Here is a 111,052-nt window from a genome sequence, read left to right on the forward strand (position 1 = left end):
GGTCGTGCGACAGGAACAGCGTGTGGCCGTCGGCCGGCGAAGACTTCAGCACCGTTGCAGCAATCTGCCCGCCCGCACCGGCGCGGTTCTCGACCACCACGGGCACGCCCAGCACGTCCTTGAGTTTTTCGCCCAGCGTGCGTGCAATGGCGTCGGTGCCGGCGCCGGCGGGGAAGCCCACGAGCAGGCGGATGGGGGTGCCGCTTTGCGCTTGCGCAAGGCCGGACAGGCCCATGGCGGCTAGAAAGAGGCCCACGCTGATCGCCCGGCGCACCGGTTGAACGCGCTGCATTGAAAAAACCATGATCGACTCCATTCGAGAGAGAGAAATGCCTACGGGCAGGGGAAACGGATCTTGTGCAATAGCCGTGCCCACGGCACCGGCGTGGCCGGCAGCCTTGAATCGTGCCCGAACAGCCCTATTTTGGATGCAGGAATACCACCATGCGACAAGACAAACTCACCACCAAATTTCAGGAAGCGCTGGGCGACGCCCAGACGCTCGCGCTGGGCAGCGACAACGCCTACATCGAACCGGCCCACCTGCTGGTCGCGATGCTGCGCCAGGACGACGGCCCGCGCGCCCTGCTGGAGCGTGCCGGCGTCAACGTGCCCGGCCTGACGCAAGCGGCCGAGGCCGCCATCAAGAAACTGCCGCAGGTGCAGGGCCACGACATCGTCCAGGTCGGCCCCGAACTGGGCAAGCTGCTGCAGGCCACCGAAAAGGAAGCCCTCAAGCGCAATGACCAGTTCATTGCCGGCGAACTCTTCCTGCTCGCGCTGGCCGACAGCAAGGCTGACATCGGCAAGACCGCCCGCGAAAACGGCCTGAGCCGCAAGTCGCTCGAAGCCGCCATCGACGCCGTGCGCGGCGGGCAGGGCGTGAACAGCGCCGATGCCGAAGGCCAGCGCGAAGCGCTCAAGAAATACACCATGGACCTGACCGAGCGCGCCCGCCTGGGCAAGCTCGACCCGGTCATCGGCCGCGACGAGGAAATCCGCCGCGCCATCCAGGTGCTGCAACGCCGCACCAAGAACAACCCCGTGCTCATCGGCGAACCCGGCGTGGGCAAGACCGCCATCGTCGAAGGCCTCGCACAGCGCATCGTTGCGGGTGAAGTGCCCGATTCGCTCAAGGGCAAGCGCGTGCTGTCGCTCGACATGGCAGCGCTGCTGGCGGGCGCCAAGTTCCGCGGCGAATTCGAAGAGCGCCTGAAGACCGTGCTGAACGAACTCGCGAAGGACGAAGGCCAGACCATCGTCTTCATCGACGAACTGCACACCATGGTCGGTGCCGGCAAGGCCGAAGGTGCGATGGACGCGGGCAACATGCTCAAGCCCGCGCTTGCGCGCGGCGAGCTGCACTGCGTGGGCGCCACCACGCTCGACGAATACCGCAAGTACATCGAGAAGGACGCCGCGCTGGAGCGCCGCTTCCAGAAGATCATCGTGGGCGAGCCCAGCGTCGAAGCCACCATCGCCATCCTGCGCGGCCTGCAGGAAAAATACGAAGTGCACCATGGCGTGCAGATCACCGACCCGGCCATCGTGGCTGCGGCCGAACTGAGCGACCGCTACATCACCGACCGCTTCCTGCCCGACAAGGCCATCGACCTGATCGACGAGGCCGCGGCCAAGATCAAGATCGAGATGGACTCCAAGCCCGAGGTCATGGACCGCCTCGACCGCCGGCTGATCCAGCTGCAGATCGAGCGCGAAGCCGTGCGCCGCGAAAAGGACGAGGCCTCGCAGAAGCGCTTCGGCCTGATCGAGGACGAGATCGAGAAGCTGCAGAAGGAAATCGCCGACTACGACGAGATCTGGCAGGCCGAGAAGGCCCAGGCCCAGGGCAGCGCGCAGGTGCGCGAAGACGTCGACAAGATCAAGTTCCAGATCGAAGAGTGGAAGCGCAAGGGCGACTTCAACAAGGTCGCCGAGCTCCAGTACGGCCAGTTGCCCGCGCTCGAAAAGCGCTTGAAGGAAGCCGAGGCCAACGAGGCGAACAAGGGCAAGTCCAGCGCGCCCACGCTGCTGCGCACGCAGGTCGGCGCGGAAGAAATCGCCGAGGTCGTGGCGCGCGCCACCGGCATTCCGGTTGCCAAGCTGATGCAGGGCGAGCGCGACAAGCTGCTCGTGATGGAAGACAAGCTGCACGAGCGCGTGGTCGGCCAGGACGAGGCCATCGGTGCGGTCGCCAACGCGATCCGCCGCTCGCGCTCGGGTCTTTCAGATCCGAACCGCCCGACCGGCTCGTTCCTGTTCCTCGGCCCCACGGGCGTGGGCAAGACCGAGCTGTGCAAGGCGCTCGCGGGCTTCCTGTTCGACAGCGAAGACCACCTGATCCGCATCGACATGAGCGAGTTCATGGAGAAGCATTCGGTCGCCCGCCTGATCGGCGCGCCGCCGGGCTACGTGGGCTACGAGGAGGGCGGCTACCTCACGGAAGCCGTGCGCCGCAAGCCCTACAGCGTGGTGCTGCTCGACGAGGTCGAGAAGGCCCACCCCGACGTGTTCAACGTGCTGCTGCAGGTGCTCGACGATGGCCGCCTTACCGACGGCCAGGGCCGCACCGTGGACTTCAAGAACACCGTGATCGTGATGACGAGCAACATCGGCTCGCCCATCATCCAGGCCATGGTGGGCAAGCCTTCCGAAGAGATCAAGGAAGCGGTGTGGGACGAGCTGAAGAACTACTTCCGCCCCGAGTTCCTGAACCGCATCGACGAGACGGTCGTGTTCCACGCGCTCGACGCGAAGAACATCGAATCGATCGCCGCGATCCAGCTCAAGGTGCTGAAGGCGCGGCTCGCGAAGATGGATCTGGGCCTGGAGGTGTCGCCGGCGGCGTTGGCAGAAATTGCCAAGGTCGGCTTCGACCCGGTGTTCGGCGCGCGACCGCTGAAGCGTGCCATCCAGCAGCGCATCGAGAACCCGCTCTCGAAGCTGTTGCTTGACGGCAGCTTCGGGCCGAAGGACACCATCGAGGTCACGACCGACCCGATCCAGTCGCCGGGCAAGTTCTCGTTCGCCAAGGCCGGGGAACCAACGGCGGCGGCTTCGGCCTAAAGTTGGATGATGAACTTCATTTTTCGCGTCATTCTTCTGCTCCTGGGGCTGGTTTTCGCGGCCAGCCTGGCTGTGGCGGTCATGCTGCTGGCGGCTGTGTGGGGTGTGCGCTACGCCTGGGGGCGTCTCACGGGCAAGCCCGTGACGCCTTGGGTCATGCGCTTCAATCCGCGCTCGGGCTTCGATAAATTTCGTAATGCGGCACAGCCGGCCGAGCCGACCGCCGCCGACGTGGCCAATGCGCGGGCACGCGGCGAATCGGTGGAGCGCCCGGTGCGCATTCGCGGCAGCGCCAGCGACGTGACCGACGTGTCGCCGAAGTCGGTCTCGCGCGGCTAAGCCGCCGCTATTTCAGGCGCGACAACCCGTCGCGCCGTTCGCCGTCAGAATCGTCCTCCCGCAGCCGCCGCTGAATGCGGCCTTCGCTTTCATTCAGGAGAGACATTCAATGACCTCGCGAGACATCTTCGTGGTCGGCGCCGCCCGCACCGCCATCGGCACCTTCGGCGGCGCGCTGAAGGACGTGCCCAACACCCAACTTGCCACCACCGCCGTCAAGGCCGCCATCGAGCGCAGCGGCGTCGCGGCCGATGCCATCGGCCACGTGGTGATGGGCAACGTGATTCCCACCGACGTGAAGGACGCGTATCTCAGTCGCGTGGCGGCCATCGACGCGGGCTGCCCCATCGAGACGCCGGCCTTCAACGTCAATCGCCTCTGCGGCTCAGGCCTGCAGGCCATCGTGTCGGCAGCGCAGGCCATTGCGCTGGGCGACTGCGACATCGCCATCGGCGGCGGATCGGAGTCGATGAGCCGCGGCCCGTATTTCGACACCTCGGCGCGCTACGGCGCGCGCATGGGAGACGCGGTGCTCGTCGACTACATGCTGGGCATCCTGCACGACCCGTGGGAGAAGATCCACATGGGCATCACCGCGGAGAACGTGGCTGCGCGCTATGGCATCACGCGCGAGCAGATGGACGAACTGGCCGTGAGCAGTCAGCAGCGCGCGGCAGCCGCCATCGAGGCGGGCCGCTTCAAGGAGCAGATCGTTCCGGTCGAAGTGAAGACGCGCAAGGGCGTCGTGCTGTTCGACACCGATGAGCACGTGCGCGCCGACACCACCGTCGACGCGCTCTCGAAGATGAAGCCTGCGTTCAAGAAGGACGGCCTCGTCACTGCCGGCAACGCCTCGGGCATCAACGACGGCGCTGCCGCCGTGGTGCTGGCAAGCGGCGAAAGCGTCAAGGCGCGGGGCCTGAAGCCGCTGGCGCGCCTTGTCGGCTACGCGCACGCCGGTGTCGAGCCCGCATACATGGGCATCGGCCCCGTGCCAGCCACGCGCAAGGTGCTGGAGCGCACCGGCGTGAAGGTGAGCGACTTCGACGTGATCGAGTCGAACGAAGCCTTCGCGGCGCAGGCCTGTGCGGTCATCAAGGAGCTGGGCTTCGACCCGGCCAAGGTGAACCCGAACGGCTCTGGCATTTCGCTGGGCCATCCGGTGGGCGCGACCGGCGCGATCATCACGACGAAGGCGATCGCCGAATTGCACCGCACGGGTGGCCGCTACGCATTGGTCACGATGTGCATCGGCGGCGGGCAGGGCATTGCCGCCGTCTTCGAAAGAGTCTGAGCACATGCTCCGCCCACCCATCCTGATCGATCCCGACGAGGTCGACTTCAGCGCCATCCGGGCGCAGGGTGCGGGCGGGCAGAACGTCAACAAGGTGTCGAGCGCGGTGCACCTGCGCTACGACATCCACGCCAGCTCGCTGCCGGCCGACGTGAAGGAGCGGCTGCTCGCGCTGCGCGACAGCCGCATCACGCAGGAAGGCGTGTTCGTGCTCAAGGCGCAGCAGCACCGCACGCAGGAGATGAACCGTGCCGACGCGCTCGCGCGCCTGCAGGCGGTGATCGACAGCGTGGCCACGCCGCCGCGCGTGCGGCGCGCCACCAAGCCGACCTACGGCTCGAAGCAGCGCCGGCTCGAAGGCAAGAGCCAGCGCGCGCAGATCAAGAACCTGCGCGGGCCGGTGCGGGACTGAGCGCGCCAACGCCGCCGCGCAGCCGGCGGATCTGCAGGCCGACGCCGATCAGGTACAGCACGAACAGCACGCCGGTGATCGCCTTGAGCTCCGGCGCGTCGGCGTTCGGCAGCAGCGGGGCGCCGAGCGGCAGGCGCGTGAGCGTTTCGGTGAAGGCCGGAATCCAGTGGAACAGGAAGCTGGCCGAAAACGCGATGGCCTCGACATAGCGTGCCGACTTGCCGAAGAGCATGCCTCGGCCCGCGAGCGTGCCCACGGCCAGCGCCAGCAGCGTGATGATGCCCAGCACATGCGGCTTGCCGAAGCCGCCGTGCTGGAAGATGCCGAAGCCCGTGAGGCAAGTGAGCACCGTGGTCCACACGAAGACTTGGCCGAGCCCGGTGCGCATCGTGATCTCTTTGTAGCGGAACAGGGCCAGCAGGCCCGCGGCGACGGCGATCAGGCTGATCGCGGTATGAACTGTGCCCAGGGACGTGAGTCCCAGCCATCCTGTCGGTGCCATGCGGATCCCCTCGTTATCGTGGTGCGGCATTCTGGCGCGTTACATCAAATTTGTGGAATCTGGGATGAAATGAGTGCAAAAGGCCCTGCTTTACGGGCCTGAAACATCTCCCAAGCACAATCGTGGTCATGAGAAGGCTCTTTTCGCGCGCCGTGCTGGCCGCGCTCCTGCTGGTGCCGGCCGCGGCGCTCCTGACCGGCTGCGGTCCGGGAGTGGCGGCGCAGCAGACCGCGAGCGCCGCCCCGGCCCCCGAGCTCAAGTGGGAAGAGCTTGTTCCCAAGAGCTGGGACCCGACCAAGCGCTACCGCAACATCAGCCTCGAGGCGCTGCGCGACAACGACCCGCGCGCGATCCAGATGCTCGACGAGATGCGCGCCGTCTGGGATAACGCGCCGGTCAACGTGGCGCTGGACGACAAGCCGGCCAAGCTGGCGGGCTTCGTCGTGCCACTCGACAGCACGCAGGACGGCATCCGCGAATTCCTGCTGGTGCCGTATTTCGGCGCCTGCATCCACACCCCGCCGCCGCCCGCCAACCAGATCGTGCACGTGATCGCGGCTACCACCGTGAAGGGCCTGCACGCGATGGACACGGTGTACGTCAGCGGCACGTTGAAAGCGGCGCGCTATTCGTCGGTGGACATGGGCGTGAGCGGCTACGAGATCAAGTCGGCCGCGGTCGAGCGCTTCGTGGCCAAGCAGCCGCAGTAAGCCGCGGTAATCGCCGGCCGCGCAGCTCAAGCCATGCGCTGCGACAGGAAGTCCAGGAACGACGTGATGCGCGCCGTCAGCTGCGTGTTGCGGTAGTACACCGCGTTGACCGGCTGGCGCACGTCCGCCGTTTCTTTCGCCAGCACCTGCACCAGCGCGCCGCTCGCGCGGTCGGCACCCGTCATGAAATCAGACAGGCAGACGATGCCTACGCCGGCCAGCGCCAACTGGCGCAGCGTTTCGCCGCTCGACGCCATCAGCGTTGGCGCGATGTTCCATTCGTCGCCATGCACGCCGCGCAGGGGCCAGCGGTTCAGCGACTCGGGCTGGGTGAAGCCCAGCAGCGCGTGCTCGGCCAGGTCGGCCACCTTGCGCGGCTTGCCGTGCGCTTCGAGGTAAGCCGGGCTCGCGAGCACGCGCAGCCGGTGCGTACCCAGTGGCCGCGCATGCAGCGTGGAATCGCGCAGCGGCCCGATGCGGATCGCGATGTCGGTGCGGCGCTCCAGCAGGTCGATGGGCAGGTCGTCGGTGTCGAGTTCGAGGCTGATCTGCGGATAGAGCCTTCGAAACTCCGGCACCAGCGGCACGATGGCATGCAGCATGAAGGGCGAGGCCGCGTTCACGCGCAGGCGCCCGGCGGGCTGCTGGCGGCGCGCGGCCATCTGCTCTTCGGCGTCGTCGATGGCATCGAGGATGGCGCGCGTGCGTTGCAGAAAGGCCGCGCCTTCTTCCGTGAGCTCGAGCCGCCGCGTGGTGCGTCGAAGCAGCGTGGTGTCGAGCTTCTGTTCGAGCCGGCTCAGGGCGCGGCTGATGCCCGAGACCGTTTGCGCCAGTTGCTCGGACGCAGCCGTGATCGAGCCCGTGTCCACCACCGTACGGAACGCGACCAGTTCTTCGATGGTGGTCTTCATGGGCACTGGCGGGTCAGGCTTCGGCTTCCTGCGCCACGGGTATGTCGCCGATGCGCGGCATCAGCGCGGCAAGCGCTTCGCCGTCGGTGCGGTAGCTGAACAGCATCGGCCCCGGGGCCAGCAGGCCGGCGCGCTCCAGCACCTGCATCGCGGGCAGCTTCAGGCCGCTCAGGTGCAGGCGGATGCCCTTGGATTCCATCATCCGGCGGATCGAGCCGAACACCTCGGCTCCGGTGATGTCGATGCGATTGATGGGCTGCGCGAACAGGCACACGTCGGTGAGCTCCGGCCGCTCGGCCAGCGCCACGGTGAGCGCGCGTTCCAGCGTGGAGGCCGAGGCGAAGTCGAGTTCCGCGTCCATGCGCAGCGCGTAGAGCTGCGGCGCCAGCGGCGGCAGCTTCCAGAGGTTGCGATCGCGTAGGCTGCCGTCGGGGTGCAGGCCCACTTCGATGATGCGCGGGTGCAGGTGCCGATACATGTAGTGCGCCAGGGCGGCCAGCAGTCCGCCGAGCACGCCCCAGTAGATGCTCGGCGCGGTCGCGATGGTCAGCACGAAGGTGCCGAAGGCAATGCCCGCCTCGATGCGCGAGATGCGCCACAGCGCCGCGAAGCTCGCCGGCTTCACCAGCCCGAGGATGGCCGTGACCACCACCGCCGCCAGCACCGCCTGCGGCACGTGGTACAGCAGCGGCATCAGCCACAGCAGCGCGCCGGCCACCACGACCACGCTGAACAGCGTGGCCCAGCCGGTCTGCGCGCCTGCATAGAGCGTGATCGCCGAGCGCGAGAACGACGAGCTGGTAGGAAACGCACCCGTGAAGCCCGAGGCCAGCTTGGCCAGGCCCTGGCCGATCAGGTCCTGGTTTTCGTTCCACAGCGTGCCGGCACGCGCGTTGTCGACCTTGGCGCTCGACGCGGTTTCAAGAAAGCTCACCAGCGTGATCATCAGCGCCGGCAGCACCAGCGCGCTGAAGGTGCTCACAGGCAGCAGGCCGGGCCAGTAGAACGAGGGCAGGCCCGAAGGCAGGCTGCCCACCACCGCGCCGCCGCGCAGCGCGTAGTCGATGACCCAGCTGATGGCGGCCGCGCCGGCCACCAGCGCCATCGTGGTCGGAAAGCGCGGCAGCATGCGCTTGCCCAGCCACAGCACCGCGATGCTGCCGAGCCCGAAGGCAATGGCCACGAGATCGGGCAGCGGCCCGCCCTGCAGCACTTGCGGAATGGTGCGCCCCGTGAAGCCCAGCAGCGCGGGCAATTGCGAGATGGCGATCAGCACCGCTGCGCCCTGCGTGAAGCCGATGAGCACCGGCGAATTGACCAGCCGCAGCAACCAGCCGAAGCGCCCCGCGCCCAGCACGATCTGGATGGTGCCCGACATCAGCGTGAGCCACACCGCCATTGCCACCCACTCGGCGCTGCCCGCCACCGCCAGCGGCGCAAGCGAGGCGCCGACCAGCAGGCTGGTGAGCGCCGTGGGCCCGACCGACAGCCGCTGCGACGAGCTGAACATCACCGCGATCAGCGCCGGGAACAGCGCCGCGTACACGCCCGTGACCAGCGGCATGCCCGCCAGCGCCGCATACGCCACGCCTTGCGGAATGACCATCAGCGCCACGGTGATGCCGGCCATTGCCTCGTTGCGCAGCAGCGCGGCGGAAGGGCGCGGCCATGCGAGGCAGGGAACCCAGCGCGCGAGGCGCTGGCGCAGGGAGGGAGAGGGGGCAGCCGGGGTCATGGAGATTTGCGGGCGCACTGGGGAAAACTGCAGGCACATGCGCGGTGCGCCGCGCGGGAGCGATGTGGAATGCGGGTCGAAGTCAGATCAGTGAGGTCGCGTTCTTGAGAACGTAGTCGCAGGCCTTTTCCTTCACCTTCGACGACAGGCCCTTGAAGTTCAGCGACTTGCCGTCGCCGCCCTGCAGCAGGCCCTTGGCGCCGCTGGCGAAGCCGGTCTCCTGCTTCTTCTGCCCGGTGATCTTGGCGAGCAGCTTGTCTTTCACCGAGGCCGCGTCGCCGCCCAGGTAGTTGTTCTTCACGCAGTACTGCAGCACGCCGGCCGCGTTGCCCATGGTGCTGGAGCCAATGGCGGGCATCTTGAAGCCCAGGTTGCTGCCGAGGCTGCCGAGCGCGGATCCGCCGGCGCTGCCTTGCGAGTTGGAGGAGGCCGCTTCGCCGGCCTTTTCCTTCAATTGGTCGAGCAGGTCGTTGGCTTGCGCCGAGGCGCCTGCCGCGAGCAGCGCCAGGGCGATGAGGGTGGAACGAGCGTGCATGGTGTCCTCCTGTCGGTAAGCGTGATGGAAAGCGGCCACCAGCATACCGGAGACTTCCATGGGCGCACCCCCTCGGTGCACGCCCGCTTGCCTGCTTACTTCGCGCGGGGCGGGCGCTTCTCGAGCAGGGGCGCGCTGGTGCCTTGCACGCCGACCAGGCCGAGTACCGTCACCAGCGAGTTCTGCGCACCCTTCCAGCCGTCGGTCACGTCGATCCACTCGGACAGCGCATGGAAGCCGCCGGTCTTGCCGCCGCCGCCGATGATGATCGCCGGGATGCCCAGCGACATCGGCACATTGGCGTCGGTGCTCGCGCCCGTCAGCAGCGTCTTGTGGCCGAAGGCGCTGTTCGCGCGCGTGGCGGCTTCGACGATGACGGTGTCTGATTGCGTGCGACCGCCCGGACGGTCGCCGATGAGCTTGGTGCTCACGCTCAGCGTGCTCACGTTCCAGCGCTTGTTTTCCTCGACCACGGCTTCGTCGATGGCGGCCAGGATCTTCTTCTCGGTTTCGAGCAGCGGCGCCATTTCGTCGGAGCGGATGTCGACTGCCATGCGCGCATCCGGCGCGATTGTGTTGACCGAGGTGCCGCCGCCCACGGTGCCGACGGTGAACGTCGTCTTCGGGAAACTCGGCGTGCGGATGTCTGCGATCTTGGCGATGGCGCGGCCCATGCCGTGGATGGCGCTGGGCACCTGGCCGAAGGCTCCGTAGCTGTGGCCGCCCGGGCCCTTGAAAGTCACTTCGTAGCGGTGGCTGCCCGTGCCCAGCATCAGCACCGAGCCGTCTGGCGCGGGCTCCAGGCCGACCATGCCGTCGATGTCGAGGTTGTCGCGGAAGATGGCCTTGATGCCGCGCAGGTTGCCGAGTTCTTCTTCGCCCACGTTGCCCACGAACAGCAGATCGCCCACCGTCTGAACCTTGTTGTCGTTCAGTACCTTGAGCCACGACAGCAGCACCGACAGGCCGCGCGTGTCGTCGGAAATGCCGGGCGCGTAGAGCTTGCCATCGCGCTCCTTCACCTTCACGTCGGTGCCGGCGGGGAACACGGTGTCGAGGTGGGCCGAGATCAGCAGCTTCGGGCCGTTGCCCGTGCCCTTGCGCAGGCCGACCACGTTGCCTTCGGCGTCGATCTTCGCGTCCGTCAGGCCAAGGGCCTTCATGCGCGCGAGGAAGGCTTCGGCGCGCTTCTGTTCCTTGAAGGGTGGCGCCTCGATCTCGGTCAGCATCTTCAGGTCTTCGACCGAGCGATCGTGGTCGGCCTTGACCGCGTCGAGCAGCTTCTGGATGGCGGGTGAGGCCATCAGCTGTGTGTAGGCCTTGTCCACGTCGGGCCGCACCTGCGTGGGTGTGGCCGCGACGCTGCCGCTCTGGGCGTGCGCGAGGCCGGCGGCCGCGGAGGCCAGGGCAATAACGAGCGGGGCGAGGCGAAGCGACACGGGGCGGGGCATGGTGCGGGGATGTCCTTGTAGGCGAGTAACGCCGACGCGGCGTCTTCAGCGATTCTTACGGCTGTGTTAGCCGAGTGCTCTGGTTTAATCTTCGGCGTCGTCAGTTTTTCTAACAATGCTCACCATGCGCCGCCACATCCCCAGCACCCGCGCGCTGCTGATCTTCGACGCCGTGGCTCGCCACCATGGCGTGGGCAAGGCCGCGGAGGAGTTGTGCCTCACGCACAGCGCGGTGAGCCAGCAGCTGCGGCTGCTGGAAACCCAGATTGGCGTGCGACTGGTGCAGCGCACGGCGCGCGGCACCGAGCTCACCGAGGCCGGACGTCGCTATCACGGGCAGATTTCAGGCGACCTGCTGCGGCTGCAGAACCACACGCTCGAAGCCATGGCACAGCGCACCGACGGCCTGCGCCTGCTGGTGGGTGCGGTGCCGGTGCTGGCCGAGGGCTGGCTGACGCCGCGGCTGCCGGAATTCATCGCGCGGCACCCGGGCTGCAGCCTGCACCTGCAGGTGTTTCCGACGCACCTCTACATGGAAGACATGTCCTTCGATGTGGGCGTGCAGTACGACGATGCGGTGTGGCCCGGCGCGAATGCGCTGCCGTTGATGGGCGAGTCGTGCGTGGTGGTGTGCTCGCCACAGGCAAAGGGGCGAACGGCCATGGCGCGGGGCGATTTCCGCGCAGCGTCGCTGCTGCAACTGCGCACGCGTGTGGGCGCCTGGGAAGAATGGTTTGAGCAGACGACACATGCGCAGCGGCCCGAAAACCTGGTGACGGGGCACCGCTTCGACCTGTTCTCGTCGCTGGTCGCGGCAGTGCGCGCCGACCTGGGCGTGGGGCTGGTGCCCGAGTACTTCGTCGAGCGCGAGTTGCGTTCGGGCGAGCTGGTGCTGGCCTGCCCGCATCGGGCGCCGTCGAGCCGGGGCTACAGCGTGTTCGTGGCGCCGAGCCGCACGGACGATCCGCTGGTCAGCGCTTTCGTGGCGTGGCTGTGCGCGGCGGCCGCACTGCCAGAAACCTCGCCTGCCTAGGCGCGGCGGAAGAGCAGCACGGAGTTCGTGCCGCCGAAGGCGAACGAGTTGCTGATGGCGGCTTCGAGCGATGGTGCTGCCGCGTCGTCTTGCGTCACGAGGTTCAGCCTGCAGTCCGCGTCGATCTCGCGGCAGTTCGCGTTGGGCGGCAGTTGCCGCTGGTGCAGTGCCAGCACGGTGATGAGCGCTTCGAGTGCGCCCGCCGCGCCCAGCAGGTGGCCATGCAGCGCCTTGGTCGAACTCACGCGCAGCGTGTCGAGCTCGTCGCCCCACACCTCGGCCAGCGCATTGCGCTCGACCACGTCGCCGATGCGCGTGGCCGTGCCGTGGGCGTTGCAATAGCCCACGTCGCGCGGCTGCAGGCCGGCCTGGCGCAGGGCGGTGCGCAGCGCGCGGGCCTGGCCCGGTGCGTCGGGCTTGGTGAGGTGGGTGGCGTCGCTGCTCAGGCCCCAGCCGGCCAGCGTGGCGTAGCTGCGGGCGCCGCGTGCGCGTGCCCGCTCGGCGGATTCGAGGATCAGGAAGGCTGCGCCTTCGCCGAGCGCAAAGCCGCTGCGGTCGGTTGCGAAAGGCCGCACCGCGCCGGCCGCTTCGCCGGGCTGGAAGGTGGCCAGCGTCTGCATGGCCTGCCAGGCCACGACCACGCCCGGCACGATCAGCGCTTCGCTGCCGCCGGCAATGGCGATGTCGACCTCGCCGCGCTGCACGGCCTTGGCCGCTTCGGCAATTGCGGCCGAAGAAGAAGCGCAGGCGACCGAGTAGGTGAGCACCGGGCCCTGAACACCCTGGCGCATTGCCACATGGGCGGCCGGCGCGTTGGGCATGAAGGCGGGAATGGTGAGCGGCGACACGCGGCCATTGCCGCGGTAGGCCGCTTCGAGCGCTGCGGCGCCACCCATGCCGCAGCCGGCAAAGACGCCCACGCGCTCCGGGTCAGCGTCGGCAACGGCCAGGCCCGCGTCGCGCATCGCCATGTCGGCGGCGGCCACGGCCAGCTGGCTCACGCGGTCGACGCCCGCGAGCTGCAGCTTGGTGAACCAGCGGGTTTCGTCGAAGGCCACGGTGGCCGCGGCGGCCGGCTTAGGCAGATCCGCAAAGATGGGCTGGATGGCCGATCGGCCATCCAGCAGGGCCTGGAACAACGCGTCGGGCTCGCCGCCGTGCGGCGCCATGACACCCAGTCCGGTGACGGCGACCTCGTGGTTCACGCGACTTTCGCGGCTCGTACCTTGTCGACCAGCAGCGCGAGTTCGGCCAGGGTGTCGATGCTCGCGTCCTCGTCGGGCATGGTGATGCCGAAGTGGTCTTCGATGGCGAACAGAAACTCGGCGAGGGCCAGCGAATCGAGTCCGCCGGTTTCCCGCATCGAGGCGTGGGGGTCGAGCTTCGACGGTTCGATGCCGTACTTCTCGTGGATCAGGTCCTGCAATTCCTTCAGCGAACTCATCGTGCAATGCCTGTCGTCATGTGCCGTTGATCGATTGCCACCGTGTGGTGGTTGCCATTGAATCGATCCCTTCCTCGTCGGCCAGTGGTGAGTGTGGTCAGTGATTGCAGATGATATCCGCTCCGACCCGAGGGGCATCCCCTCGCTAACGCGCCCCCGGGCGCCAGCGCAACGAGGGTAGTGCGAAGGCCATACCCAGCAGCGCGCCGGCCACCACGTCCAACACCACGTGCTGCTTGACCGCCAGCGTCGAATAAGCGATGGCGGCGAACCAGGCCCAGTTCAGCACGCGCCACAGGGCCGGCGTGCGCGCCTCGCGCAGCACGTGTTCGACGCGGATGGCGGTGAAGATGGCCACGGCCACGTGCATCGAGGGGCAGGCATTGCCCGCCGCGTCCACGCCCTGCAGCATCGCGAAACCGGGGTAGCCGGTGCCGTCGATGGCCATAGGGGGTATCTGGGTCGGCCAGAAGTAGAAGAGGCTCAGGCCGGTGATGCACAGCGCGCCGATCCACAGCCCGTAGACCACCAGCTCGCGAAACGTGAGCTGCAGCCCCGGTGCGATGCCCACGTACACCCAGAGCGAGAGATACGCGCCCAGCGTGTAGGGCTGGAACGGAATCAGGTGGTCCAGCGGCGTCAGCGGCATCACCGCCACCGGAAAGGCCGGGTTGCGCAGCAGGTGGAAGTAGCCGATGAAGAACAGCCAAGTGAAGACGGTGGTGCCGACCGCTTTCAGCAGGAAATGGCGGCGCACGCGCAACCAGATCTCGGCAGTCCACGTCGGGGGCCGGGTGTCGGGCGCTATGTGCAGGGGGATCGGTGAGTGCATGGTGTTGTCGGTCGCCGATCTTGCCAGAGCACCATGAAGCATCCCCCGCGATGCCCCGCTGCATCAGGGGGCGGCGGGCCGCTTGCGGTGCTGGAACGACGTGGGCGAGCGGCCCGTGGCGGCCTTGAACATCGCGCAGAACGCGCTGTCGGTGGCATAGCCGCTGGCGGCCGCCACCTGGCTCACCGCCATGCCGCGCGCCAGCAACGGCAGCGCATGCGCCATCACGGCCTGCTGGCGCCACTGCTGCCAACTCATGCCGAGCTGGTCGCGGAACAGGCGCGCTACCGTGCGCTCGCTGGCACCGATGGTGGCGGCGCGCTCGGCCAGCGTGGCGCGGTCAGCCGGGTTGCGCAGCAGCGCCTCGCAGAGCTGGCGCAGGCGCTTGTCGGTGGGTAGCGGCACGTCAATACGGATCTGCGTGGCGCGCTCGACCTCGTCGACCAGCAGCGGCGCGATCATGCGTTCGCGCTGCGGCGCGTGCGGATCGGTCGGCGGCAGGCCGTCGGGCGTGGTGTCGAGCGCGAGCATCAGCGCACGCAGCAGCGGGCTGATCTCCAGCACTTCGCACTTTTCCCAGGTGGGCGCGATCCAGGCGTGCAGGTAGACGGTGCGCAATTCGGCGTCTTCGATCAGCGTGATGCTGTGCGGCATGTTGGCCGGCACCCAGAGCGCGCGCGAGGGCGGCACGATGTAGCTGCCGTCCTGTGTGCTCAAACGGATCACGCCGCGCGTGGAAAAAGTGAGCTGCGGCCACGGGTGCTCGTGCAGTTCGACCAGCGTGTCCGCGCTCAGGAAATGCTCCTTGGCACGCAGCGGGCGCACCGCGTCGGGGGCGTAGAGGTGCGGCGTGAGGGAGGCGACGCTGGTGATCGGGGCGGGGGGCGCGCCGCGCTGTCTGGCGGGCGCGGCGCTCCTGGAGGTGGGTGAGGCGGCGCTTGGCATAGTTTCGACAAATGTTGTCGCTGTATCGCCATTCTGCCGCGTCCCCGGCGCATAGCATCGGTGCCTGCCCCGTTTTTTTGTAGCAATCCATGTCTTCCACTTCGTCCGCGAGCGCTGGTTCTCCTCCTCACAACAACACCTTGCGCACCGACGCCAAGCTGATCGGGCTGGTCGGCCTGGCTCATGCGGTCAGCCATTTCAGCCAGCTCATCCTGGCGCCGCTGTTCCCGTGGCTGAAGGACGCGTTCAACGTGAGCTATGTGGAGCTGGGCGCGGTGCTCACGGTGTTCTTCGTGGTCTCGTGCATCGTGCAGGCGGCCTCGGGCTTCATCGTCGACAAGCTGGGCCCGCGGCCAGTGCTGTTCGTCGGGCTCGGGGCGCTGGGGCTGGCGGCTTTCGGCTACGCCGCGGCGCAGAGCTACTGGATGCTGCTGCTGTGCGCTGTGGTCGGCGGCATCGGCAACGGCGTGTTCCATCCGGTGGACTACACGCTGTTCAACCGCAAGGTCGCGCCGACGCGGCTGGGCCATGCCTACAGCGTGCATGGCATCACCGGCAGCCTGGGCTGGGCGCTGGCGCCAGCCTTCGTGGTGCCGATCGCCATCGCTTTCTCGTGGCGTGTGGCGCTGGCTTCGGCGGGCGTGGTGGCTCTCGTGGTGCTGCTGGTGCTGTGGGCGTACCGCAGCGTGCTGTCGCTCGACGCGGCGGCCGTGCACAAGGCCACGGGGCAGGGCGAGCCCGCGCCGGTCGGCGGCGAATTCGACTTCTTGCGCATTCCGGCCGTGTGGATGTGCTTCGGTTTCTTCTTCTTCTATGCCGCGGTGATCAGCGTGGTGCAGACCTTCGCGCCGGTGGCCGCGGGGCACCTGCATGCGGTGCCGGTGGCGCTGGTGGCGGTGTGCCTCACGGTCTACATGGTGGCAAGCGCCGCGGGCATGGTGGTGGGGGGCTTCCTGGCTTCCGATCCGACGCGATGCGAGCGCATCGTGGGCGCGGGTTTTGGCATTGCGGCCGCGCTGGCGCTGGTGCTGGCGTTCGCGAGCTTTCCGCCGGTCGTGGTGCCGGTGCTGTTCGGGGCCATGGGTTTTGTCTCGGGTGTCGCCGGGCCGTCGCGCGATCTGTTGGTGAAGAAGTCGACGCCGCCCAATGCGACCGGGCGCGTGTACGGCGTGGTGTATGCGGGGCTCGACATCGGACAGGCCTTGGCGCCGCTGGTGTTCGGTCGGCTGATGGACCACGGGCAGTACACGAGCGTGATCGTGGGCCTGGCGCTGGTGCAGGGCGTGCTGATCGCCAGTGCATTCAACGTGCGTCGTGTGCGGCGCACGGCGCTGGTGCCTGCGTCGGCCTGAGCCCCTTCTTTTGATTGAAAGTGCGGTCGATATCATCGGCCGCATGCAAGCCTTGTATGTCTATGTAGTCGCCGGTGCTGTGCTGGCGGGGTTCGTGCAGGGCCTGTCGGGCTTTGCGTTCGGGTTGGTGGCGATGTCGGTCTGGGCGTGGACGCTGGAGCCGCAGCTCGCGGCGGTGCTTGCGCTGTTCGGAGCGCTGACGGGGCAGGTGATCGCGGCTGTCACCGTGCGGCGGTCATTCGACAAGAGTGTTCTCTGGCCCTTTGTGCTCGGTGGGCTGGTCGGGGTGCCGTTCGGTGTCTGGCTGCTGCCGCACCTTGATCTTGTCGTCTTCAAGCTGTGTCTTGGCGTGCTGCTGGTGCTGTGGTGCCCGGCGATGCTGATGTCGCAGCATCTGCCGAAGGTTTCGTTCGGTGGGCGTTGGGCTGATGGCGTGGCCGGGGCTATCGGGGGCGCGATGGCTGGGATCGGTGGGTTCTCGGGGACCATTCCCACGCTCTGGTGCACCTTGCGCGGCTTTCAGCGCGATACGCAGCGGGCTGTGATCCAGAACTTCAATCTGTCGATGTTGATGGTGGCGTTTGCCATTCATGTTTTCAGCGGGAGCATCGGGCGAGCTGTGGTGCCTCTGCTGGGGCTCGTTGCTCTGGCTGTTGCTGTGCCTGTGTTGCTGGGGGCTCGGCTTTATATCGGGATCAGTGAGGTGGCGTTTCGGAAGCTGGTGTTGGGGTTGTTGACTGCTTCTGGGGTGGCTTTGTTGGCTTCTGCTTTGCCGGCTTTGTTGCGGCGCTGAGGGGTTGTGTTCCGGGGCCGGGTCTCGCCCGCCGGGGCGAGACCCGGCCCCGGAACGCACTACAGAAGACAGCACTTCACCGAGGCAGAGCCAAAGCAAACGGCAAACTAACAACCCCCAACAAGGTAGACAACGTCACCAACCCCGCCACATAAGGCCCGTTGTACCCCATCCGAGCAGCCAGCACATAAGCACTGGAAGCCGTAGGCACAGCAGAAAAAGCCATCAACACGGCAGCGTGCGTAGCATCCAGCCGCAACCAAAGCGCCAGCCCCCAGGCAACAAGCGGCAAGAACAGATGCCGTATCGCCAACACCGAAACAGCCAGCACCTTCCCAGCCCCCAGCGTGGAAAACTTCATCCCCGCCCCCGCAGCCAGCAACCCCAATGCGAGCGACGCAGCCCCGATGCGCGTCAATGTGGGCGTCGCCCAGGCAGGCACAGTCAAGCCCAGCACATTCGCCAGCAGCCCTGCCACCGTCGCGACGATCAGTGGGTTGCGCACCAGTTGCCGCACGAACCCGGTCTGCGCATGTCGCGTCATCGGCCACACGGCCGCGATGTTGAAGATAGGCACGCACACACCGATCAGCACAGCGATCAGCAACAGGCCTTCTGGGCCCGCCAGCCGCTCCGCCAGCGCCAGGCAGATGAACGAGTTGAAGCGGAACGCGACTTGCGCGCTGGCCGCGTGGTCGCGTCGGTCGATGTGCGTGCGCAGGCCCGGAACGAAGGGCAGGGCATAAGCCATCGCGATGCCGCAGGCACCAACGCCGACGCCCGCCGTGAGCAGGCTCGATGTCGCACCGAAGTCGAGCGGGCTGCGCACGATCGAATGGAACAGCAGTACGGGAAAAAGAAAGTAGTAGACGAGGCTCTCGACCTGATCCCACACGCGGCGGTCGAGCGCGGTGTAGCGGCACAGGAGCCAGCCGATGGCGATGAGGGAGAAGTCGGGGAAAAGCAGCTGAGCGTAATTCACCGCTTCGAGGATAAACCCGCTTGACCATGGGTAATCCACAGCACGGAGAGCGCTCCTGAACCGCTAGCATCCGGGCTTTGTTTTTCGACATCATTCATTCAAATACCAAGGAGTTTTCGATGCAACGTCGTCAATGGAGCGCGCTGGTGGGAGGCGCCGCACTGGTCGCCATCGCGGGTCAGAGCTTTGCGCAGGGTTACCCCAACAAGCCCGTCGAACTGAGCGTGCCCTTCGCACCGGGCGGCACGACGGACATCGTGGCGCGCGTGATCTCCGATCCGCTGGGCAAGGTGCTGGGTCAGCCCGTGGTGGTGATCAACCGCGCAGGTGGCGGCGGCATCGTGGGCGCGGCCGAAACGGCACGCGCCACGCCCGACGGCTACAAGCTCGGCATTGCCACAGTGTCGAGCACGGCGGCCAACCCGGCCATCAACCCGAAGACGCCGTACGACCCGATCAACGACTTCACGCCGATCATCAACATCGCGGCCACGCCGAACATCATTGCCGTCAACCCGAGCTTCCCGGCCAAGAACTACGCCGAGTTCGTGGCCGAGCTGAAGAAGAACCCCGGCAAGTATTCGTACGCCTCGTCGGGCACGGGCGGCATCGGCCACCTGCTGATGGAGCTCTACAAGAGCCTGACCAACACCTTCGTCACGCATATCCCGTACCGCGGCGCGGGCCCGGCGTTGAACGACGTGGTGGCCGGGCAGGTGCCGATCATGTTCGACAACATTCCCTCGGCAATGCCCTTCATCCAGAGTGGCCGGCTGATCCCCATCGTGGTGTCTGCACCGCAGCGCCTGGCCGCGTTGCCCAATGTGCCGACCTTCAAGGAAGTGGGCCTGGAGCCGGTGAACCGCATGGCCTACTACGGCATCCTCGGCCCCAAGGGCCTGCCGAAGGAAGTGGTCGAAAAGATCAGCGCGGGCGTGAAGAAGGCCGTGGAAGAACCGGCAGTGCGCAAGCGCATTGAGGACACGGGCTCGCTGATCGTGGCCAACTCGCCCGAGCAGTTCGCTGCGCAGATCAAGGCCGAGTACGAGGTCTACAAGCAGGTCGTGAAGAAGCAGAACCTGAAGCTCGACTGATAACTCTTCTTCGCACGAAAGAAAGCCGCCCGCATGCCGGGCGGCTTTTTCTTTTGTTATCTTGCAAGGCATGACCGAGGCAGCCACGCAGACACCCGACATCGACGACTTCATCGACGCCCTCTGGCTCGAAGACGGGCTGTCCAAGAACACGCTGGCCGCCTACCGCCGCGACCTCGCGCTGTTCGCGCAGTGGCTGCACGCGCAGCGCAACGGCGCCGGGCTCGATGCCGCGAAAGAGAACGACCTGCAGGCCTACATGGGCGTGCGCCTGTCCACCAAGGGCAAGGCCACTTCGGCCAACCGCCGTCTCACCGTGTTCAAGCGCTACTACCGCTGGGCGCTGCGCGAGCGGCGCATCGTGGCCGACCCGAGCATCCGGCTCGCGCCCGCGCGGCAGATGCCGCGCGCCATCAAGACGCTGTCGGAAAAGCAGGTCGACGACCTGCTGGCCGCGCCCGACGTCGAGTCGCCGCTCGGCCTGCGGGACCGCGCGATGCTGGAGCTGATGTACGCGAGCGGCCTGCGCGTGAGCGAGCTGGTGGCGCTCAAGGCCATCGACATGAGCCTGAACGACGGCGTGCTGCGCGTGCTCGGCAAGGGCAACAAGGAGCGGCTCGTGCCCTTCGGCGGCGAGGCGCGGCGCTGGATCGAGCGCTACCTGGAAGAGTCGCGCCCCGCCATCCTCGACGGGCAGCAGACGCCCGACCTGTTCGTGACCGCGCGCGGCGCGGGCATGACGCGCGTGATGTTCTGGATCATCGTGAAGAAGCACGCCACCGCGGCCGGCATCCACGTGCCGCTGTCGCCGCACACGCTGCGCCATGCCTTCGCCACGCACTTGCTGAACCACGGGGTCGATTTGCGCGCGGTGCAGTTGCTGCTGGGGCATGCCGACATCTCGACGACGACGATCTACACGCATGTGGCGCGCGAGCGCCTGAAGCAGCTGCATGCGCAGCACCATCCGCGTGGATGAAGGCGGACAATGAGAAGCGACGCAACACCTGCAGACGAACGACAGACACCATGAATTTCCTTGCTTCCTCGAAGCCTTCGCACCGCGTGGCAACCCGCCTTCTTGCCGCGGCCGCGCTGTGCGCCGCTTCCGGCGCGCACGCGCAGGCCGTGCCCAAGACCGTGCGGCTCATCGTCGCCTATCCGGCGGGCGGCGTCAGCGACGTGGTCGCGCGCGCACTGGGCGACCGGCTCGCAGCGCAGATGGGCATCACGGTGATCGTGGACAACCGCGCCGGCGCTAGCGGTGCCATCGGCATGGACGCCGTCGCCAAGGCCGCGCCCGACGGCGCGACGCTGGGCTTCTCGGCCATCAGCCCGCTGGTGCTGAGCCCGCATCTGGGCAAGCTGTCCTTCGACCCGCTGAAAGACGTGGCGCCGGTGGCGAGCGTGATGTATTCGCCGGTGCTGCTGATTGCCACGCCGGCCAGCAAGGCAAAGGATTTCCGCGCGTTGATCGACGATGCCAAGGCGCATCCGGGTGCGGTGCGCTGGGCCACGTCGGGGCCGGCCTCGCTCGGGCACATCGTGCTGGAGCAGCTGCGTGCGGCGGCGGGCGTCGACATCACGCACGTGCCCTACAAGGGCGGCGGCCAGCAGCTCAACGATGCAATCGGCGGGCAGTTCGAGATTCTTTCGACCAACGCGAGCCCGACGCTGTCGTCGCACATCCAGTCGGGCAAGCTGCGCCCGCTGGCGGTGGGCGCGCCTGCGCGCCTCGAGAGCCTGCCGCAGGTGCCTACGCTGGGCGAGCTGGGCTACAAGGCGGCCAATATCAATTCGCTGTTCGGCGTGTTCGCGCCCGCGGCCACGCCGAGCGCTCTGGTTGCGAAGTACAACGCCGAGATCAACAAGGCGCTGGCCAGCCCTGAACTGCGCGCCAAGCTCACGGCCACCGACAACGTGCCGACCGGCGGCACTGCGGCCGCGTTTGCGAAAGAGATCGCCAGCGAGTTCGAAAGCAACGGCCGCATCGTGAAGGCCGCGGGCATCAAGGCCGACTGACGCCTGAATGACACCTCGGCTTGTGGTTTGATTTTCCCTACCTTATAGTAGGTAGATGACCAGCGCCACAGCCCTTGCCACCGGCAGCACCCGCGAGCAGATCCTCGCGGTGGCGCGCGGGTTCATCGAAACGCGTTCCTACCTGGGCTTCAGCTTCCAGGACGTGGCCGATGCGGTCGGCGTGCGCAAAGCCAGCCTGTACCACCACTTCCCGACCAAGGAGGCGCTGGGCGTCGCAGTGATTCGCGCGGCCACGCAGGGCTTCAAGGACTGGGACGCCGCCCGGGCGCGCGAGCCGAAGGACGCGCTCGAGTCGTATTTCCGCATGTACCGCAACACGCTCAGGGCCGGCTCGGGCGTGTGTCCCGCCGGGGCGCTGGCGCCCGGCTGGGGCGTCATCAACGACGAGCTGCGCCAGGCCGTGCAGGAGCTGCGCAACACGCAGGTGACGTGGCTCTCCGGCGTGCTAGGTGCGCTGATGCCGGCGAAGAAGAAGGGCACGTCTGTCGCTTCGCTGGCCGCGTACGTGTTTTCGGTCTGCCAGGGCGCGTTGTTGTCGGCGCGCATGACAGGGCGCGTGGACGACTTCGACGAAGCTGTCGCGCAACTCAGGAGTTCACTGCCTGGCTGACCGCCAGGCCTGATGCAGGCACGCTTCGGCGTGCCTATTTTTTGACCTAACAGCCTACCGATTGGATGGTAGACAAAACCTGCTGGAGCAACCCATGAAAGCCGTCATTTCCGCCTACGCCCGTTCCCCTTTTCATTTCTCGAAAAAAGGCGCACTCGCCGAGGTGCGGCCCGACACGCTCGCCGCCGGCGTGGTGCGCGGCCTGCTGCAGCGCACAGACCTCGACCCTGCGCTGCTCGAAGACGTCATCCTCGGCTGCGCATACCCCGAAGCCTCGCAAGGCAACAACCTCGCGCGCATCGTCGGGCTGCTGGCCGGCCTGCCGCACGAGGTAGGCGGCATGACGGTGAACCGCTTCTGCGGCTCGTCGATGCAGGCCGTGCACATCGCCGCCGCGCAGATCGAGGCGGGCATGGGCGACGCCTTCCTGTGCGTCGGCGTGGAGTCGATGACGATGGTGCCTCAGGGCGGTTTCAACTTTTCGCCGAGCCCCGAGCTGAAGGAGAACACCGACGCCTACATCTCGATGGGCGAGACGGCCGAGAACGTGGCGCAACGCTGGAACGTGAGCCGTGCCGACCAGGAGGCCTTTGCGGTGGAGTCGCACCGCAAGGCGGCCGAGGCGCGCGCGCAGGGGCGCCTGGCAGGCGAGATCGTGCCCGTGCGCCTGGCCTCGGGCGACATCGTCGATGCCGACGGCTGCATCCGGCCCACGACTTCGGCCGAGGCGCTGGCGAACCTGAAGCCCGCGTTCCGCCCCGATGGCGTTGTGACTGCCGGCACCTCGTCGCCGCTGACCGATGGAGCGGCCGTGGTGCTCGTCACCAGCGATGCCTTCGCCGCCAAGCATGGCCTGCAGGCGCTGGCGCGCATCCGGTCGTTTGCGACAGTGGGCGTCGACCCGGCCATCATGGGCATCGGCCCGATTCCCGCGACCCGCAAGGCGCTGGCGCGCGCCGGTTTGAGCGCGGCCGACCTCGACGTGATCGAGATCAACGAAGCCTTCTCCTCGCAGGCGCTGGCCTGCATCCGCGACCTCGGGCTCGACCCGGCGAAGATCAACCTCGACGGCGGCGGCTTGTCCATCGGCCATCCGTTGGGTGCGACGGGTGCGCGCATCACCGGCAAGGCAGCGTCGCTGCTGGCGCGCGAGAAGGGCCGCTACGCGCTGGCCACGCAGTGCATCGGCGGCGGGCAGGGCATTGCGACGATTCTCGAGCGCGTCTGAACGCCTGAGAATGCGGGCAGGAAGCACAAGGAGACCCGATGACTGCAAGCACTGAGGCCGGCGCGAAGCACAAGCTGTATCTCGAAGACCTGGCGGTCGGCGACCGCTTCACCAGCGGCGAGCACGCGCTGGATGTGGCGCAGATCAAGGCCTTCGCGCAGCAGTTCGATCCGCAGCCTTTCCACACCGACGAAGAGGCCGCCAAAGCCACCTTCTTTGGCGGCCTTGCCGCGAGCGGCTGGCACACGGCCGCGCTCACGATGAAGCTGCTGGTCGACAGCGGTATTCCCCTGGCCGACGGCATCATCGGCTCGGGCGGCGAGCTCCAGTGGCCCAAGCCGACGCGCCCAGGTGACGTGCTGCACGTGGTGGGCGAGGTGGTCGACATCACGCCCTCACGCTCCAAGCCCGGTCGCGCGATGGTGACGATGCGCTGCCAGACGCTCAACCAGCGCGGCGAAGTGCTTCAGGCCTTCACGCCGAAGCTGGTGGTGCACAGCAGGCCCACGTCGGCCTGAGTTCTTCAGACCACGCGCAGGCCCAGTTCCTCGACCAGCGAGGCGGCCTGCCGGTGCGAGATGGTGGCACCCTTGAACTGGGCCGCGTTAGCGAGCCGCAGCCCGCCGAGATCGACCTCGCGCAAATCGGCGCCTTCGAAGCGCGCGAGCTTCAGGTGTGCGCTGCGCAGGCTGCCACCTTCGAACACAGCCTCGCGGAAATCGCAGCCCGACAGGTCGGCCTCCGAGAAGTCGAGCTGTTCGAGCTTCTGCTTGCGGAACGACATGCCGCGCAGGTGCGCATCGACCAGCAGCGAATCCTTGAAGCCGATGCCCAGCGCCGAGACTTCGCCGAAGTGCGCGCCCGTGAGCTTTACGCCGCTGAAGAATGCCGAGGCCAGCTTGGCGCGCATCCACTGCGTGTTGTTCAGGTCGCAGTCCTGGAAGCGCGCGTTCGTCAGGTCCGCGAGGCCGAAGTCGGCCTGGCGCGCCTTGCATCCGGCCCAGCGGGTTTCCGACAGCAGCGTGCGGTCGAACGATGTTTCGGCGAAGTTGCAGAGCGTGAACTGCGCGCCGCGCAGGTCGAGGCGGGACAGGTCGGCCTCGTCGAAATTGCAGCGTTCGAAATGCAGCGGCTCGGCGCCCTTGCGGTCTTGCAGGCAGGCCAGCAGGTCGGGGCGTGACCAGGTCTGGTCGGAAATCATGTTGCTCATTCGGGGCGGGAGTCGGTCAGCGCACGAAGTTCTTCGGGGCTGAAGCCCGCCCGGCTGCGTGCCTCGAGATTGAAAGGCGGCTTGTGGCGCGGCGCGTCGTAGCGCGCGACCAGGGTGGGGTAGGTCGCCTCCGCGTCGAGGCCCGCGCCGTCGCACAGCCAGCGGTACCAGTGGTTGCCGATGGCCACGTGGCCCACTTCGTCGCGCAGGATGATGTCGAGGATCTCCACCGCGCGCAGCGCATCGGGCGTGTTCACGCGCTTGAGCTTGCCCTGGATGAGCGGCGTGGCATCGAGCCCGCGCGCCTCCAGCGTGCGCGGCACCAGCGCCATGCGGGCGAGCACGTCGTCCTTCGTTTTCTCGCACATGTTCCACAGGCCGTCGTGGCCGGGGAAGTCGCCGTAGCGCCAGCCCATGTCCTGCAGGTGCGTGTGCAGCAGCGTGAAGTGCAGAGCCTCTTCGTCGGCCACGCGCAGCCAGTCGCGGTAGTAGGCCTCGGGCATGCCGTCGTAGCGCCACACGGCGTCGAGCGCGAGGTTGATCGCGTTGAACTCGATGTGGCAGATCGAATGGATCAGCGCGGCCCTGCCTTCGGTAGTGAACGGCGAGCGCTTTTGCACGGCGGTGGCGGCCACGCGCTGGGGCTTGTCGGGGCGGCCCGGCACGCCGAGGTCGTCGCCCGGGGTGCGGATCGGCTCGGTTGCTATGGAATCGGTAGCGCCAGATGAAGAAATGGCGCGCGTTGCAGCCACCTTTTCATCGGGGTCTGTCAGGCGCAGCGCGGCCAGCGCGCTCAATCGGGGGTGCATCCCTACAATTCTAGTTTTTGACCTTCCACGGACTGAAAGCAATGGCGCTCTACGAACTCGACGGCGTGGCCCCCCAGATGGGCGAAGGGGCATGGGTGGCCGACAGCGCGGAAGTCATGGGCAACGTCAAGCTGGCGGACAACGCCAACGTGTGGTTCGGCGCCGTGCTGCGCGGCGACACCGAGCTGCTGACCGTCGGGCGCAACAGCAACATCCAGGACCTGTCGGTGCTGCACGCCGACATCGGCTGCCCGCTGACCGTTGGCGACAACGTGACCATCGGCCACCAGGTGATGTTGCATGGCTGCACCATCGGCGACAACACGCTGATCGGCATCCAGGCGGTGGTCTTGAATAACGCGAGGATCGGCCGCAATTCGATCGTTGGCGCCGGCAGCGTCGTGACCGAGGGCAAGGAGTTTCCCGACAACTCTCTCATCATGGGCTCGCCGGCCAAGGTGGTGCGCACCCTCGACGACGCGGCGGCCGCCAAGCTGCGCCAGGGCGCCGAGCACTATGTGTTGAACGCCCGCCGCTTCGCGAAGGGCCTTAAAAAGATCGCCTGACCGCCACGGTCGTAGGCACACAGAGAAAGAAAACGTTTTGAGCGAGCTGCACAAATTCCTGTTCGATGGCCTGCCGGTGCGCGGCATGATCGTGCGCCTGACAGATGCGTGGCAGGAGATCCTTGCGCGGCGCGCCTCCAACACCGCCACCGGCGCCTACCCGCCGCCCGTGGCCGAACTGCTCGGCGAGATGACGGCTGCCGCTACGCTGATGCAGGCCAACATCAAGTTCAACGGCGCGCTCATCTTGCAGATCTTCGGCGACGGTCCCGTGAAGGTCGCGGTGGCCGAGGCCAAGCCCGACCTGAGCCTGCGCGCCACCGCCAAGGTGATCGGCGACCTGCCCGCCGACGCGCGCCTGCCCGACATGGTCAACGTGAACAACAAGGGCCGCTGCGCCATCACGCTCGACCCCAAGGACAAGCTGCCGGGCGCCACCCCCTACCAGGGCGTGGTGCCGCTCTTCGGCGACGAGGGCGAGAAGCTCGGCAAGCTCAGCGACGTGCTGCAGCACTACATGCTGCAAAGCGAGCAGCTCGACACCACGCTGGTGCTTGCTGCCGACGACAAGGTGGCCGCGGGCCTGTTGATCCAGCGCCTGCCGGTGAAGGGCGAGGGCAACCTCGAAGGCACCTCCGACAAGGACCACGACCAGGCCAACGAAGACCAGATCGGTCGCAACGAGGACTACAACCGCATCTCGATCCTCGCGTCGAGCCTGACGCGCGACGAGCTGCTGACGCTCGACATCGAGACCATCCTGCGCCGCCTGTTCTGGGAAGAAAAGCTGCTGCGCTTCGAGCCACAGGCCGGCCTGCTGGGCCCGCACTTCGCCTGCACCTGCGGGCGTGAGCGCGTGGCGCAGATGATTCGCGGGCTGGGTGTGGAGGAGGCCGAGAGCATCCTCGCCGAGCGCGGCGACATCGAGGTGGGCTGCGACTTCTGCGGCAAGCAGTACCGCTTCGATGCGGTCGATGCAGCGCAGCTGTTCAAGCCGTTGGGTGACCAGATTCCGGGTAGCCCGGTCGTTCAGTAAGCAGGAAGCCGATCGGGCTCAGCGAGCTCCGTCGTCGAATTCGCTGAAAGCGATGTCGGGTGCGCTCGTGTTGTGCTTCGACGGCAGGCTGCGGCCGAAGCGCACTTGCGTGGCCTGCAGCGTCTTCACCTCGGGCAACGGCAGTACCTGCGGCGCAGCTTGAGGCGATGCCTGCCAGCGCACTTCGCTCACGTCGGCGTTGTCCGGCGCAACGTACATCGAACGCAGCACAGCGAAGGGCTGTGCGCTCGCGGTGGGCTTTGACAGCGTCACGTCGAGCGCGGTACGTGCGCGGCTGATTTCGTCCACGCGCACCGCGGCACTGCCGCCGTCGGTGAAGCGCACGTTAATGGCCAGCGGCCGCGGCACGATCCGGATCGATGCAATGTTCACCACCGGCCGCGCAGCCGCCTCGACCGGGCCGAGCAGGAACGACGAGCCATACACGCCGTCGCCGAAGCGGGCCTCGGGCAGCGGCTTGATGCGCCAGTAGCCGTCGGACGGATAGAGCACGATCGCTTCGAGCGCCTTGCCGTTTTCCTTCTTGAACACCTGCAGCAGGTGAAAGCCGCTGTCCTTGCGCTTGCCCACCTGCACGGGCACGCGCTGCGGCCGCCAGAAGGTCGGCAGCGTCATGCCGACGATGCGCCATTGGGCGTTGTCCATCAGCACCACGGTGCGCTTGCGGAAGCGGTGTGCCGGGTCGGTCGGGTGCGCGCCGCCATCGAAGTTGCAGCCCGAGAAGTCGGGCTTGGTGACGTCGTTGCCGATCTTGCCGAGGTAGTCGGGCTGCAGCGCCTCGATGCGCATGCGGCGGATGCCGTCGCCGCGCAGGGTCAGCGAGACGTTGTCTTCCTCGGCGCAGGCGGTGGTGGTGGTGCCGTTCTCGACAGTGGCGGCAACGGGGGCTGCGGTGGCCTGGCTTGTGGCCAGCAGCAGGGCGGCCAGAGTGCAGGGAAGAAGCGTGACGCGTGCGGCAGTCGAAAGGGGCATCGGGTCTCCGGTAAGGGGTGAGGCGCGCGCTACTCGCGGCGCGCGATCAGGTCGCTGAAGAGCTTATGTTCGCATTCCGGGTCGGAGCATTTCTCGCAAGGCCACGACCACGAGGCGGGCTTAGCGTCGGACTGGGCGCGCGTGCGGGGACGGCCCTCGTTGCCCGCGATGGAATTGATGGCGTTCCAGGCATTGGCGAGCCGTTCGCCGCCCGTGCCGTGCACCACGGCATACGAGAGCTTCGCGCCCGTGAGCGCGGCGCGCACCAGCGTGTCAGTCGGCTGCCGCGCATGCGGGCCGTCGCGCATGTCGTCGGCCACCCAGGGCAGGTCGAGCGCGGTGAGCAGCGTGATGGCGTAGCGTCGTTGCGCGGCAAGGGCGCTTTCGTAGAGCGTGGTGTCGGCGAACAGCTGCTCGCTGTAGACGGCCGTCATGAGCGCCGTCGTGTCGGCCACCACCACGCCGGTGGCGGCCGCGGCGTCGATACGGCGGGTCTGCTCGTCGGCGATGGCCTGCTGCTCGTCGGGGCGTGGCGTACGGCCTTCGCGCTCGCACCATTCGCGCAGGTACTCGCCCACCAGCGTGGCCGGCGTGCCGCGGTCCTGCAGGCGCTGCGCGATGGCGCGGGCCAGCTCGGTCTTGCCGGTGCTTTCGGCGCCCACGAGTGCGATGACGCAGCCGGTCGGCAGTGTGGGCGTCATGCGCGTACCGCCTGAGCGGGCATGCGCTGCCGCCACGCGATGTAGCCCGCCACGCTGAGCACCGCAAACACCGCATACAGGCCCACGGTGAGCCAAAGCCCCTTGTGGATGAACAGGCCCACGCTCACGACATTCACGGCCAGCCAGATCAGCCAGTTCTCGATGAACTTGCGCCCGAGCAGGAACTGCCCGACCAGGCTCAGGCCGGTGGCGAAGCCGTCCCACCAGGGCACGTCGGTGTCGGTGAAGCGGCGCAGGAAGAGGGCGACGGCCGGCCACGCCAGTGCGCAGGCGGCCAGCGTGAGGGCGATGCCGCGCGGCGAGAGCCGGGTGACATGCAACGCGCTGCCGTCGGCCCGGTGGCCGCGCAGCCATTGCGACCAGCCCCACAGGGCGACGAAAGCGAAGAAGACCTGGAGAGAGGCGTCGCCGTAGATGCGCGCCTTGGCGAACACCGCCACGTAGAGCAATGAACTGACGATGGCCAGCGGCCATCCCCAGTGGATCTCGCGCATGTTGCAGCCAACCATGGCGAGCGCCAGGAGCGAGGCCACGAGTTCGAGCCAGCTGACAGGAGAGCCCCACAGCAGGAAGGCGGGGGCCGAGAGAAGCTCGGTCATCAGCAGGCGAAAAGGTGAAGAAAGGTCAGTGAGTGATCTGTACGAACACTTCGTTCGGCTTCACCATGCCGAGTTCCGCGCGTGCACGCTCCTCGACCATTTCGAGGCCGTCCTTGAGGTCGTTGACCTCGGAGATCAGGCGCTCGTTGGTCAGCGCAGCCTTGGCGTTGGCTTCCTTCTGGTCGGCAAGCTTGGTGCGCAGCTGAGCCACGTCGCGCACGCTGCCGCGCCCGTTCCACAGCTGCCACTGCAGGATGGCCAACAGGAGCAGCAGGACGATCGGTGGAACGAGGCGGGCGCGCATGCCGCGTGGCGTCCGGGCGTTACTTCAGGTTGTAGAACGCGCCGCGGCCCGGGTAGACGGCGATGTCGCCGAGGTCTTCTTCGATGCGCAGCAGCTGGTTGTACTTGGCGATGCGGTCCGAGCGCGACAGCGAGCCGGTCTTGATCTGGCCGGCGTTGGTGCCCACGGCGATGTCGGCGATGGTGCTGTCTTCGGTTTCGCCCGAGCGGTGCGAAATGACGGCCGTGTAGCCCGCGCGCTTGGCCATCTCGATGGCGGCGAAGGTCTCGGTCAGCGTGCCGATCTGGTTGATCTTGATCAGGATCGAGTTGGCGATGCCCTTTTCGATGCCTTCCTGCAGGATCTTGGTGTTGGTGACGAACAGGTCGTCGCCCACCAGCTGCACGCGCTTGCCCAGGCGTTCGGTCAGGTGCTTCCAGCCGTCCCAGTCGCCTTCGTGCATGCCGTCTTCGATGCTGATGATCGGGTACTTGTCGACCCAGGTCGCGAGCATGTCGGTCCAGCTTTCGGCCGTGAGCGAGAGGTTTTCGCCCGACAGAACGTACTTGCCGTCCTTGTAGAACTCGCTGGCCGCGCAATCGAGGCCCAGGGCGATCTGCTCGCCGGCGGTGTAGCCGGCCTTGTCGATGGCTTCGAGGATCAGCTGGATGGCCGCTTCATGGCTCTCGACGCTGGGGGCAAAGCCGCCTTCGTCGCCGACCGCCGTGCTGATGCCGCGGTCGCCCAGGATCTTCTTCAGCGCATGGAATACTTCGGCGCCATAGCGCACGGCCTCGCGGAAGCTCTTGGCGCCCACGGGGATGATCATGAACTCCTGCAGGTCGAGGCTGTTGTTGGCGTGCGCGCCGCCGTTGATGACGTTCATCATCGGCACCGGCATCTGCATGCCGCCCATGCCACCGAAGTAGCGGTACAGCGGCAGGCCCGACTCTTCGGCTGCTGCACGGGCCACGGCCATCGACACGGCGAGGGTGGCGTTGGCGCCCAGGCGGCCCTTGTTGTCGGTGCCGTCGAGGTCGATCATCGTGCGATCGAGGAAGGCCTGTTCGCTGGCATCGAGGCCGAGCACGGCTTCCGAGATCTCGGTGTTGATGTTCTCCACGGCCTTGAGCACGCCCTTGCCGAGATAGCGGCTCTTGTCGCCGTCGCGCAGCTCGATGGCTTCGCGCGAACCGGTCGATGCGCCCGAAGGCACGGCTGCGCGGCCCATGGTGCCCGATTCGAGCAGCACGTCGCATTCGACGGTGGGGTTGCCTCGGCTGTCGAGAATTTCGCGGCCGACGATGTCAACGATTGCACTCATCTTTTGTCTTTCTCTTTCTGGTCTCTTTGGCGGATGAACAAATTGGGATCAGAGGCCTTCGACGGCGATCATGTTCATGATCGCCGCGCCGGCACGCGCTTCGCGTGCCTTGAGGTACTCGGGGGTCTCGTAGAAGGCCTTGGCCTTCTCGAAGCTGGCGAACTTGAGGATGACGATGCGCGTGGGCTTCCAGTCGCCTTCCAGCGGCTGGATCTGGCCGCCGCGCACGCACACCTCGGCGCCGTGCGCCTGCATGGCGGCGCTCGACCACTTCTTGTATTCCTCGTACTGCGTCGGGTTGGTCACCTCGACGTGGGCGATGACGTATCCGCTGCTCATGCGACTGCCTTCAGTGTCTTGTTGGTGCTGCCGGCGCCCTTGTCCTTGTGCTCGAGCGCGGCCTTGATGAAGGCGTTGAACAGCGGGTGGCCGCCCCACGGGGTCGACTTGAACTCGGGGTGGAACTGCACGCCGATGAACCACGGGTGCACGTCCTGCGGCAGCTCGACGATCTCGGTCAGGTGCTCGCGCTGCGTGAGCGCGGAGATCACGAGGCCGGCGTTGCGCAGCTCATCGAGGTAGTTCACGTTGGCTTCATAGCGGTGGCGGTGGCGCTCTGTGACCACGTCGCCGTAGATGCTGTGGGCCAGCGTGCCGGGAGCCACGTCGGAGCTTTGAGCGCCCAGGCGCATCGTGCCGCCGAGGTCGGACTTCTCGTCGCGCGTCTTCACGGTGCCGTCGCGGTCCTTCCACTCGGTGATCAGCGCGATCACGGGGGTGGGCGTCTCGGGGTCGAACTCGGTGCTGTTGGCGTTCTTCAGGCCGGCCACGTGGCGGGCGTATTCGATGGTGGCAACCTGCATGCCCAGGCAGATGCCGAGGTAGGGCACCTTGCCTTCGCGGGCGAAGCGGGCGGCCGAGATCTTGCCCTCGACGCCCCGCTGGCCGAAACCGCCGGGCACCAGGATGGCGTCGTACTTGGCCAGACGCGACACGTCTTGTGCAGAGATGGTTTCGGAGTCGATGTAGTCGATCTTCACGCGCGCATGGTTCTTCATGCCGGCGTGGCGCAGTGCTTCGTTCAGCGACTTGTAGCTGTCCGACAGGTCGACGTACTTGCCGACCATGGCAATCGACACTTCCTTTTGCGGATGCTCGACTTCGTACACCAGGTCGTCCCAGCGCTGCAGTTTGGCAGGCGGGGTGTTGATGCGCAGCTTGTCGCAGATCAGGCCGTCCAGGCCCTGTTCGTGCAGCATGCGGGGCACCTTGTAGATGGTGTCCACGTCCCACATCGAGATGACGCCCCATTCGGGCACGTTCGAGAACAACGAGATCTTGGCGCGCTCGTCGTCGGGGATCGGGCGGTCGGCGCGGCACAGCAGGGCGTCGGCCTGGATGCCGATGGCGCGCAGTTCCTTGGCGGTGTGCTGTGTGGGCTTGGTCTTGAGCTCGCCGGCGGCGGCGATCCAGGGCACGTAGCTCAGGTGCACGAAGGCCGAGTTGTTCGGGCCCATGCGCAGGCTCATCTGGCGCACGGCTTCGAGGAAGGGCAGCGATTCGATGTCGCCCACGGTGCCGCCGATTTCGACGATGGCCACGTCCACCTCGTGCGCCGTGCCGATGCCGGCGCCGCGCTTGATGTATTCCTGGATTTCGTTGGTGATGTGCGGGATCACCTGCACCGTCTTGCCGAGGTAGTCGCCGCGGCGCTCTTTTTCGAGCACGGTCTTGTAGATCTGGCCGGTCGTGAAGTTGTTGGCCTTGCGCATCCGCGTGTTGATGAAGCGCTCGTAGTGGCCGAGGTCGAGGTCGGTCTCGGCGCCGTCATCGGTGACGAACACTTCACCATGCTGGAAGGGCGACATCGTGCCGGGGTCGACATTGATGTACGGATCGAGCTTGATGAGGGTGACTTGGAGGCCGCGCGATTCGAGGATCGCGGCGAGCGAGGCGGAGGCGATTCCCTTGCCAAGGGAAGAAACGACACCACCGGTGACGAAGACAAATTTGGTCATGCCAGTTCCGGACGCTGTGAATCCGGGCAGTGGGAAATTGCGATTATAGGTGTGCCCTTCGCGACACCTTTCTCCAAGGGCTTGTTGCCGCTTGCCGGATGGCATGTGAGCAACAATACGCCCCATGCAAGATCTCGCCGGCAAACACATCGTCCTGGGCCTCACAGGGGGCATCGCCTGCTACAAGTCGGCCGAGCTGTGCCGCCTGTTCGTCAAGGCGGGCGCGACCGTCCAGGTCGTGATGACCGAGGCGGCGGAGCAGTTCATCACCCCCGTGACCATGCAGGCGCTCTCGGGGCGCACCGTCTACACCTCGCAGTGGGACACCCGCGAGCCCAATAACATGCCGCACATCAACCTGAGCCGAGAGGCCGATGCGATCGTGCTGGCGCCCTGCAGCGCAGACTTCATCGCGCGGCTGGTGCAGGGTCGCTCCGACGACCTTCTGAGCCTGATGTGCCTGGCCCGCCCCATGGACCGCGTTCCGCTGCTGATCGCGCCGGCCATGAACCGCGAGATGTGGGTCCATCCCGCCACCCAGCGCAACCTGATGCAGGTGTCGGCCGACGGCGCGACCGTGCTGGGCGTGGGCAACGGTTGGCAGGCCTGTGGCGAAACCGGCGATGGCCGCATGCTCGAGCCGGCGCAACTGCTCGAAGACGTCACGGCCTTCTTCAGCCCCAAGCTGTTGGCGGGGCAGAAGGTGCTGGTCACGGCCGGCCCGACCTTCGAGGCGCTCGATCCGATCCGCGGCATCACCAACCATTCGTCCGGCAAGATGGGCTTTGCCATTGCCCGTGCGGCCCGCGAGGCGGGCGCCGAAGTCACGCTGGTGGCCGGCCCGGTGCACCTGCCGACCCCGCGCGGCGTGACGCGTGTCGACGTGCTGTCGGCGCAGGACATGCTCGAAGCGACCACCCGTGCTGCGCAGTTTGCTAGCATTTTTGTAGCTACGGCCGCCGTGGCCGACTGGCGGCCTGCCACGCACAGCGACCAGAAGATCAAGAAGGACGGCAGTGGCAAGACGCCGGTGCTGAATTTCGTGGAGAACGCAGACATCCTCCTCACGGTCGCCAAGAGCGAGCGGGCCCAGTCGAAGAAGCTCTTCTGCGTTGGCTTCGCAGCCGAGAGCGAGAACCTCGCCGAGCACGCCAAGGCCAAGCGCGAGCGCAAGGGCATTCCGCTGCTGGTCGGCAACATTGGCCCACTGACCTTCGGGCAGGACGACAACGCGCTGCTGCTGGTCGATGCCAGCGGCGTGCGCGAACTCCCTCGCGCGCCCAAGCTCACGCTGGCGCGCGAACTGATGACCGAAATTGCAGCCCGACTTACCGACTGGAGGGTCTGATGAACCTGAATCCCCAATGGAACACGCCGCCGAACGGCGACTTCGCACGCTATGTCGAGCGGCTGTCGGCACAGGCCGCGCTGCCGAAGAGGGCGGCGCAGCCCGGCGAGCCAGGGCTCGATGTCGGCATCACGACGGCACCCGGCCAGCAGAGCGGCCCCGTGACTGCCGCCATGCAGCAACGCAACGAGGCAGCGTCGAACGGCGAAGTGCCGAAGTCACAGCCTGGGTCGTTCGACCCCATGACCCTCAAGGTGCTGGGCGTCGGCGGCGCACTGGTGTTCCTCGTGCTGTGGGCGGCCGGCGTGCCGTTCGGCGTGCTGGTCCTGCTGGCGGGCCTGGCCGTCTGGTTCGGCAAGAAATTGAAGGGCGTGAAGCTCACCCCCGGCGTCGCCAAATGGCAGCAGGTGCTCGAGGAAGCCGCCCGCAAGCAAAAAGAACAGCAACAGAAGCAAGGCAGCAAGTAAGTGAAAGTCGACGTTCGTATCCTCGATCCGCGCATGGTGGATCAATTGCCCGCGTATGCCACTCCCGGAAGCGCCGGCCTGGATCTGCGGGCCTGCCTCGATGCGCCCATCACGCTGGAGCCCAATGGCTGGCAGCTGGTGGGCACCGGCATTGCCATCCACCTGGCCGACCCGGCCTATGCGGCGCTGATACTTCCGCGCTCCGGGTTGGGCCACAAGCACGGCATCGTGCTGGGCAACCTCGTCGGCCTGATCGACAGCGACTACCAGGGCGAGCTGAAGATCAGCGCCTGGAACCGCAGCGACACGCCCTTCGTGCTGCAGCCTATGGAACGGCTCGCGCAACTGGTGATCGTGCCGGTGGTGCAGGCGCAGTTTCGGGTGGTCACAGACTTTGCACCCTCGCAACGGGGCGAGGGCGGCTACGGCTCCACGGGCAAGCACTGAGCCGATCTGGGAGGGAAGTTGGGTTTCCGAGTGGTAAAGAGCGGAACCGGCAAAGGCCGGCCAGCCTCGAAGGTATCAGTGTGTGTTCTGACGTCATCGCAGCGGGCGCTGCGGCGTTAGTCAGGCAGGCACAAGCCGATGCATGCATTCTTCATGCATCGTTCTATTCGAGGAGCCTCCCAACATGAAGATCTCAATGCGCTTTGTTTCCGTCACCGCTTCCGTGCTGGCCGTGGCCACGCTTACGGCATGCGTGGCCCCGGCGCCGGTCTACCAGACCTCGCGCTATCCGTACCAGGCGCCTCCGCAGGCCATTCAGTACCGCGAAGCTTCCTATGTCGAATACGGCCACGTGGCCAACATCGAGGTGCTGCGCAGCGAAACCGCTGGCACCGGCACCACGGGCGGCGGCGCCGTCGCCGGCGGGGTCATCGGTGGGGTGGTGGGCAACCAGTTCGGACGCGGCAACGGCCGTGCCGCAGCCACCGCGCTGGGCATCGTGGGCGGCGCGTTGCTGGGCAACACCATCGAGGCTCAGCAGAACGGCCCGCGCGCCTATGAAACCTACCGCGTGTCGGTGCAGACCGACCGTGGCGGCTTCCGCGCCTTCGACGTGCAGAGCCCGGGCGACCTGCGCATCGGCGACCGCGTGCGCATCGACAACGGTCAGATCTCGCGCATGTAAGCCGTCTCGTCCCTCGGGGCGAGAAAAAGCCGGGCGTTGCCCGGCTTTTTTTGTGGGCGCTCGCTGGCGGCCCTTTGGTCAGTGCAGCGTCTGGTTGCTTGGCGCCATCGGCGACACCTTGAAGAAGCCCGTGCCCGCCGAACCCCGGCCGACTTCCTCTTCGGTGGCCTCGCGCACCGAACGCACCGTGATGTCGAGCCGGATCGCGATGCCGGCCAGCGGATGGTTGCCGTCGAGCACCAGATGGTCGGGGTAGATCTCGGCCACGGTGTAGATCGCGTCTTTTGGAATGTTGCTGTTCACGCCCTTGGGCAGAGCGGAGCCGTCGAAGGTCATGCCTTCTTCCGTGCCTTCGGGGAAGAGCGAACGGGGCTCCAGAAAAAGCAGCTGGTCGTTGAAGTCGCCGAAGCCCTGTTCGGGTTCGATCTGCAACTGCACCCGGGCGCCGGGCTCATGGCCTTGCAGGGCCGCTTCGATCACGTCGAAGAGATCGTCGCCGCCGACCATGAATTCCACCGGCTCGTCGAGCACATCCAGCACGTCGCCAAGCGTGTCTTTCATGGTCCAGGTCAAGCCGACCACGCATTGTTCAGAGATTTCCATTGCAGAATTCTCCCATGGAGATTAACCAACCGCTGCCGTTGCTCGGCGGCCTGAGCGCCGCGCAGTTCATGCGGCGGTACTGGCAGAAAAAACCTTTGCTCGTCCGCCAGGCGATACCCGCGATGGTGCCACCGATCGAGCGCAGCGCGCTGTTCGCCCTGGCCGAACGTGAGGACGTCGAATCGCGCCTGATCCGCCACGGCAAGGCCGGCTGGTCGCTCAAGCATGGGCCGCTGGCCCGGCGCGCCTTGCCGCCGCTGAAGCAACCGGCCTGGACGTTGCTGGTGCAGGGCGTCGACCTGCATCACGAGGGCGTGCACGAACTGCTGCGGCAGTTTCGCTTCCTGCCCGATGCCCGCCTCGACGACCTGATGATCAGCTACGCGAGCGACACCGGAGGCGTGGGCGCGCATTTCGACAGCTACGACGTTTTCTTGCTGCAGGCGCAGGGACGCCGCCGCTGGTCCATCGGCAAGCAGAGCGACCTGCGCCTGCAGCCGGGCGTGCCGCTCAAGATTCTCGAGAACTTCGAGCCTGAGCAGACCTTCGTGCTCGAGCCCGGCGACATGCTCTACCTGCCGCCGCGCTATGCCCACGACGGCGTGGCCGTGGGCGACGACTGCATGACCTGCTCCATAGGCCTGCGCTCGTCGGCCCTGGGTGAGCTCGGCTCCGACCTGCTGGCGCGCGTGGCGCAGGCCTATGCAGAAGACCTGGAAGATGCCGGGCCGGCCGAGCTGGCGCGCTACCGCGATCCGGCGCAGCCCGCGGTCGATGCGCCGGCCGCAATGCCTGCCGCGCTCCAGGGCTTCGCGCGCAAGGCCATCGAGGCCGCACTGCGCGACCCTGATGCCATCGACCGCGCGCTGGGCGAGTCGCTCACCGAGCCCAAGGCCAACGTCTGGTTCGGCGAAGGCGGCGAGGCGCCTGATGCAATGCAGCGCGTGTCTTTGGATCGCCGCACGCGCATGCTCTACGACACGCGGCACATCTACATCAACGGCGAGAGCTTTCGCGCGGGCGGTGCCGATGCGACGCTGATGCGCCGTCTGGCCGACCAGCGCGCGCTCGGCGCACGCGAACTGGCGCGAGCGAGCGAAGGCGCACTCGCACTGCTGGGCGAGTGGTGCGAAGCAGGGTGGCTTCATGCCGAATGACGACGCGCCCAGCCCATCGTTGCCCGAAGGGCGCTTCGATGGCCGCGAGGCCTTCGATGCGCTCCTGCGCGGCGCGCTGTCGGCCGCGGCGCAGCAGGGCTGGAAAGAGATCGTCTTCAGCGACCCCGACTTCGCCGACTGGCCCCTGGGTGAGCGCGCGACCATCGAGGCGCTGCAGGCCTGGTCGGCCAGCGGCCACCGCCTGATGTTGCTCGCGCAGCGCTTCGATGTTCTCGAGCGCGGCCATGCGCGCTTCGTGCCGTGGCGCCGCATGTGGGACCACATCATCGAATGCCGCGCCACCGGCAAGGCCGCGGGCTCCGAAGTGCCGAGCGCCATCTGGACGCCCACGTGGTTCGTGCACCGCATCGACCCCGAGCGCAGCAGGGGCGTGAGCGGTGACGACGCGCGTGCGCGCCGTGCGTTGCGCGAGGCCATCGACGAGTGCTGGCGCCTCGGGCGACCCGCGTTTCCGGCATCGACACTCGGCTTGTAAGCCAATGCCGCGAATGCGGCCGCGAGACATATTCGGGCGGGTATGCAGGTCTAGAATTTTTTCGTCCAGACCTTCATTGCCAAAGGAGATTCCATGAAGAAGTCATCGTCCGTCCTGATTGCCTCGCTGATTGCCGCTGCCGCGCTCGTCGCCTGCGGAAAGAAGGAGGACGCAGCGCCGGCTGTCGTGACGCCGCCTCCTGCGCCCGTGACCGAACCCGCGCCCGCTCCGGCCCCTGCGCCTGCCACCGATCCCGCTGCAGCGCCTGCACCTGGTGCTTCATCTGCACTCGATGCCGCGAACGCAGCCACCGAGGCCGCGAAGAAGAATGAAGCGCCGAAGCAATAAGCAAGGTATCCGCCATGCAAAAAGCCGCCATGAGGCGGCTTTTTTTCTTAGGAGAGAGTGAGGACGCTGCGGCTCACACGTCGAGCCAAGGCGAGCCCTCTGATGCGGTGGCGGTAAGCATCTCGGCTTCGTCACCGCCGAGCGCTTCGGCCATCAGCCGGCGCACGATCTCGGGCCGGTTGTTCTGCTCGCTCAGATGTGCCGCGACCACATGGCGCAGGCCGTCGTGCAGCACCGCGCGCGCGATCTCGGCCGCTGCCGTGTTCGACAAGTGCCCGTAGTTGCCGCCGACGCGGTGCTTGAGAAAAGGCGGATAAGCCGAGTTGGCCAGCAGGTCGCTGTCGTGGTTGAACTCCAGCAGCAGCGCATGCACGCCGCTCAGGCGGGCCAGCACATGGGCCGTGGCATGGCCCAGATCGGTCAGCACGCCCAGCGTGCGATCGCCGTCGCCGCAGCGCAGCTGCAGCGGTTCGCGTGCATCGTGGGGAACAGTAAAAGGCTGCACGCAGATGTCGCCAACCGCAAACTCCGCGTCGTCGCGTGCGAGGTTTAGCAGGCCCTCGAAATCGCGGCCGCCGGTGGCGAGCCACGTGCCTTCGCTCATCCAGACGGGAATGCGGTTGCGCCGCGACAGCGAATGGGCGCAGCCGATGTGGTCGCCGTGCTCATGGGTCACGAAAACCGCATCGATGTCGCCGGCGGCAAGGCCCGCCTGGGCCAACCGCAGATCGAGCTGCTTGAGGCCGAAGCCGCAGTCGATCAGGAGGCGGGAGGTGCGGCCGCCGCTGGTCGCTTCGACCAGCGCGGCGTTGCCCGTGCTGCCGCTGCCGAGACTTCGGAAGCGGAGCATGCGGGTTACTTCAGGTCGTCGGCGATGACCTTGACGATGCGCTCGGCATTCGCCGAGGTTTCGGGCGCACCGGTTTCGTTGAGCACCGACACCGTGGTGGCTTCGCCCTGGCCCTTGACCGAGATGCGGAACTTGAGCGGCGCTTCGCTCTTGCTCGAGCCGCTGAACAGCTTGCCGAAGAAGCCGGGCTCCTTCTTGTCGGGATCGGGTGTCACGTAGCGCACGTAGTACAGGCCGGCGCTGCGATCGCGGTCTTCCACGGTGAAGCCGGTGCGGTCGAGCGCGAGGCCGACGCGGCGCCATGCGCGGTCGAAGCCTTCGCTGATCTGCACGACCGGCTGGTTGCCGACCTTGGCGATGGTGGCGGTCTTGGTCGGCGCGGTGGTGGCGGCCAGGATCTTCGACTGCTCTTGCGAGACGCCGAGCTTGACCATCAGGCGGCGCAGGAATTCGGTTTCGAGTTCAGGATCGCTGGGGCGGGGCTGCCACACGGTCTGGTCCTGGCGCGAGTTGTTGTAGACCTCTTGCATGCCGCGGTGGCTGATGAAGATCTCGGTGCCGGTCGGCGTGCGCTCCAGGCGGGTGCGGAAGCGGTCGAGTTCGCCGGTCGAGTAGACCGAATCGACCAGCTTGCCCAGCGTGCCACGGATGATGTCCTGCGGCAGCTTGGCGCGGTTTTCGGCCCAGTCGGTTTCCATGATGCCCAGGTTGCGCTGGTCGGTGGTCAGCAGGAAGCCGCTTTCCTGCCAGAAGTCTTTCACCGGGTCCCAGAGCTGGTCGGGCGTGCGGTTGACGATGATCCAGCGCTGCGTACCCGAGCGCTCCATGCGCACGTCGCCGATGTTGCTCACGGCGGTGGGGATGCCGGGGGCGTTGGCGATGCCGGCCTGGTAGGCATTGGCAGTCACGGCGCCGCCGGGAATGGCATAGCGGTTGTCGCGCGAGAGTTGGGAGAGATCGGGTGGGACTTCGAGCGTCGGGGCCTTGCCTGCGCTCTTGTAGTCGATCTTGTCGCTCTCGAGGACGGAGCAGGCGGCGAGGCTGGCAACGAGGGCCAGCAGTGCAAGTCGCGAAAGGTTCTTCAACGTCGTCTTCCTTGTTGGAATGGTTCGGTCTATCTATGGGCCGCAGTGCCCGCCATCTCAGAGCACGGTTCGGGCAAAAGGTTGCTTAACCTTGCTGCGACCAGGGAAAAGGCAGGTCCGGAATGTACGGGGAGGGGTGCTCAGCCCTTCAGCAGGCCGGTGGCGCGCAGGGCGCCTTCGACTGCGGGGCGGCTCGCTTCGCCGAGTTCGGTGAGCGGCAAGCGCAACGCGCCACCGCAAAGGCCGAGCCGGGCCATGGCCCACTTCAGCGGAATCGGGTTGGGCTCGACGAACAGGTTGCGGTGCAGCGGCATGAGCTCGAACTGGATCTGCATGGCGCGCTTGACGTCGCCTGCCAGCGCCGCCACGCACAGCTCGTGCATCTTGCGCGGCGCGATGTTGGCCGTGACGCTGATGTTGCCCTGGCCGCCGCAGAGCATGAGCGCGACCGCGGTCGGGTCGTCGCCGGAGTAGACGGCAAAGTTCTTCGGCACATCGCGAATGAGCCACTGGGCCCGCTCGATGTTGCCGGTGGCTTCCTTGATGCCGATGATGCCGGGCACCTGCGCCAGGCGCAGCACGGTGTCGTGCGCCATATCGGCGACGGTGCGGCCGGGCACGTTGTAAAGCACGATGGGCAGGTCGCCCACGGCCTCGGCAATGGCCTTGAAGTGCTGGTACTGGCCCTCTTGCGTGGGCTTGTTGTAGTACGGAACGACCTGGAGCTGCGAATCGGCGCCAACGCCCTTGGCGAACTTGGCGAGCTCGATGGCTTCCTTGGTCGAATTCGCGCCGCAGCCGGCCATCACGGGCACGCGGCCCTTGGCCTGCTCGACCGAGACACGGATGATTTCGCAGTGCTCTTCGACATCGACCGTCGGCGATTCGCCGGTGGTGCCGACCACGCCTAGGCAGTCGGTGCCTTCTTCGATGTGCCAGTCGATGAGCCGCCGCAGGGCGGGGTAGTCGACACTGCCGTCGTCGTGCATCGGCGTGACGAGCGCGACGATGCTGCCTGTCAGTTGCTCCAAGGGGGAATCTCTTTGTCGGTGGACGAAAGCGCCGATTCTACTTACTCCGGCGCCCCGCAAGACAGCCGCCCCGACCCCCTCAGTTTCCCTTAAGGAGGTGGCGGGGCGGCTGGCCGGCGTCGGGTGCGGCCGGGCGAATGGCCGCGATTCGCTGCACGAAGCGCGCCGGTTCCGGGATGAAGCCGTCCTCGTAGGCCACCACCCGCAGGCCGGCGCAGGCCGCCAGCAGTTCGCCGGGCTGCAGCAGGAAGTCGGGGCGCGAGGGCTTGCCGACGGTCTCATTGCCCACGGCAAAGGTTTCGTAAAGCAGCACGCCGCCCGGCGCCACCGTGCCCACGATGTCGGCCATGCGCGGACGCCAGAGGTAGTTGGTGACGACAACAGCGCCGAAGGCCTGGCCGGCAAAGGGCCAGAGGCCGGATTCGATGTCCGCCTCGACGGTGCGGCCGAAGGCGCCGGCTGCCTCGACGGCTTCGGGCGAGCGGTCGACACCGGTGACCGGGTGCCCGCGGCCCGCGAACCACTGCATGTGCCGCCCGGCGCCGCAGGCCACGTCGAGCACCGGGGCTCCTGACGCGAGGAGATGCGACCAGCGGACGATCCATTCGGAAGGCGCGGACAGGCCGTGAATGGGTGCTACGTCTTTCATGACCGGCCCGGCCTCAGAAGCAGGACCAGATCTGATCGACCAGCGTCACCAGAAAGTCCGGGTGCACGTAAAGCGCGAATACGCCGCCCAGCACAGCCAGCGCGGCGGCCAGCCAGCCCGCGTGGACGATGTGGTGGCGCATTTGCGGAGTCATGGCCCTGATTTATAGATCAACCCGCAGCGCCGGCCGGCTGGGGCGACGAGCGCGCAATGGCGCTTTCCTTCACCGGCAGGTTTATGAGCGCCGCGAACACGCCCAGCGCAATCGCGATGTACCAGACGATGTCATAGCTGCCGGTGGTGTCGTACAGGTAGCCGCCCAGCCACACGCCCAGGAACGAGCCGACCTGGTGGCTCAGGAACACGAAGCCGCTGAGCATCGACAGATGTGCCACGCCGAAGATGCCCGCCACGATCGCATTGGTCGCGGGTACGGTGGACAGCCACAGGAAGCCCATCGCCGCCGAGAACACATACACGCTGAGCGGGGAGATCGGCGCCATCAGGAACAGCGCGATCGACACCGCCCGTGCGAAGTAGATCGCCGCGAGGATCTTGCGCTTGGCCAGCTTCTGCCCCAGCAGTCCCACCGTGTAAGTGCCGAACACGTTGAACAGCCCGATCAGCGCCAGCGCGTAGCCAGCCACTTCGGCCGGCAGCGCGCGGTCGCGCAGGTAGGTCGGCATGTGGATGCCGATGAACGCCAGCTGGAAGCCGCAGACGAAGTAGCCCGCCATCAGCAGCCCGAAGCTCGGGTAGCGGAAGGCTTCGACCACAGCCTGCAGCACCGACTGTTCGCGGTGCCCGGCCAGCGCTGCCGTCCTCGGTTCGCGCAGGCCGAAGGCCAGCGGGATGATCACCAGCACCAGCACAGCCACGATCGCCAGCGCCGTCTGCCAGCCCAGGTGGCCGATCAGCCGCCCCTCGATGGGCGCCATCAGGAATTGGCCGAACGAGCCGGCTGCTGCTGCCACGCCCATGGCCCAAGAGCGCCGCTCGGCCGGAATCTGCCGCCCGATCACGCCGTAGATCACCGCATAGGTCGAGCCAGCCTGCGCCGCGCCAATCAGCACGCCCGCACTCAGCGTGAAGAGCAGCGGCGTCGGCGAATGCGCCATGCCGAACAGCCCCAGCGCATAGAACACCGAGCCGCCGATCAGCACCCGGAACGCGCCGAACCTGTCGGCCAGCATGCCCGCGAACACGCCGAAGATGCCCCATGAGAGGTTCTGGATGGCCAGTGCGAACGAGAAGGTCTGCCGGCTCCAGTCCTGCGCCTGCGTGATCGGCTGCAGCCAGAGCCCGAAGCCATGGCGGATGCCCATCGAGAGCGTGACGATCATCGCCCCGCAGAAAAGTACTTGCTTGACCGAGAGGGCGGGAGCGGCGGGGGATTGCATGACTTCGAATGTAACGATTCACCTGCTCCGGCAGGCGGCACGGCGGCCAAAGCCATTGATGATTTATCGGGGCGGTTTCAATGCGCGTCGGGCATCAAAGCAGTTCCTGAGCGCCTCCTGTATGGGTATCCAGTTGTTTGGCGGCGACTGACTACAATCCGCCCCCATGGCGACTCCCCCCAAGACTCCCCCCAATTCACCGTCCGCGTCCTCCGGCTACTCGGAAGGCTCCATCCGCGTGCTCAAGGGCCTCGAGCCCGTCAAGCAGCGCCCGGGCATGTACACCCGCACCGACAACCCGCTGCACATCATCCAGGAAGTGCTCGACAACGCCGCCGACGAGGCGCTCGCGGGCTACGGCAAGAAGATCAAGGTCACGCTGCATACCGACAGCTCCGTCAGCGTCGAAGACGACGGCCGGGGCATTCCCTTCGGCCTGCATCCTGAAGAAAAGGCCCCCGTGATCGAGCTCGTGTACACCCGGCTGCACGCGGGCGGCAAGTTCGACAAGGGCTCGGGCGGCGCCTACAGCTTCTCGGGCGGCCTGCACGGCGTGGGCGTGTCGGTGACCAATGCGCTGTCGAAGCGGCTCGAAGTCACTTCGCATCGAGAAGGTTCGGCCGCCAAGCTGGCCTTCAGTGCCGGCGATGTGATCGAGGCGCTCGAAATCCGCAAGCTCGAAGCCGGCGAGCGCAAGCAGGGCACCACCGTGCGCGCCTGGCCCGACGCCAAGTACTTCGAAACCGCCGTGCTGCCCATGGGCGAACTCACGCACCTGCTGCGCAGCAAGGCCGTGCTGATGCCCGGCGTGAGCGTCACGCTCACGAACGAGAAGACCAAGGAAACGCAGCAGTGGCTCTACAAGGGCGGCCTGAGCGACTACCTGATGCAGACGCTCAACGGCGACCCCGTCATTCCGCTGTTCGAAGGCAGCGGCCATGCCGACAAGAACGCCGACAACTTCGCCGAAGGCGAGGGCGCCGACTGGTGCGTGGCCTTCACCGAAGACGGCCAGCCGGTGCGCGAGAGCTACGTCAACCTGATTCCCACCAGCGCCGGCGGCACACACGAAAGCGGCCTGCGCGACGGCCTCTTCACCGCGGTGAAAGGCTTCATCGAATTGCATTCGCTGTTGCCCAAGGGCGTGAAGCTGCTGCCCGAAGACGTGTTCGCACGCGCTTCGTACGTGCTGAGCGCCAAGGTGCTCGATCCGCAGTTCCAGGGCCAGATCAAGGAACGCCTGAACTCGCGCGATGCCGTGCGCCTGGTGTCGAGCTTCGTGCGCCCCGCGCTGGAGCTGTGGCTCAACCAGCACGTCGACTACGGCAAGAAGCTCGCCGAACTGGCCATCAAGGCCGCGCAGACGCGCCAGCGCGCCGGCCAGAAGGTCGAGAAGCGCAAGGGCTCCGGCGTGGCCGTGCTGCCCGGCAAGCTGACCGACTGCGAGAGCAAGGACATCAGCCACAACGAAGTGTTCCTGGTCGAGGGCGATTCCGCCGGCGGCAGCGCCAAGATGGGCCGCGACAAGGAAAGCCAGGCCATCCTGCCGTTGCGCGGCAAGGTGCTCAACACCTGGGAAGTGGAGCGCGACCGGCTGTTTGCCAACACCGAAATCCACGACATCTCGGTCGCCGTCGGCGTCGACCCGCACGGCCCCAACGACACGCCCGACATGAGCGGCCTGCGCTACGGCAAGGTCTGCATCCTGAGCGATGCCGACGTGGACGGCTCGCACATCCAGGTGCTGCTGCTCACGCTGTTCTTCAGGCACTTTCCGAAGCTCATCGAAGCCGGCCACGTATATGTCGCAAAGCCGCCATTGTTCCGGGTCGATGCGCCTGCGCGCGGCAAGAAGCCGGCCTCCAAGGTCTATGCGCTGGACGAGGGCGAACTGACCGCCACGCTCGACAAATTGCGTAAAGATGGCGTGCGCGAAGGCGCCTGGAGCATCAGCCGCTTCAAGGGCCTGGGCGAAATGAGCGCGGAACAATTGTGGGAAACCACGCTCAATCCAGACACCCGGCGCCTGATGCAGGTCCAATTGGGCCGGTTCGACTTCACGTCCACCCAGGGCGAAATCACCAAGCTCATGGGCAAGGGCGAAGCGGCAGCCCGGCGCGAACTCATGGAGTTGCGCGCCGACGATGTCGACATCGATGTTTGATTCCTCCACCACGCATGTCAGTTTTCAAGCGCTTGTTGCTATTGGCCTTCCTGCTGTGTACGCAGCAGGGGCTGGCGCACGCCGCTGACATCTACGGCTACATTGACAGCAAGGGCATCGCGCACTTCGCTTCCGAAAAAATCGACGAGCGCTACCAGATCTTCTTTCGCGGCGGCCAGAGCTTCGACACGGCGCAAGGCATTTCTCCGCTGGGCCGTGGTGGCCGAAAGCTCGACGGAAAGGTGTCGCCTGCCTCGCAGAGCCTGCTCGCCATGTTCGAGGCATCGCCCGGCTACAAGACCGCCAAGACGGCGCTGCGCGACGCGTCGAACAAGCATTCGATCGACTACGAACTGCTGCAGGCGCTCATCGCGACCGAGTCGGGCTTCGACGCGCAGGCCGTCTCGCCCAAGGGCGCCATGGGCCTTATGCAGCTGATGCCCGCTACGGCGCAGCGCTACGGCGTGTCGGCGGACAAGCGCAACACCATCGAGAAAAAGCTGTTCGACCCGCGCATCAACATCGCCGCCGGCTCGCGCTACCTCGGCGACCTGATCGCGATGTTCCCGGGCCAGATCGAGCTGGCGCTGGCCGCCTACAACGCGGGCGAGGGCGCGGTGCAGCGCGCGGGCAACAAGATCCCGAACTACAAGGAAACGCAGAACTACGTGCAGACCGTGCTGCAGCTGTATGCGTACCTGAAGCCGTCCGTGGCAACGGGCGGTAGTGGCGGTGGTGCCGGGCGTGGTGGCAAGACGCCGGGCCGCATCCGCATGGAGCTGACGGTGCCGCAGGGCGGGGCCATCGGCCGCGGCAACATGCCATCCGACGCGCCGCGCAACATGCCGACCATGCCAGACATTCCCGAACCTTCGGCGGTGCCGACCGGCGCGGCCGATGTGCCCGGCGCACCGCTGTCCTGATGAAGGAGCCCGCCATGCACCGTCGAAGCTTCGTCCTCGCGACTGCTGCCAGTGTGATGGCAGGCACCGTGCGTGCACAGCATCCGGCCACGCACGACACGCTGCCCGCAGTGCCTTCGTCGGCCGAACCGTATGCCAAGCTGCAGGGCGGCGTGCCGCACCACATGACGCCCAACCAGGAGGCGCAGCGCTTCACCGAGAGCACCGCGCCGCCCGGCCCGCAAGGCCGCTGGGAGCCGCGCGCGGCCTTGCCGATCCCGCGCAGCGAGATGGCCTGGGCCACCGCCGCGATGGGGCGCATGCATGTGGTCGGCGGCTACGGCGAAGGCAAGGTCAACCGTGACTACCACCACATCTACGACCCGAAGGCCGACCGCTGGCTCGACGGCGCCCCTCTGCCGCGCGGTGCAAACCATGTTGCGGTGACGGCCGAGGGCGGCCGCGTCTATGCGCTTGGCGGCTTCGTCGAGCAGAACCGCCGCTCCGACACGAACGCCTACGTATACGACATCGCCGCCAACCGCTGGACCACCATCGCGCCGCTGCCGCGACCGCGCGGCGCTGCGGCCGCGGTAATGCTCGACGGCGCGCTGCACCTGATCGGCGGAGCGTCGGAGCCTGCTGCCGAGCGCGCGAGCGTCAGCTGGCACGAGGTGTACGACCCCAAGGCCGATCGCTGGTCCACCGCCAAGCCGCTGCCCGGCGCGCGCGACCACGTCGGCTGCGTGTCGAACGGCGGCCAGATCCACGTGATCGGCGGGCGCTTCAACACCTTCGAATACAACACCGACCTGCACCACGTCTACCTGCCCGCGCGCGACACCTGGGAGCTGCGTTCGCCGCTGCCCACCGCGCGCTCGGGCCATGGCCTCGTGGTGTATCGCGGCCGCTTCTTCGCCATGGGCGGGGAGGGCGGCATCCTCGTCAGCGGCGTGCCGCGCCAGGCCAAGGTCTTCGGCCAGATGGAAAGCTACAACCCCGTGGACGACACTTGGCAACGCCACGCGCCCATGACCACGCCGCGCCACGCCGTGGGCGCGGCCGTCATCGGCGACTGGATCTACGTCGCGGGCGGCGGCGCGGTACTCGGCGGCGCCGTGCAGTCCGCGGTGCACGAGGCATTCACACTGGGCTGATCGCGACGACCCTCGCGCACGGCCTGCAGCAACTGTTTTTCTCACCTTCTCTTTCATGGATTCCCAACCTCCGCTCGATCTCCAGGGTCCTACCGACGGCGACACGACCCTGACCCTCGCCGACTACGCCCAGACCGCCTACCTCGAATACGCGCTCAGCGTGGTCAAGGGCCGCGCGCTGCCCGATGTGTCCGACGGCCAGAAGCCGGTGCAGCGCCGCATCCTGTACTCGATGTCGCGCATGGGCCTGGGCTTTGGCGGCGCCAACGGCACCGTGGGCGCCAAGCCCGTGAAGAGCGCGCGCGTGGTCGGCGACGTGCTCGGCCGCTTCCATCCGCACAGCGACCAGGCCGCGTACGACGCGCTGGTGCGCATGGCACAAGATTTTTCGCAGCGCTACCCGCTGGTCGACGGCCAGGGCAACTTCGGCAGCCGCGACGGCGACGGCGCCGCGGCCATGCGATACACCGAAGCGCGCCTGGCGCGCATCACCAGCTTGCTGCTCGACGAGATCGACGAAGGCACGGTCGACTTCATTCCCAACTACGACGGCAGCACCGAAGAACCGCGCCTGCTGCCCGCGCGGCTGCCGTTCACGCTGCTCAACGGCGCGAGCGGCATTGCCGTGGGCCTGGCCACCGAAATTCCGAGCCACAACCTGCGCGAGATCGCCGACGCCTGCGTGGCGCTGATCAAGTCGAACGGCAAGCTCAGCGAAGAAGAACTCTTCGCCATCGTGCCCGGCCCCGACTACCCGGGTGGCGCGCAGATCATCAGCAGCGCGAGCGATATCGCCGACGCCTATCGCACCGGCCGCGGCTCGCTCAAGGTGCGCGCGCGCTGGAAGATCGAGGACCTGGCGCGCGGGCAATGGCAACTCGTGGTCAACGAACTGCCGCCGGGCGTCAGTACGCAGAAGGTGCTCGAGGAAATCGAGGAAATCACCAACCCGAAGGTCAAGACCGGCAAGAAAGCGCTGAGCGCCGAGCAGACCCAGCTGAAAGCCGCGATGCTGTCGGTGCTCGACGTGGTGCGCGACGAGTCCAGCAAGGACGCCGCCGTGCGCCTGGTGTTCGAGCCCAAGACCTCGCGCATCAGCCAGGACGAGTTCATCACCACGCTGCTCGCGCAGACCTCGCTCGAAACCTCGTCGCCCATCAACCTCACGATGGTCGGCATCGACGGCAAGCCCACGCAGAAGTCGCTGCGCCAGATGCTCAACGAGTGGATCGCGTTTCGCGAGATCACCGTCGAGAAGCGTTCGCGGTTCCGGCTCAGCAAGGTGATGGACCGCATCCACATCCTCGAAGGCCGGCAGCTGGTGCTGCTGAACATCGACGAGGTGATCGCGATCATCCGCGCGGCGGAAGACCCGAAGGCGGCGCTCATCGCGCGTTTCAACCTCAGCGAACGCCAGGCCGAGGACATTCTTGAAATTCGCCTGCGCCAACTTGCGCGGCTCGAGGCCATCAAGATCGAGCAGGAGCTGTCAGGCCTGCGCGACGAGCAGAAGAAGCTCGAAGACATCCTCGGCAGCCCGACTGCGCTGCGCCGCCTGCTGGTGAAAGAAATCGAGTTCGACGCCAAGACTTTCGAAGACGCGCGCCGCACGCTCATCCAGGCCGAGAAGCGTGCCGTGGCCGAAGTGAAGGTGGTCGACGAGCCCGTCACCGTCATCGTGTCGCAGAAGGGCTGGGTCCGTGCGCAGAAGGGCTGGGCGAGCGAGAAGGCCGCGGGCAACGGTGCGAACGGAGAAAAGGGCGCACCGCCCGAATACAGCTTCAAGTCGGGCGACTCGCTCTACGGCGCCTTCGAGTGCCGCAGCGTCGACACGCTGCTGGTCTTCGGCAGCGCCAAGGACAAGAGCGTGCGCGTCTACACCGTGCCCGTGGCATCGCTGCCCGGCGCGCGCGGTGACGGTCAGCCCGTCACCACGCTCATCGAGCTCGATGCCGGCACGCACGTTACGCATTTCTTCGCGGGCCCGGTGGGCGCCAGCGTGCTGCTGGCCAACACCGGCGGCTACGGCTTCATCGCCACGGTCGAGAACATGATGTCGCGCCAGCGCGGCGGCAAGGCCTTCATCGACGTGGGCGAGGGCGAGCAGCTGTGCCGTCCGTCGCTGGTGGGCGGCGCGAGCGGCGCCGAGCCGATGCTCCTGGCCACGCATGTGGCCTGCGCCTCGACCGGTGGCCGCATCCTCACCTTCGACATCACCGAGCTCAAGAGCCTGCCGAAGGGCGGCCGGGGTCTCACGCTGATCGACCTCGAGCCCAAGGACACCCTGGCCGGAGCCGCTGCCTACACGCGCAGCGTGAAGATCGAAGGCATCGGTCGCGGTGCCAAGGAGCGCGAAGAAACGCTGGAAATCCGCACGCTCAACAATGCGCGCGGCAGCCGCGCGCGCAAGGGCAAGGCGGCCGACCTGGGCTTCAAGCCGACGAGCATCGTGCGGGTGCTGTGATGGGCGGCATCGACATCAGCGTCATCGGGATCTTCATTGCCGTGGTCACGGGCCTCGGCAGCTACGTGCTGGGCCGCCGCATGCGCGAGAAGCGGGCGGCGAAGAAGCGCGAGAAGAACCGCATTGCGTCGCAGGCGAGCGAGACGCGGCAGGTGCGGCGCGCGCGCGAGCGCAAGGAGCGCGGCGAATAAACACGGCCGCTTGCGCCTGGAGTCGAACAGCAGGAGGAGGGAGCGTTATGGCAGTAGCAGAGGGATTGCTCGGTTGCGTTCGCTATATCGCGTTCGCAGGCGCAGCGGCTGTGTTGTCGGGGTGTGCGAGCGTCGAATACAAGGACGCGACGGGCGACAGGACTGCAAGGCTGCGTGTTGTCCAGAATGCGTCGGCCCGGGTGGTCTCTTACTCCTTCGCGGTGCGCGAGAGTTGCCGCAGGGAGGGCCCCAAGGGCGGTGTGCTCTTCAACGAGCGATCGGAGTCCAGGAGGGTAGGCATGGCGCCCCGTCTGAGTACCGACTTCATGAGCTCTGAGCGGATCATTCCGGCGGACGTTGAAGTGGTGCTGCTGGCTGGCGGCAGCACCGTGTGGTCGAATTGCGTGGGAACCCTTCGCTTCGTCCCTCGCAGCGGCGAACAGTACGAAGCGATTTTTCTCTGGCCTGCATCGGCGCCTCGCTGCACCATTCAGCTGCGCAGGATTGTTCTGGCCGGAAACGGCGAGGTTTCACGTATCGAGGAGCCCAGCGCCTCGCGTTGCGACTAGCGCAACCCTTGCCACCACCGCGTATTCGTGCGCGCCTGCCCCACCGTCACCACTTCGCCGATCACCGGCGTCGCCAGCTCGATCTTCTTCGCCTCCGTCAGGTCAGCGATGCGGTCCAGCGGGTCATGCCAGGTGTGGAAGGCAAGGTCGAAGGTGCTGTTGTGCACCGAGAAGAATACCTTGCCGCGCAGGTCTTCGAATGCCTGCACGCTCTGCTCGGGCGTCATGTGCACGGCGGGCCACATGGTGTCGTAGGCGCCGTTTTCCATCAGCGCGATGTCGAAGCCGCCGAAGCGCTCGCCGATCTGCTTGAAGCCCGGGAAGTAGCCCGAGTCGCCGCTGTAGAAGAGGCGCTGGTCGCCGCTTTGCACCACCCATGAGGCCCACAGGGTGCGGTCGCGGTCGTTCAGCGTGCGGCCCGAGAAATGCTGTGCGGGTGTGGCGGTGAGCTTCACGCCGTCGTGCTCGCCGCCCTGCCACCAGTCGAGTTCGGTCACGCGCTCGGCCGGCACGCCCATCACTATCAGCCGCGCGCGCACGCCCAGCGGCACGAAGTAGCGCTGCACGCTCTTCGACAGGTATTCGATGGTCGCCACGTCGAGGTGGTCGTAGTGGTCGTGCGAGAGGATGACGCCTTCGATGGGCGGTAGCTGTTCGAGCGTGATTGGTGGCTGGTGAAAGCGCTTTGGCCCGGCCCACTGCACGGGTGACGCACGTTCGCTGAACACGGGGTCGATCAGCCAGTACTTGCCGCGCAGCTTCAGCAGATGTGACGAATGGCCGAGGCGCACCACGTGGTTGGCCTTGGTGTCGAGTGAATCGAGCGCGCTGCGGTCCAGCGCCTTCACCGGAATTGCATCGACCGGCACGGTGTCGACCTTGCTGCCCACGATGAAGCGCGACCAGATGCGCCATGCGCTGGCCTGCGCGGGCAGGTCGGGGTTGGCCATGTTGTGGAAGCCACCGTCCTTGAATTGCGGCGAGCTGTCGTAGCGCGTCTCGCCGCTGCCGGCGGCGCCGCAACCCGCAACAAGGGCACAGCCGGCAGCGGCCAGCACCGTGCCCCGGCGCAGCAGTTGGGGCAGGTAGGAGCCCTGGGAGCCCGAATCGTCAGCCATGAGAAAACCCTCTGGATCGTTGTTTGCAGGATGGCGCGAGAGTAGCCATGGCGGACGTTTCAATGGTTTCAGCGGCAGAAACATTCGGGGCGCAGGGATATATCGGTCTCCCCTGCGCGAATGTCCCCCGGCCTTCCTATGCCATGAGCCGTATGGCGGGCCCCTGCCAGGTTCGGCACACTGGAAAGCTTCATCGACTTTCGACGAGGCGGCAGATTCCATGAGCAGCAATCGCTATCCCATCATCTACGTGCGCGGCTATGCCATGACCGAGTCCGAGCGGGACGAAACCGCGGCCGACCCGTTCTGCGGCTTCAACATCGGCTCCACGGTGTATCGCGCCACCGTCAAGAAGGAGGCGCCGGCGCAGAAGTTCGTTTTCGAATCGCCCATGGTGCGCCTGCTGGCCGACTTCCAGTACCAGAGCGTCTACCAGAACGGCCTGGACATCCTCGACCCCGACTGGAAGCCCTCGCCCGACGAGAACGGCCGGGACGTCGATGGCATCCCCTCGGCCTCGGTCATCATCTACCGCTACTACGACTCGGGCTCCGAACTGCTGGGCGACGGCCAGGCCAAGGACGTCAAGGTGTACGCGCAGGGCCTGAGCCAGCTGATATTGCGCGTGCGCGAGCTCGTGGCGCTGCGCGAGGGGCCGGGCTACTCGCCCGCCGACTTCCGCTGCTACCTCGTCGCGCATTCCATGGGCGGCCTGGTGGTGCGTGCCTTCCTGCAGAACGCCGCACTCGGTGATGCGGCCGCGCGTGCCTGCGTCGACAAGGTGTTCACCTATGCCACGCCGCACAACGGCATCGACATGGGCGGCATCAACGTGCCGGCCTGGCTCACGGTGAACGAGATGAACACCTTCAACCGCGAGAAGATGTCCGAGTTCCTGGCCACGCAGCCGATCAACGGCCGCATGGACTACCTGCCGGCCACGGCCTTTCCGGCCGAGCGCTTCTTCTGCATGGTCGGCACCAACCGCGGTGATTATGAAAGCGCCAAGGGCCTGTCGCGCATGTTCGCGGGCCACGGCAGCGACGGGCTCGTGCGCATCGAGAACGCCTCGCTCTGGTCCACCGATGCCGCGGGCAAGACGCAGCCGGTGGCCACCGCCTTCACCTACCGGTCGCACTCCGGCTTCTTCGGCATCGTCAATTCGGAGGAGGCTTACCAGAACCTCACGCGCTTCCTGTTCGGTGACGTGCGGGTCGACCTGTGGTTCGACATAGACGGCGTCACGCTGCCGCCCGACCTGCCTGCCGGGGCCGACGTCGATGCGCTCTACCAGGTCGAACTGCTCGCCGCGCCGCGCGGCAAGCGCTGGTACCTGAGCCGGCGCGTGGCAGAAGAAGACTCGCCCGCCTGCCGCACACACAAGGAGCTGACCGACCCGGCCAAGGCCGATCGCCGATCGATCTACCTTTCGACCGTGTTCCTCGCCAACAAGGCCCGTGTGAAGCAGGATCGCCCGACGCTGGCCTACGCCATGACGCTCGGCGTGCGCGTGCCCGACTACCAGGTCAACAACAAGTTCTGGCTCGACGGCCACTACGAGGGAAGTTCGCTGTTCCGCGACACGCTGATCATCGAGATCGCGCCGCCCCAAGCCGACGACCCGGCGCAGAACTGGAACGTCAAGTACGGCTGGCAGACCGACACGGCAGGGCGGGCCTCGCTGCCGATGAGCCCGAAGCAGTTGGCCGGCGGCAAGTTGCAGTTCGTGGTGCCGCTGTCCAGCCTTGGCGCAGCACCGGCCGCGCCCGGCATCAGCGGCAAGGTGCGCCTGGAGGTCAGCGCCTGGGGGTAGGTAGGTCGAAGGGGGCGATCTCGACGCTGCTGCCGGGCGTCATACTCTGGTCGGTCAAGAACTTCGCCTCTTTCCACGCCCATGAAAACTGCAGTCCTCGTCATCGACGTCCAGCGTGGCCTTTGCGACGATCCGCCGCGCCCTCACGAAGCCGGGGAGGTGATGCAGCGCATCAACGCGCTCACCGAACGCGCCCGCGCAGCCGGCGTGCCTGTGGCCTTCATCCAGCACGAGAACGCCGTCGACCTGGAGTTCGACTCCGAACGCTGGCAGCTCGCCAGTGCGCTGAACACCGATTCGCGCGACGCAAGAATCCGCAAGACCACGCCTGATTCGTTCCTGCGCACGCCGCTCGAAGCATGGCTGTCGGAGCACGGCGTGAAGCGCGTGGTCATCTGCGGCTATTCGTCGGAGTTCTGCGTCGACACCACCACGCGCCGCGCCGCCGGGCTGGGCTATCACGTGGTGCTCGCGGCCGATGCCCATACCTCGCACGACAAGCCGCACGCCACGGGCGCACAGATTCGCGAGCACCACAACGTCACGCTGTCGGACATCACGAGCTTCGGTGTGCCGATCCGTGCGGTGGCCAGCGCCGATATCGCGTTCTGATCAGTCCGCGCCGGGCCGCCACACCCGCGCCAGCGCGGCCATCTTGCCCCTGAAGCCCAGCCGGTCGTTCGACAGCGCATCGATGAAGTCCGACAGCCGCTGCGACTTCACCATCGTGTAGATGGTCAGCCACGTCGTCGCGACGAACACCACGCCGAACCACACTGCCTTGCGCCACAGCGGCGCATCGGCTTCGGCCAGCAGGTTCATGCCGAGGAAGCCGGTGGTGATGGTGCCGATGAGACCGAACAGCGTGACCACCGTGAGCCGCACGACGGTGCTGGCCTGCCTGCGCAGGCTGTCGGCGTCGAGGTACGTGTTCATGTCCGCGATGCGTGCCTTGACCTCGTCGTAGAGCGGGTCCAGCCCGAGGTGCGTGGCGCACATGTGCGAAAGCGCGCGCACCTGCGCCTGCTCCGAAATTTCGTGGAACCAGTAGCGGTGCGTGAAGCGCAGGAAGCGTTCGAAGCTCGCGCGGATGGCGCGCTTGAACTGCTTCACGCTCGGCGTGCTGCGGATGTCCAGCCGCTTGAGCGCCTCCACCAGCTGGTCGGAGAACATCAGCAGCGAGGCCTTCTGGAAGTGCGCAATGAGGAACAGCAGGAAGTGCTGGTGCCTGAACTGCGCGAGCACGCCGCGGTCGCGGCAACAGAAGAATTCGGAGTTCGCATCGCCCACCACGACGAGCGCATGGCCGTTGCACAGGTAGCGCGTGTTGGGTGCTGCGCCCGCGTTCACCCAGAAGCGGTCGTAGCAGTACTTGTGCTCGAAGTCGGCGAGATGGTGCTCGGCGTAGGGCAGGTGGGCGTCGGTGGCACCTGCGCCGGTGACCAGCGCGAGCCGCACGAAGTCGTCGCGCGTGAGGCGGCGCGGATCGTCCAGCGAGAGGTAGGCCATGACCGGCATGCGGTAGTACTCGATCTGCCGGTAGCGCAGCACGCCGGGGTCTTCCGAATGGTCGCTCACCAGCGGCTGCATCAGGTAGGCCCAGTGGGCGGAGATGCGCGGCGCGCGGTGCTGCGCCACGTGCGAGAGAAAGGCCTCGCGCTGCTCCGCGTCGGAGCTCGCGAGCACGTGGCCGTCGGCGGCCAGCCATTCGACGCTGGCCATGCAGTGCAGCGCCGAGCCGTCGGGCTCCCAGCCTGAAGGGTAGGCGCGGCCGAAACGGTAGAGGATGTCCTGAGCCTGCGCAAGGCTCAGGTTGTCTGCACCGACTTCGAGGTTGAGCAGCACCACGTCGATGTCGAAGAAGAAATACAGGTCGCAATGGATCACGTCGAGCGTGACCGGCGCGTCGCCCGGCTGCGCCACCAGGCGCACGGCCGCAATGTCGTGGCGGCGGAAGATGCGCATCGGCGAATCGCCGTCGCCGCCCACGCCGTCGCCACGTGAGCGGCCTTCGCCGTACAGGAAGCGCTGCACGTACGGCAGGAAGCTCACGAACTCGTTGTAGTGCCGCTCGTGAAAGCGGCTGCTGTCGCCGGTGTATTCGTCGACCTCTTCGCGCCACGGCGATGCGTCGCCCATCTCGCGCAGCACGTGCCAGGGCCCGTGATGGTGCGCGGCGTGCGGCGCAGGCATCAGTCGCAAGGGCCACAGCAGCGCCTGGCGGAAATGCTGCACGGTGGGGGCGCCCGTGAGGGGCGTGTGTGCCTCTGTGGGCATGGTGGCCGCGGGTGGGTTCAGCATGGGCTTCAGTGTAGGCAGAAGGTGAGACAAAACGACCACCTAGGGGAATCCCTATATGAGCCTGAAACCGGTTTCATATAAGCTGCAAGCCTTGCTTTCGGGGCACGCACGCGCCCACCCGGCGCGCATTCGGGTCCGCCCACCATGAACTACCAGTTTCAATTCGACGCCGTCTTTGCCGCCTGGCCGCTGCTGCTCAAGGGCACGTGGATCACGGTCCAGCTCTCGCTCATTGCCACGGTGCTGGGCCTGGTGGTGGCCATCTTCTGTGCCTGGGGCAAGACCTCGGGGCCGGGCTGGCTGCGCTTTCTGGTCAATGCCTACATCGAGGTGATCCGCAACACGCCGTTCCTCGTGCAGCTGTTCTTTTTCTTCTTCGCGTTGCCGGCCATCGGTCTGCGCTGGTCGCCGCAGACGGCCGCGCTGGTGGCCATGGTGGTGAACCTGGGCGCCTACGCCACGGAAATCATCCGCGCGGGCATCGAGTCGATTCCCAAGGGGCAGATCGAAGCGGGCAGGGCGCTGAACCTCAAGCCCTGGGAAATCTTCCGCTTCGTCATCATCAAGCCCGCGCTGAAGGCCATCTATCCGGCGCTCACGAGCCAGTTCATCCTGCTGATGCTGAGCTCGGCCGTGGTGTCGGTCATCTCGGCCGACGACCTGACCTCGGTGGCCGCCAACCTGCAGTCGCAGACCTTCCGCAGCTTCGAGATCTACATCGTGGTCGCCGCCATCTACCTGGCGCTGGCGCTCGCTTTCTCGGCGATGTTCAAGCTGATCTACAAGCGCACGCTCAACTACCCGGACCGCCGGTAACCCAGACGACGGACGGAGACAACAACATGCGCACCTTCGGTTTTCCCGAATTCCTTTTCATCCTCGAAGCGGCCAAGTGGACGCTCGCGCTGTCGGCCATCGCCTTCGTCGGCGGCGCGATCCTGGGGCTCATCATTGCGCTGATGCGCACGTCTGAATCGACGTGGGCGCGCGCCGTATCGACCACCTTCATCCAGATCTTCCAGGGCACACCGCTGCTGCTGCAGCTGTTCCTGGTGTTCTTCGGCGCGCCGGTGCTGGGGCTGGACATCAATCCGTGGGTTGCCGCCGGCTTCGCCCTCATCCTGAACAGCGCGGCCTTCCTCGGCGAGATCTGGCGCGGCTGCATCGAGGCCATTCCGCGCGGACAGTGGGAAGCAGCAGAGGCGCTGAGTCTGAAGTACAGCTCGCGCATGCGCGACGTGGTGCTGCCGCAGGCCTTCAAGATCGCGCTGGCGCCCACGGTGGGCTACGTGGTGCAGATCATCAAGGGCACATCGCTCGCGGCCATCATCGGTTTTGTCGAGGTCACGCGTGCGGGGCAGATCGTCAACAACGCCACCTTCCAGCCGCTCATCGTGTTCTCGGTGGTGGCAGCCATCTACTTTGCCATCTGCTGGCCGCTTTCATTGCTGGCCGCGCGCATGGAGCGCCGCCGGGCCCGGGCGCTCGCGCGTTGATCCTTTCCGTTTTCCTTTCTCTTTCTCGTCGCTTCCTTCCCTTATTCAGGAGACACATCCAATGACCGTCATCACCTCCCGCCGCGCAGCGCTCGCAGCCCTCGGCCTCGGCGCCGCCCTTACCGTGTTCGCACCTTTCGCCTCGGCGCAGACCGTGGCAGACATCAAGAAGAAGGGCGAGATCACCATCGGCATGCTGGTCGACTTTCCGCCCTACGGCACCACCGACGCGAAGAACCAGCCCGACGGCTACGACGCCGACGTGGCCAAGCTGCTGGCCAAGGACTGGGGCGTCAAGGCCAACATCGTGCCGGTCACGGGCCCGAACCGCATTCCCTTCCTGCTGACCAACAAGGTCGACCTGCTGGTGGCTTCGCTGGCCGTCACGCCCGAGCGCGCGAAGCAGGTGCAGTTCTCGCAGCCCTATGCAGCCGCCACCATCGTGCTGTATGGCGCGACCAAGGCCCCCATCAAGGCGGCAGCCGACCTGAAGGGCCTGCGCGTGGGCGTGGCCCGCGCATCGACGCAAGACGTGGCCGTGACCAAGGCCGCACCGGAAGGCACCGAAATCCGCCGCTTCGACGACGACGCCTCGGCCATGCAGGCGCTGATCTCGGGCCAGGTCGATGCCATCGGCTGCTCGGTGACCGTGGCAGCGCAAATCGCCAAGCGCGTGCCCGCCAACACCTTCGAAAACAAGTTCACGCTGGTGCAGCAGTCGATGGGCATCGCGATGCGCCCGGGCCAGGAAGAGCTGCACAAGGCGGTGAACGAGTTCGTGCAGAAGAACACCGCGAATGGCGAGCTGAACAAGCTCTACCAGAAGTGGCTGCAGGCCGATCTTCCGAAGATGCAATAAGCAACCCCCCGAGGCTGAAGGAATCCTGGCATGACGATGGAATCGATCATCCGCATGGAAGCGGTCAACAAGTGGTACGGTGAATTCCAGGTGTTGACCGGCATCGACCTGTCGGTGCGCCAGGGCGAGCGCATCGTGATCTGCGGGCCCTCGGGCTCGGGCAAGTCCACGCTCATCCGCTGCATCAACCGGCTCGAGACGGTGCAGAAGGGCCGCATCGTGGTCGACGGCATCGACCTCACGGCCGGCGGCAAGAACATCGACGCGGTGCGTGCCGAGGTCGGCATGGTGTTCCAGCAGTTCAACCTGTTCCCGCACCTCACCATCCTCGAGAACTGCACGCTGGCGCCGATGCGTTCGCGTGGCATGACGAAGGCGCAGGCCGAAGAGGTGGCCATGAAGTACCTCACGCGTGTGCGCATTCCGGAGCAGGCCGGCAAGTACCCCAGCCAGCTCTCGGGTGGCCAACAGCAGCGCGTTGCGATTGCGCGCGCGCTGTGCATGACGCCCAAGATCATGCTGTTCGACGAGCCCACCTCGGCCCTCGACCCCGAGATGGTCAAGGAAGTGCTCGACACCATGATCGGCCTGGCCGAAGACGGCATGACCATGCTGTGCGTGACGCACGAGATGGGCTTTGCCCGCAGCGTCGCTGATCGCGTGATCTTCATGGCCGAAGGCAAGATCGTCGAGCAGGCGCCGCCCGAAGAATTCTTCGGCAACCCGAAGGACGAGCGCACCCGCCAGTTCCTCGGCCAGATCCTCAGCTCCCACCAAGCCCACTGAATGTCCTTCTCCGTTCTGATTTCTCTGTCGTCCTTCGGCGCGGCCGAGGTGGGGCGGCATGGCCAGCTCTGGTGTTCGCAGCTGGCACGCGCCGCAGGCGCCGATTCGGTGGAAGTGCGCGGCGAGATGCTGCGCGACGCCGATGCAGAGCTGCCCGCATTGAACGGGCTCGCATCCGTGTATTCCAGCCCCGAGGGTCTGTGGGCCCAGGGCGGCTGGCTCGACAGCGCCGCGCTCAAGCGCGGCATTGCTGCCGCCACGCGCGTGGGCGCGAAGCGGCTCAAGATGTCCATCGGCGACTTCCAGGCTTCCTCGCATGGCTCGCTCTGGGGCCTGAAGGTGGAGCTTGCTGAAACCCGCGTCGAGCTGCTCATCGAGAACGACCAGACCGTGCGCGCCGGCACGCTGCCCGCGCTGCAGACCTTCTTCGACGTGGCCGACCGCGCCGGCGTGTCGCTGGGCATGACCTTCGACATGGGCAACTGGCACTGGCTCGGCGAGTGCCCGCTGCAGGCCGCGCAGGCGCTCGGCCACCGCGTGCGCTACGTGCATTGCAAGGGCGCGCAGCGCCTGCCGCACAAATGGGTGGCGGTGCCGCTGGGCGACTCGGTCGCGCCATGGCGCTCGGTGCTGCGCGCGCTGCCGGCCGACGTGCCGCACGCCATCGAATACCCGCTCGTGGGCGACGACCTGCTGGCCGTTACCCGCGCGCAGATCGACTTCATCCGCGCCGCGCGGGCGTAGGAACAAACACATGACAGAACCAACCGCCTTCGACGTCGCACTCTTCGGCGAAGCCATGCTGTTGCTCGTGGCCGACCGCCCCGGCCCGCTGGAAAACGCAGAGGCGTTCCATAAGCGCACAGCCGGCGCCGAGACCAACGTGGCCATCGGCCTTTCGCGCCTGGGCCTCAAGGTGGGCTGGGCCAGCCGGCTCGGCACCGATTCGATGGGCCGCGCGCTGCTGGCCGCGATGCGCGCCGAAGGCATCGACTGCTCGCACGTGATCACCGACGCAACGCAGCGCACCGGCTTCCAGTTCAAGGGCCGCGTCACCGACGGCAGCGACCCGCCGATCGAATACCACCGCAAGGGCTCGGCCGCGAGCCACATGGGGCCGGCCGACGTCGACGAAGCCTGGCTGCGTTCGGCACGCCACCTGCACGCCACCGGCGTGTTCGCCGCCATCTCCGACACCAGCCTGCAGGCCGCGCTCAAGACCATGGACGTGATGCGCGCTGCCGGCCGCACCATCTCGTTCGACACCAACCTGCGTCCCACGCTGTGGTCGTCCACCGAGACCATGCGCCACTGGATCAACGAACTCGCCTCGCGCGCCGACTGGGTGCTGCCCGGCATCGAAGAGGGCCTGCTGCTCACCGGCCACGACAAGCCCGAGGATGTTGCGAAGTTCTATCGCGATCGCGGCGCGAAGCTGGTGGTCGTCAAGCTCGGCGCCGAGGGCGCCTACTACGACAGCGATGTGGCCGGCACCGGCCGCGTCGACGGCTTCCCAGTGAAGGAAGTGATCGACACCGTGGGCGCGGGCGATGGCTTCGCAGCCGGCGTGGTGAGTGCGTTGCTCGAAGGCAAGAGCGTGCCCGAGGCCGTGCGCCGCGGCGCATGGATCGGCGCGCGCGCGGTGCAGGTGCTGGGCGACACCGAAGGCCTGCCGACGCGGGCGCAACTCGAAGAAGCGGGGCTCTGAACACCATGACGAATGTGTCGAAGAAGAACGTCCTCGTCTTCCGGCCTCTGCCCGAAGACCAGCTGGCGCGCCTGCAAGCCGTGCACCATGTGGTCGTTGCCGACCCGCGCAAGGAGCCCGAGGCCTTTGCCGCCGCGCTGCGCAGCGCGAACGGGCTGATCGGGTCGAGCCATACGGTCGATGCCGCGCTGCTCGACGGGGCGCCGCAGCTCCAGGTGATTTCGAGCGTGTCGGTCGGTGTCGACAACTACCCGCTGGCCGAGCTGCACAAGCGCGGCATCGTGCTGTGCCACACGCCCGACGTGCTCACCGAAACGGTGGCCGACACGGTGTTCGCGATCCTCATGGCAACGCAGCGCCGCGTGGTCGAGCTCTCGACGCTTGTGCGCGAAGGCCGCTGGACGAAGAACATCGGCGAAGAACTCTTCGGCACCGACGTGCATGGCAAGACGCTGGGCATCCTCGGCTTCGGCCGCATCGGGCAGGCCGTGGCGCGCCGTGGTGCGCTGGGCTTCGGCATGCCGGTGCTGTACCACGCACGTCGCCCGGTCGACCTGGCCACGCAGGCGCCCGAGTTGCAAGGCCGCGCCACTCACACGCCGCTCGACGACCTGCTCGCACGTGCCGACATCGTGCTCGCGATGCTGCCGCTGACCGACGCGACGCGCGGCATGATCGACGCCGCCTTCTTTGCACGCATGAAACCCGGTGCCGCGTTCATCAACGGTGGCCGCGGCGCCACGGTGAATGAAGACGCGCTGCTCTACGCACTCGACCACGGCACACTGCGTGCCGCCGGCCTCGACGTATTCGCGAAAGAGCCGTTGCCGGCCGATTCGCCATTGCGCACCCATCCGCGCGTGACGCCGCTGCCGCACATAGGCTCGGCCACGCACGAGACGCGGCATGCCATGGCAGAACTCGCCACGACGAACCTGCTGCAGGTGCTGGCCGGCGAGAAGCCGACTGCGCCGTACGACACGGCGAGCGCATGAGGGATTTGTCTTGCTCCCTCTCCCCTTGGGGAGAGGGTTGGGGTGAGGGCAGGGGCGTTTGTGCAAACGCTGCCCTCGCCATCGCCGCCGACCCTCACCCCAGCCCTCTCCCCAAGGGGAGAGGGAGCGAGAGCCGCCCATGAAGCCGACCGGGCGTGCCACCATTGCCGACGTCGCCGAAGCCGCCGGCGTCTCCAAGGCCACCGTCTCGCGCTTCCTCAACCACCGCGAGCGGCTGCTGAGCCCCGACATCGCCGCGCGCGTCGAAGTCGCCATCGCCGCGCTGGCCTATTCGCCGAGCCCGATGGCGCAGGCCCTGAGCCATGGCCGCTCGCGGCTCATCGGGCTGATCGTGGCCGACATCACCAATCCATATTCCGTCGCAGTGCTGCGCGGCGCCGAGAAGGCCTGCCAGGACGCCGGCTACCTCGTGATGCTGTTCAACCTCGGCAACGAGAGCGAACGCGAGCGCGAGGCCATCGACGCGCTGGCGGGCTACCAGGTCGACGGCTTCATCCTCAACACGCTGGGCCGCGGCAGCAACGTGGTCGACGCGGTCACGCTGCATGGCAAGCCGGCGGTGCTGGTCGACCGGCGCCACACCGGCATGCACACCGACTTCGTCTCGCTCGACAACCACGCCGCGATGCAGGCCACCTGCGGTCATCTGGTCGCAGGCGGGTATCGCGAGCTGCTCTACGTCACCGAGCCGCAGAAGGGCGTGAGCTCGCGGCGCGAGCGCACGGCCGCATTCGGTGCCTGCGTGGCCGCGCACGAGCCGCGCGTGGCGGGCGAGGTGTTCGAGTGCGTCGAGGGCGAGAGCGATGCGCTCGACGAGGCCCTGCGCGCCCTTCGCCAGCGCGCCAAGCGCGGCCGACGCGCCGCGGTGGTCGCGGGCAATGCCGTGGTCACGCTGCGCATCGCGCAGGCCATGGCGCGGCTGGGCTGGCAGTTCGGTGCGGACCTTGGCTTTGTCGGCTTCGACGATCCCGAATGGGCCTCGCTCATCGGCCCCGGCCTGAGCACCGTGGCCCAGCCTACCGACGCCATCGGCCGCACGGCCGCTACCTGCCTGATCGAGCGGCTGCGTGGCCTGGACGCGGCGCCGCGCCAGTTGCTGCTGCCTGGCCAGCTGGTGGTGCGAGGCTCGTCGCAGGCGCTCTAGCGTCCTGCTGCGCGCGGTCGAAGGTGATCGGCCCGCGCATCCAGTCGGCCGCGCGTTCGGCGATCATGATGGTCGGCGCATTGGTGTTGCCGCCGATCAGCGTCGGCATGATCGAGGCATCGACCACGCGCAGATTCTCGATGCCGTGCACGCGCAGCTTCGCATCGACCACCGCCATCGCATCCGTGCCCATCTTGCAGGTGCCCACGGGGTGGTAGATAGTGTCGGCGCGCGCGCGAATGTGCTGAATGAGTTCTTCGTCGGTGTGCGCGTCGGCCGTGTAGAGCTCGCGGTGGCGGTACTTTTCGAGTGTTGGCGCGCGCAGGATCTCGCGCATCTTCTTCACGCCTTGCAGCAGCAGCGCCATGTCTTCCGGGTCTGACAGAAAGCGCGGGTCGATGCGCGGCGCCGAGCCCGGGCTGACATCGTTCAGGCGCACGTCGCCGCGGCCCTTGGGGCGCAACACGCACACATGGCACGAGAAGCCGAAGCCCGCGTGCAGCTTGCGCGCATGGTCATCGGTGATCGCGATCACGAAGTGCAGTTGCAGGTCGGGCCGCCGCAGCTCGGGCGAAGACTTGATGAACGCGCCGCCTTCGGCGAACGGCGTCGCGATCATGCCCTTGCCACTCTTGCGCCACTCGGCAATGGCCTTCACCAGGTGCAGGCTACCCACCACGCCGATGCCGAACAGGTCGGTGTGCTTCGAGGTGTAGGCGAGGATGAAGTCGGTGTGGTCCTGCAGGTTCTGGCCGACGCCCGGCAGCGCATGCTGCACGGCGATGCCGTGGCGGCCCAGCTCGGCCGGATCGCCGATGCCCGAGAGCATCAGCAGTTGCGGCGAGTTGAATGCGCCGCCGCACAGCGCCACTTCGCGCCGCGCGTGAAGGGTCTCGATACTGCCGTCTTTGCGCCGCACCTCCACACCGGTGGCGCGCCGGTCTTCGAGCACCACGCGCAGGGCCTGCGTGTCGGTCAGCACTGTGAGGTTGGGGCGCTGGTTCATCACCGGATGAAGATAGGCAGCCGCCGCCGAGCAGCGCTCGCCGTTGCGCGCGCCATCGTGGAACTGCGTGACCTGGTAGAGGCCCGCGCCTTCCTGCTTGGCGCCATTGAAGTCGTCGTTGCGCGGAATGCCGCACTCCGCCGCGGCCCGCACGAAGTCGTCGGCAATGGGGCGCGGGCTCTGCTGCTCAGAGACCTGCAGCGGCCCGTCGGCGCCGTGCAGTGCGCTTGCGCCGCGCTGGTTGCCCTCGGCGCGCTTGAAGTAGGGCAGCACCGCATCGAACGACCAGCCGGTGCAGCCCGCGCGCTCCCAGTCGTCGTAGTCGTCGCGATGGCCGCGCACGTAGAGCATGGCGTTGATCGCGCTGGAGCCGCCCAGGCAGCGTCCGCGTGGCTGGTAGCCTTTGCGCCCGTTCAGGCCGGGCTGCGGCACGGTCTGGTAGGCGTAGTTGTTGATGCGCGGGCGGCCCGGCAGCATCGCCACCGTGGCGGCAGGCGCCCGCACCAGGATGCCGCGGCCGTCGCCGCCGGCCTCGACCAGGCAGACCTTCACGGCGGGGTCTTCGCTCAGCCGCGAGGCCAGCGTGGCGCCGCCGGAGCCGCCACCCACGATGACGTAGTCGAATTCCATGGCGCTTCTTCCTTTTGTTCTGTGCTGCCTGCGTCCGCGCGGACGGATTCGACTGTAGGAATGAACGTGCAATCAGGGCTTGGCGTTTTCCCTTGTCTCCGAAGTCAGGCCGAGGTCATGCCGAGGTCGTGCAGATACCCCTCCAGCTCTTCGATGTGGGCGGAGTCGACGATGGCGCCGACATAGCCGTCCGGGCGCACCAGCACCCAGTCGCCCGACGCGAGCCCATAGGCTTCGCGGAAATGGCCGCCATGGTCGCGCAAGTCGCCTCTTTCGCTGAAGGTGTGGATGTGCAAGCCTGGGCGCGGTGCCACGTCGCGACGCTCGACCTCGCAGCCCAGCAGCGTCCAATGCGCGCCCTTGAACAGCTCGAACAGGCGCGTCGGTTGCCCGGCAGCGCCGGTGACCGGCGCATCGGGCGCGCGGTCACCTGCCTGCAGGCCGCCAATGCGCGCAGGCTTTTCCATCGCGAGGGACGATTCGGCGTACCCGAGGTCGAGCTGATGCACTTCCCGCCCGCGCCGCATCTCGCCCCGCTTCGCTTCGCCGAGCAACTTCGTGGCAAGCCCGAGCATGTCTGCGGCAATCGGGCGGCGCTCCTCCTCATAGCTGTCGAGTACGGTACCGGGTGCGCCGGCGGCAACTGCCGCCAGCTTCCAGCCAAGGTTGTAGGCGTCCTGCACGCTGGTGTTGAGCCCCTGGCCGCCGGTGGGGGGATGGATGTGTGCGGCGTCGCCGACCAGCAGCACGCGACCTGCCCGGTAGCGATCGGCCAACCGTGCGTTCATGTTGAACGCCGAGGCCCATGAGACCGAGTGGATATGAATGTCGTCGCGGCCGGTGCGTTCGGCAACCATCGCGGCCAGTCCCTGTGCGGAGAGGTCGATGTCGCCCTCCAGTGGTATCGGTGCCTGCAACTGGAACAGCTCCGTCCCGGCGAGCGGGCACAGGGACATCTGCGCATTCATCTCGCCTTCGTTGAAGCGGTGCCATGCTTCGCGCCCCAACCCTGACAGGACGACGTCGGCCACCACGGCACGCACGCCCAGCGTCTTGCCCGGAAAGCCGATGGCCAGCGAATGCCGCACGAAGCTGCGGCCACCGTCGGCGCCGACGAGAAAGCGCACGCGGAGCGTTTCTTCACCTGCCGCGCCGGCCAGCCGCGCCGTCACGCCGTCCTCGTCCTGCTCGAAGCCGATCAGTTCGCAGCCGAACACGGGTCGATGCCCGAGCTCGGTCAGGCGCTCGCGCATCACGCCCTCGGTCAGGAACTGCGGGACCATCAAAGGAGAGCCATAGGGTTCCGAAGGTGTCGGTGCCTCGTGCGCCATCACCAGCGAATCGGCATGGCTGCCGTCGGCGCGGTATTCCCGCGAGGGCGGATACAGGCCGCCGGCCGCGACGATCCGCTCGAGGATGCCCAGATCCTCGAAGACCTCCTGCGTTCGCGGCTGGATGCCCTTGCCGCGCGAGCCCCGGAAAGGCGCGTCCATCTTCTCGATAAGGCGGAAGGAAACACCTCGCCGCGCCAGGTCGATGGCGAGCGTGAGGCCGGCTGCGCCGGCGCCGCAGATCAGGACGTCGGCGGAAAACTGATGCGTCATGGCAAACTCCAATATGTGTAATATGCACTCAATAGGAGCGGATGCTATGCCAAAGAAAATAAATGTGCAAGATACACATATGTCCGCGCAATTGCGGGCGTTGCACGGCGCGTTGCTGACCGTGGTGAGCGTCATGAATCGCCCGCAGCGCGACGAGGCGATGGTTCGCGAAGCGGGCATCTCGCTCGACCGCGCTTTGTTCCCGCTGCTGGTGGGCATCGAACGCGTAGGACCGATCGGCGTGGTCGAGCTCGCCGACCGTGTCGGGCGCGACTACACCACGGTCAGCCGGCAGGTCGCGAAGTTGGAGAGTCTTGGCCTGGTGGAGCGCCAGGGTGGCACCCACGACCGACGCGTGCGAGAAGCGATCGTGACGCCGAAGGGCAAGGTCATGACCGATGCCGTGGATACGGCAAGGGAACGGCTGGGGCGAGCCATATTTGCCAAGTGGGAACAGCAGGATTTCGAGGAGCTGGTGCGGCTCCTGCAGAAGTTTGCGGTCGATATCGAGGCGGGCCCTGCAGGCGAGCGTTGATCGGGTTGAGGGGGCGCTGCCTCGCTGACCTTTGAACACATGGTGCGCGACCGGGGCCTCATCGGGTTTCCTCTGCCGCTGCAGACAGGCGATTGACAGTCACCGGCACGACACTGTCGCAACCGGTCCATCCCGAAAGACAAGGAAGCCAGGAACATGCAAGAGACAACAACAACGACCCCCGCCATCTCGCGCCGCGGCCTGCTGCGCCTTTCGCTCGGCGGCACCGCCATGGCCTCGCTGCCCGGCATCGGCTGGGCAGCCACCGGCGCCGCGGTACCCGCCTTCACCGACGGCCTGCCGCGGAGCCGGCCCGAGGCACAGGGCATCTCGTCGGCGTCGATCCTCGCCTTTCTCGATGACGCCGAGCGCGGCGCGTTCGAGCTGCACAGCTTCATGCTGTGGCGCAACGGCCATGTGGTGGCCGAGGGCTGGTGGGACCCCTACAAGCCCGAGCGCCGGCATATGACGCACTCGCTGACCAAGAGCGTCACCGTGTGCGCGGTTGGCATGGCCATTGCCGACGGCAAGTTCGGGCTCGACGACAAGGTCGTGTCCTTCTTTCCCGAGCACCTGCCGCCCACGGTCAGCGCCAACCTCGCGGCAATGACCGTGCGTGATCTGTTGACCATGCGCACCGGGCACGAGTCGATGGTGTCGGGCTCCGTGTGGCGGCCCATTCGCACGAGCTGGATCGCGGAGTTCTTCAAGATCCCCGTGGTCTACACGCCGGGCAGCAAGTTCGTCTACACCAGCGCGGCTACCTACATGCTGTCGGCCATCGTCACGAAGACCACCGGGCAGTCGACGGCCGACTACCTCAAGCCGCGCTTCTTCGATCCACTGGGCATCACCGGCTACGAGTGGGACGTGGGCCCCGAGGGCATCTCGCCGGGTGCCAACGGCCTGAGCTGGAAGACGGTCGACTCGCTCAAGCTCGGCATCCTGCATGCGCAGAACGGGCAGTGGAACGGCAAGCAGATTCTCACGAAGGCCTGGGTCGATTCGGTGCACGCGCCGCACACCAAGGACCGCTACGGCTACCAGTGGTGGCTGGGCCAGCACGGCGCGTACAACGCCGATGGTCTGTTCGGCCAGTACTCGGTGGTGTTCCCCGAGCAGAACGCGGTGCTCGCGCTCAATTCCGCGCTGCCGCCCAAGGCGGGGTTCAACGCGGGCATTCTGTACAAGCACTTTCCCGCGGCATTCGGCGCTACTGCCTTGACCAGCGAGAAGGACTACGCCGCGCTCAAGGCCCGCACGCGCACGCTGCAACTGCTGCCGCCGGTGAAGCCGACCAGCTCGCCCGTTGCCGCGAACGTGTCGGGCCAGCGCTTCGACTTTGCGGAGAACCCGGAGAAGATCAAGTCCATGCGGCTCGACTTCTCTTCCGCGGAGTCGTGCGTCTTCACCATGGAAGACGACCGCGGCACGCACAAGGTGCAGGTCGGCCTGCGCAAGCCCTTCGAGGGCGACACCACCATCACCGGCAACAAGCTGCACCACGAGTACCAGCCCGAGGTGATGCGCGTGGTGGCCAGCGGCGAGTGGCGCGACGCACGCACCTTCGTCATGACGTGGACCTTTGTCGAGTCGGCCTTCCGCGACACCGTGGAGTGCCGCTTCTCGGGGCCGTACATGCGCTTCGACCGCAGCGTCAACGTGAACTCCAGCGCAACCGAAATGCCTACGCTCACCGGAACGCGAGCGAAGGCCGCCTAGCAGGCTATTGAAACTCGCTGCGCCGAACTGACGGATGAGTCCGGCCCCAGGCGCTCCAGCAGTACGCCGCCCACCACGCCACCGCTGGCCACGGCCAAGTTGAAGACCGTGACCAACACGGACTGCGCCATGTCGGCATCGTCGCCGGCCGCATCCGCCAATGCGGTCTGCAGCAGCGTTGGCGCACCGCCGAAGGTCAACCGAACTGAGCTTCAGCCGCCCGAGCGCGAGCACATCCGCGTGGGGCTGAGCATAGAGCGCTCAATCCCACACCCCAGAAATACCCAAACGTGCTGCGACCCCACCAGCACTTGCCGCCACCCCACCCGTGACACTCCAACGGCCGCTGTCGGATGTACGTCGCAAAGCGACACCGACGGCGCCTTGATTTTGGTAGTAGCCGGTGCCAGCGGCATAGGTCGTCTTGCCAGGAATATAGGGAGCGCTTTCCAACGCCAAGGCTGCCGCCACACCGGCGTAGGCTTTCTTGGCCACGCCATCTATGGAGTGCTGCAACCCGTTGAACTTTGCATCGGTATAGGCGTTGGCCCCGGCAATGCCAACGTTCAACTGGTTCACGTTCACTGCGTCCGTGCCCGCCACACCGGGGGCCACGTTGTGCACTGCAACCGTTCCCAAGGTATTGCCACCGCCCATCGTCACGCTGTTGTAGTTGGCGCTGCCGTCGGCGTTCGTGTCGTACTTCACCATCATGCCCTGAACGCCACGAAGCTGCGACACATTGACTGCGTCGCTATCGGCCGAGCCGGCCGCCAAACCAGTGATCTGGCGGAACTGGCCGTTGGCCGAGTTACCTACGGAAATCGCCGCCAGTGTGCCGGTGGTAGCGCCGATGGCAATGCGCTGCGACTCGGTGGCCGCAGGAGGGACGTAGCCTGCAACCCCCGCCTCCCTAGCGGCGACGGAACCCGAGCCCAACGCCACGCCGCCTGCCTGCGTGACGCTGCTGCCCGCGCCAAGAGAGATTGCGTTGGCGACCGACGCCTGCGCGCCCGTTCCAATTGCCAAGGCATGGTCGGATGAAACTGTTGCGCCAACTCCAATGGCTGTGCCGGCCACCGCATTGCTCATGATCCTCGCGCCGTTGCCAACTGCGAGGCCGCTCGACGTGCCTGCGCCCGTTCGGGCATTCGTACCGATGGCGATGGCGCCATCCGCCGCGGCGTAGCCTCTCTGATCGGCAACTGCATTTGTGCCAATTGCAAGACTCTGGCCAAAGCTCTCGGATCTCGTGCCGATAGCAATGGAATTGACATCCGGTGGCCCACCGTTGGCTGACGCGGTCAGCCCGATCGCAACGGACCCATCCCCGACTGTGCGGGCGCCGCTGCCAATTGCGATTGAGCCCTCGCCAAAGGCGGATGCCTGGCGTGAAGGATCGGAATTTGCACCAATCGCAATGCTGTTTCCTGCAGCCGTTCCGGCGCCGTTCGTATATTGCGCCTGTGCACTTGGCATGAACATGGAGGCAATTCCCAAGGCCATCATCGCTGTGGTCAGCGGCCTGTCGCGTCGAATGTTGCGAAGTGATTTTTTCATTTTCCCCTCCGAAGTTGGTGATCAAGGATCGAAGCAACGTCAGAGGCGTGCTTCTTGCCAGCAACTTGGTCTATGGCGTCCTCCATCACCTTTCGGCAGCGCGCTGGACGAATGACACCTGACAGTTGTCCTGGCAGGCTGCTGAAATACTTCATTCGAAAGTCCGGCGTGGGTGACCGTGAGCGTGTCGCCGATGGCCCAGGCGAGTGCCGACTTGCCCGACACCTCAGCTGTGCGAGCGGCGTAGCCAAGCAGCCCGATCGCGGCCCCAAGGTGGACCGGGAAGTGCAGTTCGCGTCCTCCGAGAACGCCGTGATCGAGGCAGTGGCCAAGGCACAAGGCTTCGCGTTTCAGGAGTGGGTTGTTGCTGCAGCACGTGCGGCGCTGGTCCGTGGGACACCGCATCGATACCGAACTGGCCCTCAATGCCTTGTTGATGGCTCTGTGGCGGCGCCAACTCAAAGCGACGGTCGCCGTGCATTCCGACCAATGCAGTCAGTTCACCGGCCATGACTGGCAAGGCTTCCTGCGCGATCACAACCTGCTTGGCAAGAGAGATTGCTCGCCACTCGCGGCGTCACGCCGCGCAGGCGGCACCCGGCAACGAAGTCAGCCGTTCAGAATGTGGTCCAGTCTCTGTCGAGTTCGCGTCGGCCCTCCTTCTGGGCGGTGATCGCAGGCATGGCCGGCATAGCCGATACGCTGGCAGAAATACGCGGCGCTCGAGTGGGGATTGGTGTGTCCAATTCGCTGGCGCGCCGCACGGCATCGTGCCTCGGGCTAGAGGAAGGCTGCGCATTGGCGTGCCCTGTCCGCAAGGATGCAGTCCCCAGCTGAAAGAACTCGACAAGCGATGAGAGCCGGTCTGCCTGGTTCTTGAGGCTCGCCGCAGCGGCCGCCGATTCTTCGACGAGCGCGGAATTTTCCTGGGTCATCTGCTCCAGCTGTGCCACCACCGAATTGATCTGATCGATTCCGGCCGCCTGTTCGATCGCGCCTGCGCTGATCTCGCCGACGGTGTTGGAGACGCGTTGAACGCTCTCGACGATCTTGCCCATCGTGGCGCCTGCATCGTTGACCAACTGGGAGCCCGATCCCACCTTGTCGACCGATGCTTCGATGAGGATCTTGATTTCCTTCGCCGCGACCGCACTGCGTTGCGCGAGATTGCGAACCTCGCTTGCCACCACGGCAAACCCACGACCCTGCTCACCCGCCCTAGCCGCCTCCACGGCGGCGTTCAGTGCCAGGATGTTGGTCTGAAATGCGATGCCGTCGATCGTGCCGATGATGGCTGCAATCTTCTGCGAACTCCCGTGGATGTCGCGCATGGTCTCGACCACTTCCGAGATGACCTCGCCGCCGCGTACAGCGATCTTCGATGCGGTCAACGCCAGTTGATTCGCCTGCGAGGCGGCTTCGGATGCCGTCTTGACGGTGGAGGTGAGTTCCTCCATCGATGCCGCGGTCCGCTGCAGGCTGCCGGCCGTCTGTTCCGTGCGGCTGGAAAGGTCGGAATTGCCCGAGGCAATCTGGGCGCTCGCTGTGGCAACGGAATCGCTGCTTTCCCGCATGCCGGTCAATGTCTGGACGAGGTTGTCGCGCATCGCTGCGAGTGCCCTGAGCAAGTCACCCACCTCGTCCTTGCCGTCGGAGCTCAGGCGCTGGGTGAGGTCTCCGGCCGCGACGGCCTCTGCCAGGCGAACAGCGTCCTTCAGCGGAACCACGATTCCCCGGGCGACGCTCCAGGACAGCAGCACGGCCAGCACGAGCGCAACGCTGGCGCCCGAGGCGATCAGCACCGATCCGATGGTGAACGTCGCGTTGCTTTCCTCGGCCTCTATCTGGGCGCGGTCCTCGTTGTGTTTGACCAACTGGGCCAGCGGCTCCTTCAATGCCAGGAAGGCCTCGCGCGCTTCGCCATTCAACAGGTTCATGGCGTCGGTACGACGGTCTTCCTGAACCAGCTTTTCGACCTTGGCATGCGCTGCAGCCCATGCCGGATGCCGGGCCTTCAAGCGGTCGTAGATGGATTGCTCGGTCGGGTCGCCGATCGAAGCGGGATAAGCCTTGTCGACGACGTCGTATGCCTTGAAAGCCTCCGCGATGGTCCGCTGGACATCCGCGGCTTCGCTTGCCGGACTCGTGGCCAGACGGAATTCGAGCAGGCGCACCCGGTTGGCGGCTTCGCTCATCTGGCCAGCATCGCGAACGCTTGCCATGCGCGCAGTCACCATGAAATTGGTCTGATCATTCAAGCGATTGAGGCGATGGATCGAGAAGACGGCCATCGCGATCATCAGCAACACGATGCTGAGAAAGGCGAGTGCCAGCTTGGCGGAGATTCTGAGATTTCTGAGAGGCGTCATGGCGATTGGGTCCAGGTTGCAAGTCAGGGCTGGCACGGTACGTGGCAGCGCGCTTGTGTCCATTGCCTTTCATCTATCGGCGGCGGGGCTCCGCTGTGCACCTGACATATGTCATGACCAGTGAGGAATTCACGTTCGGATGCCCTGACAACTGTCATCTATCCCCCGGGGAAGCCCTGCTAGAGTCCCACGGTTCGCGCGTTCGTCGCGACAGACGTGCCCTGCCTGATCAGGCTGGCGGTGAATCGGTGGCTCAGGTGACAACGGCGATGGTGTCGAGGACGATGGAAAACGGAAGCTTCGACGGGGAGACAACGGCCGACGTGCTGATCGTCGAGGATCAGGCGCTCGTGAGTGCCGGCATGCGTTCCCTCTTGCAGAAGGCTGCACCGCAGTACCGGGTCCATGAGGAATCCTCCTATCAGGGGGCGATTGCACGGCTGGCGGCCACGTCGTTCCAGTTCGTTTTCATCGACATTCACCTTGGATCGGAGGCTTCCGGTCTGGACGTCCTGCGTTTCGTGCGAGAACGCGAAATGTCCTGCCACGTCATCATGCTGTCGGGTGACGATGACCGTGCGACGGTACTTGCCTGCATCTCGCAGGGGGCGTCGGGCTACATCACGAAGGCCGCCGGAGATGGCAGCGTCTTCTCTGCCGCCATCGAGACGGTCCTCAACAACAGGGTCTATCTTCCCGCGTCGATTCTCGAGCGCGCTCCCAAGAACGACACCGTCGCAGACGCCTATGGCCGCACCGCCGCCTCCCTGGGGCTGGCGCCGAGGCAGTGCGAGGTTCTCTACTACCTGTGCCAGGGCCTGCCCAACAAAGCCATCGCCAACCGCATGGGCATCAGCGAGGGCACCGTTCGAAAATGCTACGTGTCGGAACTGCTGCGATTCTTCGGCGTGGCCCGGCGCACGGAACTGCTGATCGAAGTGTCTCGTCGACGGATACGGATTGCCGCACCGGGCTCGGGGAGGCTGTGATCGCAGCGATTGCGGGCCTCCTTCAGCCTCGCTTTGGCGCAGGTCTTCTTCGGGCGCTGTTCTGCTCCGTGCTGGTGCTTGTCTGCGGCGCCGCATCGGCGCAGGGCAATCGGGCGACCCCAGCGCTGTCAGCGGAGTTGGCCGTCGACGGGCACAGGATGCTGCAAGGGGACTACCTGGTCGAAGACGGCGTTCCGCTGTCGTTGTCCGACGTCACGGCGCTTCCTGGGAGTGCCTGGAAGCGCAGGCCTTGGTCATCCGCCAGCTACGGCTTTGCAACGGCTCCCCACTGGTTCAGAAGCGATCCCTTCACCGCGGGTTCCAACGGGGCGGGAACCTTGTTGATCGAGGTGGGCTACCCCTTGCTCGATCACCTCGACCTGTATGTCAGGGTCAACGCGGCTGCTTCCTGGACCCGGTGGAGCCTCGGGGACAAGCAAGCCTTCGAGCAACGCCCCCACAACGCACCAAGCTTTGTCGTGCCTGTTGTCGTGCAGCCCGGCGACAAGGTCGAGATTCTCGCGAGGGTTCAGACCGAAGGCGCGATGCGCTTTCCCTTGAACATGTGGCAACCGCAGCAATTCGAGAGCGCAGAACACCTGTCGCTGCTGGTCAACGGCATCTACGTCGGGCTGATGGGAGGAATCTTCTTCTATCACCTCATCATCTTCCTGATCGTTCGCGAGCGCATCTATCTCTACTACATCGGCTGGATCCTGGCGACCTCGGGATTCATCCTGAGCTACAACGGCATCGCGTTCCAGTACCTCTGGCCTCAAGCGACGGTATGGAACGACTGGTCCCGGATCGTGTTTCTCTTTCTCGCGGCCGGGCTGCTCACGTCCTTCACCATCCAGTTCGTAAGCAATCCCGCAACCGCGCCGCGGCGGTGGCACGCGGCGCCCGTGCTGCTGGCGGTCGCCTTGGCGGTGGGAGCGAGTTGGCTGCCTTTTCCTCAAGCCGTGCGCGTGGCGCTTCTGGTCCAGTTCGTGGGCACCCTGGTCTGCTTCGGTCTTGCCATCGGCCCCGCCCGGGCCGGTCATATCTACGCCCGCGTTTTTCTAGTGACGTTTTCTGGCGTCCTGATCGGCGCCGCCCTGCACGCGCTGGACATGCTGGGAGTCACGGCGTACTTCGCGACTTCGATCAATTTCGAGGTGGCGCCGCAGGTGGGCTCGGCCTTTTCGGTTCTTCTGTTCTCGCTGGCGTTGGCCCACAGGCTGCTTGAAGAGCGCTGCCAACGCTCCATCGCGACGGAGCTCGCGCAGACCAACGCAACATTGGCGGCCTCCATGCGCGTGGCGCAGGAGCGGACCGAGTTCCAGCTGAAAATCAAGGACCGTTTGCGCACTGATGCCGAGCGCCGGAACCAGGACAAGTCCCGCTTCCTGGCCGATGCCATCCACGACTTGCGCCAGCCCCTGCAAGTGATCGGGAACGCACTGGATCCCATTGGTGAAGCCATTCAGGCGGGTCGCACAGTTAACGCCCTGAGCCTGGTCCAGATGGCGACCCGCGCAGCCGACAACATGCGTTCCCAACTGGCCGCCATCCTGGATCTCTCGCGGCTGGAGTCGGGCTTTGTGAGGGCGCAACTGTCCGACTTCGAACTGGTGTCGCTGATCAGGGATACGGTCGAGCAAACCAGGGGCATCGCCCACGCAAGCGGCACCTCCGTCGAATTCGACCCGCCCCTCGGGAAGCCGGTGTTCGTGAGGAGTGACCGTCACTTCCTTCAGCGCATACTTTTGAATCTGATCAGCAACGGCATCAAATACCGGTCTGCGGAAGGGGGGCGCTGCAGCCACGTGCGCCTTCTCCTGACGGTGCATGGCCGGTTCACGCGCTTGGCCATCCAGGACAATGGCCTTGGGATATCCGAAGAAGCATTGCGCAGCGACATCATCTTCAAGCCCTTCTTCCAGTTGAACAATCGACATGCGGAGACGGACAAGGGCGTGGGTCTGGGGCTGTCGATCGTCTCGGCCATGCTTGACCTGCTCGACAGCCACCAGCTTTCCGTCCAGTCCGAGGTAGGTGTGGGAAGCACTTTCACGCTGGAGATTCCGGCATCCGTGATCGCACCGGTCTTCGAGGCCATTCCACTCGACGACTTCATGGCCGGCGGCGTTGAAGCGGCCCGCGGAAAGTACGTCGTGCTGCTCGAGGACGATGAACTGGTCAGGGCGTCGCTCGCAGCGGTCTTCGATGTGCACGGGGTCTTGTACGAAGCGTGGGGATCGATCGAAGAGATGCGGCAACAGTTACCCTTCACCGAGCGGGCGCCCGACGTCCTGCTGAGCGACTATCGTTTGCCGGATGGAAAAACTGCGCTTGATGCGATCAAATTGATGCGTGCGCACTGGAGCGACGTGCCCACGCTCATCTTGACCGGGGAGTCGCTGAATTCGTATGCGGTCGAGTCCTTGCGAGGAGCTGCGATCTGCTATAAGCCCGTCGCCCCTCTCGACCTGCTCCGGCGGATTGCCGCGAGCGCGATGCGCATGGCTGCGCCGTCGAACTTCGGGGGGCTGTAGCACGCCCGCTGCGTTCACCAAGGCGCGCAGCAGCTTCTTTGCGTCCTGTCCGAGCCTTGCATCGTCCGTGCCTATGTCGTTGTGGTACCAAGCTGCCTATCCACCATCGATCATTCGAGAGTCGGCATTTGCGCGGACGAATTTCAACAGCCTGCGGGGGCGCCTTCACCATTTGAAAGGCCCTTTTACCGGCGCTTCACTTCCCGGACAAATTGCGGGGCGCGCTTCGTGGCTCAATCGGCCACCATGCACATCTCGTCGGACGTCACCATCTTCACGCAGGTGCGCTTCTGGGGGCTGGTGCTGTGCTCGCTGATATTCCCGGCCGCGATCTTCGTCACGCTGTTCGTGCGGCGCGAGTTCTCCAAGAAGGCCGTGCTTGCCTTCGGCCTGCTGCTGATCCTGCTCGCGGGCGTCGACATCTTCGTGCTGCGCGCGCTCTCGCTGGAGGCGCAGGCCACGCCTTCGCTGGCTGACGACATCGTCTTCTCGTCCGAACTGTCGATTGCGCTTTACATCATTCCTGCCGCGTTCGGCACCTTCGGGCTCAACATGGTTTCGCATGTGCTCATGCATTACCTGAAGCAGAAAGAGGCGCGCTTCGAGGCCCACCGGCAACAGGTTCGGCCGCTGCCTGTCGTCAACGTGGCGCAGCGGAATCGTCCGAGGGCACTGGGCGGGCGACGGACAAGGCCGGTGCCCGCATTGCGTCGCCAGCGTGTGGGGGCGCACGTCGTCGCCCCGCGGCAGGACGCCTGAGCGTTCCCTGCGCCCGCGGCGCAAACTATCGGTTTCCCGAGGACGGTGCAAGCCGCAACGGCGCATGCACCGCAATGTCATTGGGAGCGCGCAAGTAGAACTATTTTTTAGTTCGCCCGTTGCGAAAAACGGTGCTTGGTGCGCTCGCCCCTCACTCGCAGCATTCGCCTCGCTGGCCCTCCGGATGTCCGTCTGCTGCGGGAAGGGGACGGCATGGCATCATCGTGCGCCTCTCCCACTCGCATGCCCATGTCCGCAGATTCCTTTGTCCGCCGCGTCCGCAGCCAGCTCGACCAGTTGTCCGCAACCGAGCGGCAGCTTGCCGATTTCGTCCTGGAGTTTCCGGGCGAGCTGGCCAGCTATGCGGGCAACGAGCTGGCGGAACTGGCGGGGGTGTCGCCTTCGACGGTGAGCCGCTTCATCCGTCGCATCGGCTACGAGAACTACGAAGAGGCGCGGCGCCAGGTTCGCGAGGAAAAGCAGACAGGTTCGCCGCTGTTCCAGAACGCGACCGAGGCGTCGAAGCGCGGCCACCTTGTCGCCACGCATTTCCAGCAGTCGCAGGCCAACCTGGCCAGCACCTTCGACCGGCTCAACGACAGGCAGATGGCCGGCATCGTGAAGGCGATCATCGGCGCGGGGCAGGTGCTGATCTTCGGCAGCCGCAGCAGCCATGCCTTTGCCCTTTACCTGCGCTGGCAGATTGTGCAGGTGGTGCCGCGCGTCACCGCCATTCCGGGGCCCGGCGAGACGCTGGCCGAGCACCTGGCAGGCCTGACCGGGCGCGACTGCGTGATCGTCTTCGGCACGCGACGGCAGACGCGGCAGATGGACATCCTGCTCGCGGGCGCCAGCAAGGCCGGCGCGAAGATCGTCTACATCAGCGACAAGGCCTCGCCGGACTTCGCTGGGGCCACCTGGTCGCTGCAATGCGATTGCCGGGGGCCGGGGCTTCTGGACAATCACACCGCCGTGATGGGCATCTGCGACTTGATCGCCACGATGGTGATCGAGGCCTCGGGCTCCGCCGGCCGCAAGCGTCTGGCCGCGATCGAGCTCGAGCACGAGGAAAACGGCGAGCTTTGAGCGGCAGCGGCGCTCGGCCGGCCTGATCTGGTCGGAGCGCACTGAAAAGACGCACGACCGTAGTGCGCATTTGCCCATCCAAGGTGCATCCTCAAAGGCTGCAACAGGTCTCGGATGCGCCCGCCTGTGACGGCCCTTCCACGCTTTCCCCTCTGAAAAGTACCCCAGCGGCAGGTGGCTTACGTGCGTCACGCGCAGGCGGGCATGTCGCTTGCATAGGGATGCTTTGCATGAAATTAAGATTTCACAAAAACAAACTAGGTGAAATCGATATGTCAGACTGATGGAGTCGCCGATAGCATGCGAAGCGATTCCGGACTGCGCCGAGCAAAGCACTTCATACCTTTCTCAAGGGGTTTCCTATGGCAGGACCTGCACTCTCTTCCGGACCCGACTCGCCCCGGGTCGCCGAACTCGACAGAGCGCTCGACAAGATCGGCGTCACGCGATCGCACCACACGATCATCTTTTTGATCCTCATCGGCTGCCTGTTCGACAGCTTCGAGCAGAACGCGGTGGGTATCGTGGGACCGATGCTGCGCGAGCAGTGGGGGCTCAGCGCTTCCGACATCGGCTTGCTGAACACCGTCACCTTTGCCTGCGCGGCGGTGGGGCGGATCATCTCGGGCTTCATCGCCGACCGCTACGGCCGGCGCGTGATGCTGTCGATAGACCTGCTGCTGTTCACCCTCGGCGCAGGCATCTGCGCGATGGCGCCCAACCTGGCGGTGATGGCGCTGGGCCGCGCGGTCGTGGGGTTCGGGCTGGGCGGCGAGATCGCGATTGCCGTCACCATGCTGGCCGAGTTCTGCTCGACCAAGTTCCGCGGCACCGCTGTCGGGCTGGTGAACGTCGGCGCGGGCGGGCTCGGCAACTTCCTGGCGCCGGGCTTCGGCCTGCTGGTGTTCTGGATGTTCCCGGGCGACAACGCATGGCGCTGGCTGTTCGCCTGCCTGATGGTGCCGGCGCTGCTCGGTGCTTTCTATCGCCGCTACATCCCCGAGACGCCGCGCTTCCTGCTGTCGCAGGGCAAGGTGAAGGAAGTCAATGCGGTGTTGTCGCGACTGGCGTCGGGCAGGCTTTCGAAGAAGAACGTGCCGCAGCATCAGTACATCACCGACGATGGGCTGGCCGCGCCGAATGCCCGCGTCAAGGTGCGCGTGACCGAGATCTTTCGCGGCGCACTGGCGCGGCGGACCATTCCGCTGTGCATCACGATCTGGATGACCTACGGCGCGCAGATCTCGGTGCTCACGCTGATGCCGACCATCCTCGTCACGCTGGGCTACAGCATGTCGAAGAGCCTGCTCTTCACGATGGTGATGCAGGGCGGCAGCCTGCTGGGGGCCATCGCGGCCTCGCTGCTGGGCTTTCACTTTCCGCGCAAGCGCGTGCTGACGGCCGGCGCCGTGTGCGCCTGCCTGGCGGCGTTGACCATCGGCTTCGTTGCCAAGAGCATCGTGGTGATCCTGATTGCCGGCGCGGTGTTCCAGTTCTTCGTGCTGCTGCTCAACACGACGATCTGGATCTTTGCGCCCGAGCTGTACCCGACCCGGGTGCGAGCCTTCGGCACGGCCTCCATTCTTGCCACTGGCACAGCGGCAGGCGCGCTGATGCCGCTGGTGGCGGGCCGGCTCTTCGATGCCTTCGGCCTGGTCGGCGTGTTCAGCCTTGCGGCCGGTATGTACGCGGTCTTCGTCGTCAGCGTGCAGAGCGTGCCCGAGACCTATGGCCAGTCGCCCGATGCGTTGCCGCTGCCGGGTGAAAGCCCTGGCGATGACGCTGCCCCGACCACGAAGATCGTGCAGCCGGGTTGAATTTTCAGAGAGTCCTCACGCATGCAAGAAATCCTGCTGATCAACCCCAACTCGTCGTCGTCGACCACCGCCATGATGGCGAAGATCGCCAGCAGCGAGGCACCGGCCGGATGCCGCGTGACAGGCATCACCGCGGCCGGCGGGCCGACCATGATCGTCAATGAAGACGAGCTGAATGCGGCTGCGACGGAGGTGTTGAAAGCCTGGCGTTCTGCCGCCGGCGGAAGGTGGAACGGCGTGATCGTCAGCGCCTTCGGCGATCCGGGCATAGAGCTGCTGCGCCGTGAAGCGAGCGTGCCGGTGGTCGGCATCGCCGAGGCGTCGATGCTCGCGGCCAGCGAGGGCCGCCGCCGCTTCGGTATTGCCACGGTCACGCCCGAACTGGTGTCGCCCATCGAGGGCAGGGCGGCCGCGCTGGGACTGCGCGCTCTCTACACCGGCATCCGCTTGACGCAAGGCGACCCGCGCGCGCTGGCGGCCGATCCGCAGGCGCTGGAAGACGCGCTGGCACAGGCCGTGCGGTGCTGTATCGACGAAGACGGCGCCCAGGCGGTGATCATCGGTGGCGGCCCGCTGGGGCAGGCCGCACTGGCGCTGGCCCCACGGTTCGACGTGCCGGTGGTCGCGCCCATCTCGGCCGCCATGCGACTGCTGTGTTCGCGGCTCGCAGCAACCCGGGGAGCATGAGGAATGAGCACCGTGGGCGCGTTCATCACAGTATCGAGCTGGAAGCGCAAGTAGCCGCTTCTGGCTGCACGATCCGCAGCCACGGCCATCGCGCCTGGTAGTCCGCAGCCTTCTTGAGAAAAAGATCGCGCATCGGGAGCAGCGGATTCATGCGAAGAATGCCCGCTGCCAGGTCGTCGAGTCCGTCGGGTGCATAGAGCGATCCGTCGGCCAGGTCGATGCCGACGCGCGTGCACGCGATGAGGTAGCGGTCGATCCCGTCGCGCGCGGACCCGAGCCGGGGGTAGGGCGACTTGAAGCGCTGTTCGTACCAGAGGTGAACGCGCGCCTGGTTCTTGACCTCCACGCTCACGCCCAGGTCGGCCACCGCTTTCTGCACGTGCTGGATCACGGCGTCTTCGGCGTCCCACGACAGGTCGGTGTCATCGAAGTAGAAGACGTCGTAGTCCTTCACTCCCCAACCGGGCGGCTTGTCGGAAAGGCGGTTCCACGTCGCCTGGAACAGGCAGCCGGCGGTCAGGAAGCCCTGGCGAAGCCCGAGGCTGGGCAGCCTTGAAAGCAGCGCGGCGTTGACTGGGTCCTGCGTGGCTTGCTCGGTCAGGCCGGTGGGTGTCAATGGCATGGTGTCGACGCAATGCAAAGAGGCCTGACGACCATCGCCGTCAGGCCTCGAATCGTGGAGAAGCGAAAGAAGTGGATCAGCCGACTTCAGCGATCAGCTCGATCTCCACACAAGCCCCCATCGGCACCTGCGCCACGCCGAATGCGCTGCGTGCATGCGCGCCCTTTTCAGGACCGAAGACTTCGGCAAAAAACTCGCTCGCGCCGTTGGTCACCAGATGCTGTTCGGTGAAGGTGCCGACCGAGTTGACCAGGCTCATCACCTTGACGATGCGCTTGACCTTGTTGAGGTCGCCCACGGCCGCATGCAGCGTGCCGAGCAGGTCGATGGCGATGGCGCGTGCGGCCTGCTTGCCTTCTTCGGTGCTGATGTTGGCGCCGAGCTGGCCGGCCCAGACCTTGCCATCCTTCTTCGCGATATGGCCCGAGAGAAAAACGAGGTTGCCGGTCTGCACGAAGGGCACGTAGGCGGCTGCGGGGGCGGAGACCGGGGGCAGGGTGATGCCGAGGCTGGAAAGTTTGTCGTAAACGCTCATGGAGACTCCTTGTCTTGGGAAGGCGATTGTGTCCGGGTTTGCGGCAGGCCCTCGATCACTTCCCCCACTGGCTGCACGGTCACGCCGACCCGCAGCGTGTGCCTTGCGCCGCCATGGAGTACGCCGCGCATCGGCGACACGTCGGAGTAGTCGCGGCCTATGGCGAGCGTGACATAGTCTTCTCCCGGCTGGCGGCCGTTGGTGGGGTCGAAATCGGCCCATCCGCCTGGACTGCCGACGCCCTCGGGGCCGTCGCCGGGCAGGTACACCGACACCCAGGCGTGCGAGGCGTCTGCGCCCACCAGCCGGGGCTGGCCGGGCGGCGGCTGCGTCAGCAGATAGCCGCTCACGTAGCGCGCGGGCAGGCCCATGGTGCGAAAGCACGCGATCATGATGTGGGCGAAGTCCTGGCACACGCCCTTGCGCTGCGCGAGGGCCTCGACGGCGGGGGTGTTGATCTCGGTGCTGTCGGCGTCGTACGCGAAGTCTTCGTACATACGCTCGGTGAGGTCCATCGCCACGTCGAAGGTGGGGCGGCCGGGCACGAAGCTGGCGCGCGCATAGGCCGTGAAATCGTCGTGGCGCGGCACGTAGGGCGAGGGAAAGACGAACTCCGAGGCCGCATCGAAGGTGGCGTCCTTGCGGAAGCGGAAGCGCTCGCGCACGCTCTCCCAGGGCAGCTCGCGCGCCACGGTGGCGGGCAGCACAGGCACCGAGGTTTCGACCACGCTCTCGGCCGTGACGACGAGCCGGTCGTGCGTGGCCTCCAGCGCGAAGAAGGCGCGCGTGTTGCCGTACAGGTCGGCCACCTCGCTGCGCTGCGCGGGCGCCGGCTCGATGGCGAGCTTGTGGCTCACGAGCCGCTGCGAATCGGTGGCCAGCGGCTTCAGGTGGGCGAGATGCTGCGCCGTCTCGACCGGCGGCGAGTACTCGTAGCGCGTTTCGTGGGTGACGTGAAGCAGCATGGTGAACGGGCCTACTTCGACTCGGCGCCGAAGTGCGAAGCGTAGATCTTGGCGTAGGTGCCGTCGGCCCGGATGCCTTCGAGGCCCTGGTTGATCCTGGCCAGCAACTCGGCGTTGCCCTTCTTCACGGCAATGCCGTACTTCTCGACCGGAAAGCTCGCGTCGCTCACGGTCTTGAAGCCGCCCGCGGTGTTGTTGGCGATGTAGTGAACCACCACGCCGTTGTCGGCCACCACGGCCTGCACGCCGCCGGCTTCGAGTTCCTTGAGCGCGAGCGGCGTCGATTCGAATCGCTTGATGGCGGTGCTCGACTTGCCCAGCAGCTTGCCCACGACCTCGTCGCCGGTGGTGCCGTTCTGCACGCCGACTTTCAGGGTCTTGATGTCATCGAACTTCGTGACGGGCGAGTCGTTCTTCACGGCGATGAGTTGCCTCGCGTCGAAATACGACTGCGAGAAATCCATCGTCTGGCGGCGCTCGTCGGTGATGGTGATGGCCGACACCAGCAGGTCGCGGTCGCCTTGGTCGAGCGCGTTGAAGATGCCTTCCCATGGCGTGTTGACGAACTTCACCTCGATGCCGGCCTTCTGCGCGACCGCCTTCACCACATCGATGTCGAAGCCCACGATCTCGCCCTTGTCGTTCTGCGATTCGAAGGGCGTGTAGGCGGCGTCGGTGCCGACCACGAGCACGCGGGCGGCGGCCGGTGGGGGCGGTGCGCTGGCTGCGGCGGGCGCGGCCGGCTCCTGCTTGCTGCAGGCCGCGATGGCGAGCGCCGCGAGCATGCCGGCGGCGGTGAGTGCGAAGCGGCGGTTGATGGCGATGCCTGACATGGAAATGCCTCCTTGGAACTGTCTTTGTCTGGGAATCAAGCTCCGACCGAGCGCAGTGATTCGGATGTCAGCGTGAAGTAGCGTGTGCCGATCGCATCGGACACATGGTAGGCGGCTGTCTCGCAGTTGGCGAGCAGCTCGACGAGGGCCGGGTAGTTGGCCTCGGGCCCCGCGGCGCAGAGGTGTTCGAGCGTCCAACTGGCCGGGTCAGGCAGCTCGTACGACAGCGCGGTCAGCTTGCCGGGCGCGCTGCCGGCCAGCCGTGCAATGCGCCCGCGCAGGGTCTGCGTGACCCATGCGAGCGAGCGCGGGTTCTCGGCGTCGAGCACCAGCAGGTCGACCATCGTGGCGACGTCGCGGCGCTGCTGGTAGCGGGCGTGGAAGGTGATGGTGCTGTCGAACAGCGCCACCATTGCCTCGAAGCCGCTCACCTCGTGCACGGCGCCGTTGTCGAAGCCGGCCTCCAGCGCGTTCGACAAGAAGCCCAGGCGCTCGATATGGCGGCCGATGGACAGCAGCCGCCAGGCGTCGTCGCGCGTCATGCGGTCGGTCTGCGCGCCGGTCATGGCGGCCAGCGCTGTGCTGGCGGATTCGAGGGCGCGCAACGCGGCACTGCTGGCAAAGCTGCCCTCGCCAGCCTGCTCGGCCGCGCGGCGCAGGAAGTCGGTCTCGGCGCGCACGATCTGGTTCCAGTTGTCCTGCGACAGGCGCTCGCGCACGGCGGCGGCCGCTTGCCGGATGCACATCAGGCTGAAGCCCACGCTGCCGCCGCGCTCCACATCGCCCAGTTCGGCGATGAGTGCGCGTTCGAACACGCGGCGCGATTGCGGCGCGCTCGGCACTTCGGCCGGCACCAGTGCATTTCGCAGCGCCATGCGGTGCAGCCATTCGAGCAACGGGCGCGAGGACTGGTCTTCGCTGCCCAGCAAGTTGAGCGTGAGGCGCGCAAGGCGCACGGCGTTCTCGGCACGCTCGGTGTAGCGGCCGAGCCAGAACATGTTTTCCGCGGCGCGGCTGGTAACGGGCGCGCGGTGCCGCGCGAGCGAGGCCGGCGTGGCGTGCGGCTGCAGCAGCGTGGTGCGGTCGACCTCGCCGTGGGTCTGCACCCACACGTCGGCGCTGCTGCCGCCCCGTTGCATCGACGCGATCTGCGCATCGGGCCCCGCAAGCCGGGCCAGGCCGCCGGGCAGCACGCGCCACGACTGCGCGCCGTCGCTCACCGCGAACACGCGCAGCAGTACTGCGCGCGGCGCGATGTGGCCCGGGCCCATGTCGTTGGCCCAGGTGGGCATCTGCGACAGCGGCTGGTAGCCCTGCACGGTGTGCACGTCGCCCTCGCGCACGATGCGGCCGGCCCATTCGTCGAGCTCGCGCCGGCCGAGCTGGCTGCCGAGCACGGCGTCGAAGCTGGCGCGGCCGTCGAAGCCGGGGTAGGTGGGCTTGATGGCGCAGTCGGCCAGTTGGGGCAGCACCGATTCGAGCGCGGCGCGTTCGCCGCACCACCAGGTGGGCAGCGCGGGCAGCTTGAGTTTTTCGCCGATCAGTCGGCGCGCCAGCCCCGGCAAAAAGCCGAGCAGCGCGGGCGATTCGAGGAACGCCGAGCCTGGCATGTTGGCCACCAGCACGTTGCCGGCGCGAATGGCCTGCAGCAGGCCGGGCACGCCGAGTGTGGAGTCGGGGCGCAGCTCCAGCGGGTCGAGGAACTGGTCGTCGAGCCGCTTGATGAGGCCGTGCACCGGGCGCAGGCCCTGCAGCGTCTTGAGGTACAGCCGCTGGTCGCGCACCGTGAGGTCGCTGCCTTCGACCAGCGTGATGCCCAGGTAGCGCGCAAGGTACGCGTGCTCGAAATAGGTTTCGTTGTACGGGCCGGGCGTGAGAAGCGCGATGTGCGGCGGAACGCCGGCCGGGCACATGCGCTGCAGGCCTTCCATCATGGCGCTGTAGGTGGCGGCCAGGCGCTGCACGTGCAGCGCCTCGAAGGCCTGCGGAAACTGCCGCGTGATGGCGAGGCGGTTTTCAAGCAGGTAGCCCAGGCCCGAGGGCGCCTGCGTGCGCTGCGAGACCACCCACCAGTTGCCGTCGGGACCGCGCGCGAGGTCGAAGGCGGTGATGTGCAGCCAGGTGTCGCCCGGCGGCTTCACGCCGTGCAGCGCGCGCAGGTAGCCGGGGTGGCCGCGCACCAGCGCCGGGGGAATGAGCCCTTCGGCCAGCAACTGCTGCGGGCCGTAGACGTCGGCCATCACGCGGTCGAGCACGCGCACGCGCTGCAGCACGCCGGCCTCGATCTGGCTCCAGCTTTCGGGCGAGACGATCAGCGGGAACAGGTCGAGCGACCAAGGCCGCTGCGGGCCATTGGCGTCGGCGTACACGTTGTAGGTGACGCCGTTGTCGCGGATCTGCCGCTCGAGGCTGGCCGCGCGCCGGGGCAGGTCATTGAAGCCGCCCGGGCCGAGTTGTTCGAAGAAGGCGTTCCAGGCGGGCGTGAGCGGCGGTTGTTCGCCGGAGGGCCCCTGTGTCTGCGTCTGCGATTGAGACTGCGACGACTGCGATTGGGACTGCGACTGCCCAGCGGCCGGTGGCCGTTCGCCCGCGGCGTCGTACAGCAGCGGGGCGGGCGCAGGGGCTGGCGCAGCCCCCGGCACTGGTCGCACAGGCGCTACCGCCGTGGCTTGCCCACGCAGTTCATCGAAATGGCCGGGCAGGGCGGGCGGGGCGAGCGCCGACGCCAGGGCCGCTGGAAACTCCAGTGCCTGGGCGTCGAACAGGGATTCGTTCAAAGGTTCCACAGGAGGGGGATTGTCACACTGCCGTCACGGGTATCCGCGCCGGGCAGTGTGCTAAATGTCCCCTTATCGCCGCAGGTCCAGCGTGAACGGGAATTCGCGGCTGCCCGGCAGCTCGATGGTCGCCGGGGGCGTACGCATGAGTCCGGGTGTGTGGCCGGTGCGGGTAAAGCGCGAATGGCGACGGCTTTCCGCCTCGTAGGCGTTGACCGGGAAGGTGTCGTAATTGCGCCCGCCCGGGTGGGCGACGAAGTACTGGCAGCCGCCCAGCGAGCGCTTCATCCAGGTATCGACCAGGTCGAAGGTCAGCGGCGCGTGGGCCGGGATGCTCGGGTGCAGGGCCGAAGGCGGGTTCCAGGCCTTGTAGCGCACGCCGGCCACGAACTCGCCGACCACGCCGGTGGGCTGCAGCGGCAGCACCTTGCCGTTGACGGTGATGACGTGGCGGCTTTCGTTCAGGCCGGTTACGCGCACTTCGATGCGTTCGAGCGACGAATCGACGTAGCGCACCGTGCCGCCGGCCGAGCCTTCCTCGCCCATCACGTGCCAGGGTTCGAGCGCGTTGCGCAGCGAGAGCTCCACGCCCATCGCCTGCATCTGGCCCACCAGCGGGAAGCGGAACTCGAAGTGCGGCGCGAACCAGTCGGCATCGAAGGCGAAGCCGGCCTGGCGCATCTCGCTGATGACGTCGTCGAAGTCCATCTTGACGAAGGTCGGCAGCAGGAAGCGATCATGCAGCTCGGTGCCCCAGCGGGTAACCGGGGCCTTGTAGGGCTCGTCCCAGAAGCGGGCTACCAGCGCGCGAATGAGCAGTTGCTGCGCGATGCTCATGCGCGCATGCGGCGGCATTTCAAAAGCGCGCAGCTCCAGCAGGCCGAGGCGGCCGGTGCTCGAGTCGGGCGAGTAGAGCTTGTCGATGCAGAACTCGCTGCGGTGCGTGTTGCCCGACACGTCGATCAGGATGTTGCGCAGCGTGCGGTCGACCAGCCAGGCCGGCATGTTCTGGCCGTAGATCTCGCGGTTCTTGGCGATCTCTTTCAGGGCAATTTCCAGCTCGTAGACCTGGTCGTTGCGGGCCTCGTCCACCCGCGGCGCCTGGCTCGTCGGGCCGATGAACATGCCTGAGAACAGATAGCTCAGCGACGGATGGTTGTGCCAGTAGAGCAGCAGGCTGGCCAGCAGCTCGGGCCGGCGCAGGAAGGGGCTGTCGGCGGGCGTGGCGCCGCCCATCACGAAGTGGTTGCCGCCGCCGGTGCCGGTGTGGCGGCCGTCGGTCATGAACTTCTCGGCCGACAGGCGGGTTTCGAACGCGGCGTTGTAGAGAAACTCGGTGTGGTCGACCAGTTCCTTCCAGTTGTGGGCCGGGTGGATGTTGACTTCGATCACGCCCGGGTCGGGCGTGACGGCCAGCATCTTCAGGCGCGGGTCGCGCGGCGGCGGGTAGCCTTCCATCACGATGCGCACGCCCAGGTCGCGCGCGGTGGCTTCGACTGCTGCGACCAGGTCGAGATAGTCCTCCAGGCGCGCGAGCGGCGGCATGAAGACGTAGAGCACGCCCGATGCATTGCCCTTTTTCTCGGCGGAGGGGCCGTTGGCGCGGCGCGGGTCGCGCACTTCGACGCACAGCGCGGTGCGCGTGACCCAGTGGGCTGATTCGCCGCGCAGCGGCTGGCGGGTGGTCGATTTGTCGGTGGACTCATCGGCCGCTGCTGCTGCTGCTGCTGCCGTATCGCCGCTCGCCGCATCACCGGGGCTTTGCATGCGTAGCGACGCAGGCACCACTGGCGGCGTGCCGAAGGTGTAGGGCACGTCGCCGAGGCCTGCAGCACCGGCCACACCCGTGCTGTAGCGCGCACGGTAGTCGGCCGCGCTAGGCAGGGTGCCGCGTGGGGCGGTCGGGTCGCGCTCGATCAGGTAGGGGTAGTCGCCCTTGCTGGCCCACGGCTGCGAGTCGAGCGGCAGGCGGTAGCCCATGGGCGAGTCGCCCGGGATCAGGTAGAGCCGGTCGTCGCGCAGGAACCAGGGGCCGGTCTTCCAGGCCGGCCCTGCGAGCGCGGGGGCGTCGCCGTCCGCATTGCCGGGCTCGATGGGCAGCATGTAGCCGATCACCGCGTCGAGCTTCTGCGTGAACACGCGGCGCAGGCGCACGCGTTCGAGTTCGTCGTCGAGCTTCGACTCGAAGGGGTCGACGTTCACCGGCAGGCGGCGTTCGCGCCAGAGGTAGTAGTAGATGTCTTCGTAGCCGGGCTGGATGTAGCGCTCGGTCAGGCCGAGCTTGTGGGCCAGCACGGTGGTGAAGCGGCGCGCGTCTTCGCTGGTGTAGTGCGTGGGGAAGCGCTCGTCGGCAAACAGCTCGGGGTCGTGCCACAGCGTCTGGCCGTCGGCGCGCCAGAAGATCGACAGTGCCCAGCGCGGCAGTTGCTCGCCTGGGTACCACTTGCCCTGGCCGAAATGCAGGAAGCCGCCCTTGCCGTACTCGGCGCGCAGCTTGTGCACGAGCTCGGTGGCGTAGCCGCGCTTCGTGGGGCCGAGGGCGTCGGTGTTCCATTCGGGCGCGTCGCGGTCGCTGGTGGCCACGTAGGTCGGCTCGCCGCCCATGGTGAGGCGCACGTCGCCGGCCTTCAGGCGCGCGTCGACTGCGTCGCCCAGGGCCAGCACCTCGGACCACTGCTCTTCGGTGTAGGGCTTGGTGACGCGCGGCGATTCGTAGATGCGCGTGACCTTCATCTCATGGCCGAACTCGACCTCGGATTCGTCGACCCCGCCCTCGATGGGCGCCGCGCTCGAAGGCGTGGGCGTGCAGGCCAGCGGAATGTGGCCTTCACCGGCCAGCAGGCCCGAGGTGGCGTCAAGGCCGATCCAGCCGGCGCCGGGCAGGAACACCTCGCACCAGGCGTGCAGGTCGGTGAAGTCGACCGTGGTGCCGCTCGGGCCGTCGAGCGCCTTTACGTCGGGCGTGAGCTGGATCAGGTAGCCCGAGACGAAACGCGCGGCCAGCCCGCAGTGGCGCAGCAACTGCACCAGCAGCCAGCCCGAGTCGCGGCAGGAGCCGCTGCCGCTGGTGAGCGTTTCTTCCGGCGTCTGCACGCCGGGCTCCATGCGGATCAGGTAGTTGACGTCTTGCTGGACCTGCTGGTTGATGCCGACCAGGAAGTCGATGGTGCGCTGCTCCTTGCGATCGATCTTGTCGAGGTAGGCCTGCAGCAGCGGCGTGGGTGCTTCGGTGACGAGGTAGGGCGCGAGCTCTTCGGCCTGCGAGGCCGTGTACTTGAACGGAAAGTTCTCGGCCTGCGGCTCGAGGAAGAAGTCGAAGGGGTTGTAGACCGCCATCTCGACGACGAGGTCGACCGTGACCTTGAATTCGCGCGTCTTCTCGGGGAACACGAGCCGCGCCTGGTAGTTGGCGAACGGGTCCTGCATCCAGTTGACGAAGTGCTCGGCCGGCTCGACCCGCAGCGAATACGAGATGACGTTGCTGCGGCAATGCGGCGCGGGACGCAAGCGCACGACCTGTGGGCCCAACTGCACCAGGCGGTCGTATTTGTAGTGGGTGACGTGGTGGAGAGCGGCGTGAATGGACATGCGTTTTTGTGTGCAGTACTGCGAGATTGCATCGAAAAGATGTCTCTTGTGAGACGCATACTAGCCCAGATGCCAAGCAATTAACGCGCCACTGAGCGTGACTTTGGGGAGGGTTTGCATCATGGGTTCGGGAGTTTTTCGTTGACGCCGTTTCGTGCGTCTGGCGGTGCCATGGGTGGAGCGGGGGCGTTCGTGGCGCTGGGTGGCTCGCTGCTGGGAGCGGCCTTGCAGTTGCAGCAGGCGGTGCTTTGGCCGGCGTGGGCCTACGCCGGCTTGCTGTTCGTGGCAGTGGCCGGCCTGTGTTGGCGACGCATGCCGGGCAGGGGCCTGATGCTCATCGCCTTGCTATGCGGCGCTATGGCCGGCGCAGGGCTCGCGGGATGGCGCGCGGCGGTCTATGCGAACGGCGCGCTCGACCCGGCGCTCGAAGGGCGCGACCTGCAGGTCACGGGCGTTGTGTCGGAGATGCCACAGCGCAACGAAGCTGGAACGCAGTTCCGCCTGGATGTCGAGTCCGCGGGTTGGGCCGATCCGGACGCACAGGGACAACCCGCCGTACCCGATCGCATTGCACTCGGCTGGTATGCCGAAGGCTCGAGCCTGTGGAGCCGGGCGTCCCAAAGCCGCGCGCCCTTGACCAGCACCGTCGGCCCCCTGCACGCCGGCGAGCGATGGCGACTGACGGTGCGTCTGAAGGCGCCGCACGGCAGCCGCAATCCCCATGGCTTCGACAGCGAACTCTGGATGTGGGAGCAGGGCCTGCATGCCAGTGGCTATGTGCGAACCGGCGCGCGCGATGCGGCGCCCATGCTGGTGGCAAGCACGTGGCGGCATCCCATCGAGCGCGCACGAGAAGCCGTACGCGACGGCGTCTTCGAGCGCGTGCCCGACCGCGCCCAGGCGGGCGTGATCGCAGCCCTGGTCACTGGCGACCAGAGTGCCATCGACCGCTCTGGCTGGGACGTGTTCCGCGCGACGGGCGTGGCGCACCTGATGTCGATCTCCGGCCTCCACGTCACGATGTTCGCCTGGCTGGCCGCGCACATCGTCGGCCTGCTCTGGCGGCGAAGCGCGCGGCTGATGCTGCGCTTGCCCGCGCAGCAGGCAGCGTTGACAGGCGGCGTGCTGCTGGCCACGCTCTATGCGCTCTTCAGCGGCTGGGGCGTGCCCTCGCAGCGCACGGTCTGGATGCTGGCGACGGTCGCGCTGCTGCGCCTCACGGGCCGGCGCTGGCCCTGGCCGCATGTGTGGCTGCTGACGGCGGCGGTGGTGGTCGCGCTCGATCCGTGGGCTTTGATGCAGGCCGGCTTCTGGCTGAGCTTCGTGGCGGTGGGTGTGTTGTTCGCCACGGACGCTGCTGTGCCGGGCGAGCGGAAGACCGGCGCGTCTTTCCGTCTGTTGCAGTTCTTTCGCGAGCAATGGGTCATCACGCTGGCGATCACGCCGTTGAGCCTGCTGCTGTTCCAGCAGGTGTCACTGATCGGCCTGCTGGCCAATGCGGTGGCGATCCCCTGGGTCACGCTTGTGATCACGCCGCTGGCCATGCTGGGCGTGGCCGTGCCGCCGCTGTGGGACCTCGCAGCCCGGGCCGTGCAGGTGCTGACGCTGCTGCTGCAATGGCTGGCCGGGCTGCCGTATGCCACGCTGTCGATGGCCGCGCCGCCTTTGTGGATGGCCGCTTGCGGCGTGGCAGGCGGCGCATTGCTGGCCATGCGGCTGTCCTGGTCGCTGCGTGCCCTCGGCATTCCGCTGCTGCTGCCGGTGCTGCTGTGGCAGGCGCCCCGGCCGGCGACCGGCGAATTCGAACTGCTCGCCGCCGACATCGGCCAGGGCAACGCGGTGCTCGTGCGCACTGCCACGCACAGCCTGCTCTACGACGCCGGCCCGCGCTACAGCCTCGAAAGCGATGCCGGCCATCGTGTGCTCGTGCCGCTGCTGCGGGCGTATGGCGAGCGCCTCGACATGCTGATGCTGAGCCACCGCGACACCGACCACACCGGCGGTGCGCCCGCGGTGCTCGCGATGCAGCCGCGGGCCGAGCTGCTGAGTTCCCTCGAAGCCACGCATCCGCTTCAGGCGACGCTGGCGGCACGGCGTTGCGAGGCGGGGCAGGCCTGGACCTGGGACGGCGTGCGCTTCGAGGTGCTGCATCCGTTCGACACCGACTACCGCAGCTTCACCAAGCCCAATGCCGTCTCGTGCGTGCTGCGTATAGGCAACGGGCGCGCGGCGGCGCTGCTGGCCGGCGATATCGAGCGGCTGCAGGAAACCGCGCTCGTCGTGCGCACACCGCAGCTGCTGCGGGCCGACGTGCTGCTGGCGCCGCACCATGGCAGCAAGACTTCGTCGAGCCCGGCCTTCCTCGATGCGGTGCAGCCGAGCATCGCCTTTGTCCAGGCGGGGTATCGCAACCGCTTCGGCCACCCGGCGCAGGAGGTGGCGGCGCGCTACCGGGACCGCGGCGTGCGGCTGGTCGAAAACACCCGCTGCGGCGCCGCGCACTGGACCAGCACACGCCCCGCCGACGTGGCCTGCGAGCGCGAGCGCCACGCGCGGTACTGGCAGCACAGCCCTGAAATCGTGAACTAATTGTCAAAAGTAGTCCAAAAGGCCACTTGTCAGCGTGCTCGTACTGGCGTCCCATGCGTTGTATCGTTTGGCTACAACTCAGAAGAGGGGACAGTATGGACAACCGTCAAGGCCTTCGGTGGGACCTGTTTTCCGGGCATACGCCGTGACGGCCGCTGTTCCGGCCATCACCAGCACGAGCGCCGCGGCTGCGCCCGGCGCGCGGCTCAAGATGCACCGCGAAGGCCCGGTGCTGGTGCTGACGCTGAGCAACCCCGCGGCGCGCAATGCGCTCAATCCGTCGGTCTACCGTGCGGCCGCCAAGGCGATGCGCGCCACCTCGGGCTTTCGCACCGTGCGCGCCATCGTGCTGTGCGGGGAGGGCGACCATTTCAGCGGCGGCGGCGACCTGCGGCGCCTGGCGCGACAACGCAAGCTGCCGGCCGCCGAACAGCATGGCCACATCGATGCGCTGCACGAATGGATCATGGCGATCCAGGAGGCACCCCAGCCCGTCATTGCCGCCGTCGAGGGCGCGGCCATGGGCGGAGGCTTTTCGCTGTGCCTGGCCTGCGACCTGATCGTGGCCGCGGAAGACGCGAAGTTCGCCATGTCCTATGTGAATGTCGGCCTCACGCCTGACGGCGGCGGCACCGATTCGCTGGTGCGCGCGCTGCCGCCGCAGGCCGCCCTCGAAATGCTGCTCGACGGCACGCCCAGCACCGCGAAGCGGCTGCACGAACTGGGCGTGGTCAACAAGGTCGTGCCCCACGGGGAAGCCGGCGCCACCGCGCTTGCCTGGGCGCAGCAGCTCGCGCGCGGCCCGTTCGAGGTGCAGGCGCGCATCAAGCAGCTCGTGTATTCGGCGCGTGGGCGCAGCCGGCGTGAGCAGCTCGACGCCGAGCGCGAATCCTTCCTGGCCAGTCTCTACAGCGACGAGAGCGGGGAGCGCATCAAGGGATTTCTCTCGCCCCGCAAGAGGCAGGCGGCCAGCGAGGAAGGGCCTGAGCGCTGAGCGAAGAAAAAGTCTTCCGGCCCGTCTCCGGCCTTGGCATAAGGGGTTCTACTGGCCCTGAACTTGCTAAGCTATAGCTCAAGGAGATTGGTCGTTCCATGCACAAATTTGACGAGATGTATGAGCAGTTGCCCTATGCGGGGGCTGCAATCCGACAGCACTACAAGCGCTACGACCAATGGCTCGCGAAGCAACCCGGTGAGGTGATGCGTTCGCGGCGCGAAGAGGCGGAATTGATTTTCCGCCGGGTCGGCATCACCTTCGCGGTGTATGGCGCCAAGGACGAGGACGGCTCCGGCACCGAGCGGCTCATCCCGTTCGACCTGCTGCCTCGCATCATTCCCGCTCACGAGTGGGACAGCATGGAAAAAGGGTTGGTGCAGCGTGTCACGGCGCTCAACCGCTTTCTTCACGATGTCTACCATGACCAGGAAATCATCAAGGCCGGCATCATCCCGGCCGAGCAGATCCTGAACAACGCGCAGTTCCGCCCCGAGATGATGGGCGTGAACGTGCCGCACAACGTTTATTCGAACATCTCGGGCATTGACATTGTTCGTGCCCCCGATGCCGACGGCAACGGCGAGTACTACGTGCTCGAAGACAACCTGCGCGTGCCCAGCGGCGTGAGCTACATGCTCGAAAACCGCAAGATGATGATGCGGCTCTTCCCCGAGCTGTTCAACCAGAACCGCATCGCGCCAGTCGCGCACTACCCCGACCTGCTGCTCGAAACGCTGCGCGCCAGCGCGCCGCCGGCCACGGCCGAGCCCACGGTGGTGGTGCTCACGCCCGGCATGTACAACAGCGCCTACTTCGAGCATGCCTTCCTCGCCCAGCAGATGGGTGTGGAACTGGTCGAGGGCCAGGACCTGTTCGTCAAGGACAACTTCGTCTACATGCGTACCACGCGCGGACCGCGGCGCGTCGACGTCATCTACCGCCGCGTGGACGACGACTTCCTCGACCCCGAGGTGTTCCGCCCCACGTCCACGCTCGGTACCGCCGGCCTGATGCGCGCCTACCGCGAAGGCAACGTCGTCATCTGCAATGCAGTGGGCACCGGCGTGGCCGACGACAAGTCGATCTACCCCTACGTGCCGAAGATGGTCGAGTTCTACCTCGGCGAAAAGCCGATCCTGAAGAACGTGCCCACCTACATGTGCCGCAACAAGGACGAGTTGCAATACACGCTCGACAACATGAAGGACCTGGTCGTCAAGGAAGTGCACGGCGCCGGCGGCTACGGCATGCTGATCGGCCCGGCCGCCACGCAGGCCGAAATCGAGGACTTCAAGAAAGCCGTGATCGCCAAGCCTGACGGCTACATCGCCCAGCCCACGCTGAGCCTGTCGACCTCGCCCACCTTCGTCGACGCCGGCATCGCGCCGCGCCACATCGACCTGCGCCCCTTCGTGCTCTCGGGCAGCGAGGTGCAGATGGTGCCCGGCGGCCTCACGCGCGTGGCGCTGAAAGAAGGCTCGCTGGTGGTCAACTCGTCGCAGGGCGGCGGCACCAAGGACACCTGGATTCTCGAAGCCGACCGCGCGCCCAAGCCCAAGGCGGCGCCCGCGCAGTCGCAAAGCCAATCGTAGTAGGAGCACAACCGATGCTGTCTCGCACCGCCGACCATCTCTACTGGATGTCCCGCTACACCGAGCGCGCCGAGAACACGGCGCGCATGCTGGACGTCAACTACCAGACCTCCCTGTTGCCGCAGTCCGCCGAAGTGGCCAAGTACGGCTGGCAGGGCGTGTTGTCCATCAGCGAGCTGCTGCCCTGGTACAACAAGAAGTACGACCAGATCACGCCCCACGACGTGATGGAGTTCATGGTCAAGGACGAGAGCAACGCCTCGTCGATCGTCTCCTGCCTGAAGGCGGCTCGCGAGAACGCACGCGCCGTGCGCGGCGCGCTCACCACCGAAGCCTGGGAAACGCAGAACACCACCTGGCTCGAAGTCAACCGCATGCTGCGCGCAGGCGATTTCGAGCGCGACCCGGGCCAGTTCTTCGAGTGGGTCAAGTTCCGCTCGCACCTGTCGCGCGGCGTCACGCTGGGCACCATGCTGCAGGACGAGGCCTTCTACTTCTCGCGCCTGGGCACCTTCCTGGAACGCGCCGACAACACCGCGCGCCTGGTGGACGTGAAGTTCCACGCGCTGAACAGCGAGTTCTTCGGCGCCGCCACCGAGGAAGACCAAGAGTACGACTTCTATCACTGGAGCGCGATCCTGCGCAGCGTCTCGGCCTTCGAGGTCTACCGCAAGGTGTACCGCGACGTGATCAAGCCCGAGCGCGTGGCCGAGCTGCTGATTCTTCGCGCCGACATGCCGCGCTCGCTGCACGCGAGCCTGGTCGAGGTGGTGAACAACCTCGCGAAGGTGCAGAACGAACAGAGCGCCGAAACGCAGCGCCGCGCTGGCAAGCTGCTGGCCGACCTGCAATACGCGCGGGTCGACGAGATCCTCGCGACCGGCCTGCATGCTTACCTCACGCAGTTCCTCGACCGCGTGAACGAGTTGGGTGGGCGCATCAGTCAGGACTTCCTGGTTCCTGCGCACTGAGGCTGACCGAACGAGGCTGGCGCCGACCGCGCCGCCAGCCTCAGAGCTTGTGCGTCGACAGCAGGATGCTCGTCTCGGTGCTCGAAATGCCTTCGATCTGCCGGATGGCGTTGAGCACCTTGTCGAAGGCTTCGAGCGAGTCGGCGCGCAGTTCGGCCATCAGGTCCCAGCGGCCGTTGGTCGAGTGCAGGGCCACGACGTTGGGGTGACCGCGAAGCACTTGGCTCACGCGTTCGGCGCGGTGCCCCTCGATCTCGATGCTCATGATCGCGCGGATGCGATGCGCCTCCGCTTCGGGCTTCAGCCGCACGGTGTAGCCGACGATGGTTCCGTCGTTCTCCAGCTTGGCAATCCGGTTCTGCACGGTCGCCCGCGCCACGCGAAGCTTCTGGGCCAGTGCCACCACCGGCACGCGCGCGTCGTCGCGCAGCAGGGCAATGAGTTGTCGGTCGATGTCGTCCATTGCCATTTGTCAAATTGCTGATCAGATCGAGCGAAATGTAAGGTTCAAGCGCTAACTTGACAAGTTGGAGGGTTCAATCTGGCACGTCTCCCCGGAACAATCGAAAGACGGCTGCGCGACGCGGCCGGACCGCTCAGGAGACCCCCATGACCCGCTTCATCGACGTTCCCACCATGTCCCGCCTCGTGCAGGAGATTGGCGTGGCCCCCTTCATCGGCGCATTGGCCGACACCATCCGGGAAGACTTCATTCGCTGGCCTGATTTCGACAAATCGGCCCGCGTGGCAAACCACTCGGACATCGGCGTCATCGAGCTGATGCCTGTGTCGAATGCCTCGCGCTATGCCTTCAAGTACGTCAACGGCCATCCGGCCAACACCGGCCGCGGCCTCTACACGGTGATGGCCTTCGGCGTGCTCGCCGATGTCGAGACCGGCTACCCCGTGCTGCTGTCTGAACTGACCCTTGCCACTGCGCTACGCACCAGCGCTACCTCGCTGATGGCGGCGCGCGCATTGGCGCGGCCCGGCGCCCGCCGCATGGCGCTCATCGGCAACGGCGCGCAGAGCGAATTCCAGGCATTGGCCTTTCACTGTCACTTGGGCATCGAGGAAATTGCCGTGTACGACATCGACGCCCACGCCACCGACAAGCTGGTGCGCAACCTCTCGGCCTTTCCGTCGCTCAAGATCATTCGTGCCGGCTCCACGGCGCAGGCCGTGCGCGGCGCCGACATCGTGACGACCGTGACTGCCGACAAGGCCTGCGCCACCATCATCACGCCGGACATGATCGAGCCGGGCATGCACCTGAACGCGGTCGGCGGCGATTGCCCCGGCAAGACCGAGCTGCATGCCGACGTGCTGCGCGGCGCGCGCGTGTTCGTCGAATACGAGCCGCAGACGCGCATCGAGGGCGACATCCAGCAGTTGCCGAAAGACTCCCCCGTGGTCGACCTGTGGCGCGTGCTGGCCGGCATGGCAGCGGGGCGCGAAAGCGCCGAACAGGTCACGGTGTTCGATTCGGTCGGCTTCGCGCTGGAGGACTACGCCACCTTGCGCTATGTGCACGAACAGGCCGAGCGCCGCAACCTTGGCGTGGACGTCGAGCTGGTGCCCCGGGCCGATGACCCGAAGGACCTGTTTCGCCACACGCGCAGCGGCGCCTCGCGTGCGGTCATCCGAAGGGTGGCTTGATGATGCCGGCCGCGATCCGCTCCGTTCAGGCGCCGGCCGCCGTGGTCATGGTCCGTCCGCACAGGTTCACGCCGAATCCGGAGACTGCTGCCGACAACGCGTTCCAGACCGCAGCCGCCAAGGAGGCCGCGCAGGCCGTGGCCGATGCCGCCTATCGCGAGGTGACTGCAGCCGTCGAGCGGCTCGAAGCCGAAGGCGTGCGCGTGCATCTGTTCGAAGACCGGGGAGAGCACGACACGCCGGACTCGGTCTTTCCCAACAACTGGTTCTCTACCCACCCGGGCGGGCATGTCGCCATCTACCCGATGCATTCGCCGAGCCGCCGCCGCGAGCGCCGCGCCGACGTGATCGAGATGCTCAAGTCCAACTACCGGGTGCAGGACGTCATCGACTATTCCGGCCTCGAGCACGACGGCCTGTTTCTCGAAGGCACCGGCGCGATGGTGCTCGACCACCTGGCGCGAGTGGCCTACACGGCTCGTTCCAACCGGGCCGATGCGGTGGCGCTGGAGCGTTTCAGCACGCACTTCAATTTCGAGCCGATGCTGGTGGACACGGCCGATGAAGCCGGCCGGCCGATCTATCACACCAATGTGCTGATGTGCGTGGCCACGGCGTTTGCGTTGGTCGGCTTCGACATGATCCCGGATGCTCGTCGTGCGGCCGAGGTGCGCGCCCGGCTGGAGGAATCGGGGCGCGAAGTCATCGCGCTCACGGCCGGGCAGATTGCCGAGTTCGCAGGCAATGCAATCGAGCTGTCAGGCCGCGATGGCCGCGTGCTCGCGCTGTCGCAGCGCGCCTTCTGCAGCCTGAGCAGCCAGCAGAAGGCTGTCATCGAACGGTCCGCGCGGCTGGTTCCGCTGCCGGTTCCGACCATCGAGATGGCGGGCGGATCGGTGCGCTGCATGATCGCCGGCATTCATCTGTCGCCCCGGCACGGCTAGCGCGAGAAGGATTCGACGGCCACTGGAATCGTGGGCGCCTGCCAGCGGTAGGCATCCTGCAGCACATCGCGTTCTGGCTTCTGCCCGTTCCACTGGATGTGCAGCAGGTCCATCAGCGTCCAGCCCGACCAGTCTGCGCGAAACGGTTGTTGCTGCGCCGCGGCCGACGACAGCGGTTGCTGGTTGCGCCACACCACGGCCGGAATGCGATAGCCCGAGGCGGTCGCCGGGCTGTGCCCCGCGCGGTCGCTCACGTGGCCTACCTCCTGCCCGTGGTCCGACAGGTACATCCACGCGCGGTAGTCGCCCGGCTTGCCAGTGCTGCGCGTCTGCTGCAGCAGCTCGGACACCACGAAGTCGTGATACAGCAGCGCGGCGTCGTATTCCTGGCGGAAGCGGCGCACCCAGGCCGAGCGGCCGTCTTTCACGAGGCCGTTCTCGACCGCATCCACATCGTCGTCGAAGGGGTTGGCGTTGGCTGGAAAGCGCAGGCTGTAGTGCGGATGCGCGCCCATCAGATGAACCACGATCAGCTTGCGGTCGGTGCTCGTATCGGCCAGCGCCTCCTGCATGCAGTCGAGGATCTCGCCGTCCAGCGAGGCACTGGCGCGGCCGGGCGTGCGGTTGACCATGTCGACCACATCGGCGAGGCGCGCATGCTGCTGCTCGATGGCGAGGTCGTCGTGGTTGCTGATCCACCAGACCTTGTAGCCGGCGGCGCGCGCCAGGGCCAGAAGGTGCGGCGGGTTCTCGCTCTCGGGCAGGCCGAAGTGGAACATGTTGCGCAGCGCGGGCAGGGTGCTTGCGTCGACGGACCAGGCGTTCTTCAGCACCGCCATCTGGTCGCCGGTCTGCGCCTTGTGCGCCAGCAGGCGCGGCGTGGTCGGGCGGCCGTAGCCATACAGCGCCATGTTGTCGCGGTTGATGCTGTCGGTGATGACCAGCACCACAGTGGAAGGGCCAGCCTGCGATATCACTGGCGCGATGCCTTTGGCCTGCGCCATCAGGCGGTCGCGCTGCTTCTGCTGGTCGCCCCAGGCGGTGCGCAGCGTGTGAACGGAATCTGCCCACTGCGTCCAGAAGATCGCGGGATGCAGCCGGCGCCAGGGCTTGCTTGCGTAGGCCACGCATGCGACGAGAAGCAGCAGTGCGACAAGCGCCACGACCCATCGAGCAGGCCGTGCTGATGCAGTCGCCGCATCGGCTACAGCGCCGCGCCGCGCGAACATGCCCACGAGCACGCCCGCCACGACCAGCGCGGCACACCACACCGCAGCCGAGCGCCAATGCATCCACAGGTATTCGGAGCCCTCGCGCGCATTGGTGTTGGCCGCTGCGCCCAGCACCATCGCAGCGTCGGGCGCGGCCTGGTAGGCGTCGAGCAGATAGGCGCGCACCGCGCCGTCGAGCGCGAAGCCCATGGCCCAGAGCCAGACCAGCAGCGTGCGCATGCGCCGCATCCGCGCGCTGCGCAACGGCCAGGCAAGCCACAGCACCATCGGCATTGCAAGCACCGCGAGCTGTGCCATGCGGCGGCCGTCGTGGCCCAGCGCGATGAGCGCCAGCAGCGTTGCGCCCACCACGCCGCAGGCGAGCAGCGCGTTGCGCGACGGAGAGACTTCGTTGGTTGGAGTGGTCAAGCAGGCAGCGCGGCAAGTCGGGGGCGGGCGCATTCTGCCCCGGGGCTCACACTGCTGACCTCAGTGCCCCGATGGTGGCGAGGTCTTTTGGAGCATCAGGTCGCAGTGGCTTGCCGCACCGCGCGCTCCCAGCGCGCCATCGATTCCTCGGCCTGCGCGCGGCCCATGGTCGGCATGAAGCGGCGCTCGATCTTCCACAGCTTCGAGAGCTGGCGCGCGTCGGTGTAGACGCCGGTCGACAAGCCTGCGAGGTAGGCGGCGCCCAGCGCGGTGGTCTCGATCACTTCGGGCCGCACCACCGGAATGCCCAGCAGGTCGGCCTGGAACTGCATCAGCAGGTCGTTCACGCTCGCGCCGCCGTCCACGCGCAGCTCGGCCACGGGTTTGCCGCCGGCGGCCACCGCGTCGCGGCTCATGGCCTGCAGCAGCGCGGCGCTCTGGTAGGCGATGCTTTCGAGTGCGGCGCGCGCGATGTGCGCGACCGTGGTGCCGCGCGTGAGGCCGGTGATGGTGCCTCGCGCATCCGCATCCCAGTAGGGCGCGCCGAGGCCGGTGAAGGCCGGCACCATCATCACGCCGCCAGCATCGGGCACGCTCTCGGCCAGCGACTGCACTTCGGCGCTGCCCTTGATGGCTTTGAGGCCGTCGCGCAGCCACTGCACCACGGCGCCGCCGACGAACACGCTGCCTTCCATGGCGTACTGCGGCGTCGCATCGGCCTGTGCGGCGCTGGTCACGAGCAGGCCGTTGTGCGAGGGCTGGAAGGCGCCGCCCGTGTGCATCAGCAGGAAACAGCCGGTGCCGTAGGTGTTCTTCGCCATGCCGGCCTCGAAGCAGGCCTGGCCGAAGAGGGCGCTCTGCTGGTCGCCGGCCACGCCGCCGATGGGCAGCGTATGGCCCAGCAGCGCTGCATCGGTGTCGGCGAAGTGCGAGCTCGAGGGCTGCACCTTCGGCATCAGCGCGGCGGGAATGTCGAGCGCCTTCAGCAGATCGGCATCCCACTCGTTGCTGTGCACGTTGAAGAGCATGGTGCGCGAGGCGTTGCTCACGTCGGTCACGTGCACCTTGCCGCCGGTGAGCTGCCACATGAGCCAGCTGTCGACCGTGCCGAAGGCCAGTTCGCCGCGCTCGGCCTGCGCGCGCGCGCCGGGCACGTTGTCGAGCAGCCAGCGCAGCTTGGTACCGGAAAAGTACGCGTCGATCACCAGCCCGGTCTTCTCGCGGATGGTGTCTGTCATGCCCTCGTCGCGCAGCCTTGCGCACAAAGGCTCGGCGCGGCGGTCCTGCCAGACGATGGCGTGGTGCACCGGCTGGCCCGTCTTGCGGTTCCACAGCACGGTGGTCTCGCGCTGGTTGGTGATGCCGATGGCGTGGATGTCGGTGGGCTTGAGTTTCGCCTTGGCAAGTACCTCGCGCGCGGTGGCGAGCTGGCTGCGCCAGATTTCCATCGGGTCGTGCTCGACCCAGCCTGGCTGCGGGTAGATCTGCGTCAGCTCTTTCTGCGCGATGGCGACGATGTGGCCTTCGCGGTCGAACACGATGCTGCGCGAGCTGGAAGTGCCTTGGTCGAGGGCGAGCAGGTAGGTGGTCATTCGTTCGTGTTCTTTCTTGTCAGTTCTCGCGCGCGATCTCGAGGCGCACCTGGGCGGTGTGCAGCAGGTCGGCGAATGGCGCCGGCGGCTCGGCATCGGTGAACAGCCGGTCGATCTGCGAGAGCGTGCCCAGCTGGATCATTGCCGGCCGGTTGAACTTGCTGGCGTCCGCCGCGAGCCACACCTCGCGCGCCTGCGCGATGATGGTTTGCGCCACCTTCACCTCGCGCAGGTCGAAGTCGCGCAGCGATCCGTCGGCCTCGATGCTCGACACGCCGATCAGCGCAATGTCGACCTTGAACTGGCGAATGAAGTCGATGGTGGCCTCGCCCACGATCGCGCGGTCGCGCGGTCGCACCGAGCCGCCCGCCACGATCACTTCGCACGAGGTGTTGCCGCTCAGGATGGTGGCCACGTTCAGGTTGTTGGTGATCACGCGCAGGCCCGTGTGGCGCAGCAGCGCCTTGGCGATGGCCTCGGTGGTGGTGCCGATGTTGAGGATCAGCGAGCAGTCGTTGGGCACCAGCTCCGCCACGCGGCGGGCGATGCGCGCCTTGCCTTCGGCGTGCAGGGTCTCGCGCTGCTGGTAGCCGATGTTCTCCGTGGTCGAGCTGGGCACGCGCACGCCGCCGTGAAAGCGCGTGAGCAGGCCCTCGTCGGCCAGCCGCTGCACGTCGCGCCGCACCGTTTGCAGGGTGACGCCGAGCATGTCGGCCAGTTGCTCGACGGTGACGGAGCCGCGCGCGCGCACGGTGTCCAGGAGGTTGATCTGGCGCGGGTTGGAGTTCACAGGGGCGTCGTGGAAAGCAGGAAGACTGCGACCGAGGGTACAGAGCGCGCCACTTTAAAGCGAAAGAAAACGAAGACGAGTAAGGGAAAACTCGGAGGAAAATCGCGCCAAAAGGAATCCAAATGAAAAGACGCGAAAATACAATGGCCGCCGTTAGTGACCAAAGTCACGCTTCAACGGACCCAATTTCTGTGAGCGATTTCTCTTCCATTTCGCCCGCGCCGGCCACCGATTGCGACGTGCTCATCGTCGGCGGCGGCATCAACGGCTGCGGCATCGCGCGCGACCTCGCGGGCCGCGGCTGGCGCGTGGTGCTGTGCGAAAAGGACGATCTCGCCTCGCACACTTCGTCTTCTTCCACCAAGCTGATCCACGGCGGGCTGCGCTACCTCGAGTACTACGAGTTCTCGCTGGTGCGCAAGGCGCTGCAGGAGCGCGAGGTGCTGCTCAAGAGCGCCCCGCACATCATGTGGCCGCTGCGCTTCGTGATGCCGCACGACCCTTCGATGCGCCCGGCCTGGATGATCCGCATTGGCCTGTTCATGTACGACCACCTAGCTAAGCGCGAGGTGCTGCCGGCTTCGCGCAGCGTCGATCTGCGCCGCCACGCCGCAGGCAAGCCGCTGAAGGACCAATACAAGCGCGGCTTCATCTACTCGGACGGCTGGGTCGACGATGCGCGCCTCGTGGTGCTGAACGCGCTCGACGCAAAGGCGCGTGGCGCCGAAGTGCTGACCCGCACGCGCTGCGTGCACGCCCAGCGAGACGCCGACGGCTGGACTGCCACGCTGCAGGGCGCCGACGGCAACAAGCGCACGCTGCGCGCCCGCGCGGTGGTCAATGCCGCAGGGCCGTGGGCCGAATCCTTCCTGCGAGGTGTCGCGCAGTCGGCCAAGGGCGAGGCGCTGGCCACCAAGAGCCTGCGGCTCGTGAAGGGCAGCCACATCGTGGTGCCACGCCTGTTCGAGCACGACCACGCCTACATCTTCCAGAACCCCGACAAGCGGATCATCTTTGCTATTCCCTACCAGGGCGAGTTCACGCTGATCGGCACCACCGACATCGAACTCACCGGCGACGACCCCGGCGCCGCGCGCATCGCACAGGAAGAAATCGACTACCTCTGCACCCAGGCCAGCCGCTACTTCGAGAAGCCCATCGTGCCGGCCGACGTGGTTTGGACCTACTCGGGCGTGCGCCCGCTGCTCGACGACGACTCGGGCGACCCATCGGCCGTCACGCGCGACTACATGCTCGAATCGAACACCACCGCCGCGCCGCTGCTGTCGGTATGGGGCGGCAAGATCACCACCTTCCGCAAGCTGGCCGAGGACGCGGCCGACGAGGTGGGCAGGATGCTGGGCCAGTCGAGCGCGCAGCGCCCGGCCTGGACCGATGGCGCCTTTCTCGCGGGCGGTGACCTGTCGGCATGGATCGGCGCCGCGAAGCGGCCCGACGACGATTTCGAACGCTTCGTGTCGGCCGTGCAAACCAGGTATCCGTGGCTCTACGGCCATCTGGCTCGCCGCCTCGCGCGGGGCTACGGCGCCCGCATAGCGGAGTTGCTGGGCGACGCGAAGTCCTTTTCCGACCTGGGCGACGAAGTGGCGCCGGGCCTGTACGAGCGCGAACTACGCTTCCTGCAGGACCACGAATGGGCCGTGAGCGCGGAAGACGTGCTCTGGCGGCGCTCCAAGCTGGGGCTGCACTACACGCCCGAAGAGCGCGAGCAGGTCGCGCGCTGGCTGCTGCTGCAGCCAGTCCGCGTCGACAACAACTAGACGAACACAAGGGAAAGAGCGCCAATGCAACTGACACTGGAGCGCGTCACCAAGAAGGTGGGTGCGCAGACATGGCTCTACGAGCAGAGCATCGCGCCCAGGAGCGGCGCGGTCACCGTGCTGCTGGGCGCGACGCAGGCCGGCAAGACCAGCCTCATGCGGCTGATGGCGGGGCTCGACACGCCCACGGAAGGCAAGGTGCTGGTCGACGGCAAGGACGTGACCGGCATGCCCGTGCGCGAACGCAATGTCGCGATGGTCTACCAGCAGTTCATCAACTACCCCTCGCTCAAGGTGGCGGACAACATCGCCTCGCCGCTCAAGCTGCGCGGTGAGTCGAATATCGATGCGCGTGTGAAGGCGCTGGCCGACAAGCTGCACATCGGCATGTTCCTCGACCGCTATCCAGCCGAGCTCTCGGGCGGCCAGCAGCAGCGCGTGGCGCTGGCGCGCGCGCTCGCCAAGAACGCACCGCTGATGCTGCTCGACGAACCACTGGTCAACCTCGACTACAAGCTGCGCGAAGGCCTGCGCGAAGAACTCACGCAGCTCTTCGCCACCGGCGATTCGACCGTGATCTACGCGACCACCGAACCTGGTGAAGCCTTGCTGCTCGGCGGCTACACAGCTGTGATGGATGCTGGCGAGCTGCTGCAGTACGGCCCGACGGCCGAGGTTTTCCATGCGCCGCAGTCGCTGCGCGTGGCACGCGCCTTCAGCGATCCGCCGATGAACCTGCTGGCCGGCACGGCCACCGCCGGTAAGGTGCAACTGGCCGGCGGCCCCGCGCTGGCTCTGGCCGTGCCTGAAAGCGTTGCAGGCACCGTCACGGTCGGCCTGCGCGCGAGCGCACTGAACGTGGATGCGGGGCAGGGCGACATCGCCTTGCCCGGCAAGGTGGAGCTGGCCGAAATCTCGGGCTCCGACACCTTCGTGCACGTCGAGACGGCGGTGGGCGAACTGGTGGCGCAGCTCACCGGTGTGCACCGCTTCGAGCTGGGTGCTTCGATCACGCTGTATTTCAGCGCGTCGCAAGCCTATGTGTTCGATGCCAGCGAAAAGCTGGCGCTCGCGCCGGCATGGCGCAAAGGAAGCTAGTCATGGCACGCATCGACCTCGACCTGGCCCACGCCTATCGCCCCAACCCCACGCAGGACAGCGACTATGCGCTGCTGCCGCTGAAGATGAGCTTCCGCGACGGCGGGGCGTATGCCTTGCTCGGCCCCTCGGGCTGCGGCAAGACGACCATGCTGAACATCATCTCGGGCCTGCTTGTGCCCTCGCAAGGCACGGTTACCTTCGACGGCCGCGACATGACGCGCGCCACGCCGCAGGAACGCAACATCGCACAGGTGTTCCAGTTTCCGGTGATCTACGACACCATGACCGTGGCCGAGAACCTCGCGTTCCCGCTGCGCAACCGCAAGGTGCCGGCCGACCAGATCAAGAAGCGCGTGGGCGAGATTGCCGAGATGCTCGACATGAGCGGGCAGCTCAACCAGCGCGCCGCCGGCCTCGCGGCCGACGCCAAGCAGAAGATCTCTCTCGGGCGCGGGCTGGTGCGCAGCGACGTGTCGGCGGTGCTGTTCGATGAGCCGCTCACCGTGATCGACCCGCACCTGAAGTGGCAGCTGCGCCGCAAGCTCAAGCAGATCCATCGCGAGCTGAAGCTCACGCTGATCTACGTGACGCACGACCAGGTCGAGGCGCTCACCTTCGCTGAAGAAGTGGTGGTGATGACGCGCGGCAAGGCTGTGCAGGTGGGCAGTGCCGAAGCGCTGTTCGAGCGGCCCGCCCACACTTTCGTCGGGCATTTCATCGGCTCGCCGGGCATGAACTTCCTGTCCGCGAAGAGCGCGAACGGAACCATCGAGGTTGCGGGCACGCCGTTGGTGCCCACGCGCGAACTGCCGCAGGGGCCGCTGAAGATCGGCATCCGTCCCGAGTACCTGCGCCTGTCCAACGCGGGCGCCGCCGGTGCCGTGCCGGCCGTGGTGAAGCAGGTGCAGGACGTGGGTACGCACGTGATGCTGAGCGTGGTGGCCGACGGCAGCGTGCTGAAGGTGCGGCTGCATTCGGATGACCAGCCGCCGGCAGCGGGAGACACCGTGTGGGTGCGAGTGCTCGACACGCACACCTGCTATTACAAAGACGAGGAACTGGTCGCATGAACGCCACCAACAAACCGATCAACCAGAAGGCGTGGTGGCTGGTGCTGCCGGTGCTCATCTGCGTTGCGTTCTCGGCCATCGTGCCGCTCATGACGGTGGTCAACTACTCGGTGCAGGACATCATCTCGCCCGAGCGCCGCGTCTTCGTCGGCACCGAATGGTTCGCCTCGGTGATGCGCGACGACGAGCTGCACGAGGCGCTGTGGCGCCAGCTGGGCTTCTCGCTGTCGGTGCTGCTGGTCGAGATCCCGCTGGGCATCGGCCTTGCGCTGTCGATGCCGGCCAAGGGCTGGAAGTCGTCGGCGGTGCTGGTGGTGGTGGCGCTGTCGCTGCTGATTCCCTGGAACGTGGTCGGCACCATCTGGCAGATCTACGGCCGTGCCGACATCGGCCTGCTGGGCCACGCGCTGCAGACGATGGGCATCGAATACAACTACACCGGCAGCGCCACCGACGCGTGGCTCACCGTGCTGGTGATGGATGTGTGGCACTGGACGCCGCTGGTGGCGCTGCTGTGCTACGCGGGCCTGCGCTCGATTCCCGATGCCTACTACCAGGCTGCGCGCATCGACGGCGCGAGCAAGTTCGCAGTGTTCCGCTTCATCCAGCTGCCCAAGATGCGCGGCGTGCTGATGATCGCGGTGCTGCTGCGATTCATGGACAGCTTCATGATCTACACCGAGCCCTTCGTGCTGACGGGCGGTGGGCCGGGCAACGCGACCACCTTCCTGAGCCAGTACCTCACGCAGAAGGCGGTGGGGCAGTTCGACCTGGGGCCGGCCGCTGCCTTCTCGCTGATCTATTTCCTCATCATCCTGTTGTTCTGCTTTGTGCTCTACAACTGGATGCAGCGGGTCGGCACGCAGGAAGCGGAGGTGGAGAAATGAACGAGAAGAGATTTCACAAGCGCAGCATCTTCCTGGTGCTGTACATCCTGTTCGCGCTGTTGCCCATCTACTGGATGATCAACATGAGCTTCAAGACGAACGAGGAGATCCTGTCGAGCTTCTCGTTCTTTCCGCAGCAGCTCACCTGGGCCAACTACGCGCGCATCTTCACCGACGAGTCGTGGTACTCGGGCTACATCAACAGCCTGATCTACGTGGCGATCAACACGGTGATCTCGCTCACCGTGGCACTGCCTGCGGCCTATGCGTTCTCGCGCTATTCGTTCCTGGGCGACAAGCACGTGTTCTTCTGGCTGCTGACCAACCGCATGACGCCGCCCGCGGTGTTCCTGCTGCCGTTCTTCCAGCTGTACAGCACGGTCGGCCTGATGGATACACACCTGGGCGTGGCGCTGGCGCATCTGCTGTTCAACGTGCCGCTGGCGGTGTGGATCCTGGAAGGCTTCATGAGCGGCATTCCGCGCGAGATCGACGAGACGGCGTACATCGACGGCTATTCGTTCCCGCGCTTCTTCCTCACCATCTTCCTGCCGCTCATCAAGGCCGGCGTGGGCGTGGCGGCGTTCTTCTGCTTCATGTTCAGCTGGGTCGAGCTGCTGCTGGCGCGCACGCTCACCAGCGTGAACGCCAAGCCCATCGTGGCGACGATGACGCGCACGGTGAGTGCCTCGGGCATGGACTGGGCAACGTTGGCTGCGGCCGGCGTGCTGACCATCGTGCCGGGCGCCATCGTCATCTGGTTCGTGCGCCATTACATCGCGAAGGGTTTCGCGATGGGTCGTGTTTAAGGAGGCCGAGAGATGTTCGACTGGATGGTCTGGACCACCCCGGTGGCCGTGTTCTTCATCTGCATCGCGCTCATGCTGGTCGGCATGACGGTGTGGGAGTTCAAGTCGCCCACCACGCTGCGGCGCGGCTGGCTGCCGATGGCCACCACGCGCGGCGACCGGCTCTTCATCGGGCTGCTGTCGGCGGCGTACCTGAACCTGGTCTTCATCGGCCTGGCCGGCAAGTTCCAGGAGTGGTTCAGCCTGGAGGCCGAGCCTTCGATCTGGATCAGCTTCGTGCTGTCGATGGGCCTGCTTGCGCTCGTGATGCGCAAGGGCTGAGCGGGCACCGCCTTTCGCCTTATTCGTTCAACCGAATGCGTTCCGGCTCTCCGCCTCCCCGGAGCCGTGATCGAACACAACACCGGGGAAGCAACAACCGAGGAGACAACTTCATGAAGATGCGCTACACGGCATTGGCACTGGCAGCGGCGATGTTCGCCGCGCACGGTGCGGCAACGGCCGGCGAGGCTGAAGCCAAGAAATGGATCGACAGCGAGTTCCAGCCATCTACCTTGTCCAAGGACAAGCAGATGGAGGAAATGAAATGGTTCATCGATGCGGCCAAGAAGCTGCAGGCCAAGGGCGTGAAGGAGGTGTCCGTCGTCTCCGAAACCCTGACCACCCACGAGTACGAATCGAAGACGCTGGCCAAGGCCTTCGAGGAAATCACCGGCATCAAGGTCAAGCACGACCTGATCCAGGAAGGCGACGTGGTCGAGAAGCTGCAGACCTCGATGCAGTCGGGCAAGTCGATCTATGACGGCTGGGTGTCCGACTCCGACCTGATCGGCACGCACTACCGCTACGGCAAGATCATGTCGCTGACCGAGTACATGGGCGGCGCGGGCAAGGAGTTCACCAACCCGGGCCTCGACCTGAAGGACTTCATCGGCACCAGCTTCACCACCGCCCCCGACGGCCAGCTCTACCAGCTGCCCGACCAGCAGTTCGCCAACCTGTACTGGTTCCGCGCCGACCTGTTCGCGCGCAAGGACCTGCAGGACAAGTTCAAGGCCAAGTACGGCTACGACCTGGGCGTGCCGCTCAACTGGAGCGCCTACGAAGACATCGCCGAGTTCTTCAGCGTCGACGTGAAGACCATCGACGGCAAGCCGATCTATGGCCACATGGACTACGGCAAGAAGGATCCGTCGCTGGGCTGGCGCTTCACCGATGCGTGGCTGTCGATGGCCGGCTCCGCCGACAAGGGCATCCCCAACGGCATGCCGATCGACGAATGGGGCATCCGCGTTGCCGCCGACAAGTGCACGCCCACGGGCGCTTCGGTGTCGCGTGGCGGCGCCACCAACTCGCCGGCCGCCGTGTACGCGCTCACCAAGTACATCGACTGGATGAAGAAGTACGCGCCCAAGGAAGCCATGGGCATGACCTTCGGCGAATCCGGTCCGGTGCCGGCGCAGGGCCAGATCGCCCAGCAGATCTTCTGGTACACGGCCTTCACCGCCGACATGACCAAGAAGGGCCTGCCCGTGGTGAACGACGACGGCTCGCCGAAGTGGCGCATGGCCCCCGGCCCGAACGGTCCGTACTGGAAGCAGGGCATGCAGAACGGCTACCAGGACGTGGGTTCGTGGACCTTCTTCAAGGGCCATGACGCCAACAAGACGGCGGCAGCCTGGCTCTACGCGCAGTTCATCACCGCCAAGACCACCTCGCTGAAGAAGTCGATCACTGGCCTGACCTTCATCCGCGACAGCGACATCCGCTCGGACTACTTCACGCAGAACGCCAACAAGTACGGCGGCCTGATCGAGTTCTACCGCAGCCCGGCGCGCGTGGCCTGGACCCCGACCGGCACCAACGTGCCCGACTATCCGAAGCTCGCGCAGCTCTGGTGGAAGAACGTGGCCGAGGCCGTCACGGGCGAGAAGACCCCGCAGAAGGCAATGGACAACCTGGCCGACGAGATGGACAACGTGATGGCCCGCCTCGAGCGCGCCGGCATGGCCCATTGCGCGCCCAAGCTCAACCCCAAGGGCGACCCGGCCAAGTACCTGAGCGACGACCACGCCCCGTGGAAGAAGCTGGCCAACGAAAAGCCGAAGGGTGAGACCATCGACTACAACAAGCTGCTGACCGCCTGGAAGGAAGGCAAGGTGCGCTGAGCCTCCCTCTCGCGCCGAGACAGGGGCCGTGCCGCAAGGTGCGGCCCTTTTTTCTTGTTCTTTTTCCGCATCGCCGGCCATTTGACCGATTCGACCGTCTGATTGCCGCGACGCCATGACCATTGGCAGATGCGTTCGCTACAGGCATCGCGTACATTCGACGGCCCCCGAAACGCCACCGCCAGTGACTTCCAGCCCCTCCAGCCCCCCTCGAAGCGTCAAGCGCGTCCTCGTTCTTCGCTATTCGCAATCCGGCCAGCTCGACGAGGTTGCAGACCGGATCGTGGCGCCGTTGCGCGCCGATCCGTCGATCGAGGTGCACGAGGAAACGCTGCGCCCGCTCGCGCCGTACCCCTTTCCCTGGCCCTTCCTGACTTTCTTCGACGCCTTTCCGGAGTCGGCCCACATGAAGCCGCAGCCGCTGGCGCCGCTGTCGCTCACGGGTGAGGAAGACTTCGACCTGATCGTGCTGCCGTACCAGGTGTGGTTCCTGGCGCCTTCGCAGCCCGTGGCAGCCTTCCTCAAGCACCCGGTGGCGGCGCGGCTGCTCAAGGGCAAGCCGGTGGTCACGGTCATCGCCTGCCGCAACATGTGGCTTCTGGCCCACGAAAAGCTCAAGGGCATGCTCGACGACGTGGGCGCACGCCTGATCGACAACGTGGTGCTGACCGACCCCGGCCCCACGCTCGCCACCTTCTTCACCACGCCGGCATGGC

Annotated in this window: 104 protein-coding genes and 2 pseudogenes (2 of these 106 running past the window's edge); 62 read left to right on the forward strand and 44 right to left on the reverse strand. The window is 66.5% G+C overall.

Annotation, left to right across the window (positions count from 1 at the left end; genetic code table 11):
• Positions 1 to 304 carry the 5' portion of a Bug family tripartite tricarboxylate transporter substrate binding protein gene (locus tag NWF24_RS09610; protein WP_093077650.1) on the reverse strand. Its footprint begins 692 nt before the window's first position, so the window shows 304 of its 996 coding nt (coding positions 1–304); the start codon lies at positions 302 to 304; its stop codon lies off the left edge, out of view.
• A 140-nt stretch (positions 305 to 444) separates the two neighbouring features.
• Between NWF24_RS09610 and clpB the strand changes: the two genes are divergently transcribed.
• The 4 genes from clpB (at position 445) to arfB (ending at position 5,111) form a co-directional block, all read left to right on the forward strand.
• Complete coding sequence (gene clpB / locus NWF24_RS09615; protein ID WP_093077649.1) at positions 445 to 3,066, forward strand: ATP-dependent chaperone ClpB; 2,622 nt, start codon at positions 445 to 447, stop codon at positions 3,064 to 3,066.
• Positions 3,067 to 3,075: 9 nt separating this feature from the next.
• Complete coding sequence (locus NWF24_RS09620) at positions 3,076 to 3,405, forward strand: hypothetical protein (protein ID WP_256216808.1); 330 nt, start codon at positions 3,076 to 3,078, stop codon at positions 3,403 to 3,405.
• Positions 3,406 to 3,514: 109 nt separating this feature from the next.
• Positions 3,515 to 4,699 (forward strand): acetyl-CoA C-acyltransferase family protein, encoded by a 1,185-nt coding sequence (locus NWF24_RS09625; protein ID WP_258353976.1) that lies wholly within the window; start codon positions 3,515 to 3,517, stop codon positions 4,697 to 4,699.
• Between the two features lie 4 nt (positions 4,700 to 4,703).
• Positions 4,704 to 5,111: an alternative ribosome rescue aminoacyl-tRNA hydrolase ArfB gene (arfB, locus tag NWF24_RS09630; protein ID WP_093177098.1), complete on the forward strand. Its 408-nt coding sequence runs from the start codon at positions 4,704 to 4,706 to the stop codon at positions 5,109 to 5,111.
• On the opposite strand, the gene NWF24_RS09635 is transcribed toward arfB, so the two are convergent.
• Positions 5,080 to 5,613 carry a hypothetical protein gene (locus NWF24_RS09635; protein WP_258353977.1) on the reverse strand — a complete coding sequence of 178 codons (534 nt, stop codon included), beginning with the start codon at positions 5,611 to 5,613 and terminating at the stop codon, positions 5,080 to 5,082. The genes arfB and NWF24_RS09635 overlap by 32 nt on opposite strands.
• 128 nt (positions 5,614 to 5,741) lie before the next feature.
• On the opposite strand from NWF24_RS09635, the gene NWF24_RS09640 reads away from it, so the two are divergent.
• Positions 5,742 to 6,323 (forward strand): DUF3299 domain-containing protein, encoded by a 582-nt coding sequence (locus NWF24_RS09640; RefSeq protein WP_258353978.1) that lies wholly within the window; start codon positions 5,742 to 5,744, stop codon positions 6,321 to 6,323.
• A gap of 26 nt (positions 6,324 to 6,349) precedes the next feature.
• Here the strand turns inward: NWF24_RS09640 and NWF24_RS09645 are convergent, their stop codons facing one another.
• From NWF24_RS09645 to NWF24_RS09660, 4 genes are all read right to left on the reverse strand, one after another.
• Positions 6,350 to 7,234 carry a LysR substrate-binding domain-containing protein gene (locus NWF24_RS09645; protein ID WP_093051019.1) on the reverse strand — a complete coding sequence of 295 codons (885 nt, stop codon included), beginning with the start codon at positions 7,232 to 7,234 and terminating at the stop codon, positions 6,350 to 6,352.
• A gap of 13 nt (positions 7,235 to 7,247) precedes the next feature.
• Positions 7,248 to 8,969 carry a SulP family inorganic anion transporter gene (locus NWF24_RS09650; protein WP_258353979.1) on the reverse strand — a complete coding sequence of 574 codons (1,722 nt, stop codon included), beginning with the start codon at positions 8,967 to 8,969 and terminating at the stop codon, positions 7,248 to 7,250.
• A gap of 82 nt (positions 8,970 to 9,051) precedes the next feature.
• Positions 9,052 to 9,504, reverse strand: a complete 453-nt coding sequence (locus NWF24_RS09655; protein ID WP_258353980.1) for a DUF2501 domain-containing protein — start codon at positions 9,502 to 9,504, stop codon at positions 9,052 to 9,054.
• A 95-nt stretch (positions 9,505 to 9,599) separates the two neighbouring features.
• Positions 9,600 to 10,955, reverse strand: coding sequence for a M20/M25/M40 family metallo-hydrolase (locus NWF24_RS09660; protein ID WP_258353981.1), 1,356 nt, complete (start codon positions 10,953 to 10,955; stop codon positions 9,600 to 9,602).
• 124 nt (positions 10,956 to 11,079) lie between these two features.
• On the opposite strand from NWF24_RS09660, the gene NWF24_RS09665 reads away from it, so the two are divergent.
• Complete coding sequence (locus tag NWF24_RS09665) at positions 11,080 to 11,988, forward strand: LysR substrate-binding domain-containing protein (protein WP_258353982.1); 909 nt, start codon at positions 11,080 to 11,082, stop codon at positions 11,986 to 11,988.
• On the opposite strand, the gene NWF24_RS09670 is transcribed toward NWF24_RS09665, so the two are convergent.
• From NWF24_RS09670 to NWF24_RS09685, 4 genes are all read right to left on the reverse strand, one after another.
• Positions 11,985 to 13,193 (reverse strand): beta-ketoacyl-[acyl-carrier-protein] synthase family protein, encoded by a 1,209-nt coding sequence (locus NWF24_RS09670; protein ID WP_258353983.1) that lies wholly within the window; start codon positions 13,191 to 13,193, stop codon positions 11,985 to 11,987. The two genes, NWF24_RS09665 and NWF24_RS09670, sit on opposite strands and share 4 nt — an antisense overlap.
• Positions 13,190 to 13,432, reverse strand: a complete 243-nt coding sequence (locus tag NWF24_RS09675) for an acyl carrier protein (protein ID WP_093050999.1) — start codon at positions 13,430 to 13,432, stop codon at positions 13,190 to 13,192. Before NWF24_RS09675 ends, NWF24_RS09670 begins: the two co-directional genes overlap by 4 nt.
• A gap of 145 nt (positions 13,433 to 13,577) precedes the next feature.
• On the reverse strand, positions 13,578 to 14,264 hold the full coding sequence (locus tag NWF24_RS09680) for a phosphatase PAP2 family protein (protein WP_258353984.1): 687 nt from the start codon (positions 14,262 to 14,264) through the stop codon (positions 13,578 to 13,580).
• A 63-nt stretch (positions 14,265 to 14,327) separates the two neighbouring features.
• Entirely contained in the window at positions 14,328 to 15,209 is an 882-nt protein-coding gene (locus tag NWF24_RS09685) for an AraC family transcriptional regulator (RefSeq protein WP_258353985.1), read from the reverse strand.
• An 89-nt stretch (positions 15,210 to 15,298) separates the two neighbouring features.
• Here NWF24_RS09685 and NWF24_RS09690 point away from each other — a divergent pair, with 89 nt between their 5' ends.
• The gene (locus tag NWF24_RS09690) at positions 15,299 to 16,561 is read left to right on the forward strand and encodes an MFS transporter (RefSeq protein WP_093050988.1); all 1,263 of its coding nucleotides are present in this window, start codon (positions 15,299 to 15,301) and stop codon (positions 16,559 to 16,561) included.
• A gap of 43 nt (positions 16,562 to 16,604) precedes the next feature.
• Positions 16,605 to 17,354: a sulfite exporter TauE/SafE family protein gene (locus NWF24_RS09695; protein WP_258353986.1), complete on the forward strand. Its 750-nt coding sequence runs from the start codon at positions 16,605 to 16,607 to the stop codon at positions 17,352 to 17,354.
• A gap of 76 nt (positions 17,355 to 17,430) precedes the next feature.
• Here NWF24_RS09695 and NWF24_RS09700 read toward each other — a convergent pair whose 3' ends face one another.
• Positions 17,431 to 18,348: an AEC family transporter gene (locus tag NWF24_RS09700; RefSeq protein ID WP_258355265.1), complete on the reverse strand. Its 918-nt coding sequence runs from the start codon at positions 18,346 to 18,348 to the stop codon at positions 17,431 to 17,433.
• Positions 18,349 to 18,455: 107 nt separating this feature from the next.
• Here NWF24_RS09700 and NWF24_RS09705 point away from each other — a divergent pair, with 107 nt between their 5' ends.
• From NWF24_RS09705 to NWF24_RS09730, 6 genes are all read left to right on the forward strand, one after another.
• Entirely contained in the window at positions 18,456 to 19,430 is a 975-nt protein-coding gene (locus tag NWF24_RS09705; RefSeq protein ID WP_258353987.1) for a tripartite tricarboxylate transporter substrate binding protein BugE, read from the forward strand.
• Positions 19,431 to 19,500: 70 nt separating this feature from the next.
• Positions 19,501 to 20,409 (forward strand): site-specific tyrosine recombinase XerD, encoded by a 909-nt coding sequence (xerD, locus tag NWF24_RS09710; protein ID WP_258353988.1) that lies wholly within the window; start codon positions 19,501 to 19,503, stop codon positions 20,407 to 20,409.
• Between the two features lie 50 nt (positions 20,410 to 20,459).
• Entirely contained in the window at positions 20,460 to 21,452 is a 993-nt protein-coding gene (locus NWF24_RS09715; RefSeq protein WP_258353989.1) for a Bug family tripartite tricarboxylate transporter substrate binding protein, read from the forward strand.
• A 55-nt stretch (positions 21,453 to 21,507) separates the two neighbouring features.
• A complete protein-coding gene (locus NWF24_RS09720) occupies positions 21,508 to 22,083 on the forward strand; it encodes a TetR/AcrR family transcriptional regulator (protein WP_258353990.1) in 576 nt (191 codons plus the stop codon).
• Between the two features lie 94 nt (positions 22,084 to 22,177).
• Positions 22,178 to 23,311, forward strand: a complete 1,134-nt coding sequence (locus tag NWF24_RS09725; RefSeq protein ID WP_258353991.1) for a thiolase family protein — start codon at positions 22,178 to 22,180, stop codon at positions 23,309 to 23,311.
• A gap of 38 nt (positions 23,312 to 23,349) precedes the next feature.
• On the forward strand, positions 23,350 to 23,829 hold the full coding sequence (locus NWF24_RS09730) for a MaoC family dehydratase (protein WP_258353992.1): 480 nt from the start codon (positions 23,350 to 23,352) through the stop codon (positions 23,827 to 23,829).
• Positions 23,830 to 23,834: 5 nt separating this feature from the next.
• On the opposite strand, the gene NWF24_RS09735 is transcribed toward NWF24_RS09730, so the two are convergent.
• Together NWF24_RS09735 and NWF24_RS09740 are read right to left on the reverse strand one after the other, a co-directional pair.
• Positions 23,835 to 24,521: a pentapeptide repeat-containing protein gene (locus NWF24_RS09735; RefSeq protein ID WP_258353993.1), complete on the reverse strand. Its 687-nt coding sequence runs from the start codon at positions 24,519 to 24,521 to the stop codon at positions 23,835 to 23,837.
• Positions 24,518 to 25,330 carry a ferritin-like domain-containing protein gene (locus NWF24_RS09740; RefSeq protein WP_258353994.1) on the reverse strand — a complete coding sequence of 271 codons (813 nt, stop codon included), beginning with the start codon at positions 25,328 to 25,330 and terminating at the stop codon, positions 24,518 to 24,520. The genes NWF24_RS09735 and NWF24_RS09740 overlap by 4 nt, the downstream gene beginning before the upstream one ends.
• 41 nt (positions 25,331 to 25,371) lie before the next feature.
• On the opposite strand from NWF24_RS09740, the gene NWF24_RS09745 reads away from it, so the two are divergent.
• Both NWF24_RS09745 and hslO read left to right on the forward strand, forming a co-directional pair.
• Positions 25,372 to 25,896 carry a gamma carbonic anhydrase family protein gene (locus tag NWF24_RS09745; protein WP_093050958.1) on the forward strand — a complete coding sequence of 175 codons (525 nt, stop codon included), beginning with the start codon at positions 25,372 to 25,374 and terminating at the stop codon, positions 25,894 to 25,896.
• 37 nt (positions 25,897 to 25,933) lie between these two features.
• The gene (hslO, locus tag NWF24_RS09750) at positions 25,934 to 26,932 is read left to right on the forward strand and encodes an Hsp33 family molecular chaperone HslO (protein WP_093050955.1); all 999 of its coding nucleotides are present in this window, start codon (positions 25,934 to 25,936) and stop codon (positions 26,930 to 26,932) included.
• Positions 26,933 to 26,950: 18 nt separating this feature from the next.
• Here the strand turns inward: hslO and NWF24_RS09755 are convergent, their stop codons facing one another.
• Genes NWF24_RS09755 through NWF24_RS09785 form a run of 7 tightly spaced genes read right to left on the reverse strand, consistent with a single transcriptional unit; the run spans position 26,951 to position 32,871 of the window.
• Positions 26,951 to 27,925, reverse strand: a complete 975-nt coding sequence (locus NWF24_RS09755) for a hypothetical protein (RefSeq protein WP_258353995.1) — start codon at positions 27,923 to 27,925, stop codon at positions 26,951 to 26,953.
• Between the two features lie 29 nt (positions 27,926 to 27,954).
• Positions 27,955 to 28,626 (reverse strand): ATP-binding protein, encoded by a 672-nt coding sequence (locus tag NWF24_RS09760; protein WP_258353996.1) that lies wholly within the window; start codon positions 28,624 to 28,626, stop codon positions 27,955 to 27,957.
• The gene (gene pnuC, locus NWF24_RS09765; protein WP_258353997.1) at positions 28,623 to 29,246 is read right to left on the reverse strand and encodes a nicotinamide riboside transporter PnuC; all 624 of its coding nucleotides are present in this window, start codon (positions 29,244 to 29,246) and stop codon (positions 28,623 to 28,625) included. Before pnuC ends, NWF24_RS09760 begins: the two co-directional genes overlap by 4 nt.
• 25 nt (positions 29,247 to 29,271) lie before the next feature.
• The gene (ftsB, locus tag NWF24_RS09770; RefSeq protein WP_258353998.1) at positions 29,272 to 29,550 is read right to left on the reverse strand and encodes a cell division protein FtsB; all 279 of its coding nucleotides are present in this window, start codon (positions 29,548 to 29,550) and stop codon (positions 29,272 to 29,274) included.
• A gap of 19 nt (positions 29,551 to 29,569) precedes the next feature.
• Entirely contained in the window at positions 29,570 to 30,853 is a 1,284-nt protein-coding gene (gene eno, locus NWF24_RS09775; protein ID WP_093050943.1) for a phosphopyruvate hydratase, read from the reverse strand.
• A 48-nt stretch (positions 30,854 to 30,901) separates the two neighbouring features.
• Positions 30,902 to 31,192, reverse strand: a complete 291-nt coding sequence (locus tag NWF24_RS09780; RefSeq protein ID WP_258353999.1) for a DUF1330 domain-containing protein — start codon at positions 31,190 to 31,192, stop codon at positions 30,902 to 30,904.
• Positions 31,189 to 32,871, reverse strand: a complete 1,683-nt coding sequence (locus NWF24_RS09785) for a CTP synthase (protein ID WP_093050939.1) — start codon at positions 32,869 to 32,871, stop codon at positions 31,189 to 31,191. Before NWF24_RS09785 ends, NWF24_RS09780 begins: the two co-directional genes overlap by 4 nt.
• Before the next feature lie 124 nt (positions 32,872 to 32,995).
• On the opposite strand from NWF24_RS09785, the gene coaBC reads away from it, so the two are divergent.
• The 4 genes from coaBC to NWF24_RS09805 all read left to right on the forward strand — a co-directional run bounded on the left by coaBC (position 32,996) and on the right by NWF24_RS09805 (position 35,818).
• Positions 32,996 to 34,219 carry a bifunctional phosphopantothenoylcysteine decarboxylase/phosphopantothenate--cysteine ligase CoaBC gene (gene coaBC, locus NWF24_RS09790; RefSeq protein ID WP_258354000.1) on the forward strand — a complete coding sequence of 408 codons (1,224 nt, stop codon included), beginning with the start codon at positions 32,996 to 32,998 and terminating at the stop codon, positions 34,217 to 34,219.
• The gene (locus NWF24_RS09795; protein WP_258354001.1) at positions 34,219 to 34,686 is read left to right on the forward strand and encodes a hypothetical protein; all 468 of its coding nucleotides are present in this window, start codon (positions 34,219 to 34,221) and stop codon (positions 34,684 to 34,686) included. Before coaBC ends, NWF24_RS09795 begins: the two co-directional genes overlap by 1 nt.
• A complete protein-coding gene (gene dut / locus NWF24_RS09800; RefSeq protein WP_007835673.1) occupies positions 34,687 to 35,133 on the forward strand; it encodes a dUTP diphosphatase in 447 nt (148 codons plus the stop codon).
• A gap of 184 nt (positions 35,134 to 35,317) precedes the next feature.
• Complete coding sequence (locus NWF24_RS09805) at positions 35,318 to 35,818, forward strand: glycine zipper 2TM domain-containing protein (protein ID WP_093080054.1); 501 nt, start codon at positions 35,318 to 35,320, stop codon at positions 35,816 to 35,818.
• 78 nt (positions 35,819 to 35,896) lie between these two features.
• Here NWF24_RS09805 and NWF24_RS09810 read toward each other — a convergent pair whose 3' ends face one another.
• A complete protein-coding gene (locus tag NWF24_RS09810; RefSeq protein ID WP_093050929.1) occupies positions 35,897 to 36,421 on the reverse strand; it encodes an FKBP-type peptidyl-prolyl cis-trans isomerase in 525 nt (174 codons plus the stop codon).
• A gap of 14 nt (positions 36,422 to 36,435) precedes the next feature.
• On the opposite strand from NWF24_RS09810, the gene NWF24_RS09815 reads away from it, so the two are divergent.
• The 3 genes from NWF24_RS09815 (at position 36,436) to NWF24_RS09825 (ending at position 38,422) form a co-directional block, all read left to right on the forward strand.
• Positions 36,436 to 37,578, forward strand: a complete 1,143-nt coding sequence (locus tag NWF24_RS09815) for a JmjC domain-containing protein (RefSeq protein WP_258354002.1) — start codon at positions 36,436 to 36,438, stop codon at positions 37,576 to 37,578.
• Entirely contained in the window at positions 37,568 to 38,074 is a 507-nt protein-coding gene (locus NWF24_RS09820) for a hypothetical protein (protein WP_258354003.1), read from the forward strand. The genes NWF24_RS09815 and NWF24_RS09820 overlap by 11 nt, the downstream gene beginning before the upstream one ends.
• Before the next feature lie 93 nt (positions 38,075 to 38,167).
• Complete coding sequence (locus NWF24_RS09825; protein ID WP_093050920.1) at positions 38,168 to 38,422, forward strand: hypothetical protein; 255 nt, start codon at positions 38,168 to 38,170, stop codon at positions 38,420 to 38,422.
• Between the two features lie 73 nt (positions 38,423 to 38,495).
• Here the strand turns inward: NWF24_RS09825 and NWF24_RS09830 are convergent, their stop codons facing one another.
• The 6 genes from NWF24_RS09830 to NWF24_RS09855 all read right to left on the reverse strand — a co-directional run bounded on the left by NWF24_RS09830 (position 38,496) and on the right by NWF24_RS09855 (position 43,437).
• The gene (locus NWF24_RS09830) at positions 38,496 to 39,272 is read right to left on the reverse strand and encodes an MBL fold metallo-hydrolase (protein WP_258354004.1); all 777 of its coding nucleotides are present in this window, start codon (positions 39,270 to 39,272) and stop codon (positions 38,496 to 38,498) included.
• 5 nt (positions 39,273 to 39,277) lie between these two features.
• Entirely contained in the window at positions 39,278 to 40,357 is a 1,080-nt protein-coding gene (bamC, locus tag NWF24_RS09835) for an outer membrane protein assembly factor BamC (RefSeq protein ID WP_258354005.1), read from the reverse strand.
• Between the two features lie 140 nt (positions 40,358 to 40,497).
• Entirely contained in the window at positions 40,498 to 41,424 is a 927-nt protein-coding gene (gene dapA / locus NWF24_RS09840; protein ID WP_375338471.1) for a 4-hydroxy-tetrahydrodipicolinate synthase, read from the reverse strand.
• Between the two features lie 43 nt (positions 41,425 to 41,467).
• Positions 41,468 to 42,037, reverse strand: coding sequence for a class I SAM-dependent methyltransferase (locus NWF24_RS09845; RefSeq protein ID WP_258354006.1), 570 nt, complete (start codon positions 42,035 to 42,037; stop codon positions 41,468 to 41,470).
• A 13-nt stretch (positions 42,038 to 42,050) separates the two neighbouring features.
• Entirely contained in the window at positions 42,051 to 42,191 is a 141-nt protein-coding gene (locus NWF24_RS09850) for a hypothetical protein (RefSeq protein WP_258354007.1), read from the reverse strand.
• 16 nt (positions 42,192 to 42,207) lie between these two features.
• A complete protein-coding gene (locus NWF24_RS09855; RefSeq protein ID WP_258354008.1) occupies positions 42,208 to 43,437 on the reverse strand; it encodes an MFS transporter in 1,230 nt (409 codons plus the stop codon).
• Between the two features lie 166 nt (positions 43,438 to 43,603).
• Between NWF24_RS09855 and NWF24_RS09860 the strand changes: the two genes are divergently transcribed.
• From NWF24_RS09860 to NWF24_RS09885, 6 genes are all read left to right on the forward strand, one after another.
• Positions 43,604 to 45,601 (forward strand): DNA topoisomerase IV subunit B, encoded by a 1,998-nt coding sequence (locus NWF24_RS09860; RefSeq protein WP_258354009.1) that lies wholly within the window; start codon positions 43,604 to 43,606, stop codon positions 45,599 to 45,601.
• Between the two features lie 14 nt (positions 45,602 to 45,615).
• A complete protein-coding gene (locus NWF24_RS09865) occupies positions 45,616 to 46,524 on the forward strand; it encodes a lytic transglycosylase domain-containing protein (RefSeq protein ID WP_258354010.1) in 909 nt (302 codons plus the stop codon).
• A 14-nt stretch (positions 46,525 to 46,538) separates the two neighbouring features.
• On the forward strand, positions 46,539 to 47,660 hold the full coding sequence (locus NWF24_RS09870) for a Kelch repeat-containing protein (protein ID WP_258354011.1): 1,122 nt from the start codon (positions 46,539 to 46,541) through the stop codon (positions 47,658 to 47,660).
• 55 nt (positions 47,661 to 47,715) lie between these two features.
• Positions 47,716 to 50,124, forward strand: coding sequence for a DNA topoisomerase IV subunit A (parC, locus tag NWF24_RS09875; RefSeq protein ID WP_258354012.1), 2,409 nt, complete (start codon positions 47,716 to 47,718; stop codon positions 50,122 to 50,124).
• The gene (locus NWF24_RS09880) at positions 50,124 to 50,315 is read left to right on the forward strand and encodes a hypothetical protein (RefSeq protein ID WP_258354013.1); all 192 of its coding nucleotides are present in this window, start codon (positions 50,124 to 50,126) and stop codon (positions 50,313 to 50,315) included. The genes parC and NWF24_RS09880 overlap by 1 nt, the downstream gene beginning before the upstream one ends.
• A gap of 299 nt (positions 50,316 to 50,614) precedes the next feature.
• Complete coding sequence (locus NWF24_RS09885) at positions 50,615 to 50,884, forward strand: hypothetical protein (protein ID WP_258354014.1); 270 nt, start codon at positions 50,615 to 50,617, stop codon at positions 50,882 to 50,884.
• Here NWF24_RS09885 and NWF24_RS09890 read toward each other — a convergent pair.
• Complete coding sequence (locus NWF24_RS09890; protein ID WP_258354015.1) at positions 50,881 to 52,002, reverse strand: MBL fold metallo-hydrolase; 1,122 nt, start codon at positions 52,000 to 52,002, stop codon at positions 50,881 to 50,883. The genes NWF24_RS09885 and NWF24_RS09890 overlap by 4 nt on opposite strands.
• A gap of 220 nt (positions 52,003 to 52,222) precedes the next feature.
• Between NWF24_RS09890 and NWF24_RS09895 the strand changes: the two genes are divergently transcribed.
• Together NWF24_RS09895 and NWF24_RS09900 are read left to right on the forward strand one after the other, a co-directional pair.
• On the forward strand, positions 52,223 to 53,815 hold the full coding sequence (locus NWF24_RS09895) for an esterase/lipase family protein (protein WP_258354016.1): 1,593 nt from the start codon (positions 52,223 to 52,225) through the stop codon (positions 53,813 to 53,815).
• 81 nt (positions 53,816 to 53,896) lie between these two features.
• A complete protein-coding gene (locus NWF24_RS09900; RefSeq protein ID WP_258354017.1) occupies positions 53,897 to 54,427 on the forward strand; it encodes a cysteine hydrolase family protein in 531 nt (176 codons plus the stop codon).
• Here the strand turns inward: NWF24_RS09900 and NWF24_RS09905 are convergent, their stop codons facing one another.
• Positions 54,428 to 56,116, reverse strand: a complete 1,689-nt coding sequence (locus NWF24_RS09905) for a CorA family divalent cation transporter (RefSeq protein ID WP_258354018.1) — start codon at positions 56,114 to 56,116, stop codon at positions 54,428 to 54,430.
• 144 nt (positions 56,117 to 56,260) lie between these two features.
• On the opposite strand from NWF24_RS09905, the gene NWF24_RS09910 reads away from it, so the two are divergent.
• From NWF24_RS09910 to NWF24_RS09945, 8 genes are all read left to right on the forward strand, one after another.
• Complete coding sequence (locus tag NWF24_RS09910) at positions 56,261 to 56,932, forward strand: amino acid ABC transporter permease (RefSeq protein WP_093050872.1); 672 nt, start codon at positions 56,261 to 56,263, stop codon at positions 56,930 to 56,932.
• A 26-nt stretch (positions 56,933 to 56,958) separates the two neighbouring features.
• Positions 56,959 to 57,612 (forward strand): amino acid ABC transporter permease, encoded by a 654-nt coding sequence (locus tag NWF24_RS09915; RefSeq protein WP_258354019.1) that lies wholly within the window; start codon positions 56,959 to 56,961, stop codon positions 57,610 to 57,612.
• A 61-nt stretch (positions 57,613 to 57,673) separates the two neighbouring features.
• The gene (locus tag NWF24_RS09920) at positions 57,674 to 58,471 is read left to right on the forward strand and encodes a transporter substrate-binding domain-containing protein (RefSeq protein WP_258354020.1); all 798 of its coding nucleotides are present in this window, start codon (positions 57,674 to 57,676) and stop codon (positions 58,469 to 58,471) included.
• Between the two features lie 30 nt (positions 58,472 to 58,501).
• On the forward strand, positions 58,502 to 59,257 hold the full coding sequence (locus NWF24_RS09925) for an amino acid ABC transporter ATP-binding protein (protein WP_309148867.1): 756 nt from the start codon (positions 58,502 to 58,504) through the stop codon (positions 59,255 to 59,257).
• Positions 59,258 to 60,001, forward strand: coding sequence for a sugar phosphate isomerase/epimerase family protein (locus NWF24_RS09930; protein ID WP_258354021.1), 744 nt, complete (start codon positions 59,258 to 59,260; stop codon positions 59,999 to 60,001).
• 10 nt (positions 60,002 to 60,011) lie between these two features.
• Complete coding sequence (locus NWF24_RS09935; RefSeq protein WP_097198786.1) at positions 60,012 to 60,965, forward strand: sugar kinase; 954 nt, start codon at positions 60,012 to 60,014, stop codon at positions 60,963 to 60,965.
• Positions 60,966 to 60,970: 5 nt separating this feature from the next.
• Complete coding sequence (locus NWF24_RS09940) at positions 60,971 to 61,960, forward strand: 2-hydroxyacid dehydrogenase (protein ID WP_093050854.1); 990 nt, start codon at positions 60,971 to 60,973, stop codon at positions 61,958 to 61,960.
• A gap of 139 nt (positions 61,961 to 62,099) precedes the next feature.
• On the forward strand, positions 62,100 to 63,125 hold the full coding sequence (locus NWF24_RS09945) for a LacI family DNA-binding transcriptional regulator (RefSeq protein ID WP_258354022.1): 1,026 nt from the start codon (positions 62,100 to 62,102) through the stop codon (positions 63,123 to 63,125).
• Here the strand turns inward: NWF24_RS09945 and NWF24_RS09950 are convergent.
• Both NWF24_RS09950 and NWF24_RS09955 read right to left on the reverse strand, forming a co-directional pair.
• Positions 63,025 to 64,761 carry a GMC family oxidoreductase gene (locus NWF24_RS09950; RefSeq protein ID WP_258354023.1) on the reverse strand — a complete coding sequence of 579 codons (1,737 nt, stop codon included), beginning with the start codon at positions 64,759 to 64,761 and terminating at the stop codon, positions 63,025 to 63,027. The two genes, NWF24_RS09945 and NWF24_RS09950, sit on opposite strands and share 101 nt — an antisense overlap.
• 104 nt (positions 64,762 to 64,865) lie before the next feature.
• A complete protein-coding gene (locus tag NWF24_RS09955; RefSeq protein WP_258354024.1) occupies positions 64,866 to 66,365 on the reverse strand; it encodes an FAD-dependent oxidoreductase in 1,500 nt (499 codons plus the stop codon).
• A gap of 79 nt (positions 66,366 to 66,444) precedes the next feature.
• Between NWF24_RS09955 and NWF24_RS09960 the strand changes: the two genes are divergently transcribed.
• Together NWF24_RS09960 and NWF24_RS09965 are read left to right on the forward strand one after the other, a co-directional pair.
• The gene (locus tag NWF24_RS09960; RefSeq protein ID WP_258354025.1) at positions 66,445 to 66,900 is read left to right on the forward strand and encodes a MarR family winged helix-turn-helix transcriptional regulator; all 456 of its coding nucleotides are present in this window, start codon (positions 66,445 to 66,447) and stop codon (positions 66,898 to 66,900) included.
• A 156-nt stretch (positions 66,901 to 67,056) separates the two neighbouring features.
• Positions 67,057 to 68,622 carry a serine hydrolase domain-containing protein gene (locus NWF24_RS09965; protein ID WP_258354026.1) on the forward strand — a complete coding sequence of 522 codons (1,566 nt, stop codon included), beginning with the start codon at positions 67,057 to 67,059 and terminating at the stop codon, positions 68,620 to 68,622.
• On the opposite strand, the pseudogene NWF24_RS09970 reads toward NWF24_RS09965, so the two are convergent.
• Together NWF24_RS09970 and NWF24_RS09975 are read right to left on the reverse strand one after the other, a co-directional pair.
• Positions 68,619 to 68,822 (reverse strand): annotated as a pseudogene (locus NWF24_RS09970) (MFS transporter); the annotation flags it as partial. The gene NWF24_RS09965 and the pseudogene NWF24_RS09970 overlap by 4 nt on opposite strands.
• A gap of 61 nt (positions 68,823 to 68,883) precedes the next feature.
• Complete coding sequence (locus NWF24_RS09975; RefSeq protein ID WP_258354027.1) at positions 68,884 to 70,182, reverse strand: YadA family autotransporter adhesin; 1,299 nt, start codon at positions 70,180 to 70,182, stop codon at positions 68,884 to 68,886.
• A 376-nt stretch (positions 70,183 to 70,558) separates the two neighbouring features.
• Here NWF24_RS09975 and NWF24_RS09980 point away from each other — a divergent pair.
• Positions 70,559 to 70,729: pseudogene (locus NWF24_RS09980) on the forward strand (DDE-type integrase/transposase/recombinase); the annotation flags it as partial.
• Positions 70,730 to 70,799: 70 nt separating this feature from the next.
• On the opposite strand, the gene NWF24_RS09985 reads toward NWF24_RS09980, so the two are convergent.
• Positions 70,800 to 72,551 (reverse strand): methyl-accepting chemotaxis protein, encoded by a 1,752-nt coding sequence (locus NWF24_RS09985; RefSeq protein ID WP_258354028.1) that lies wholly within the window; start codon positions 72,549 to 72,551, stop codon positions 70,800 to 70,802.
• Positions 72,552 to 72,835: 284 nt separating this feature from the next.
• Here NWF24_RS09985 and NWF24_RS09990 point away from each other — a divergent pair, with 284 nt between their 5' ends.
• The 6 genes from NWF24_RS09990 to NWF24_RS10015 all read left to right on the forward strand — a co-directional run bounded on the left by NWF24_RS09990 (position 72,836) and on the right by NWF24_RS10015 (position 80,426).
• Complete coding sequence (locus NWF24_RS09990; RefSeq protein ID WP_258354029.1) at positions 72,836 to 73,540, forward strand: response regulator; 705 nt, start codon at positions 72,836 to 72,838, stop codon at positions 73,538 to 73,540.
• A gap of 68 nt (positions 73,541 to 73,608) precedes the next feature.
• Positions 73,609 to 76,077, forward strand: coding sequence for a hybrid sensor histidine kinase/response regulator (locus NWF24_RS09995; RefSeq protein WP_258354030.1), 2,469 nt, complete (start codon positions 73,609 to 73,611; stop codon positions 76,075 to 76,077).
• A 246-nt stretch (positions 76,078 to 76,323) separates the two neighbouring features.
• Complete coding sequence (locus tag NWF24_RS10000; protein WP_258354031.1) at positions 76,324 to 76,836, forward strand: hypothetical protein; 513 nt, start codon at positions 76,324 to 76,326, stop codon at positions 76,834 to 76,836.
• A gap of 243 nt (positions 76,837 to 77,079) precedes the next feature.
• Entirely contained in the window at positions 77,080 to 77,922 is an 843-nt protein-coding gene (locus NWF24_RS10005; protein ID WP_176928712.1) for a MurR/RpiR family transcriptional regulator, read from the forward strand.
• 362 nt (positions 77,923 to 78,284) lie between these two features.
• Positions 78,285 to 79,739 carry an MFS transporter gene (locus NWF24_RS10010; RefSeq protein ID WP_258354032.1) on the forward strand — a complete coding sequence of 485 codons (1,455 nt, stop codon included), beginning with the start codon at positions 78,285 to 78,287 and terminating at the stop codon, positions 79,737 to 79,739.
• A gap of 21 nt (positions 79,740 to 79,760) precedes the next feature.
• On the forward strand, positions 79,761 to 80,426 hold the full coding sequence (locus NWF24_RS10015) for an aspartate/glutamate racemase family protein (protein WP_258354033.1): 666 nt from the start codon (positions 79,761 to 79,763) through the stop codon (positions 80,424 to 80,426).
• 25 nt (positions 80,427 to 80,451) lie between these two features.
• Here NWF24_RS10015 and NWF24_RS10020 read toward each other — a convergent pair whose 3' ends face one another.
• The 6 genes from NWF24_RS10020 to NWF24_RS10045 all read right to left on the reverse strand — a co-directional run bounded on the left by NWF24_RS10020 (position 80,452) and on the right by NWF24_RS10045 (position 89,746).
• A complete protein-coding gene (locus tag NWF24_RS10020) occupies positions 80,452 to 81,048 on the reverse strand; it encodes a nucleotidyltransferase family protein (protein WP_258354034.1) in 597 nt (198 codons plus the stop codon).
• A gap of 76 nt (positions 81,049 to 81,124) precedes the next feature.
• Positions 81,125 to 81,583 carry a RidA family protein gene (locus NWF24_RS10025; protein WP_093080114.1) on the reverse strand — a complete coding sequence of 153 codons (459 nt, stop codon included), beginning with the start codon at positions 81,581 to 81,583 and terminating at the stop codon, positions 81,125 to 81,127.
• Complete coding sequence (locus tag NWF24_RS10030; RefSeq protein WP_258354035.1) at positions 81,580 to 82,548, reverse strand: transglutaminase family protein; 969 nt, start codon at positions 82,546 to 82,548, stop codon at positions 81,580 to 81,582. The genes NWF24_RS10025 and NWF24_RS10030 overlap by 4 nt, the downstream gene beginning before the upstream one ends.
• Before the next feature lie 11 nt (positions 82,549 to 82,559).
• Positions 82,560 to 83,381 (reverse strand): basic amino acid ABC transporter substrate-binding protein, encoded by an 822-nt coding sequence (locus tag NWF24_RS10035; RefSeq protein ID WP_258354036.1) that lies wholly within the window; start codon positions 83,379 to 83,381, stop codon positions 82,560 to 82,562.
• A gap of 35 nt (positions 83,382 to 83,416) precedes the next feature.
• Entirely contained in the window at positions 83,417 to 86,167 is a 2,751-nt protein-coding gene (locus NWF24_RS10040) for a circularly permuted type 2 ATP-grasp protein (protein WP_258354037.1), read from the reverse strand.
• 63 nt (positions 86,168 to 86,230) lie between these two features.
• The gene (locus NWF24_RS10045) at positions 86,231 to 89,746 is read right to left on the reverse strand and encodes a transglutaminase family protein (RefSeq protein ID WP_258354038.1); all 3,516 of its coding nucleotides are present in this window, start codon (positions 89,744 to 89,746) and stop codon (positions 86,231 to 86,233) included.
• Positions 89,747 to 89,917: 171 nt separating this feature from the next.
• Between NWF24_RS10045 and NWF24_RS10050 the strand changes: the two genes are divergently transcribed.
• From NWF24_RS10050 to NWF24_RS10065, 4 genes are all read left to right on the forward strand, one after another.
• Positions 89,918 to 92,335: a DNA internalization-related competence protein ComEC/Rec2 gene (locus tag NWF24_RS10050; RefSeq protein ID WP_258355266.1), complete on the forward strand. Its 2,418-nt coding sequence runs from the start codon at positions 89,918 to 89,920 to the stop codon at positions 92,333 to 92,335.
• A 145-nt stretch (positions 92,336 to 92,480) separates the two neighbouring features.
• Positions 92,481 to 93,329 (forward strand): oxepin-CoA hydrolase, alternative type, encoded by an 849-nt coding sequence (locus tag NWF24_RS10055; protein ID WP_258354039.1) that lies wholly within the window; start codon positions 92,481 to 92,483, stop codon positions 93,327 to 93,329.
• A gap of 98 nt (positions 93,330 to 93,427) precedes the next feature.
• The gene (locus NWF24_RS10060) at positions 93,428 to 94,924 is read left to right on the forward strand and encodes a circularly permuted type 2 ATP-grasp protein (protein ID WP_093050814.1); all 1,497 of its coding nucleotides are present in this window, start codon (positions 93,428 to 93,430) and stop codon (positions 94,922 to 94,924) included.
• Between the two features lie 14 nt (positions 94,925 to 94,938).
• Positions 94,939 to 95,895: an alpha-E domain-containing protein gene (locus NWF24_RS10065; RefSeq protein WP_093050811.1), complete on the forward strand. Its 957-nt coding sequence runs from the start codon at positions 94,939 to 94,941 to the stop codon at positions 95,893 to 95,895.
• A 40-nt stretch (positions 95,896 to 95,935) separates the two neighbouring features.
• Here NWF24_RS10065 and NWF24_RS10070 read toward each other — a convergent pair whose 3' ends face one another.
• On the reverse strand, positions 95,936 to 96,358 hold the full coding sequence (locus tag NWF24_RS10070) for an Lrp/AsnC family transcriptional regulator (RefSeq protein ID WP_258355267.1): 423 nt from the start codon (positions 96,356 to 96,358) through the stop codon (positions 95,936 to 95,938).
• 146 nt (positions 96,359 to 96,504) lie between these two features.
• Between NWF24_RS10070 and NWF24_RS10075 the strand changes: the two genes are divergently transcribed.
• Together NWF24_RS10075 and ctlX are read left to right on the forward strand one after the other, a co-directional pair.
• A complete protein-coding gene (locus NWF24_RS10075; RefSeq protein ID WP_258354040.1) occupies positions 96,505 to 97,554 on the forward strand; it encodes an ornithine cyclodeaminase in 1,050 nt (349 codons plus the stop codon).
• The gene (gene ctlX / locus NWF24_RS10080) at positions 97,554 to 98,498 is read left to right on the forward strand and encodes a citrulline utilization hydrolase CtlX (RefSeq protein WP_375338446.1); all 945 of its coding nucleotides are present in this window, start codon (positions 97,554 to 97,556) and stop codon (positions 98,496 to 98,498) included. The genes NWF24_RS10075 and ctlX overlap by 1 nt, the downstream gene beginning before the upstream one ends.
• On the opposite strand, the gene NWF24_RS10085 is transcribed toward ctlX, so the two are convergent.
• The 3 genes from NWF24_RS10085 to NWF24_RS10095 form a co-directional block, all read right to left on the reverse strand.
• Positions 98,495 to 100,138: a phosphoethanolamine transferase gene (locus tag NWF24_RS10085; protein ID WP_258354041.1), complete on the reverse strand. Its 1,644-nt coding sequence runs from the start codon at positions 100,136 to 100,138 to the stop codon at positions 98,495 to 98,497. The genes ctlX and NWF24_RS10085 overlap by 4 nt on opposite strands.
• A gap of 95 nt (positions 100,139 to 100,233) precedes the next feature.
• Entirely contained in the window at positions 100,234 to 101,730 is a 1,497-nt protein-coding gene (gene glpK / locus NWF24_RS10090) for a glycerol kinase GlpK (protein WP_258354042.1), read from the reverse strand.
• 19 nt (positions 101,731 to 101,749) lie between these two features.
• A complete protein-coding gene (locus NWF24_RS10095; RefSeq protein ID WP_258354043.1) occupies positions 101,750 to 102,520 on the reverse strand; it encodes a DeoR/GlpR family DNA-binding transcription regulator in 771 nt (256 codons plus the stop codon).
• Positions 102,521 to 102,642: 122 nt separating this feature from the next.
• Here NWF24_RS10095 and glpD point away from each other — a divergent pair, with 122 nt between their 5' ends.
• The 8 genes from glpD to NWF24_RS10135 form a co-directional block, all read left to right on the forward strand.
• Positions 102,643 to 104,301: a glycerol-3-phosphate dehydrogenase gene (glpD, locus tag NWF24_RS10100; RefSeq protein ID WP_258354044.1), complete on the forward strand. Its 1,659-nt coding sequence runs from the start codon at positions 102,643 to 102,645 to the stop codon at positions 104,299 to 104,301.
• Between the two features lie 24 nt (positions 104,302 to 104,325).
• Positions 104,326 to 105,399, forward strand: a complete 1,074-nt coding sequence (locus NWF24_RS10105; protein WP_258354045.1) for an ABC transporter ATP-binding protein — start codon at positions 104,326 to 104,328, stop codon at positions 105,397 to 105,399.
• 2 nt (positions 105,400 to 105,401) lie between these two features.
• Complete coding sequence (locus NWF24_RS10110) at positions 105,402 to 106,472, forward strand: ABC transporter ATP-binding protein (RefSeq protein ID WP_258354046.1); 1,071 nt, start codon at positions 105,402 to 105,404, stop codon at positions 106,470 to 106,472.
• Positions 106,469 to 107,359 (forward strand): carbohydrate ABC transporter permease, encoded by an 891-nt coding sequence (locus NWF24_RS10115; RefSeq protein WP_093050786.1) that lies wholly within the window; start codon positions 106,469 to 106,471, stop codon positions 107,357 to 107,359. Before NWF24_RS10110 ends, NWF24_RS10115 begins: the two co-directional genes overlap by 4 nt.
• Positions 107,356 to 108,168, forward strand: coding sequence for a carbohydrate ABC transporter permease (locus NWF24_RS10120; protein WP_019656045.1), 813 nt, complete (start codon positions 107,356 to 107,358; stop codon positions 108,166 to 108,168). The genes NWF24_RS10115 and NWF24_RS10120 overlap by 4 nt, the downstream gene beginning before the upstream one ends.
• Positions 108,169 to 108,180: 12 nt before the next feature.
• Positions 108,181 to 108,489 carry a DUF2160 domain-containing protein gene (locus tag NWF24_RS10125; RefSeq protein ID WP_093050783.1) on the forward strand — a complete coding sequence of 103 codons (309 nt, stop codon included), beginning with the start codon at positions 108,181 to 108,183 and terminating at the stop codon, positions 108,487 to 108,489.
• A gap of 113 nt (positions 108,490 to 108,602) precedes the next feature.
• Positions 108,603 to 110,336 (forward strand): ABC transporter substrate-binding protein, encoded by a 1,734-nt coding sequence (locus NWF24_RS10130; protein ID WP_258354047.1) that lies wholly within the window; start codon positions 108,603 to 108,605, stop codon positions 110,334 to 110,336.
• Between the two features lie 184 nt (positions 110,337 to 110,520).
• A protein-coding gene (locus NWF24_RS10135) for a dialkylrecorsinol condensing enzyme (protein WP_258354048.1) crosses the window boundary here: on the forward strand, positions 110,521 to 111,052 show its 5' portion. It continues 449 nt past the right edge of the window; 532 of the gene's 981 nt are visible here — the first part of the coding sequence; the start codon lies at positions 110,521 to 110,523; the stop codon falls past the right edge of the window.

It is taken from the genome of Variovorax paradoxus, from assembly GCF_024734665.1.
Taxonomy (GTDB): Bacteria; Pseudomonadota; Gammaproteobacteria; order Burkholderiales; family Burkholderiaceae_C; genus Variovorax.

Bases quoted from the DNA above. Each gene is read 5' to 3' on its own strand.
- clpB (WP_093077649.1), top strand. From the start codon at position 445: ATGCGACAAGACAAACTCACCACCAAATTTCAGGAAGCGCTGGGCGAC.
- NWF24_RS09620 (WP_256216808.1), top strand. From the start codon at position 3,076: ATGAACTTCATTTTTCGCGTCATTCTTCTGCTCCTGGGGCTGGTTTTC.
- NWF24_RS09625 (WP_258353976.1), top strand. From the start codon at position 3,515: ATGACCTCGCGAGACATCTTCGTGGTCGGCGCCGCCCGCACCGCCATC.
- arfB (WP_093177098.1), top strand. From the start codon at position 4,704: ATGCTCCGCCCACCCATCCTGATCGATCCCGACGAGGTCGACTTCAGC.
- NWF24_RS09635 (WP_258353977.1), bottom strand. From the start codon at position 5,613: ATGGCACCGACAGGATGGCTGGGACTCACGTCCCTGGGCACAGTTCAT.
- NWF24_RS09640 (WP_258353978.1), top strand. From the start codon at position 5,742: ATGAGAAGGCTCTTTTCGCGCGCCGTGCTGGCCGCGCTCCTGCTGGTG.
- NWF24_RS09645 (WP_093051019.1), bottom strand. From the start codon at position 7,234: ATGAAGACCACCATCGAAGAACTGGTCGCGTTCCGTACGGTGGTGGAC.
- NWF24_RS09650 (WP_258353979.1), bottom strand. From the start codon at position 8,969: ATGACCCCGGCTGCCCCCTCTCCCTCCCTGCGCCAGCGCCTCGCGCGC.
- NWF24_RS09655 (WP_258353980.1), bottom strand. From the start codon at position 9,504: ATGCACGCTCGTTCCACCCTCATCGCCCTGGCGCTGCTCGCGGCAGGC.
- NWF24_RS09660 (WP_258353981.1), bottom strand. From the start codon at position 10,955: ATGCCCCGCCCCGTGTCGCTTCGCCTCGCCCCGCTCGTTATTGCCCTG.
- NWF24_RS09665 (WP_258353982.1), top strand. From the start codon at position 11,080: ATGCGCCGCCACATCCCCAGCACCCGCGCGCTGCTGATCTTCGACGCC.
- NWF24_RS09675 (WP_093050999.1), bottom strand. From the start codon at position 13,432: ATGAGTTCGCTGAAGGAATTGCAGGACCTGATCCACGAGAAGTACGGC.
- NWF24_RS09680 (WP_258353984.1), bottom strand. From the start codon at position 14,264: ATGCACTCACCGATCCCCCTGCACATAGCGCCCGACACCCGGCCCCCG.
- NWF24_RS09685 (WP_258353985.1), bottom strand. From the start codon at position 15,209: ATGCCAAGCGCCGCCTCACCCACCTCCAGGAGCGCCGCGCCCGCCAGA.
- NWF24_RS09690 (WP_093050988.1), top strand. From the start codon at position 15,299: ATGTCTTCCACTTCGTCCGCGAGCGCTGGTTCTCCTCCTCACAACAAC.
- NWF24_RS09695 (WP_258353986.1), top strand. From the start codon at position 16,605: ATGCAAGCCTTGTATGTCTATGTAGTCGCCGGTGCTGTGCTGGCGGGG.
- NWF24_RS09705 (WP_258353987.1), top strand. From the start codon at position 18,456: ATGCAACGTCGTCAATGGAGCGCGCTGGTGGGAGGCGCCGCACTGGTC.
- xerD (WP_258353988.1), top strand. From the start codon at position 19,501: ATGACCGAGGCAGCCACGCAGACACCCGACATCGACGACTTCATCGAC.
- NWF24_RS09715 (WP_258353989.1), top strand. From the start codon at position 20,460: ATGAATTTCCTTGCTTCCTCGAAGCCTTCGCACCGCGTGGCAACCCGC.
- NWF24_RS09720 (WP_258353990.1), top strand. From the start codon at position 21,508: ATGACCAGCGCCACAGCCCTTGCCACCGGCAGCACCCGCGAGCAGATC.
- NWF24_RS09725 (WP_258353991.1), top strand. From the start codon at position 22,178: ATGAAAGCCGTCATTTCCGCCTACGCCCGTTCCCCTTTTCATTTCTCG.
- NWF24_RS09730 (WP_258353992.1), top strand. From the start codon at position 23,350: ATGACTGCAAGCACTGAGGCCGGCGCGAAGCACAAGCTGTATCTCGAA.
- NWF24_RS09735 (WP_258353993.1), bottom strand. From the start codon at position 24,521: ATGAGCAACATGATTTCCGACCAGACCTGGTCACGCCCCGACCTGCTG.
- NWF24_RS09740 (WP_258353994.1), bottom strand. From the start codon at position 25,330: ATGCACCCCCGATTGAGCGCGCTGGCCGCGCTGCGCCTGACAGACCCC.
- NWF24_RS09745 (WP_093050958.1), top strand. From the start codon at position 25,372: ATGGCGCTCTACGAACTCGACGGCGTGGCCCCCCAGATGGGCGAAGGG.
- NWF24_RS09755 (WP_258353995.1), bottom strand. From the start codon at position 27,925: ATGCCCCTTTCGACTGCCGCACGCGTCACGCTTCTTCCCTGCACTCTG.
- NWF24_RS09760 (WP_258353996.1), bottom strand. From the start codon at position 28,626: ATGACGCCCACACTGCCGACCGGCTGCGTCATCGCACTCGTGGGCGCC.
- pnuC (WP_258353997.1), bottom strand. From the start codon at position 29,246: ATGACCGAGCTTCTCTCGGCCCCCGCCTTCCTGCTGTGGGGCTCTCCT.
- ftsB (WP_258353998.1), bottom strand. From the start codon at position 29,550: ATGCGCGCCCGCCTCGTTCCACCGATCGTCCTGCTGCTCCTGTTGGCC.
- eno (WP_093050943.1), bottom strand. From the start codon at position 30,853: ATGAGTGCAATCGTTGACATCGTCGGCCGCGAAATTCTCGACAGCCGA.
- NWF24_RS09780 (WP_258353999.1), bottom strand. From the start codon at position 31,192: ATGAGCAGCGGATACGTCATCGCCCACGTCGAGGTGACCAACCCGACG.
- NWF24_RS09785 (WP_093050939.1), bottom strand. From the start codon at position 32,871: ATGACCAAATTTGTCTTCGTCACCGGTGGTGTCGTTTCTTCCCTTGGC.
- coaBC (WP_258354000.1), top strand. From the start codon at position 32,996: ATGCAAGATCTCGCCGGCAAACACATCGTCCTGGGCCTCACAGGGGGC.
- NWF24_RS09795 (WP_258354001.1), top strand. From the start codon at position 34,219: ATGAACCTGAATCCCCAATGGAACACGCCGCCGAACGGCGACTTCGCA.
- NWF24_RS09805 (WP_093080054.1), top strand. From the start codon at position 35,318: ATGAAGATCTCAATGCGCTTTGTTTCCGTCACCGCTTCCGTGCTGGCC.
- NWF24_RS09810 (WP_093050929.1), bottom strand. From the start codon at position 36,421: ATGGAAATCTCTGAACAATGCGTGGTCGGCTTGACCTGGACCATGAAA.
- NWF24_RS09815 (WP_258354002.1), top strand. From the start codon at position 36,436: ATGGAGATTAACCAACCGCTGCCGTTGCTCGGCGGCCTGAGCGCCGCG.
- NWF24_RS09820 (WP_258354003.1), top strand. From the start codon at position 37,568: ATGCCGAATGACGACGCGCCCAGCCCATCGTTGCCCGAAGGGCGCTTC.
- NWF24_RS09825 (WP_093050920.1), top strand. From the start codon at position 38,168: ATGAAGAAGTCATCGTCCGTCCTGATTGCCTCGCTGATTGCCGCTGCC.
- NWF24_RS09830 (WP_258354004.1), bottom strand. From the start codon at position 39,272: ATGCTCCGCTTCCGAAGTCTCGGCAGCGGCAGCACGGGCAACGCCGCG.
- NWF24_RS09845 (WP_258354006.1), bottom strand. From the start codon at position 42,037: ATGAAAGACGTAGCACCCATTCACGGCCTGTCCGCGCCTTCCGAATGG.
- NWF24_RS09850 (WP_258354007.1), bottom strand. From the start codon at position 42,191: ATGACTCCGCAAATGCGCCACCACATCGTCCACGCGGGCTGGCTGGCC.
- NWF24_RS09855 (WP_258354008.1), bottom strand. From the start codon at position 43,437: ATGCAATCCCCCGCCGCTCCCGCCCTCTCGGTCAAGCAAGTACTTTTC.
- NWF24_RS09860 (WP_258354009.1), top strand. From the start codon at position 43,604: ATGGCGACTCCCCCCAAGACTCCCCCCAATTCACCGTCCGCGTCCTCC.
- NWF24_RS09865 (WP_258354010.1), top strand. From the start codon at position 45,616: ATGTCAGTTTTCAAGCGCTTGTTGCTATTGGCCTTCCTGCTGTGTACG.
- NWF24_RS09870 (WP_258354011.1), top strand. From the start codon at position 46,539: ATGCACCGTCGAAGCTTCGTCCTCGCGACTGCTGCCAGTGTGATGGCA.
- parC (WP_258354012.1), top strand. From the start codon at position 47,716: ATGGATTCCCAACCTCCGCTCGATCTCCAGGGTCCTACCGACGGCGAC.
- NWF24_RS09880 (WP_258354013.1), top strand. From the start codon at position 50,124: ATGGGCGGCATCGACATCAGCGTCATCGGGATCTTCATTGCCGTGGTC.
- NWF24_RS09885 (WP_258354014.1), top strand. From the start codon at position 50,615: ATGGCGCCCCGTCTGAGTACCGACTTCATGAGCTCTGAGCGGATCATT.
- NWF24_RS09890 (WP_258354015.1), bottom strand. From the start codon at position 52,002: ATGGCTGACGATTCGGGCTCCCAGGGCTCCTACCTGCCCCAACTGCTG.
- NWF24_RS09895 (WP_258354016.1), top strand. From the start codon at position 52,223: ATGAGCAGCAATCGCTATCCCATCATCTACGTGCGCGGCTATGCCATG.
- NWF24_RS09900 (WP_258354017.1), top strand. From the start codon at position 53,897: ATGAAAACTGCAGTCCTCGTCATCGACGTCCAGCGTGGCCTTTGCGAC.
- NWF24_RS09905 (WP_258354018.1), bottom strand. From the start codon at position 56,116: ATGCTGAACCCACCCGCGGCCACCATGCCCACAGAGGCACACACGCCC.
- NWF24_RS09910 (WP_093050872.1), top strand. From the start codon at position 56,261: ATGAACTACCAGTTTCAATTCGACGCCGTCTTTGCCGCCTGGCCGCTG.
- NWF24_RS09915 (WP_258354019.1), top strand. From the start codon at position 56,959: ATGCGCACCTTCGGTTTTCCCGAATTCCTTTTCATCCTCGAAGCGGCC.
- NWF24_RS09920 (WP_258354020.1), top strand. From the start codon at position 57,674: ATGACCGTCATCACCTCCCGCCGCGCAGCGCTCGCAGCCCTCGGCCTC.
- NWF24_RS09925 (WP_309148867.1), top strand. From the start codon at position 58,502: ATGACGATGGAATCGATCATCCGCATGGAAGCGGTCAACAAGTGGTAC.
- NWF24_RS09930 (WP_258354021.1), top strand. From the start codon at position 59,258: ATGTCCTTCTCCGTTCTGATTTCTCTGTCGTCCTTCGGCGCGGCCGAG.
- NWF24_RS09935 (WP_097198786.1), top strand. From the start codon at position 60,012: ATGACAGAACCAACCGCCTTCGACGTCGCACTCTTCGGCGAAGCCATG.
- NWF24_RS09940 (WP_093050854.1), top strand. From the start codon at position 60,971: ATGACGAATGTGTCGAAGAAGAACGTCCTCGTCTTCCGGCCTCTGCCC.
- NWF24_RS09945 (WP_258354022.1), top strand. From the start codon at position 62,100: ATGAAGCCGACCGGGCGTGCCACCATTGCCGACGTCGCCGAAGCCGCC.
- NWF24_RS09950 (WP_258354023.1), bottom strand. From the start codon at position 64,761: ATGGAATTCGACTACGTCATCGTGGGTGGCGGCTCCGGCGGCGCCACG.
- NWF24_RS09955 (WP_258354024.1), bottom strand. From the start codon at position 66,365: ATGACGCATCAGTTTTCCGCCGACGTCCTGATCTGCGGCGCCGGCGCA.
- NWF24_RS09960 (WP_258354025.1), top strand. From the start codon at position 66,445: ATGTCCGCGCAATTGCGGGCGTTGCACGGCGCGTTGCTGACCGTGGTG.
- NWF24_RS09965 (WP_258354026.1), top strand. From the start codon at position 67,057: ATGCAAGAGACAACAACAACGACCCCCGCCATCTCGCGCCGCGGCCTG.
- NWF24_RS09975 (WP_258354027.1), bottom strand. From the start codon at position 70,182: ATGAAAAAATCACTTCGCAACATTCGACGCGACAGGCCGCTGACCACA.
- NWF24_RS09985 (WP_258354028.1), bottom strand. From the start codon at position 72,551: ATGACGCCTCTCAGAAATCTCAGAATCTCCGCCAAGCTGGCACTCGCC.
- NWF24_RS09990 (WP_258354029.1), top strand. From the start codon at position 72,836: ATGGAAAACGGAAGCTTCGACGGGGAGACAACGGCCGACGTGCTGATC.
- NWF24_RS10000 (WP_258354031.1), top strand. From the start codon at position 76,324: ATGCACATCTCGTCGGACGTCACCATCTTCACGCAGGTGCGCTTCTGG.
- NWF24_RS10005 (WP_176928712.1), top strand. From the start codon at position 77,080: ATGCCCATGTCCGCAGATTCCTTTGTCCGCCGCGTCCGCAGCCAGCTC.
- NWF24_RS10010 (WP_258354032.1), top strand. From the start codon at position 78,285: ATGGCAGGACCTGCACTCTCTTCCGGACCCGACTCGCCCCGGGTCGCC.
- NWF24_RS10015 (WP_258354033.1), top strand. From the start codon at position 79,761: ATGCAAGAAATCCTGCTGATCAACCCCAACTCGTCGTCGTCGACCACC.
- NWF24_RS10020 (WP_258354034.1), bottom strand. From the start codon at position 81,048: ATGCCATTGACACCCACCGGCCTGACCGAGCAAGCCACGCAGGACCCA.
- NWF24_RS10025 (WP_093080114.1), bottom strand. From the start codon at position 81,583: ATGAGCGTTTACGACAAACTTTCCAGCCTCGGCATCACCCTGCCCCCG.
- NWF24_RS10030 (WP_258354035.1), bottom strand. From the start codon at position 82,548: ATGCTGCTTCACGTCACCCACGAAACGCGCTACGAGTACTCGCCGCCG.
- NWF24_RS10035 (WP_258354036.1), bottom strand. From the start codon at position 83,381: ATGTCAGGCATCGCCATCAACCGCCGCTTCGCACTCACCGCCGCCGGC.
- NWF24_RS10045 (WP_258354038.1), bottom strand. From the start codon at position 89,746: ATGTCCATTCACGCCGCTCTCCACCACGTCACCCACTACAAATACGAC.
- NWF24_RS10050 (WP_258355266.1), top strand. From the start codon at position 89,918: ATGGGTGGAGCGGGGGCGTTCGTGGCGCTGGGTGGCTCGCTGCTGGGA.
- NWF24_RS10060 (WP_093050814.1), top strand. From the start codon at position 93,428: ATGCACAAATTTGACGAGATGTATGAGCAGTTGCCCTATGCGGGGGCT.
- NWF24_RS10065 (WP_093050811.1), top strand. From the start codon at position 94,939: ATGCTGTCTCGCACCGCCGACCATCTCTACTGGATGTCCCGCTACACC.
- NWF24_RS10070 (WP_258355267.1), bottom strand. From the start codon at position 96,358: ATGGACGACATCGACCGACAACTCATTGCCCTGCTGCGCGACGACGCG.
- NWF24_RS10075 (WP_258354040.1), top strand. From the start codon at position 96,505: ATGACCCGCTTCATCGACGTTCCCACCATGTCCCGCCTCGTGCAGGAG.
- ctlX (WP_375338446.1), top strand. From the start codon at position 97,554: ATGATGCCGGCCGCGATCCGCTCCGTTCAGGCGCCGGCCGCCGTGGTC.
- glpK (WP_258354042.1), bottom strand. From the start codon at position 101,730: ATGACCACCTACCTGCTCGCCCTCGACCAAGGCACTTCCAGCTCGCGC.
- glpD (WP_258354044.1), top strand. From the start codon at position 102,643: ATGAAAAGACGCGAAAATACAATGGCCGCCGTTAGTGACCAAAGTCAC.
- NWF24_RS10105 (WP_258354045.1), top strand. From the start codon at position 104,326: ATGCAACTGACACTGGAGCGCGTCACCAAGAAGGTGGGTGCGCAGACA.
- NWF24_RS10110 (WP_258354046.1), top strand. From the start codon at position 105,402: ATGGCACGCATCGACCTCGACCTGGCCCACGCCTATCGCCCCAACCCC.
- NWF24_RS10115 (WP_093050786.1), top strand. From the start codon at position 106,469: ATGAACGCCACCAACAAACCGATCAACCAGAAGGCGTGGTGGCTGGTG.
- NWF24_RS10120 (WP_019656045.1), top strand. From the start codon at position 107,356: ATGAACGAGAAGAGATTTCACAAGCGCAGCATCTTCCTGGTGCTGTAC.
- NWF24_RS10125 (WP_093050783.1), top strand. From the start codon at position 108,181: ATGTTCGACTGGATGGTCTGGACCACCCCGGTGGCCGTGTTCTTCATC.
- NWF24_RS10130 (WP_258354047.1), top strand. From the start codon at position 108,603: ATGAAGATGCGCTACACGGCATTGGCACTGGCAGCGGCGATGTTCGCC.